Here is a 115,343-nt window from a genome sequence, read left to right as displayed (position 1 = left end):
GTCTTAAACAGTATTGAAGACATAATGGAAAAAACCATTTTTTTGATATACATGCAAATAAAGCACCTTTATCCCTAAAATATTTATTACTATAACCATGAAACCAAGAAGATTCTCTATAGTTCATACAGCCAATCAATTGATGGGAAGCATACAGCTTAAGCCCATGTCTTAAACAATCTGATAAGAATATACTATCCTCTCCGCTGCCATAAAGAGCTCCCCCTCCAAACATTAGATGAAAATATATGTTTTCTTTTCGGATCTTCTCTAAGCGCACTGCAATTCGGACTGCCCCATAGCGTAAACAGTTAAATAGACGAAGTCTATGTGATCGATTATTTATGTATTCAGTTCGATTCTGATCATTGCTAGAAACATTGAAAATAATGACATCCGCCTTAGGATTTTTTTTAAACTCATTCAGTATAAGATCTTTATAGCCATCCACATAGACAACATCGTCATCAGAGAACAGTACAATATCACTATCTGCCCGCATCAATGCATTGTTGCGGCTTAATCCGATACCTCTTTCATCAAAAGAATACCAATGTATCTGGTAGCCATTATATTCATTATGGTCAACGGCTATTTTGTTACACTGGTTGATAATAATTGCATCACTATTTAATTTCATTCTATGGGACAGAGTATAATCTGTCTGGTTCATAGTAGATACTAGGACTTGTAATCTCATTTTTAATTCAAAATATTAATTTGGTTGTGGGTAGTTTTAATTGCTGCGAGGGCAACACTTTGGGATAAAATGTTGCATTCAGTATTTATAATAAAACAGTCGCAATATAGTCGTTTTATTGATAATATATTCATGTATTACACTTCGTAAAAACAAAGATATCAATGGAGGTATGGACCAGTGGGGAAGACACAGCCGATAAAAAAAGCAGATGATGTACAGCGATTTAAAGAATATTACTTAGAAAAAAAGCAAATAAGAAATTACACAATGGTAACGTTGGCTCTAAATACTTCTTTACGTATTAGCGACTTGTTACATCTAAAATGGATCGATGTTTATAACTTTAAGGCAAATAAATATAGAGAACATATTGATCTTGTGGAACAGAAAACCGGCAAAAAAAATTCGATTGCATTAAATAGCGAGGCTACAAAGGCATTGGAACTTTTAAGAAGAACACTTGATACTTTTTATCAAGAGGCATATATTTTTAAAAGCCGTATTGGAGATAATCAGCCAATAGGACGGATATGTGCTTTTAGGATCATAAAAAAAGCTGTGAATGATTTAAATTTAGAAGGGGTTATCAGCTGCCACTCACTACGCAAAACATTTGGCTATCATGCTTGGAAAAAGGGGGTTCCCCCTGCACTTATAATGTCTATATACAATCATTCATCCATTGAAATCACCAAACGATATCTGTCAATTGATCAGGATGATAAAGATGAGGTCTTTCTGGGAATGAATCTTTAAGCTTCCATTTTAAGAAATATTTGAGAAAAATGGGACGAAATTATTAATAAATGGGGGGGAAAAGGTCTTGAATTATGGGGAAAGACATGCTATTCTTATAAGCGAACACAAGGGCAACATTTTATCCCAAATTGCTAACTATTACGACTTCAGCAGGTTTGTGCAGGGAGGATCAATATAAATGACATTAGAAGTGCTTCTTTCTTGTATGAATCAGTCGGATTTTTCAATCGTGAAAAATAGTGGGCTGATCAGTGATGTTTTAATTATTAATCAATGTATGCAGGAATGTGAACAACAATTATATATTGATAACCAAAGGATTCGTATGGTTTCGACTAAAGAGAGGGGATTGTCAAAAAGCAGAAATTTGGCAATCCGTTTATCTGATAGAGACATTTGTTTACTTTGTGATGATGATGAAGTATTTGTTTCTGACTATGAAGAAATCATACTAAGGAATTTTGAACAGTTGCCAGAGGCTGACATTATTGCATTTGATATTCAAAACAAGGAAACTCGCTTAAAAAGAAAAATTCACAAGATTGGAAAGTTAGGCAGCCTAAGGTTATGTTCTGTTCAACTGGCATTTCGGCGTAAAGCGATTCTTTCTCACGGTGTTGGGTTTGATCCGATTATGGGCGCGGGTACTGGTAATGGTGCTTGTGAGGAAAATAAATTCTTATTTGATTGTATTCGAAGTGGGCTAAGATTATATTATGTACCTGAAACAATAGCTAGTTTAAACACAGGGGGCTCTACATGGTTTGATAACTATGATGAGCTCTTTTTCAGACAGAGAGGTTCCTCAACACGGTATATGATGGGGCTGATTCCTTCAATTGCATATGGAATGTACTATTTATTTGCGAAATATCAGCTTTACAGCGATACGATTTCAATGACCGATGCTGGTCGGGCATTATTTGGTGGCATTTATAATAATACACTGAAAAAGGTTAGGTATTAGTATGGAGAAGATTATCACATTTATTATACCCGCCTATAATGTTGAAAAGTATTTATCTAAATGTCTAAATTCTTTTCTTGATTTAAGTATATTAGATAAACTGGAGGTGATTATTGTAAATGATGGATCTACAGATAAAACAGAGGAAATTGCAAAGTCATATGTTGGCAGGTATCCGGATTCTTATAAATTAATCAATAAATCCAATGGAGGGCATGGCTCAGCTATTAATATTGGAAGCCAAATTGCATGTGGGAAATATTTTAAGGTAATAGATGCGGATGATTGGGTGATAACAGAAAATCTAAGAAGATTTATAAGTAGGTTAGAGGAATTAGATGTAGATATAGTAGTGACACCATTTCATATGATTGATATGAAAACAGGAAGAAGCCAGGAACAGTCCTTTAGATCATCCGACTGTATTGTTAATTTAAATACTATAATATCAGATTGGTCTAATTATGAAGGATGTATGGTATTTCATGGGATAACATATCAGACGGTGTTTTACCAAAAATATGAACATTTATTGCCACATCACATTTTTTATGAGGATCAGGAATTTTCATCAATCCCATGTTGTCATGCGGAAAATATTGCATTGATAAACATTTTTATTTATCAGTATATGATTGGTAATGTTGAGCAGAGTATAGCTGCGGAAAGTCAAGCGAAGCGAATTGACCATGTTGAACAGGTAATTGATAATATGCTTCATTATTATAATAATGGAGTGGGGATGTCTCAAATAGCTCAGGAGTACCTTGGTTTAAAAATTGAAAATATAATCTTGGTTTATTATATGGTAGCTTGTATCTATGAACAGGATAAAATTAAGGGAATGCATGAAAGTCTTGCACTTAATCAAAAAATACAAAAAAATAATTCTGAGATGATCACTCGATTGAATCGAAAATATAGATTTTACTTATTGATGAATCGGATGCATATATCACCGGGAATGTACCAATGGATCATGCGACCGAATTGCTATGGTCGTTTTAAATATATTTTAAATAAGTGTATTAGGCGGGTATGAGACTGTGACGGATAAAGAAAAGAATCACAATTTTGATATTCCACTGATAACCGTAATTACATTATCTTATAATAGTGAGTTTTTGTTTGAAAGTATTAAGTCTGTATTGAATCAGACTTATCCAAAAATAGAATATGTGATAGTGGATGATGGTTCAAAGTATTTTGAGGTTGATGAGGTTTCTGCTTTTATAAATCAACATAAACAGAAGAATTTACTGGATTATAAGGTGATTGTTAATCCGAAAAATATGGGAACTGTGAAAGCTTCTAATATTGCCATTGTTCATTCGACTGGTGAGTTTTTATTTAATTTGGCTGCAGATGATGTTTTTTACGATATTCGAGTGTTGGAAGGATGGGTTAGGGAATTTATTAAACGTGAATCCTTAGTGATGACAGCGCAAAGTGCAGTTTACGATTCGACACTTACCTATTTTCAAAAGGTGCTTCCTGAAAAAAAAGAAGTTTTAGTACTAAAATCAGAGAATGCTAATCAGATTTTTGAGCAATTGTGTTATGCGAATTTTATCTATGGATGTTGTACGGCAAGGAGCAGAAAGGTATTTGACAGTTTTGGTTTGTATGATGAAAAATATAAACTTATTGAAGATTATCCGTTTGCACTAAATATTAGCAGACACGGAGTATCTATAGACTATTGGAACATGCCAGTCATTCGGTATAGACAAGGGGGGATTAGTTCTCCTGGGAATTTTAATAAAGTATACGAGGATGATTCGGATCTTATTTTCAAAAATGAGATTTTACCCTATACCAAACATAAGTTTAAAGTTACCGCTAACTATAAAATATGGAAAATGAACCGCAAAGAGAATATTCGTTTTTATAAGTACTATAGTTATTGGAAAAATACTAATAAAGTATGGATGTTGCCCTTTTTGGGTTTTCGTTATCCAATACCGACTTTACGTGCTTTAAAAAGATATTTTGTATCAAGAAAAGATGATTGTGTAAAGAATCCGTAATATAAAGGAGACCATCATGAAGATTATGCAAAACCGAATGGATAGGGGTTATATTAAATATAAAGAAGAATTCGATACTAAAGCTATCCAGATATTAGAATCGGGATGGTATATCTTGGGCAAGGAAGTGGAGAACTTTGAAAAGGAATTTGCTGAATTTGTAACAGCGAAGTATTGCGTAGGTGTTGCAAGCGGTTTGGATGCTTTATATTTGGCATTCCGTGGATTGGGCATTGGAGAAGGTGATGAGGTAATTGTTCAAGCTAATACTTATATAGCTTCTGTTATGGGAATTACAATGAACAGAGCCACACCAGTTTTTGTAGAGCCAAGTGAATTCTATAATATTAATGCAGCAGAGATTGAAAAAAATATAACATCAAGAACAAAGGCTATATTGATCGTTCATTTATACGGACAGGCTACTGATATGGGAGATGTGGTTTCTCTGTGTAAAAAGTACAACCTTAAGTTGGTTGAGGATTGTGCGCAGTCACATGGAGCTACATATAGGGGGCAAATGACGGGGACTTTTGGGGATGTTGGTTGTTTTAGCTTTTATCCATCGAAAAATCTGGGAGCATTTGGAGATGCCGGTGCAATCGTTACCAATGATGTAAGCCTTGCTGAACAGTTTAAAGTCTATAGAAACTATGGCTCAGAAAAAAGGTACTATAACAAAGTAATTGGAGTAAACTCAAGACTTGATGAAATGCAAGCTGGACTTCTTAGAGTGCGTCTTACACATCTTCAAGAGTTAAATCAAGAAAGAATCGGATTGGCGAAGATTTATAATGATAGAATTACCAATCCGGCAGTTATAAAACCTAGAATTTGTAAAGATTGCTCATCGGTATTTCATCAATATGTAATCCGCACAAAGAACAGAGATTCTTTACAAGAATATTTGAAATCACATGATATAGGAACAATTATACATTATCCAATTCCGCCCCATTTATCAGAAGCCTATTCTTATTTGGGGTTACCACGAGGATCATTTCCTATTACTGAGAAGTTGGCGGAAACAGTATTGTCATTGCCAATATATAACGGCATGACACCAGAGGAACAAATGTATGTAATTAACAGTATAAATAATTATCGAGGAGAGCAGGCATGATTGATGATCAATACAAAATATATGAGTTTAAAGAGTTAGGCGATGAACGGGGAAATTTAGTTGTTATTGAAGGTGGAGAAAATATTCCGTTTGATATTAAACGTGTTTTTTACATATACGGATCGGATGAAACAGTTATTCGTGGACAACATGCAAACAAGTTTTCAGAATTTGTTTTAATTAATGTAAATGGTACGAGTAAAGTGCGTCTGGATAATGGGTCTGAAGAAAGAGTGATACATTTGGATAGGCCTAGAATGGGATTATATATACCAGCAATGTTGTGGAAAGATATGTATGATTTTAGTTCGGATTCAGTTCTACTTGTGTTAGCTAGTACACACTATGATGGTGAAGAGTATATTAAGGATTATAAAGTGTTTCAAAATATGGTTTTAGCTTGATAGGATGAATTAAAATGGAAGGTAATTATAATAAGCATTTATATAATGTGGACTTTTTAAGATTCGTATTTGCCCTTTTTATTGTATATTATCATATTACACCAATTATGAGTAAATTCTTTGGTAAAGTATTATGGCTAGATTACCTTTCAACTAGAAACTCTAATGTTGGACAGGTTATTGTGATTTCGTTTTTTGTGATCAGCGGTTTCCTTTTCTTTTTAACTGAAGAATATAGAAGATTTTCATTATCCACCTATATAAAACGAAAGGTTATACGAATTTGGCCCGTACTTGCATTCTCGTTAATAGTAAATTTTCATTCTACAGCTGATATTCTGAATCTGTTTTTTATTAGTTCTGGTACAGGTCTTATATCGGTTGGATCTTCTAATCCTGCCTCCTGGTTTGTATGTGTATTGTTTTGGCTGGAACTTTTGATGTTTGATTTTTTGGCCAGATCCAATTTCAACTCTAAATATAATATAGCAGACAGTTTAATTACTGATTATAAAGTAAGCGGAGAAATATGGGGGATGCTTGTAACACTAACAGGGTTCATTCTGTTGGGCCAAAGAACTGGTAGCACTCTGTATTCCGCAAAGGCCTTTGAACAACTCCCCTTTTTGACAAATGGCGTATTGATGGGGATTACCGGGTTTGTCTACGGAGGGCTAATTGCTCGATTTTGGATCCGAGGGTATTCAATAAGAAAAACTATTAATAAAAGAAATAAAATCCTCATAACCATCTTAGAGATTGTTATATTGAGTTACTTTGTTAACATACTTATCAATTGTACTCAAAAATATGAAAAAATTTATTATATACTGATATTTTCAATTATTATAATGGATTTTATATATCAATGGGGTTATATAGCCCAGCTTTTGAACCATAAGATATTTGGTCACCTGGGGAAATGGTCGTATTCTATTTACATGATGCAGTTTCCATGTTTTGCATATTTGAAAAAAGTTTGTGGATAAAGAACTCTGCGGGAGATAGCAAAACTATTTTATTAATTAGTGTATCGATATGTGTAGGGGTAGGGATTGCTACCTATTATCTTATTGAGAGACCTCTATCAAAGTGGTTAAAGAAAAAAATGCTAGTTTCATAAGAAAGTTGGGAAGAAAAATGATACGTATAATGATTTTAGGTGGAGGTACAGCCGCGGCTTGGGCGATAAGTAAAGCTGTTAAAGATATCGGAAAAAATCGTGTTCTATTGTATGTTTGTGATATCAATCCACCCCATTTGGTTCATACATCTACATTAGCAGATCGTTATTTTGTCATTCCCTCTATTAAAAGTGTTGGGTATTATGAGTACATGATGGCTCTTTTTGAAAAAGAGAAAATTGACATTCTAGTGCCATTAATAGATTGGGATTTATCTCTGTTTGCCTACGATAACGCCGACCTATTACGATTAGGGATATATGCTGCCTCTCCGTATAAACAAACATTTAATATGTTATCCAATAAGAGGAATATGACTCAGACTTTAGAGGGAATGGAAATAGAAGTACCACATATAATTTCTAGTGAATTTTTAAAACCAGAATGCACCTATTATGTAAAACCAGAAATTGGTTTTGGATCAAGGAATTCGCGGGCTGTGTTAGGGCGTGATTTATTAGAGATGAACTTAAACGGTATGATTGTGCAGGAATTATGTTTGCCAGAAGAAATAACTGTTGATGTATTTTGTGACGGAAAAGTCGTTAAAAGCATATGCCGGGAACGAATTGAGGTGAAAGCCGGTGTCTGTACAAAAGCCCGAATTTTTGAAGATCAAGATTTATCTAAAGTGATCAGTAAATTGGCCTCAAAATTTAGCCTTCCTCATATGAATTGCGTTCAATTTATGCGGTCACAGCAAGGAAAGTGGCTACTCACTGATTTTAATCTTAGGTTAGGTGGCGGCAGCGCGCTATCAGCAGCAGTAGGATTTAAAATGGCAGAGTCAGCAGTGGCCTTATGGTTGGAAATGCCGGAATTAGTAAGTATTGATATTCCAGCTCAGGAGCGTTTTGTAGTTCGGTGCTTTGAGGAGATAGTGACAAAATGAAGATAGTCTTTGATTTTGATGGAACTTTATTAGACAGTAGTAAACGCCATATTCAGGTGTTGCAGGATTGCTTGAATCAAAAGGGTTATAACCGATATTCATTAAAGGGCTATTTAGAATATAAAGCAGATGGATATTCAACAGCGGCGTTTCTAAAAGAAAAACTGGGTTTCTCAAATTGGCAAAGTGAAGAAGTTTCAAGAATGTGGATATCGCATATTGAAGATTTGGACTATCTGCGTACGGATCAATTGTATTATGATGCGATACCAACATTATACGCTTGTTTAGAACATGCGGATATACTTTATTTATGTTCGGCGCGCCAAAAAGAGCAGCATTTAATGTATCAAATAAATCAGCTCGAATTATCAAATGTCTTTTGTGAAGTATTCTGTGCATCACCAGCTACGGCGGTTGATGAAAAAGAATATTTTATCAATCGCGTGCAGCCGGATTTGGTAGTGGGTGATAGCGAAGTGGATTTCAGTGCCGCCAAAAGATCTGGGGTGAGGAGCTATATTTTAAATAGAGGGTTCCGCAGTAAAGCATATTGGGACAAACATAAGGTTAAAACCTATCATTCGCTTGATGGTCTGAGATACTGAGAAGGGGTGGAATAATGGTGAACATAGATTATGGACTGAAAATACAGGAATGTGCAGAAGAAATAAAAAAACAAGGTTATCAAGCTTTATGCTTTTGGCTTCCAGCCTACAATGTAGGAGGTGGAACATTTTTATTATACCAATTGGCTGAGTTCATTTCTACGAATACCACTTTAAAGACATATTATGTTGACTATGAAAATGGGTATCCCCATTCTCTGGCTTCAAAAGAAAGCAATGTCATTTTTTTGAATTTTAAGGATGGAGATAATGAACTTCCGATAAAAGAACCTGTGATCTTAATTACAAATACAACAAGAGCATCACAGATAACGAATATGCATCCAGAAAGTAAATTGGTGTTTTGGCATTATGAAACTTTTCGAAATGCTTGGGAAAGTGTATTTTTCTTTAATGAAACCCCCTCTTTATTTAAGCTAATGCGGGATGGTCATGCTATATTTTATCATGACTGGTCTGGTAAAATGTCTATGAATATGCAATGTAAATCTGTTCAATTTGACAATAAGGATTATATGCAAGTTTTTTTGGAGCCTCTTAAAAATGTTAGATGTCCAGAATTAGTTGATTCTGGGGCTATCAATGCGGGATGGGTAGGACGTCTGGGACATGACAAAATTAATGCATTATATAATATGATTGAACGTTTTGCAGATGTAAAAACACCAAATAAAAAGCGCCTTTTCATTGTTGGAGATGGCCCAAATCGAAATGATGTAGAAAATTTTTGTATGAAGTTTGCAGGAGATATTGAATTTACTTTTACAGGTACTATTCCACATGAGGATTTACCTCAATACTTGCAAGATAATGTTGATGTGCTTTTTGCAGTAGGAACTTCGGTTATTGAGGGAGCACGTTTAAAACTTCCATCTGTGATTTTAATGGTTTCACCAATACATTATGAGATGAATAGTTTTATCTGGCTGTATGATACAAAGGAGTATGGTGTATCAATACTTCCTGAACATAAGGATGTTTTTGATGTGAAGTATACAACAATGGAAAGTATATGTGCAGAGATTTATGAGCAAGGAAAGAAACAAGAACTAGGAATGCGGTGCTATGATTATTATATAGAGAATCACAGTTGTTATGAAGAAATAATATCAAAATTTTTGGGCTTTTGCATAAAGAGCACATTGAAGTTCTGGCAACTTAAAAAATGCATTAAGTTTGTCCCATACAATATAATCAAAGCTTCTCAGCTTTGTGTTAAAGGTCATGCCTTATTATCTAAAGTGGAATATAGAAATATGATAAAATATAAAATATTTTCTAAAACATACTTTGAGTCACGAAAAGAAAAGAATGTAACATTTTATTATTTGGCAGGCCGTATAAAACTTCCATTTTACAGAAAGTCTGTTAGCGGCTTTAAATTTCCGGTAGCATTATTTAAAGGGTAGGATGAAATTATGGCAGTTAAAGAAAAAATAAGGGCAATATATGGCCAAAGGTTTAAGCGTTTTAAGCTGTTTGGTATTCCGGTAATTGAACTACGAAGAACGGATAACACACATTATAATTTATATATATTTCGTATTTTACCAGTATTTCGCATTATCAAAGACAAGCAGTTGTTTTCCATACATATCTTGGTGTTTGTTTGGTTTTCTAAGGTAGCATTAAAGATTAAAAAGAAAGTGGAAAAGAGAATCATTGCACATAAATATGAAAAAAATCTGGGCGCTATCCAAGAGAAGGCTAAGCAGGGAATAAAAATAAGGGCATGTTTGTTTGTTTCTCGTATTACATGCTGGCAATATGCAAATTTATATTCTTTAATGGAAAGCAGTGGTATTTTTGATCCAGTTGTTGTCGTTAAACCGTTTATGCTTCAAGGAGAAGAGACCATGAAGCGTTATATGGAACAGACTTATAATATTTTAAAGGAGCAAGGGTTTAGAGTCATTAAAGGATATGATAAAGAGACAGATACTTTTCTTGATGTACGAAAGGAGCTTGAGCCGGATATTGTAGTTTATTCTAAATTTTGGAAACCTATGTTCCATAAATATACTTATATAAACCGGTTTTTAGATATTCCTACATTTTTGTTTGATTATGGGTTTAATGTTGCACATCATCCAATGAATGAATCCCTAAACTTTGAAATGCAAAATATGGTTACAAAATATTTTCTGCATACTCCAATTCATTTACAAATGGCAAAGCGTTTAATGGATAATCGTGGAAGTAATGTAGTGGTTAGCGGTTCTCCCAAATTTGATGCATTTCTCTCTTCCGACTATGTGCCAAAAGATGTTTGGAAGGAACAAAATAAAAGAAAAAAACGTATTATATGGGCTCCGCATCATTCGGATGGTTTTGCTGCTATTTATTATCAGTACAATGCGTTTTATGAAATTTGTGATTTGATGATTGATATTGCAGTAAAGTATGCAGATCAAATACAATGGGCGTTTCGGCCGCATCCTATGATTAAGGCAAAGTTAGAAAAGAGATGGGGAAAGAATGAAACAGATGAATACTATGATAAATGGAGCAATATGGGGAATACACAATATGAGGATGGCGAATTTATAGATTTGTTTATGACATCAGACGCGATGATTCTAGACAGTATTTCTTTTATTGCAGAATATACCATAACAAATAAACCGGCTTTATTTACAATAGGTAAAAATACCCGTGTTATGCTGAATGAATATGGGGAAAAGAACTTTGAAGTTTTATATAAAACTCGTAGGGATTTTATTAAGGAAGATATTCAGCGTTTTATTGAGGAGGTTGTGTTAGAGGGAAACGATGTAAAAAAAGTAGCCCGTGAAACTTTTATTAATGAGTATTTAATACCGCCGAATGGGAAGACAGGGACAGAGAACATATATGATGGGATCTGTGAAACACTCAATATTCCAATTAGTGAAACTTAAATTCGTAGAAATAATGTATTTAAAATTTATAGATAGAATTGGAGAAAGTTTATGAATATTGCATTGATAATAGCGGGTGGAGCGGGACATAGAATGCAGCAGGACATTCCAAAACAGTTTTTAAATGTATATGATAAGCCTGTTATTATTTATACATTAGAAGCGTTTCAGAAACATCCTAATATTGAGGGCATAGAGGTTGTTTGTTTGGAAGGTTGGCATGAGATACTATATGCATACTGCAAACAGTTTAATATTAACAAGTTGGAAAATATAGTTACTGGTGGGGAAAACGGACAGGCATCTATACGTAATGGTATCAATGATATAAAAAAGAGACATTCAGATGATGATATTGTTCTAATTCATGATGCTATACGCCCAATGGTATCAGAAGAGATAATTTCAGACTGTATCCGTGTTTGTTCGGCACATGGCAATTCTATTTCAGTTATTCCATGTGCGGAAGCAATGCTTCGAACTGTAGACAACTGTTCATCTAATGCTCAGGTGCCAAGAGATAATTTAAAGCGGACCCAGACTCCACAGGCGGCATCTCTTGGTAAATTGTTAGATGCTCATAAAAGGGCATTGGAGCAAGGGATTACTAATTCAGTTGCAACATGCACAATGTTTATAGAGTTGGGAGAGGTATTGTATTTTTCTCTAGGATCTGAAAAGAACATAAAATTGACAACGCCTGAGGATATCGATATTTTTAAGGCATTGCTAAACTCTAAAAGAGATGCTTGGATGCATTAGTGCGAATGAAGAAAGGAATGTTTATATGACAATATTCGATCATCCTTTATATAAACAGGATTTGCAGCAAATTTCGAATTATATTCCAGATATAAGTACAGTAAAAAGTGTATTAGTAACGGGAGCGACTGGATTGATTGGTTCGTTAGTTGTGGACGCTTTTTTATATAAAAATCATGGCACGAAGATACCCTATAAAATATATGGTTTAGGAAGAAGCTTAGATCGCCTTAAGAGACGTTTTAAATATGCCAGTTCTGATAAAAATATTTACCTTTTTGAACATGACATAACCAAACCATTGGATTGTCCTGTGGACTTTGACTATATAATTCATGCCGCTAGCAATGCTGATCCAAAATCATATGCGAGTTTCCCTGCTGAGACTATAACAACGAACATTATAGGTACGTATAATATCTTAGAATATGCTAGAAAGCATAACAGTGTTAAGATTATTTTTACATCCACAATGGAAGTATACGGAACAATGCCATCGGGAACAATTATAAAAGAAAGTGATTATGGTCAGACTGATTTTAATCAGATACGATCGGGATACCCTGAAAGTAAGCGGGTTTCAGAGTTGCTTTTCAGGAGTTATTCTCTAGAGCATAATATTTTTTCAATTATAGCGCGTTTAGGATATATATATGGCCCTTCTATGACACAATATGACAGCAAAGCAGCAGCACAGTTTATTAACAATGCAGTGGATGGAATGGATATTATACTAAAGAGTCCAGGTATTCAAAGACGTTCTTATTGCTATAGTGCTGATGCAGTATCTGGCATTTTGAGTTTATTATTTAAAGGTCAAATGGGAGAAGCTTATAATGTAGCCAACAATGCCTCCACTATTACGATAGTTGAATTAGCTGAATCTGTAGCTAAGATAGCAGGTACGCAGGTTGTATATTCTAATCCTGAAGCGATAGAAAAGCAGGGATACTCGAAACAGAATGATGCTGTTTTAGATGAGGGAAAATTAAGAAGCATCGGTTGGATGCCACAATATACAATTAAAGAAGGAATGGATCGTACAATTAAGATTTTAAAAGATATAAATAATATAGAATGATCTTTTGTCTTTCAGACGGAAATTTTGTGGGGATAAATAAATGCAAAAGTTGAGAAAACGTTTCAATATTTTTTGGGCATATAAAGATTTATTAAAGCAGCTTGTTGTTAAGGATATAAAATTGAAATACCGCAGAAGCTTTTTGGGTTATGTTTGGAGTGTTTTAAATCCATTATTGGTTATGATAGTAATGGCAGTTGTTTTTTCCACTATGTTTAGACGTAATATAGAGAATTTTCCAGTGTATTTATTTTGTGGACAGATTCTATTCAATTTTATGAATCAATCTACGCATCAAGCATTAAGTTCGATTAATGGAAATGCAGCCCTACTAAAGAAGGCATATGTGCCGAAATATATCTTTACGTTTGCTAAAATTACCAGTGGACTTATTGATTTGTTTTTTTCTATGGGAGCATTAATTATAGTAATGTTGGCAACAAAAGCAACATTTAGTTGGCATTTTCTGTTATTCCCTCTTGTTTTATTACAGCTTTATATCTTTTGCCTTGGTTTAGGATTGTTCTTAGCGCAGGCAAATGTGTTTTTCCGTGACATACAATATATATATAATGCAGTTACCACAGCATGGCTATATTTAACACCTATATTTTACCCCATTGATTTATTACCCCCAGACGTCATGTGGTTAGTAAAGCATTTAAATCCAATGTATTTCTATATAGGTCAATTTCGAGATTTGGTCTATCATAATAGAATACCCGGATGCGTAATAATTTTTGCAGGATGTTTTGCTGCAATTGCTATGCTCTTTATTGGAACTTGGACTTTTTTAAAAAATCAAGACAATTTCATATTATATATTTAAATCTGAGGTAATATCGATGGGGAAAGAAAAAAACGTTATTATAGATGTAAATCATGTCACGGTAAGATTTAATTTGGCTAATCAGAAAATTGATAATATAAAAGAATACTTTATAAAAATTATAAAAAGAGAACTTATGTTTCAGGAATTTTTTGCCTTAAAAGATATTTCTTTTCAGGTAAAACGAGGTGAGGCATGGGGGTTGGTAGGAACTAATGGTTCTGGTAAGTCAACATTATTAAAAGCAATAAGTGGAATTATAAAACCTTTTGAGGGAAGTGTTACTGTTAATGGCAGTATCGCGCCTCTTATTGAACTGGGAGCTGGCTTTGATGGAAATCTTACTGCAAGAGAAAATATTTTTTTGAATGGTTGTTTGTTAGGACACAGTGAAAAGTATATGCAGGATCATTTTGATGAAATAGTAGATTTTGCAGAACTGTGGGATTTTTTGGATTCACCAATTAAAAACTACTCCTCTGGTATGCGTGCTAGGCTGGGATTTGCGATTGCCACGATGGCTAAGCCGGACGTTTTTATTGTTGATGAGGTATTGGCGGTAGGGGATTTTAAGTTTCGCCAGAAATGTCAAGCCAGGATGAATGAAATGTTAAGTAACGGTACCACCCTTCTATTTGTATCCCATTCAATTAGTGAGGTATTGGAACTGTGTGACCATGCGATATGGTTGGATCGGGGAAAGACTGTCATGCTGGGGGAGGCAGAAGAAGTTTGTAATTTATATATGTCTAAGTAAAACGCTAGGATAGACTCCTGACATTTAAGCTATCCAAAACGTATGTACGCATGGTTTTGAAGATAGAGATGAAAGGCGGGCCTCTTTGTTTGTAGTATTACATCTATAAAGAAGATTTTTAGTGCACACCCAGCGAGCATGGAGGTAGGGGACTTAGTGAATCAAATTCCGATATTTTTTTAAACTCCGAATAAAATAATAGGACCAATAATAACATGCAGGGATTATAGCAATACCAATAGAACGGTATACGCGAAAAGTCATAATTCCTGCTTTTATTTTATTACCGGATTTTGAATTGGATGAAACTCGGTATATTAATAAAGGTTCGTTAATTCCATAAGCGTAGATGTTTTTATCTCGCAGTATCCGTAGCCAAACGGCAAAATCCTCATGTAAATAGGAAGCATTTTCCATAGGATAACCCTTGATGATGCTTCTGCGAATCAATACTGATGAACAGGAAATAATATTTTGTTTCAAAAGTTCTTTGTACGTTATACGATTAGGAACCGGAAGATAATAGTTTAGTGATCGGCTATTTTCATCCATGAAGCTAGAACCGGTAAAGATAAAATCTGCGTCAAGATTTTGGATATAATCTATTTGCTTCTGTAATTTATCTAATCTCCAAGAATCATCACTGTCAAGAAATGCAATCCATTCTCCAGAAGCTATAGAGATGCCTTTATTTCGAGAATCAGCGACACCAAGGTTACATTCATTGCGTACATAACATATACGGCTGTCTTTTTTTATATAAAACTTTATAATTTCAGGTGTCCGGTCTGAAGAACAATCATCAATGACCAGTAATTCCCAATCCTGATATGTTTGGTACAATACGGATTGTATGGCTTCCTCAATGTAGAGAGCAGCATTGTATGCAGGCATTATAATACTTATCATGCGATATCCTACCTTATTATGTTTTAAATCAGTATCTTAGTTTATAAATATCAGAAACAGGGGAGTAAACATCTTGTTGGACTGATTAAACTATCAATCCATGAAAGTGTTTACACCCCCAAGCTTTTATATAGACAACAAATGCTTATTTATCATCCATCCCCCCCTACTGCACCACCCGATAACTCCCCCGATCCGGCGTCCCCGTATCCCATTCCGGCATCCAGGCCCCATCGCTTCCAAGCCAGTAATACATTTCAAGGGCATCTGATTTCACATAGCAGTCTGATTCCATGTATCCCCTATAATTAAAATAGTACCACTTATCATTGATCACCCTCCAACAGTCAGTTGCAAAGGTTCCATCCTTATAAGCGAAGCGCCATCCGGCAGATGTTTTCTGCCATTCTCCATTGTCCCTGGTCCAGGCATTCTCGCGGTTGAGAACTTTGGCATCAGAATCAGAGGACCATCCGCTGGCTTCGGTGCTGTAGGTGCCAAGGGCGCGGACATTGAAGGTATAGCTGCCTTCAGTATTAATATAGGAACTGAAATCATATGAATTTTCTTTGGTGGTCACAGTTGCCAGGAGACGCTTGTCCCTGTACAGTTTTACCTCATACTGTTCTGAGCCATCCACTGAATCCCACAGGGCCGTGTCGCCGTTCCAGCTGGTTGCAGTGGTGCCGGGCAGATTGCCGGAGATCTCGGGAAGATAAACCTGAAGGATCAGGGTAACGCCATCTGATTCTATGTGAGACTCCTTGTACTGAGCGCTGCATCCGGACAGACTGAAATCACTTCTCTCAATATTGGAGAATTTATAACCTTCCCTGGCAGAGAGTTCCACCTCAGCCACGGGCCGTTCCCCGAAAATCCAGGTGTCGTCATCTTTTACATATTCCGTGCCTTCTACTTTGAATTGGCTGCTGCTGGAGCTTGCTGTAATGCTGCCTACAATATCGCCTCCCTTGGGGGCCTTGTCCCAGGAAAAGCTTAAGGAGACCGAGGTAATGGTGTTCTCCTGGCCATAGGCGGAGAAGATGCCTCCCAATGTGAGACATGCAGCTAAAGCCATGATTGCAATTATTTTTTTGTTCACTGAAATCCTCCTTTTCATAAATGATACGTTGCTTGGTGAATCATTGGTTGCTGTTTTTATTTTACAGTATTTCTGAGGAAATGTCCATTTCTTGCGGGAAAGAAAATTGTCTGTTGCAGCCCGCCATACAACCATACACCCTAAGCTGTTTCAAAAGCATGCATCCTCGATGCCAGTACCGCATCATCAGAATCATTTGACCCATTGTGCAAAAATATTAAATTAATATGAAAGAAAATAGTCCGATATTCTATTGAAAAATTAAGATTACATCCCAGCAAATGTATACTATAATGGTAATAAGTAGGTTGATACCTGGTATGGTATCGTATAAGAACAGAGGGCGAATGAATACTACCAAAAAGCCGGGCGATAATTTAATGGAACATAAAAGCAAAGGTGGCTCTGTTATTTAATGGAGCCGCCCTATTAAATAGATAGAAAGCAGAAATCATGTACTCTCGGAGTCTCCCCGGCACTAATTTTTGCGTCTGATTTCTCACCAGTCGCACACAAATTGATTCAACATACACACCGTGTACGCCTCATGAATTTATGCGCAACTGACAAAAAAATCATCTCGCAAATCGGAGTACCGGGAGATTCCGATCGCACACATCAATTAAGAGGAGGATAATTTATGGGACACCTAACCACCCGTGACGCCTACAAATCCCTCGGTGACCGCATCAACTGGTTCACCCAGGGCGCTCCGGTGTCAGAGACACTATATAAGATCCTGCAGGTGCTTTACTCGGAAAAGGAAGCCAAGTGGGTTGCTTTGCTTCCCGTCCGTCCATTTACAGTTAAGAAGGCGGCAAAGATATGGCAGACATCAGAGTATAAAGCGGAACGCCTGCTGGATCATCTCTGTGACAAGGCTCTGCTGGTTGACTCCTGGCACAACGGTGTCAGACAGTTTGTTATGCCGCCGCCAATGGCCGGATTCATAGAGTTTGCTTTGATGCGGACCAGGGGAGACATTGACCAGAAATATCTTAGCGAGCTGTATTACCAGTATATGAACGTGGAAGAGGATTTTATTAAGGATCTGTTTTATGCCACGGAGACAAAGCTGGGCCGTGTTTTTGTCCAGGAACCGGTGCTGACCAATGATAAGATGAATCATATCCTGGACTATGAGAGGGCGACCCATATTGTGGAGGAGGCTGAATATATAGGCCTTGGCCTGTGCTATTGCCGCCATAAGATGTATCACGCGGGCCATCCCTGCGAGATTGACGCGCCATGGGACGTATGCCTGACCTTTGACAATGTGGCCCGTTCACTGGCGGAGCATGGAGATTATGCAAGGCTTATCTCCAAGGAGGAGGCGCTGGATGCCCTTGAGCGCTCCTATGACAGCAATCTGGTGCAGATTGGGGAAAATGTCCGTGAACACCCTGCTTTTATCTGTAATTGCTGCGGATGCTGCTGTGAGGCCCTTCAGGCAGCCAGGCATTTTAGCCCCATGCAGCCTGTGGCAACCACCAACTATATCCCTGAGATTTCAGATGAGAAGTGTGTGGGCTGCGGCAAGTGCGCCAAGGTCTGTCCTGTTCTGGCCATTTCCATGAGGGAGAATGGGGATGGACGCAAGAAAGCGGTTCTGGACAGGGACATCTGTCTGGGGTGCGGTGTATGTGCCAGAAACTGCAATATAAAAGCCATTGAGCTTAAGAGGCGCCCGGAGCAGATTATTACGCCTGTGAACAGCACCCACCGGTTTGTTCTCCAGGCCATTGAGAAGGGGACGCTGCAGAATCTTGTTTTTGATAACCAGGCATTTGCCAACCACAGGGCAATGGCCGCCCTGTTCAGCGCCATCTTGGACCTTCCGCCTATCAAGCAGGCCATGGCCAGCAAGCAGTTTAAGTCGGTTTATTTGGATCGCCTTTTATCAATGCAGAGTAAACGAAAAAAGGAAAAATTTACCTGATGTATACAGAGATGACTTTATGTGGTTCCTGTGATAGAATGAAAAGAATATCCGGGAACAAAGGATATGAGCAGAATACGGAATGAGATGATAAAATGATAGTCAGTGCAAGCAGAAGAACAGATATTCCGGCATTTTATGCGGAGTGGTTTTATAATCGCCTGGTAGAGAATTACCTGTATGTAAGAAATCCCATGAACCCAAAGCAGGTCAGTGAACTGAAGCTGAGCAGGGATACTGTGGACTGCTTCGTGTTCTGGACCAAGAACCCCGGCCCCATGATGGACAGGCTTTCAATCCTGGATACCATGGGGTATCCCTATTATTTCCAATTTACCCTGACTGCCTACGGCCAGGACATGGAACCGGGACTTCCTGATAAGCGGGAGCTGGTGGAGACCTTCAGAACACTTTCCCGGCGCATTGGGGCTGAGCGGGTAATCTGGAGATATGATCCCATTTTGCTGGGAGGGATTTATAATGTGGAATACCATTGCCGGTGGTTTGAGCAGCTGTGTAAAAGCTTAAGCGGGTACACGCAGACCTGTGTGATCAGCTTTATTGACATGTATGCCAGGATTAAAAAGAGTATGGAGCATATGGGAGTATATGATATGGGAGACGGGGATATATGTTTGCTGGCATCCCTGCTTGACCCCATAGCAAAACAGTGCAAAATAGGGCTGCAGACATGTTCAGAGGCAATGGATCTTTCGGAATATGGCATACAAAAGGGAAAATGTATTGACGACCGCCTGATCTCACGGATAACAGGACGGGAGGTGGATGTAAAAAAGGATGATACACAGAGGGAAACCTGCGGGTGTGTTAAAAGCGTGGACATTGGCACTTACCATACCTGCGCCCATTTTTGCAGATACTGCTATGCCAATCTGAATCCGCCTCAGGTACAGGAGAACAGAAGACAGCATGATCCGGACTCGCCTTTTTTGATTGGCAGGTTGAACGGAGAAGAGAAGATAACACAGCGGGTAATGAAATCCGTTTTTAGACACAGCGATGACGGACAGATGGAGCTTCAGTGGTAAGTGAAGGATAAAAGACATCCGTTCCTGCAGTAGGACAGAATAAAACAAGACAGAATGAGGCAAGACAGAATGAATCAAGAGAGAGTAAGTAAAAACCGCCGTCACCCATCAGCCAACGCCGGGCGCACCCATTTTCCAGTGCCCTTCATCATGAAAATGGCACCGCTGCCGGCCGCGCTCCTGTGCGGCCTGATGTTAGTGCTGGCCAGCCCCGGCTTTGCTTTTGCGGAGGAAAACTGGGACCAGGATGTGGAGATCACGGCCCACAGGGGAGATGTTTCCCAGGCTCCGGAGAATACGATCCCGGCATTTAAAGCCGCGATCGAGAGCGGAGCGGACTGGATCGAGCTGGATATCAACCAGACAAAGGACGGGGTCCTGGTGGTCCTTCATGATGAGAACCTGATGCGCGTGGCTGGAGTTCCCCACAAGGTCAGGGATCTTACGTATGATGAGATCCGCAGCCTGGATGTGGGCAGCCGTCTGGGGCCCGATTTTCAGGGGACATCCATTCCAACCCTGTCTGAAGTGCTGGATTATTGCCGCGGAAAGATCAAACTCAATATAGAGATTAAATATAGAGAGGGACAATCCCTGGAATTGATCCCGCAGATGGTAGAAATGATACGCCAGAGGGAAATGCTTCAGGAGTGCATGATAACATCCTTTAATTATGGCTGCCTGCAGATGGTTAAGATATTTGAGCCGTCCCTGGAGACCGGCCTTATCTCATCCCAGCCCATACCTCAGCCTGAGATCTACACCAGCGCTGACAACTTTGTCCTGAGTATTGAACTGATCGAGCCGGACACCGTGAACCGGATCCATGGACTAGGCAAGGAAGTGATCGCCTGGACCATTAATGACCAGTACTCTGTAGATAAGTGCAAAAAAGCCAGGGCAGACAATATCATAACAGACAGGCCGGATGATATTCTACCGGAGTAATGTGTTTTTTGTGGTCATTGGCAGCTGTTTACAGCGGTTACGTGGCATTTTCATCTGCAAACAGGCATAGACCAGGTATAGGTTTTCCGGAAAAGCCCATACTTTCCATATATTACCGGCATCAGATGCAGGCCGGAGCCTGGAGGAGAGATAATGAGAATACCGAAACATATTGGAATCATACCGGACGGAAACAGAAGATGGGCACAGAACCGGGGGATGGAAAAGGCGGATGGATACAGTCACGGCATTTCCCCGGGAATGACCCTGTATTATATGTGCCGTGAACTGGGCATTGAGGAAATGTCCTTTTACGGTTTTACAGTGGATAACACGAAACGCCCCACAACTCAGCGCCAGGCGTTTACAAAGGCATGTGTTGCAGCTGTCGGGGAATTGTCAAAGGAGGATGCAAGCCTGCTGGTATTGGGCAATACCCAATCGGATATGTTCCCGCCGGAGCTTCTTCCCTATACCACCAGACAGGACTTTGGGGCGGGGGGAATGAAGATCAATTTCCTGGTAAATTACAGCTGGGAGTGGGACCTGGGTTTCAAACCAGGGCCAAGGACATCCGGTGAACCGGCAATCAGCCGGCCGGCTTCCATCGGGCCGGGGCTTAAGACCGCAGATGTGTCGCGTATTGACCTGATCATCCGCTGGGGCGGCAGAAGGAGGCTGTCAGGCTTTCTCCCGGTGCAGTCGGTTTATTCCGACATATATGTGGTGGATGATTACTGGCCGGATTTCAGGCGTCAGCATGTGGAGGACGCAATTAAGTGGTACTCGGCCCAGGATGTCACCTTGGGCGGATGATGGGAACCACCAGGTTACCCGCTTTTGCGCCCATTTTCCCGCTGTCCTGAACTGTTACAATATATCATAATAAGGAATGGACCAGAAACTAAATTGGCGTCCGCGTAATATGCCCTGGGCTGGGCTGGCTTAAAAAGTCAGATCCGGGCCAGGCTTCATATTTCCCGGGCGCCAATATAAATTTCTACATTAAACAGACTGTTTTCAACATTTATAGACAAATTTAGACAGGGGGGTGTAAAATATCATAGAAAAAAATTGCAGTACGGGGACAGATATATGATACATATAGCGGTTTGTGATGATGATATCCAGTTGTGCAGCCAACTGGAAGATTATATAAAAAAATGGAAAGAAAAAAGAAAACTGGAAGTAGAGGTCTTTAACACGGGGAGGGAATTTGAGAAAGCTCTCAGGGAACGGTATTTTGACCTTATATTTTTGGATATTGTTATGAAAGACTGCAGCGGCATTGAGCTGAGCCGGTTTATAAGGGAAGAGCTTGGCAATGACACCAGCATGATCGTATATATGTCCGGATATGGGGATGAATACGCACTGGAGCTGTTTCAGTTCCAGCCCTTTCATTTTCTCAAAAAACCATTTAAACCAGAGGAATTCCAGCAGGTGTTTTTTAAGGCATGTGACAGGATACAGGGGGATTCAGGTATTTTTGAATTTAAGTCCAGCAGGACCGTGTACAGGGTTCCTCTGAAGGATATCCATTACTTTGAGGGCGATAACCGGCGGGTTAAAATCGTAACAGCCACACATACATATCATTGTTATTCCACCATTGAAAATCTTTTTTCCAAAATTAACATGGAGCAGGCGGGATTTATTCGGCTGCATAAGTCGTACGCCGTCAATCTCCGTTTTGTGGCAAAATTCAGCGTCAGGATGGTGACGCTGTTTGACGGCGAGGAGTTTACGGTCAGCGCGCCCTTTAAAGAGAACGCCCAGAGGCAGTATGAGGCATACAGTGAGAAAATAGGCAGGCAGAGATGATTGGTCCGGGTGAACAAACTATGAGCAAAAATTGATTCAGGCACAAAGCATCGTTACCATCGCTATTTATAATTCATTTCCGGGAACCGTGCATATCCGGGTTAAATCGGATGCATACTAACTTTGGAGGTGATAATCTATGAGTCCCAAGGAATTAGACTATATTGAAGACGCTTTAGGCCATGAAAAATTTTTGAAGACACAGTGCCAGGAAGCGATCCAGAACCTGCAGGATCCTGCCCTTAAGAATCAGGTACAGCAGATGGAACAGAAGCACCAGCAGATTTTTGATAATTTCTACAATCTCGTATAAGGAGGAGAAAGCAATGGATGACAAGTGTATCATGGAGAACCTTCTCCTTACAGAGAAAGGCGTATGTGACCTGTATGTTCACGGCACAATTGAGTCTTCCACAACCAATGTGCATCAGACATTTAATCAGGCGTTAAATGACAGTCTGTGTCTGCAGGATGATATCTACAAGCAGATGTCCGCACGCGGATGGTATCAGACAGAACAGGCTGAACAGCAGAAGATCCAGAAGGTTAAGAACCAGTTCGCAGGAATGTAGGTTTTGGCCCCGGTAAGCGGCCCGGGTAACAGGCGGGTTACAGAATCCGGAAAAGAGCAGGGCATGTGGTCAGCATGTCCTGCTCTTTTGCCATATGGAAAGAATTCTTAGTCTGACTCATAAATTCCTTTTATGATCCGTATGGTCTTGTCCATTCCCAGCTTGCTTATGTTGAGAAGCATCTGGTGGGAATCGATGCTGCCCCATTTGTGCTTGGTATAGTTTTCATAATAGTTTTTCCTGCGCCGGTCCGTGGATTTGATGGCGTTGACAGCGTCCTTTTCCGTAAAGTTATAGCGCTCCATAATGCGGCGGACCCTGTCGTCCATGGAGGCGCAGATAAAGACATCGACCAGATCCGGGTAATTGCGCAGCACATAATCACCGCACCGTCCCACGATCACGCACGGGCCCTTTCTGGCCAGGGCCTCAATGATAATGGTCTGTGTTACATAGGTGCTGTCGTTCAGGGACAGCCCGTACCCGGTAACGGAATTGGGCTCCTTGGGTATCTGATAATTAGCCAGAAAGGTGGAGAGGGCGGATTCGTCAACCTTTTCCACGCTGACAGGGGAATGTCCCATCTTTTCAGCGGCCATCTCCACCAGGTTCCTGTCATAGAGGGGAATCCCCAGAAGGTCTGACAGCCTTTGGGCTACCTCATGTCCTCCGCTTCCGAACTGACGGGCTATGGTAATGATCTTATGGCTCATAGTTCCACTCCTTTCCAACCTGAAACATATAAAGTGCACAAATTAGTTGCTATATATGTTATTATACCGCACTATTTGCACAAAAGATATAGAAAATTATATTTTCAGGCTTTATCCTGCATGATCTCCCGTATACAGACATGTTCCTGCCCTTCGGCTTCCTCCTGTTCAGGGGAAATGTCAGTGGCCGCGGCCTCATCTCTGAGAAGATGCCTGCGCTCATGGATCAGATCCCATATGGTATCGTGCATCCATTTCACTGTGTCATTGAGTATTTTGTTCTCTGTGTCCAGGTTCATGATCACATTGTTCATCTCGGCAATGATCTCCCTGCTGTTGTAGCGCTTGTGGGGCTCGGTCAACCGTTCCACCAGGGATGGGTTGGTCCTCAGTATCTCCTTTGAAAGGTATTCGTCCCGTTCATCACAGGACATTCTCATAAATTCCGTATAGTGCATCCGCACCATGTTCATGGCCTCCGCGCACCCGCACTTGGGGCACTGGGGATGTCGGGAGGTCTGGTAATATGCGTAGTGTCCGCATTTGGGGCAATAAAAAACAGCTAACTCTCTCATAATGTCCTCTCCTGATAAGTACTCATAATATAAATAACGTTTCAGAAGCGAAAATATGTCTATTTTTTGTAACTTTCTTGTAATTTCGGCACAATGCACAAAAAAACGGCAGACTATTTGGCTAGTCTGCCGTGTATATCACTCTGCCTGATAATCTGAACGGATGATGGCAGAATGGTTTATTACTGGATCACACCTTCGGTGTTTACTGTCCAGATCTTTTCATTTTCATCTTTGAAGTCTTTGAATCCATTGCCAAGTTCCGGTTTTGCATTGGACTTGGAGGAGGATCCTGCCTTCTGTACGGTACCGTTTGCATTTACAAGGTACTGCTTATCGTCTAAGGTAACAGGTGCAAAGCGCAGATCTTTGTCAGCTTCCTGACGCAGGCCGTATACATACAGCACGTTGTCCTTGATGCCGTGGTATCCCTGGCCCTTTCTGGAGCCGTCTGTGTGGAAATACCAGTTCTGTGTCTCGCCTAAATCCTCATCGTAGATTACCTGCTTACCGGTCTTCATCACGCCTTCTTCATCAAAGTAGAAGTTGGCAATGGCGTCATTTTCAATATTTACAACCTGCTTGCCGGTCTGCATTTCACCCTTTGTATTGAACGCATACTTTTTAGAGTCAACGCTGAACAGCTCAAGACCCTTGGTTGCGTGGTAAGGTTTTCCCTTCTTAAAGTAGAAGCGGTAAAGCTCTGCTTCCTCGCTGATGCCTTCAACACCTTCAATGGTTCTCCAGCCATCGGCGCGCTTGCCGTCCTCATCATAGTACTGATATCCGGCTACGGTTGCCTCTGTCTGTGCAGGAGTTGCCTCGGAAGGGGTTGCCTGTGCCTCATCTGCGGTTTCCGCAGATGCAGGGAGCTTGAACCAGCCTGTCTGCATGCGGCCGTCAACAAATGTGTAGTAGTCGCCTTCTATCTTTTTGTCCACTTCATTTTCAATACGTTTTCCTGTGTTGTCAAAATAGTACCAGGATTCAAGGATCTCAGGATCATCGGTTTCATCTTCCAGAAGAACCCAGCCGGTCTTCCTGCTGCCGTCTTCGCCTAAATAGTAGTTGTAGCCGTCAACTGTGATGGAACCGGTCTGCATGATGCCGTCCTCATTGAAATAGTACCACTGATTGTTAATGGATGCCCATTTGGAGGTCAGGGCCTTGCCGTCCCTTCCGTAATAATAATACAGATACTCCTGAGCGTCTTCTTCATTCCAGAAATCTTCGTTTTCTACGGAAACCCATTTCATGCTGACACGTTTTCCGTCTTCTCCTACGTAATACTCATCAATCTGCATGTTGGTGGCGCGTATACCGTCTGAATCCAGGTAATACCAGTCATCTCCGGACTTCTTCCAGGTATCGGTTACGGCATCGCCGTAAGAATCGTAGTAATACCAGTTTCCGTTTTCCTCTGACCATCCCGCGCTTTTAGCGTAAGCGGTAGAAGTAGTTGGGAAGAAGTTAGGGGTTACTGCTGCCATCAGCATTGCAGTGGATAATACAGCCAGAACTTTTGTCTGTTTTTTCATAATATTGAATCTCTCCTTTTTGATATGTGGTTTTGTCTGTGGCCGAAAATCCGTCCTTGCATTACGAGGTTCATTATAGCGGACAAATCCGCGGAATGATAGTGATGGTTACTGGAAGTTCTGGAATACGCTGGAGGCAGGGGGGCGGCCCCTTGAATGGCCTGTTTGGCCTGTATCCCCCCTTTATTGTAAGAGAAATTTAGTATTATTTTATGGTGTTTTATGCTATACTCTCGATATATTAACATTTTCGGTAACGAGCATAAGAACAGGGAGGGAGACCGCAGATGAAGATCAAGATTTCCAATTATATAGCAGCCAGGCTGGTGGAGGCAGGGATCTGCCAGGCATTCATGGTGACCGGAGGAGGTGCAATGCATCTGAACGATGGGCTGGGGCATCAGGAGGGGCTGCACTGTATCTATAACCACCACGAGCAAGCCAGCGCCATGGCTGCAGAGGCATATGCAAGGATCCATAACAGGATCGCTGCGCTGTGCGTTACCACAGGGCCTGGCGGCACCAATGCCATTACCGGAGTGGTAGGCGGGTGGCTGGATTCCATTCCCATGCTGGTACTGTCAGGGCAGGTCCGCTATGATACCACGGCCCGTTTTTCAGGGGTGGGGATCAGGGCCATGGGAGACCAGGAGTTTGATATCTGCAGATCCATTGAATGCATGACCAAGTATTCGGAGATGGTATTGGACCCCCTGCGTATCCGTTATTGCCTGGAGAAAGCATTGTATCTTGCCCGGTCCGGCCGCCCCGGCCCTTGCTGGCTGGATATTCCGCTGAACGTCCAGGGGGCCTTTGTGGATACGGAGGATCTGAATGGTTTTGACCAGGAGGACTATAATGCGGGAGGAGACGGCTGGGCAGGCGGTGACAAGAGCCACAGGATCAGCCAGGATATCGCCGGACAGGGCGAACTGCGCCAGGTACTTCCGGCCAGGGTGGAGCTGTCCACGGCCCAGGAGATCATTAAAAAGGTGAGAAATGCCAGACGCCCTGTGATCAACGCGGGCAACGGGATCCGCATTGCAGGCGCCCATGAGGTATTTATGGAAGTGGCTGAAAAGCTTGGGGTGCCGGTGATAACGGGATGGGACAGCGAGGACTGCATGTATGACGCCCATCCTCTTTATGTGGGCCGTGCGGGCAACATGGGGGACAGGCCTGGCAACTTTGCCATACAAAACAGTGATCTGGTACTTTCCATCGGCAGCCGTCTGAGCATACGGCAGGTAGGATATAATTATAAGACCTGGGCCAGGGAGGCCTATGTGATCGCCAATGATATCGACCAGGAGGAGCTGAAAAAGCCATCGGTCCATGTGGACATGCCGGTCCACGCGGATGCCGGGGATCTGCTGGAACAGCTGAACCGGGTTTTGGATGCCCTGCTGGCAGAGGAGGGCAGTGCACTGCCCCATAGCCTGAGCCGTCCGGGCAAAAAGCAGGTGTTTGACGGCGGGGAAGGGCTTCGATCCATGAACTGGAGCCAAACCTGCGCCATGTGGAAGGAGCGCTATCCGGTGGTCCTGCCAAAGCATTTTGAACATGGGGACCAGGAACCGGCCAATGTATATGCGTTTATTTGGGAAGTGAGCAGCCGTCTCAGGGAGGACCAGGTTACAGTGGTGGGCAACGGCTCCGCCTGTGTGGTGGGGGGCCATGCTTATGTAATTAAGAAGGGGCAGCGCTTTATCACCAATTCAGCCATCGCGGCCATGGGATATGATCTGCCCGCGGCCATCGGCGCCTGGGCTGCTTCCAGGACAAACCAGTTCTACAGCAATGGCGGAGATCCCAGCGGGGATGACCTGATCCTGGTCACCGGAGACGGAAGCCTTCAGATGAACCTGCAGGAGCTGCAGACCATTATCCATCACAGGATGAATATAAAGATATTTGTGATCAACAACGGAGGTTATCATTCTATCCGCCAGACCCAGAAGAATTTCTTCGGTGAGCCTTTGGTGGGCGTGGGTGTGGACAGCGGGGATCTGAGTTTTCCATCCCTTGAAAAGCTGGCCGCTGCTTACGGCTATCCCTACCGGTCCGCAGCACACAACAGTGAGCTGGCCCGGGCAGTGGAGGATACCCTTGGAATGGAAGGGCCTGTTATCTGTGAGGTATTTGTGTCCACGGATCAGAATTTTGAGCCCAAATCATCTGCCAAGAGGCTTTCGGACGGCACCATGGTATCGCCGCCTCTGGAAGACCTGTCACCCTTCCTGCCTGAGCAGGAGATGGATGAGAATATGATCATTGCGAGAATAAAGGAATAAGGAGTACGTGTTATGCGGATAGTGGTAACAGGAGCTACCAGCTTTATCGGACTGGCTGTTACAAAGGAACTGCTGGATAAGGGGCATGAGGTGTTTGCCGTGGCGCGGCCGGATTCCCCCGGCAGAAGGCGGCTGGAAGGAAAAGAGGGCTGTTTCATTATGTCCTGCACTCTGCGGGAGATCCACACCCTGGTGGGACGGAGGGAACTAGCAGGGGGAGCGGATGCATGGCTTCATCTGGGATGGGAGGGGGCGGGAAGCGACAACCGCCGCAATCCTGAGATACAGGCCCGCAACATTGCCTATGCCCTGGAAGCCCTGAGAACCGCTTACGCCCTGGGATGCAGCCGCTTTCTGTTCAGCGGATCCCAGGCGGAATACGGTATCTGTCATACGGTAATGAGGGAAGACGGGGAATGCCATCCCGTGTCGGAGTACGGCAAGGATAAGCTGAAAGTGTGCTCCATGGCTTCGGAGGAGGCGCGCCGTCTGGGGATCACCTATATCCACGCCCGGATTTTCAGCGTGTACGGCCCCGGGGATCATCCCTGGTCCCTGATAGCCACCTGTATGGACACATTCCTGAAAGGCGGGCATATGGAGCTTGGAGCCTGTACCCAGATGTGGAATTTCCTGTATATAACGGATGCCGCAAGGGCTCTTACAGGCCTTTTGCTTGCCAAAGCACCTGCCGGCGTGTATAATGTGGCAGGGGAAGATACCCGCCCCCTGAAACATTATCTGGAAGAACTGCACAGACTCTGCGGAGGCGGTGGAACCTATGAATACGGAAAGCGTCCTCCTAATGCGGAGGGAGTGGTCTCCCTGATCCCGGACACGGGAAAGCTGCATGAAGCGGTCGGCTTTAGGCAGGAGATCTCCTTTGAGCAGGGGATAAAGGAAATGCTTCATAAGGGAAATATTCCATATCAGAAAAGTCTGGGATTAAAATAAATTGTGTAAACGTTTGAAAGGAGGCAGATACATGAAACGATGCATCGCCTGCGGTGCTCCGTTATGGGAGACGCCTTTACTTACATTGGATAACATGCCGGCTTCCGCCCAGCATATGCCGGATGCCGCAGGGCTTTTAAAGGACCAGGGGCTGACCCTGGATCTGTGTCAGTGCATGGGCTGCGGCCTGGTCCAGTTTGACTGCGATCCGGTGGACTATTACAGGGATGTGATACGGGCAGGAGGTTTTTCCAAAACCATGGTGGAACTGCGCCGGTATCAGTATAAGAATCTGATCCAAAATTATCATCTGGAGGGAAAGAGGTTCATTGAGGTGGGTTGCGGCCAGGGCGAGTTTCTTAAGGTGCTGACTGAATTTCCCGTGGAGGCCCATGGAATCGAGCACGATCCCCATCTGGTGGAGCTGGCCAGGGCGCAGGGACTGGATGTGATGGAAGGGTTTACTGAAACGGAGGACACCAGGTTCCCCGGGGGTCTTTATGATGTTTTCCTCTCCTTTAACTTCCTTGAGCACCAGCCTGATCCGGGCACCATGCTCCAGGCCATTTACCGCAATCTTGAGGATGATGCGGTGGGACTGATCACGGTTCCCAGCTTTGAATATATCATGGACCACAACAGTTATTTTGAGCTGATCCGGGACCACATTGCCTATTATACATTTGAGACCCTTACGCCTCTTCTGGAGCGCAACGGATTCCAGGTGGAGGAATGCGAGGTCATTAACAGGGATACCTTGTCCGTGATAGTGAAAAAACGCCCGCAGATGGACACGGAGAATCTGTTGGACTGCTATGTGAATCTCCGGAAGGAGATGGAAAGTTACATGAAGTACCTGGACGCATGGGACAAGAAGATCGCCATGTGGGGGGCCAGCCACCAGGGGTTTACCCTGGCAGCCACCACAAAGCTGGGGGATAAGGCGCAGTATATCATAGACTCCGCACCGTTTAAGCACGGGAAGTTTGCTCCCTCCTCCCATCTTCCCATTGTGCCTCCGGAGTATTTCCTGGACCACCCGGTGGATGCCATTATCATCACCGCGCCCGGTTACACGGAGGAGATCGCGGCCAGTATCAGGGAACGGTTCGGCAAGGATGTGGAAGTGAGAGCCATGCGCTTTAATCATCTGGAACTGGTGGGATAATACCGTCCGTGTACACGGATGATGGGAAAGGAACTGGAAGGAAAATGAAGGATGTGACCCAAGGCGGCTTGGGAGCGCGTATTGTGATAACCGGAGCCACCGGCTTTATTGGAAGCAATCTTGCCAGGGTATTCCTGGAACACGGGGATCATGTATTTGTACTGGTGAGACCGGGGTCCAGGCACAGGGATGCGCTGCCGGTCCACGACAATCTTACAACCGTGGAATGTGATCTGGACCATGTGCCTGACTGCATACCGGCCATCGGACGGGCGGATGCATTCCTGCATCTGGCCTGGGGCGGAGTGAACCGTGAGGAGATCGACTCACCCAAGGTGCAGGCGCGCAATGTGTCCGGTTCCCTGGATTGTGTCAGGACAGCGGCCCGCTTAGGCTGCACCGTGTTTATGGATGCAGGCTCCCGTGTGGAATATGGCGCCGTGGAGGGCATGATGCAGGAGGATGTGGAATGTCATCCCGTGAACCAGTATGGAAAGGCCAAGCTGGAATTTTATCAAAAAGCAGCCCCCCTTTGCGGGGAGCTTAACATGAATTATTATCATCTGAGGTTTTTCAGCGTTTATGGATACGGGGATCACCCGTGGTCTATTATTTCCACCCTGGTAAGGGATCTAAGGCAGAATAAGCGGGTATCCCTAAGTGCATGCAGACATCAGTGGAATTTTATGTATATTGAGGATGCGGTACAGGCAGTATATGAATTATACAGGCACGGTGTTCCGCCTGTGGGTCTGAGAAGCTGCATTGTGAATATTGCCAGTTCTGATACAAGGCCCCTCCGTTCCTTTGTGGAGGAGATCCATAAGATCGCAGGCTTTCGGGGTGAACTTGAATACGGCACATTTGTCCAGGCAAAAGAGGGCGCCCTTTCCATACGGCCGGATATCGGCAGGCTGCTTGGACTCACAGGCGGTGACTGGAAAGAGGAATATACTTTTTGCCGCGGCATTGAAGAAACTATAGAGAAAGAAGAAGCGAATAAAAGACATGAAGAAGATCAGCGTATTGATTCCCTGTTATAATGAAGCGGAAAATGCAGGTCCCATCAGCAAGGCGGTGACGGACATACTGGAAAGGGAACTGCCCCAGTATGACTATGAGCTTGTGTTTATTGACAATGACTCCACTGACGGCACAAGGGATATCCTGCGCGGGCTTTGCGCGTCCAATCCCAGGATTAAGGCGATTCTAAATGCACGCAATTTCGGTCAGTTTAATTCCCCCTATTACGGTATGCTTCAGGTGACGGGAGACTGTGTCATTGAGATGGTGGCGGATTTCCAGGATCCTGTGGAGATGATACCAAAATATGTCCGTGAGTGGGAAAAGGGCTACAAGATCGTAATCGGCATCAAGACCAGCAGCAAGGAAAATAAGGTGATGTACTGGCTGAGAAGCTGTTATTATAAGACCATCAAAAAGCTGTCCGATGTGGAGCAGATTGAACATTTTACTGGTTCAGGGCTTTATGACAGGGAATTTATTGAGGTTCTCAGAAAACTGGACGATCCCACGCCGTTTCTGAGGGGAATTGTAGCCGAGCTGGGGTACAAGCGCAAGGAAATCCCCTATGAGCAGCCCAAGCGGCGGGCTGGCAAGACCCACAACAATTTTTACCGCCTTTATGATGCGGCCATGCTCAGCGTCACCTCCTACACAAAGGCTGGACTCAGGCTGGCCACCATATTCGGAAGCGTGTGCGCTGTGATCAGCATACTGGTGGCCCTGGTGTACCTGGTGATGAAACTGATCTGGTGGGACCGTTTTCCGGCAGGTATGGCCCCCCTGCTGATCGGAATGCTGTTTCTGGGGTCGGTACAGATGTTCTTTATCGGATTCCTGGGTGAATATATCATGAGCATTAACCAGAGGGTGATGAAGCGCCCGCTGGTGATCGAGGAAGAGCGGCTTAACTTTGACGAGGAAGCGGACAAGGATGAAAAGGGCGGTGCAGAGGCATGAAATATAAAATAGATGTTGTGCGCATCCGGGAGAATTCCATCACGTTAAACGGATGGGCGATTGGAAAATCCCCTGAGAGCCGGGCCACCTTCCGGATCGAGGATGAAAAGCATAATCCGGTGAAATTCAAGCATGTATCCACGCGCAGGGATGACGTGAGCCAGATTTATTTTAAGAAAGTGCATAACAAGGAATTTGGATTTGACATCCAGTTTCCCTATGAGCGCGGAAAAAGCTATTACCTGCTCATCCGCTGTGAGGGACGTCAGGCCAAGATCAAGTACAATGAGGACCTGATCACGCGCCGGGCCAGCGTTGCCCACAAACGGATGGAAAAGATAAAGGATCTCATGAACATGGAGACCGTCCATGTGGCTTTGGATTTCTGGAAGGAGCATGGGTTAAAGGCCCTGGTGGTCAAATCCAGACATAAGCTTCAGGGCATTGATAATGACTATGATTACGGCGAATGGTATGAGCTCACAAAACCAACAGATGAGGAACTGGCTGCCCAGCGGCAGGAGAACTTTGATTTTGAGCCGCTTTTATCCGTTGTGATCCCTGCCTATAAGACGCCGGAGCGCTATCTCAGGGAAATGCTGGATTCCATTCTGGAACAGACCTATACCAACTGGGAGGTGTGCATTGCGGACGGAAGCCCCAGAGGACAGGGGCTGGAGCGGGTCCTTAAGAAGTATGCGGACAGGGACGGGCGCATCCGATATGAGATGCTGGGCAGCAACCGGGGAATTGCGGGCAATACCAATGCTGCCCTGGATATGGCCAGGGGAGATTTTGTGATCCTGGCTGATCATGACGATACCCTGCCTCCCCATGCGTTTTATGAGGTGGTGAAGGCCATCAGTGAACATCCGGGATGCGATGTGCTCTACTCGGATGAGGACAAGCTGGACATGGATGGAAAGGCCCTGTTTGACCCGCATTTCAAGCCTGATTTTAACCCGGATCTTTTGACCAGCGTAAACTATATCTGCCACCTCTTTGTGGTAAGGCAGGATCTGCTGAAGCAGGTGGGCGGTTTCCGCCAGGAGTTTGACGGAGCCCAGGACTATGATTTTATGTTCCGCTGCACTGAGGCCGCGGAACATGTGCATCATATTCCAAAGGTGCTCTATCACTGGCGTTGCCACCAGGATTCCACGGCCAGCAATCCGGAGAGTAAGATGTACGCCTTTGAGGCTGGATCCAGAGCCATCATGGCCCATTATGAGCGCCTGGGCATAGAGGCCGAGCGTGTGGAAAAGGGGGTGGACCACGGCATCTACCATACCCGGTTTAAGATTCAGGGCGAGCCGCTTATATCAGTGATTATTCCCAATAAGGATCACAGCGAAGATCTGGATGTGTGCGTGAAATCCCTTATTGAAAAATCCACTTACCGGAACCTGGAGTTTATTGTGGTGGAAAATAACAGCAGGGAAAAAGAGACATTTGCCTATTATGAGAAAATGCAGGCATTGCACAGTAATTTCCATGTGGTCACCTGGGAAAAGGAATTTAATTATTCAGCCATCAACAATTATGGGGCCGGTTTTGCTAAGGGTCAGTATCTGCTTCTTTTAAATAATGACACGGAGCTGATCGATCCGGATTCCATAAGGGAAATGCTTGGTTTCTGCCAGCGGGAGGATGTGGGCATTGCCGGAGCCAGACTGCTGTATGGGGATGATACCATCCAGCATGCAGGGGTTGTCATAGGATTTGGCGGCATTGCAGGGCATACCTTTATCGGACTTCACAAGGCGGAGAACAGTTATTTCCACAGGGCCATGTGCGCCCAGGACTACAGCGCGGTCACAGCCGCCTGCCTTATGACCAAAAAAGACGTATTCGATGCAGTGGGCGGTCTGAGCACCGAACTGGCAGTTGCTTTTAATGATATTGATTATTGCATGAAAGTAAGGGCCTTGGGGAAACTGGTAGTATATGCTCCCTATGCATGCTTCTACCATTATGAATCCAAATCCAGAGGGCTGGAGGATACCCCGGAAAAGGTGGAACGGTTCAACCGAGAGGTGGCCATTTTCATTAAAAAATGGCCGGATATCATAAAAAATGGCGACCCTTATTATAATCCCAACCTGACCCTGCGCAAATCCAATTTTGCGCTTCGGGACCTGTTAAAAGAAAAAATCGGGGAACCATATGATTTAAGGGTTTACCAGCAGTATGCGCCGGAGGATAAACAGAATTCCCATGAGTGATCAAAACAACCATCAAAACAACCATCAAGGCAGTCATCAAAACAGCCGTCAGCACAATCATCCACACAGACGCTGCGGCAGGGAGGGGAAGAAGGCCACTGTTGTCATACCCAATTATAATGGCCTCTCCTTTATGGAACCGTGTTTTAAGGCCCTGGAGCTTCAGATATGCAGGGATTTCGAGGTGCTGGTGGTGGACAACGGCTCCACGGACGGAAGCGTGGAGTGGCTGAAGGACCAGGGAGTGGCCTCCATTTTCCTGGACAGCAACACCGGTTTTTCAGGGGCGGTGAACAGGGGGATCAGGGCTGCTTCCACGCCCTATGTCATCCTGCTTAACAATGACACGGAGCCGGACTGCCACTATGTGGGTGAGATGATCAAAGCCATTGAGCGTTCACCCAGGATTTTTTCCGTCAGCAGTAAGATGATCCAGATGTACCACAAGGAGCTGATGGATGATGCGGGAGACATGTACAGTCTCCTGGGCTGGGCTTTCCAGCGCGGGGTGGGCCGCTCTTCCGCGGGCTATAACAAGGCCTGCCGCGTTTTCTCGGCCTGTGCGGGGGCTGCTATCTACCGCAGGAAGATATTTGATGAGATCGGATATTTTGATGAGATGCATTTTGCCTACCTGGAGGACACGGATGTGGGCTACAGGGCCAGGATCGCAGGCTATGACAACATCTACTGCCCATCGGCAGTGGTGTATCATGTGGGCAGCGGCACCAGCGGCTCCAAGTATAATTCCTTTAAGGTAAAGCTGGCCGCACGCAACAATGTATATCTGAACTACAAGAACATGCCCGCTTTGCAGCTGGCTGTAAATCTGCTCCCTATCATGGCGGGGATCGCGGTCAAATACATGTTTTTCAGAAAGATCGGTTTTGCAAAGGATTATGTGGAGGGACTAAAGGAGGGTATTGCCACTGCGGGAACGTGCAGGAAGGTCCCCTATGACCCCAGGCACCTGCGCAATTACTTTGCCATTGAATGGGAATTGTTAACAGGTACTCTGATCTACCTCTATGAGTTCACTGCGAGACAGATTGCGAAATTATGAAGTTTTTAGAAATTAAGAGAAATGTTATAGAATAATGCCGATTTATCATGTATAATAACAACGATATTTACGGTATATAGGGATTTCCTGAGAAACCAAGGTGATATACAATGATAAAAGATAACCAGAAAAGGCTGAACCGCCTCCATGTCCTGCTGGACATAGTGGTCACGGCTGCGGCCTACGCTTTGGCATGGTTTATTGTTATCAGCGGTAAGGTGATACCGCTGGATGTAAATGTTGGCGTGTTAAAGCCTCAGGTATATTTTATGGCACTTATTTTCATTGTGCCCATTTATCTCATATTGTACGCCAGCTTTCACCTGTATGTGCCCAAGCGGATACAGGGACGGCGTTCAGAGTTTGCAAATATCTGTAAAGCCAACATTATCGGTTTGATGATTTTCACCTTCGTGCTTTTCGGCGCGAGGAAATTCATCCAGCACAACGAATTTTTCTCTACCAAGATGCTGCTGGCATTCTTTGTGATCAACATCATCCTGATGGAGACAGAGCGGATCTGCATACGTCTGTTTCTTCATTCCCTTCGGACCAACGGATATAACCAGAAGCATGTTCTGCTCATTGGATACAGCCGCGCGGCCGAGGGGTTTATTGACAGGGTCAGTATGAACCCGGAGTGGGGATACCATGTACAGGGGATCCTGGATGACAATCAAAAGCCGGGTTACAGATACAGGAATGTTCAGATCCTGGGTCCCATGGATCATCTGGAGACATTTCTTGCCTCCAATACCCTGGATGAGATCGCCATCACTCTGAGCATCAAGGAATACGCTAATTTGGAGCCCATCGTGGCTGCCTGTGAGAAATCAGGCGTGCATACAAAGTTTATTCCCGATTATAATAATATAATACCAACCATACCTTATATGGAGGACCTTCAGGGACTTCCGGTTATCCATATCCGCCATGTGCCTCTTACGGGCGTGTTTAATGCAACGATGAAGCGGATCGTGGATATTATCGGCGCCCTGTTTGGTCTGATTGTATTTTCGCCTGTCATGGTGCTGACAGCTGTGCTTATTAAGATCACATCCCCCGGTCCTGTGATCTTCAGCCAGGAGCGCATTGGTCTTCACAATCATCCCTTTAGGATGTACAAGTTCCGTTCCATGGAGGTCCAGGACCCGGGAAAGGAGCGGGGACAGTGGACTACGCCCCACGACCCCAGGGTAACTTCCGTGGGCCGTTTCATACGTAAGACAAGCATTGACGAGACGCCGCAGTTTTTTAATGTCCTGGTTGGGGACATGAGCCTGGTGGGACCAAGGCCGGAGAGGCCCCTTTTTGTTGAAAAATTCAAGGAAGAGATTCCGCGTTACATGATCAAGCACCAGGTACGCCCCGGACTGACCGGCTGGGCCCAGGTCAATGGATACCGGGGAGACACTTCCATTACCAAACGAATCGAACATGATCTGTATTATATTGAGAACTGGAGCCTGGGTTTTGATTTTAAGATTATGTTTTTAACTGTTTTTAAAGGGTTTATTAATAAAAATGCATATTGATATGCATTCCGTATACATTTAAAATACTCCCAGCATCTTGGCTGAGCATGAACCGGGCAAGATCTGGAGCGTGTCTGGAAATTTTTTTCTGGCAGCGACAGCCGGGCTTGGACCGGGCTACATGATAGAATGAGGATAGACGAATGAATCGTGATTTTGAGAATGAATTTGGACAGGAAGATGAGAGATTGAGAAGCCGCAGCCGGCGCCGGGATTCAGGTGCTGGTTCTGGGGCTGATTCAGATACAGCTTCTGCCAGACGCCCCAGATCCGGCCCGGATGATGCCGGTATGGACCGGCCTGCCGCGAAACCGCGCAGACCTGTGTCCGGGACATCACGGGTACGGCCGGAACAGGCGGAGACAGAGGGGAGAAGGATAGCGGGGGCACGCCCGGAGGGGAATGTCAGAAGCAGGGCGGCAGGGGCCCGTCCGGTATCCGGAAACGGTTTGGAAAGCCGGCCCGGTCCGGCCCGGTCCAGGAGAACGGAAGGCGCAGGAATGCCGGGAAGCGGAACCAGGTCGTCAGGCGCAACAGCGCCAGGCAGCGGGACCAGGCTATCAGGCGCAACAGCGCCAGGCAGCGGGGGCAGACCGGCGGGAAGCAGATCCGGGGCGGAAACCGGGTCCAGGCCGGCGGGAGCCAGAGCCGGGGCGGAAACCGGAACCAGGCCGGCGGGAGCAAGAGCCGGGGCGGAAACCGGGGCCAGGCCGGCGGGAGCCAGAGCCGGGGCGGAAACCGGAACCAGGCCGACCGGAGCCAGAGCCGGGGCGGAAACCGGGGCCAGACCGGCGGGGACCAGACGGGAAAGCCGCATTTATACACCGGAGGTCAACCTGGCAGATGACAGGGCATCCGGCGCCAGAGGGGCATCCCTTCGCAGGAACGGCAAGGATATATCGGACCGCAGCGCCGCCAAGGAGACTGCGGCAACAGATAAGGCAGCAGGCGAGACGAAGAAGTTTTACAGGATCATGCTGATCACCATGATCGTTCTGGAGTTTCTGATCATCCTGCCCGGGATTTTCGTGACCAGACAGTTTCTTAAAAAATATAATATGCTCCAGAGAGATCCCAAGTTTAATATTGAGCAGGAAACCAACCCTAACCTGAATGTGGATAAGGTTGCCAATATGAAGGGATACTGGACGGTTGCGCTTTTTGGCGTGGACAGCCGGAACAATTCCGTTGGAAAAGGCAATAACGCGGATGTTATCATCATTGCAAATGTTAACCAGGAAACCAGCGAAATCAAGCTGGTCAGTATTTTCAGGGACAGCTATCTGAATCTGGATGATGAAGGTTCCTATAACAAGATCAACCAGGCTTATTTCAGGGGAGGGCCGGAGCAGGCGATCAAGGCCCTGAACAAGAACCTGGATATACAGATTGACGATTACGCCACCTTTAACTGGAAGGCGGTGGCGGATGCCATCAATATTCTGGGCGGCGTGGATGTGGAATTGAGCAAGGCGGAATTTTATTACATTAACGCTTACATTACGGAAACCGTGGAGGCCACGGGGGTTGCATCCCAGCACCTGAAGTCTGCGGGAGTAAACCATTTGGACGGGGTCCAGGCAGTTGCCTACGCGCGTCTGCGCAAGATGGATACGGACTTTGCCCGTACGGAGCGCCAGCGGGAGATCATACAGAAGTGTTTTGACAAGTTGAAGACAGCGGATTTCGCAGTGATCAACAACGTTATGGAGGTTGTATTCAAACAGATCCTTACCAGTGTTACCCTGGATGATATCATCCCGGCAGCCAAGAGCCTGACAAAATATACCATTGCGGATACGGTAGGATTTCCAATGCAGAGAAGTGATGCCAATATGGGCAAAAAGGGCGACTGCGTCATTCCCCAGACCCTGGAGAGCAATGTGATCGCACTGCATCAGTTCCTGTTTGATGATGATGATTACCAGCCCAGTGACATGGTAAAGAAGATCAGTTCCAAGATATCGGCTGATTCAGGTATGTACAATGAAGGAAAATATATAGACAAGGTAGGTACTGACGGCGGATATATACCAAAGCCCACACAGAGTACGACCCAGGCCGCGGAGACTACCACTAAGAGCGAAGAGGAAGGTACGGATGTTAGTACCTCCGAGATCGATGAGGGAATCATTGACGGTGAGAACGAGTGGGATCTTGAGACCGATGAGTTCGGGGATATCATTGACCCGCCGGAGGATGAAAGTCCTGGTTCCCATCCGGGGACAACGCGGCCGTCAGGTACGACCCGTCCAAGCGGAAGCAGCTCAGCCACTATTCCCTATCCGGGTTATACCACCTCTCCGGCTGATGAAAGCAGTTCATCCGGTGTGTATCCAGGCTCCACCACGTCACCCGGCGGTGAAGTGACCGGGCCAGGCTCTACCACGGCCGCGTATCCGGGCAGTACCACCGGGACCTCGGCATCCTATCCGGGCAGCACCACCGGAACCTCAGCCGCGTATCCGGGCAGCACCACTACTACAGAGGGATATGTTCCCGAAGGACCGGGCTCTGTGATCATCGGACCGGGAAATTAACCTTTACCGGATACCTTTATCCAATGTAAAATAAGGGGGCCAGCAGGTTCACTGTAATTTATGACAGTGCCGGCTGGTCCCTTTTTAGTATTATATAAGAAAATGGTCACATATTTATCACAAATCATTGATACACTCTATTCAGAATCGGAAGATATGCGTGCAAATCAGGAAAGGGGATATATGAATGTACGATAATGATCAGGAATACGGTTGGAAATCATACGATAATCAGGGATATGAAGGCCGTCCATATAATGAACCGCAGTTTGACCAGGGACCCAATTTTAATCAGGGGCCGTCAGGGGGCCAGGGACCATTGGGAGGCCAAGGACCATTGGGAGGCCGGGGACCGTCCGGAGACCGGCGTCCTCCAAAGAAAAGGGGCGGACTGTTAAAAAAAGCAGCTTTGATCACAGCAGGAGCGGTCCTGTTCGGAGGTGTTTCAGGAGGCGTCATGGTGGGCGTCCATGTGGCTGCTTCAAGATACCTGAACATTTATGCTTCAGCAGATCCTTCCGGCAAAGAAAACGGAGATCAGCCGGTTCCAGGCCCGGATAACGGCCAGATGGACGGAAAAGGGCAGAATGGGCAAAGCGGCCAGGGCGGATCAGGGTCCCACGAGAAAGTTCCCAACTCAGGAGGGGGAGGAGTGGCGGATGTGTCTGATATTGTGGAAGCGGCCATGCCTACGGTGGTAGCCATTACCAGCACCACTGTTTACCAGAGCAATAATTACGGCTATGGATGGTTTTTCGGCGGTCCCCAGACCTATGAAGTTCCCAGCTCAGGATCGGGGATCATCATAGGGGAAAATGACCAGGAACTGCTCATTGTGACTAATAACCATGTGGTGGAGAGTGCTTCCTCCATGAAAGTGGCATTTATAGATAACGAGGTAGTGGATGCAGTGATCAAGGGAACGGATGCGGAGACGGATCTTGCAGTGATCTCTGTTCCTCTGGACCAGATCAAAGCAGATACAAAGAGTAAGATATCCGTAGCCAAACTGGGAAGTTCAGATGACCTAAAGGTGGGGCAGGGCGTGATCGCCATCGGCAATGCGCTGGGATACGGCCAGTCCGTGACCGTGGGATATGTGAGCGCCCTGGACCGTGAGGTGCGGGTATCCAACAATGCCACCAGAACCCTGCTGCAGACTGATGCTGCCATTAACCCGGGCAACAGCGGAGGCGCCCTTTTGAATATGAAGGGGGAAGTGGTGGGAATCAATGCAGCCAAGTATTCGTCCACAGAGGTGGAGGGGATTGGATATGCGATCCCCATTTCCAAGGCCCAGGATATCATGAGCCAGCTCATGAACAGGAAGACCATGAATCCCGTGGAGGAGGCAAAGCGGGGATATCTGGGAATCCAGGGTACTACGGTAGATGAGGAGACGGCCAGCCTGTTCGGCATGCCCAGGGGAGTCTATGTATACAAGGTCCTGGGAGACGGGGCGGCGGCTGAATCGGATTTAAGGGATAAGGACATCATAACAAAGGTGGATGGACAGTCTGTCAAGACCATGACAGAACTTCAGGAGCTGTTAGCCTGTTATGAACTGGGGGAAGAGCTGGAGCTTACGGTCCAGACCCAGGAAAACGGACAATACCAGGAGCGTATTGTGCAGGTGACCCTGAAGTCCATGCCTCAGGAAGAACAAAGCAATCCTGCACAGTAAGTTAAATTTTTAAAAACAATATGAAATGAAAATGCTTCCTCTTGTTTGGGGAAGCATTTTGTTATATACTTATCCCAATGGCAGAAGACGGCCAGAGAGGCCCTGGAACCACGCAGGGATGCTTGTTACAGAGAGGAGAACTGACTTGGACGACAAAGACTATACCGAAGATGTGAAACCATCCGGTCAAGATAAAGAAGATAATAAGGAAGATGACAAATATGAGAAGGTCTGCTATATGTGCCGCAGGCCTGAGAGCAAGGCCGGTTCCATGATATCCATGCCCGGGGGAATGAACCTGTGTCATGATTGCATGCAGAAAGCTTTTGATTCGGTGACAAAGGGAGGCATGGATTTTTCCAAGTTTCCCAACATGCCGTATATGAATATGAACCTTAATGACCTGAACGTAACCCCTCCCGCGGTGGAGATCCCAAAGAAACAAAAGATCAAGAAAAAGTCCCAGGAACAGCCGGTCCTTACCATGAAGGACATACCCACGCCCCATGTGATCAAGGGAAAACTGGATGAGTATGTGATCGGACAGGAAAAGGCAAAAAAGGTGGTTTCAGTGGCCGTTTACAACCACTACAAGCGTGCTTTTTTGGACGGTAAGGCAGGGCAGGGAGAGGGAAATGCGGAAAATGCCGAGCCGGATGATGTGGTGATTGAGAAATCCAATATCCTGATGATAGGACCCACGGGAAGCGGGAAGACCTATCTGGTAAAGACATTGGCCCGCCTTTTGGACGTGCCTCTTGCCATTGCAGACGCCACCTCCCTAACCGAGGCCGGATATATCGGTGATGACATTGAAAGCGTGGTCTCCAAGCTTTTGGCCGCTGCTGATAACGATGTGGAGAGAGCCCAGCGGGGGATCATCTTCATTGATGAGATCGACAAGATTGCCAAGAAAAAGCAGACAAACACCAGGGACGTCAGCGGTGAGTCCGTGCAGCAGGAGCTTCTTAAGCTTCTGGAGGGAAGCACGGTGGAAGTGCCTGTGGGCTCCAACCAGAAGAATGCCATGACTCCCATGGCAACCGTGAACACGGATAATATCCTGTTTATCTGCGGAGGAGCATTTCCGGATCTGGAGGAGATCATTAAGGAAAGGCTTAAGAAAAAGTCCTCCATGGGATTTGGCTCTGTCCTCAAGGATACATATGACAGTGATCCCAATATACTGAGCCATGTAACCAATGAAGACCTGCGCACCTTCGGTATGATTCCCGAGTTCCTGGGAAGGCTGCCGGTGACAGTGACCCTTCAGGGGCTTACAGAGGATATGATGGTCCGTATTTTAAAGGAACCCAGGAATGCCATTACCAAGCAATATGAAAAGCTGCTGTCCATGGACGAGGTCAGGCTTGTGTTTGAGGATGACGCCCTTATGTGGATTGCCGAAGAAGCACTGAAAAGGGGAACCGGCGCAAGGGCTCTTCGGGCAATTCTGGAAGAGTTTATGCTGGATATCATGTATGAGATACCCAAGGACCCCAACATTGGTTCTGTTGTGGTGACACGTCCTTACCTGGAGAAGAACGGCGGACCGCTGATCCAGATGAGAGGATGAGAATGAAGTTGAGGATGGGAGGACGGTCCCCAGGACGGCCCGGTGCGGCAAACCGGCAGTCTAAGGGGAATTTACTCCCGTAACCGTAAAAATGTTTCATATAGATCCAGGGCTCCGTATCCCCACTCCCTGTTGGGATACGACAGCGCTGGATTTCTTCTTGCCCCCCGGATCAGGTAAGCTTTGATGGAGGCCTCACTCATGGTAATATTATTTCCTTCCACAATTCCCCATCCTAAAAGATTGGCAGCAGCGCCGGCAACGTGTGCGGCGGCAACCGAGGTTCCGGTCCTGGTGGTCATGGGAACGGAGGTTCCAATCCTGCGCCCGATGGCAGGTCCGCTTACATCAACGCCCGGGGCTGCCAGATCCGGCTTGATCAGTCCTCCCACCGTGTATCCGCGGCTGGAGTGAATGTAGATGCTGTTGTTCAGATGGTTGTAGGCGCCCACTGTGATGGGAGAAGGGGCATTTCCCGGAAGCGTGATGGTGGTGTAAGGACTGGGAGTCAGGAACACGGTTTCCTCCGAGATCAGGTTGTGGGTGGGAAGCCACATGTTAAATTGGCCTGTAAGAAACTGGGTATTGTATACGCGTATTTTCCAGATTCCGGTCGTGGGGGCTTCAAAACGCATAAAAATAAGCTGCCTTCCCGACCCCGCTTCAATCAGCTGGTAATTCACGGTAATGACCGTGGGTTCCAAAAGGAAAGGGATAGAGGTTTCATTTCCGGCTATAATAGGAATACGGCTTATGGTTTCCCCGCTGGGGGAAAGAAATCCAACGGAATATGTGTCAATGGTGGAGGCCCACAGCTCAACCACGAATCCCCGCTGGGATTCCGGCTGCCCCACGCGGATCTCCACATCAACAGAAGACTCTCCTGTGGGTATGGTGCCCATGTAGTGATGACCCCGCCCTGTCTCATTGCCTGCTGCAATAACAGTTGCCGTGCCCAGATACCGGCTGATGTCCTGGAGCATTACGCTGAGAGGGGATGTTCCCTCGTGGCTGCCCAGATTGGAGCCAATGCCGAGAAGGATGACCAACGGTTTTCCGCGGCTGAATGCCTCCACGCGCAGATACTTGATTCCCATCATGATATCATTTTCCTGGTAAGCGTCAGCATCGCTGCTGACAAGGTAGAAATCGCGCAGATATTGTTTGGCAGGTTTTAGCTTGACGATCAGCAGTTCGCATTCCGGGGCGGCTCCGGTAAAATCTTCCTCAGGCAGGAAGCCGCCGGCGGCAATACCGGCCAGAAAGGTTCCGTGTCCATTGGTGTCCGTAGATGGGACCAGGGCAAGTGGATCATCGGATTCCAGGGCCTGGTTGATCTGTTCCCTGGTATACTCTGTGCCATAGGTCGCTCCGCTGGCATTATACCGGTTGGGTACGCCCGGCGGAATCAGGGTTTTATCCTCCGGCAGGCTCTGATCCCAGATGCTGTTGATCCTGGTGGTCCCGTCCGGATTCCGGAACAGGGGATTGGTATAGTCGATTCCCGTGTCAATGATGCCAATGAGTACACCGCGCCCCCGGTTGCCCAGGGCAGGGGATGAATGGGTGGAAAGGATACCGGAAGCTTCCATGCTGGAACTGTCTAAAAGCGTGTACAGTCCGGGGATACTGTAGTAGGAAGTCCGCCTTAATGATATGGGTTCCACAGTGTCCAAGGGAGTATATATAATACTGAAGTCAGTGCTTACAAAGTCCATACAGGGAATGTCTTCCGGGTTACCGATAATTTGCTGCTGGCTTCCGTAACGGTAGATAAAGTCAGCAATGGTTTCTGAGGCTGAGTTAAAAGGGCAGTCTGCCATGACATACCTCGTACAGGGTATTTGCTATTATTATATGCTGAATTTTAGAAACCTTTCACTGGACGGCAGTGTGAAACCATAGTAGAATGAAAGAAAAGCGTGGAAAGGAAGGCGGACATATGATTTATGGTTGGATAATAGGCGGTCTGGCGGCGCTGGATCTTGGCATAAAAAGTGTGATCGAAAGCGAGGAGGATGATACATTTCCAAGAGATCTGCCCTCAGCCAAGGGCCTGATCAAGGTTCACAAGAATCACAACGCAGGTTTTCCCTTTGGATTTATGAAGGAGCGGCCGGAACTGGTCAAAGGGATTCCGCTCATGGTCATCTCAGCCATGGCCGGCGCCCTGTGCGCCCTGCTCCAGGACAAAGGAAAGACAGCCCAGAAAGCGGGGATTGCCATTATCATAGGCGGAGCTCTCAGCAATCTCTACGACAGAGTGGTCCGGGGCTATGTGGTGGATTATTTTTCCATCGAATGGGAGCCGATCAAGAAAGTGGTATTCAATCTGGGAGACATGTTCGTATTTCTGGGAAGCACGATCATTATGCTGGAGCAGACAGCAAAAAGCCTGGCCGAGGTCAGGAAAAAGAAATAGGTAAGAAAAATAGATAAAAAGTACAAGGAAAAATAAGTAAAGAAACACAAACGAAAGAAGACCGCAGTCTCCCCAAGACCGCGGCCTTTTTCTAACCGGCGATTTAAGTGGTGAAGGGGGAGCGGTACAGCAGTGGGTGAGAGGAATGGATGTACCTATCTCCACCCCCCCACCTACCCCCCAAGTCCCCCCTTAACTGATCATTCCCCCAATGGTTCCGCCCAGGGCGCATACGCCCATGACTGTCACGGAACGTTCCATATCAATTGGTGAACCCATGTTCATGGCCCAGGATACAGCGAACAGGACCACAAAATAGAACAGACCGGCCAGAAGCCCCCAGAAGAACCGGCGCTGCCTGATCCCTTTTCCGGCAACAAAACCGCCTGCCAGACAGGTGATAAAGTAAACTGCATACACCATGAGGTTTACCTGTCCCTCTTTCAAATGCAGTTTATACAGGGCAAATGCCAGGGCGGCCAGGAGGATTCCGGACAGCACGTAGGAAATGAGCAGGGAGCGGACCATGGGCTTAACGATACCATTTTCCATAGGATTATTCTCCTTCATAAGAATCTATGTTGCAGTATATTCCCGGAGGCGCCGTGAATATGACAAACCTTTGTAATTTACCGTTGCAAGGGGCTTTAACCTGTGTTATAATTTCAAGGAATTATATTTTGGATAAGAGGAGGTGCCGTAATATGAAGCACGTTAAGACATTGAATACGAATACCTTGAAGGATACCATGAAAAAGGGCGGATGCGGCGAGTGCCAGACTTCCTGCCAGTCAGCATGTAAGACATCCTGCACCGTTGGAAACCAGAGCTGCGAGAACGCTAACCGCTAGAGTGTATTTTATAAACACACGTTAGCATTGCTCAGACAGATCAAAGATACGTAAGGAAATTTGGTATAAAGCCCCTATGGTCGCTGGGATTATAGGGGCTTTGCCACGCAAAGGGATGGGCCGGTACTATGACAATGGGGAGTGTGATCGATCAATACCCCCTGCCGCACCGCAAAAGGCCCCTTAGAAAGAGAGAGTAGATTCGTGATTCATCAATTTATTAATAATGGTTACCATATTATACTGGATGTGAACAGCGGTTCCGTCCATGTGGTAGACCCTGTCGTATATGACGCAGTGGCGGTGGTGTCAGAGCTGGTTCCGGAGATGGAAAAGCCTGAACCCTTGTCTTCCAAGGTCAAGTCTGATGTATTTGACCGCCTGTGGGGCAAATACACACCCGAGGAGCTGGGAGAGGCCCTTGAGGACATCGAGGAGCTGATCGCCATGGAGCAGCTTCTTACAAAGGATATTTACCGTGATTTTGTTGTGGATTTTAAGCAGCGCAAGACAGTGGTCAAGGCCCTTTGCCTTCACATTGCCCATGACTGCAACCTGGCCTGCAGATATTGTTTTGCAGAGGAAGGGGAATACCACGGCCGCCGTGCCCTGATGAGCTATGAGGTTGGCAAAAAGGCCCTGGATTTCCTCATTGCCAATTCGGGGAACAGGGAGCATCTGGAAGTGGACTTTTTTGGCGGTGAGCCGCTGATGAACTGGGACGTGGTGAAGCGCCTGGTGGAATACGGCCGTTCCCAGGAGGCGGAGCACCATAAGAAATTCCGTTTTACCATCACCACCAACGGCGTGCTTTTAAATGACGAGATCATGGATTTCTGCAACAGGGAGATGAGCAACGTGGTCATGAGCCTGGACGGACGCAAGGATATCAATGATAAGATGCGCCCCTTCCGCAATGGCAGCGGCAGCTATGACCTGACTGTTCCCAAATTCCAGAAATTCGCCAAAAGCCGCGGCCAGAAGGACTATTATGTGCGGGGGACATTTACAAGGAACAATCTGGATTTTGCAGAGGATGTGCTCCACTATGCGGATCTGGGATTTGAGCAGATGTCCATGGAACCCGTGGTATCTGATCCGGCTGAGGATTATTCCATCCGCAGAGAGGATCTTCCGGCCATCCTTAAGGAGTATGACAAGCTGGCCCTGGAATATATCAAGCGCAAAAAAGAGGGAAGGGGATTTAACTTCTTCCATTTTATGCTGGATCTGAAAGCAGGCCCCTGTGTGGCAAAACGTATGGCGGGCTGCGGTTCAGGCACCGAGTACCTGGCGGTTACCCCATGGGGGGACTTCTATCCCTGCCATCAGTTTGTGGGCAATGAAGAATTTCTCATGGGAAATGTGGACACTGGTATTGTGAACACGGATATAAGGGATGAATTTAAGACCTGCAACGTGTATGCCAAGGAAGGCTGCAAGGACTGTTTTGCAAGATTCTACTGCAGCGGCGGATGTTCAGCCAATGCATACAATTCCAGCGGATCCATTAACGGCGCTTACGAGATCGGCTGCGAGATGCAGAAAAAGCGTATTGAGTGCGCCATCATGATCAAAGCTGCTCTTGCAGATGAAGAGGCTGAATAATATGAAATATCAGGTTATAACAAAGGACCAAAAAGCAAAGCGGGCCAGAATGGAGACCGTACACGGCGTTATAGAAACTCCGGTATTCATGAATGTGGGAACCGTGGGCGCCATTAAGGGCGCGGTTTCAACCGATGACCTTAGGGAGATCGGCACTCAGGTGGAACTGTCCAACACCTACCATCTCCATGTGCGTACAGGGGATAAGCTGATCAAAGAATTTGGCGGACTTCACAAATTCATGAGCTGGGACAGACCTATTCTCACGGATTCCGGCGGATTTCAGGTGTTTTCCCTGACCAAGCTGCGCAAGATTAAAGAAGAAGGCGTTTATTTTAACTCGCATATAGACGGGCATAAGATATTCATGGGACCGGAGGAGAGCATGCAGATCCAGTCAAATCTGGGTTCCACCATTGCCATGGCATTTGATGAATGTCCTCCCAGTCATGCCAGTGATGAGTATATCCGCCAGTCCGTTGACCGCACCACCAGATGGCTGGCCCGCTGTAAGGAAGAGATGGCCCGTTTAAACGGACTGCCGGACACCGTGAACAGGGAACAGCTGCTGTTTGGAATCAACCAGGGCGGTGTGGTGGATGAGATCCGGATCCAGCATGCCAAGACCATACGGGAGATGGACCTGGACGGCTATGCGGTGGGTGGACTTGCTGTGGGGGAAAGCCATGAGGAAATGTACCACATCCTGGATGTGACCGTTCCCCATCTGCCCGAGGACAAGCCCGTTTACCTTATGGGAGTTGGAACCCCGGCCAATATCCTGGAAGCAGTGGACCGCGGAGTGGATTTCTTCGACTGCGTGTATCCGTCCAGAAACGGACGCCATGGCCACGTGTACACCAACCATGGAAAACTGAACCTGTTTAACCAGAAATATGAGCTGGACAGCAGGCCCATTGAAGAAGGCTGCGGGTGCCCGGCGTGCAGATCCTACAGCAGGGCTTATATCCGCCATCTGCTGAAGGCGAAAGAAATGCTGGGAATGAGATTATGCACCTTGCATAATTTGTATTTTTATAATACAATGATGAAAGAGATTCGCGACGCCATCGAGGAGCACCGCTACAGTGAGTACAAAGCGGCCAAGCTTGCAGGCATGGAGAGCTCTCTAAAGGCTAATGAATAATTAACTACTGTGGCGAGGCGGCAGTAGATGTGAAGGAGGAAGTGAGAATGAATACAAGTAGTCCGATATTCTGGATTCTCTATATTGTTCTTCTGGGTGGTATGTTATATTTTATGGCAATCCGTCCTCAGAAGAAGGAGAAGCAGAGACAGCAGGAGCTGTTAAACAGCGTTGCAGTAGGAGATACCATACTGACCAGCAGCGGATTTTACGGTGTAATCATCGATATGACAGATGATACTGTAATCGTTGAATTCGGCAACAACAAGAACTGCCGTATTCCTATGCAGAAGGCTGCCATTGCTCAAGTTGAGAAAGCGGAAGCCTAACATGACATGAAACCCGGGGCATTGTCCCGGGTTTTCTGTATATAAGATTACACAGTCTATAAGATCTTACAGTCTATAAAGTTTTGCAGTCTATAAAATTTAGCAGTCTTCCAGGAGGTAAATTGGATGATTAAACATATAGTCTTTGATATGGGACAGGTTCTGGTAAGTTACGTGGGAGATCTGGTCTGCCAGAAGTGCATAGAGGATGAACAGGAGAGGAAGGAAGTGAGCACATCCGTATTTGTGTCCCCGGAGTGGATCCTTCTGGACATGGGTGTCATGCCGGAGGAGGAGGCCCTTAAGAAAATGCAGGACCGCCTGGACACGGAGCACAAGCGGGATATGGCTGCCTGGTGCTTTTGGCATTGGCACGAATACAACATGAGACCTAAGGAAGGAATGGAGCAAGTGGTAAGATGGCTTAAATCCATGGGGTATGGGATCTATCTCTGCTCCAATGCATCGGTGCGCCTCCTGACTTGCTATAAAGAGGTGATACCTGCCATTGACTGTTTTGACGGGGTTTTGTTTTCCGCGGATGTCCAGTGCTTAAAGCCGCAGAAGGAGATGTACCAGCATCTGTTTGACCGTTTCCGTCTGAAACCGGAGGAGTGTTTTTTTATCGATGACCTGAGTCTGAACATAGAGGGGGCACGCAGGTGTGGGATGGACGGATACTGTTTTGAGGACGGGGATGTAGGGAAACTGAAGGAAGTCCTGGGTTCCTTAAACCGCCAGCAGCTGCATTTTAATGAAAAGTAGTGGGAAGTATGGCAATCAATGGTAAGTGACGGATGTTTGTGGTAAGTATGGCAATTCTTATGATGGAGATACATAGAAAAAGCTCCGTACCAATTGGTACGGAGCCATTTTCTTTAGGATTTCGGATTTTCAAAAAGGGTTGAAGGATAGTTGTTAAATATTCGTGCATTTCTTATGTACTTAGTATAGCATGCAATCCTCCAAAATGTTTGAATGTTCCTTGAATAGATTATTAAGAATTTCTTAATTCAAATATACGAGAAAATAACGGCCGGTCCTAGATGGAGAGAGTGCCTTGCAGAATCACATATCTGAGACACAAAACTCCTTTGGCCCCCTATCACCGTATTTTGGTGTCCTGCAAGGCAACGGATGGAGGCGCACTTCGGCGTACGCAGATTAATGTTAACGCGGCCAGCCGCCAAAAGATGGCTGGATAGAGACGAATAAACGGCGCAGCACAAAAGAATCCCCCAGAGTTGCCGCTCTGGGGGATTCACTTTGTCCGATGGACCATAACCACATACTTTAGCTAAATTCATTATAATCCGAGTGGTGAGAAATGTCGATAGCATTTTCAGGATAACAATCATACCGTACTTATGGAAAATAATTGCTATATAACTGCAGCTTCGTCTTTCGCGACTGCATACTGGGAGATCTGTTCCACAAACTTACCACTGCCTGAATGGGATAGAAGTTAAGAACCCCTTATAAAGGGGGATGGCCCGGTCTGGTACGCCCTTTCAGGCGCCAGTACCGGGCCGCGTCATCTCTGACTGAAATCAATATATCACAGTTTGGGATGAAACTCAATAGTAGTCAGATAATCGTAATGAAGCGTAATATTTCTTACAAAAAAGTTGGGCTTTTGCGAAAGAAAGTATGAAGAAAAAACCGCCTGAGTACATCCGTGCACTCGGGCGGTTTTTAGTGGAAGTAATGGGGCTCGAACCCATGACCTTTCGCGTGTGAGGCGAACGCTCATCCCAGCTGAGCTATACTTCCATGAGAATATTATAGCACGATAAATTGGAAATACAAGTGTTTCATTCCTAATAATGTAAAAAAATTGCAGAATATTGTACTTTCCATCATATTATAGTATTATGATATCAACTACATTGGGGCGGATGTACTCTCAAAGTCTCCCCGGAACCCGGCTTTGCGGCTGACAAGAATCAACTCGCAAATCTGGGTGCCGGAGACTCGGAGGGTACACGGATGAATAAAAGGAGGTAGTTTTTTGTGGACCTATATGGGGATTTAAGGAAAATGATGGATGTGGCATCAGGCAGGCGCAAGGCATCCCTGGTATTAAAAGGCGGGACGGTTGTGAATGTTTTTACGGAAAAGACCGAGGTGGCTGATATCGCCATCGAGGACGGATACATAGCTGGCATAGGGGATTATGAGGGGGAGCACAATGTGGACCTGTCGGGCCGGTACATCTGCCCCGGCTTTATTGACGGTCATATACATATTGAAAGCGCCATGGTGTCACCTCCTGAATTTGAGAAGGCGGTCCTGCCTCACGGCACCACGGCTGTCATAGCGGATCCCCATGAGATCGGCAATGTGGCCGGCTGCCAGGGGATCGACTATATGCTGGAGACCACCAAAGACCTGGATCTGGATGTATTTATCATGATGCCCTCCTGTGTTCCTGCCACGGCTTTGGATGAGTCGGGGGCTGTTCTGGGACCGGAGGATCTAAAGCCTTACTACGACAACCCGCGTGTGCTGGGCCTTGCGGAGGTGATGAACTCCCTGGGAGTGGTTGCCGGAATGGATGACTTGATGGGGAAACTCAGTGATGCCGGCAGCAGGGGAAAGGTGATAGACGGCCATGCTCCGTTTTTGGAGGGAAATGGGCTGAATGCTTATGTGTGCGCCGGGGTGCTCTCGGACCATGAGTGTTCAGATATTGATGAGGCGCTGAAAAAGCTTGGCAGAGGCCAGTACATCATGATAAGGGAGGGGACCGCGGCCAGGAACCTGGAGGCGCTGATGCCACTGTTTGCCGCCCCTTATTATGAGCGCTGCATGCTGGTCACGGACGACAAACACCCCGGTGATCTGATCTCCATGGGGCATATTGACTATATCATACGCAAGGCTGTTTCACTGGGGGCGGATCCCATAAAGGCCATTAAGATGGGGACTCTCCACAGCGCCAGGTACTTTGGCTTAAAGGACAGAGGGGCCGTCATGCCCGGACTGCGGGCAGACCTGGCAGTGCTGGAGGATTTAAAAGATTTCCGTGTGCTGGCCGTGTATAAAGACGGGAAACTGGCAGCGGAAAAGGGCGTATGCATTCAGGAAAAGGAGGACAAAAGCCGGGAGCTGGCATCTGCATTCCCAAGGGTATTTGATTCCTTCCATCTGGATGAAATTACATTAAAGGACCTGGAGCTGGTAAAGAAGGGAACCATGCAGCGTGTGATCCAGTTTAAGCCCCATGAGCTGCTCACACAAGAGAGGATCCTGCCATGGCCGGATGACGATACTGCCGCGGCGCAGGGGGACAGGGCACAGGGAGTGGATCTGAATGAAGACATTGTAAAGGCAGCTGTCTTTGAGCGCCATTTACATACAGGTCATACCGGCATTGGCTTTATTGGAGGATATGGACTGAAGAAAGGTGCAGTGGCCACCAGTGTGGCCCATGATTCCCACAATCTTATTGTCATAGGTACCAATGACAGGGATATGGTTTTGGCAGCCAATGCCGTGAGAAAGAATAAAGGCGGCCTTGCCGTGGCGGTGGACGGACAGGTGACAGGGGAGCTGGCCCTTCCCATCGGCGGCATCATGACCCAGGCTTCCGTGTATGAGGTGGAATTTCAGCTTGAGAAACTGAAGGAACAGACAAGGGAGCTGGGGATCAGCGAAGACATTGATGCCTTTATGACACTTGCCTTTGTAAGCCTGCCGGTGATACCTAAACTGAGGATCAACTCATATGGCGTCATCGATGTGGACCGGCAGGAGGTTGTGGAGGCAGTCTTTTAAACACCTATGGATTTATAAAAATTAATTTTCCTTTTCACAACGGTATTTTCCCGGGACTGCGGGCGGCGCAGTGGAACGCAATTCATTTTCCCGGAATATCCTAATAAAAAAAGGAGAATATCGTGATGTGAATCAGGCAAGAGAAGACATAAATTGTGACATCGTATATTCCATGGGAATCACGGGGAAAGGGGTTGGTGTTGCAGTCCTGGACACCGGCGTTTATCTCCATGAGGATTTTAAGGATAGAGTAACAGCCTTTGCTGATTATGTAAACCAGAGGCCGCAGCCCTATGACGACAACGGGCACGGGACTCATATATCAGCTATGATAGGAGGGAGCGGCGCTTCCTCGGAAGGAAAGTACAGAGGGGTGGCGCCTGGATGCAGTCTGATATCTGTAAAGGTACTGGATCACAAGGGAAATGGATATGCCTCGGATGTACTGGCAGGATTAAAATGGATCAGGGAGCACATGCAGGAGTACGGCATTCGCATTGTGAACATTTCAGTGGGCTCCCTTTCCAGACGTGATATGACGGAGAACTCCATATTGGTGAGGGGAGTCAATGCGGCCTGGGATGATGGGCTGGTTGTGGTAGTGGCAGCCGGCAACCATGGTCCGGGCCGTATGACCATTACCACACCGGGGATCAGCCGCAAGGTTATCACAGTGGGATGCTCCGATGACCATAAGGAAGTGGAAGTGATGGGAAGCCGGATGGTGGATTATTCCGGCCGCGGTCCCACTTTGGCATGTATCTGCAAGCCGGATATTGTGGCTCCCGGGTCGGGGATCGTCAGCTGCTGCAATGAGCCCGGCCGGTATTTCTCAAAGTCAGGAACCAGCATGTCAACACCTCTGGTATCCGGCGCCATTGCACTTTTACTGGAAAAGTACCCGGAAATGAGCAACAAGGATGTGAAGCTGCGCATCCGTGAACGGGCCGTGAACCTGGGCCTTCCCCATAACCAGCAGGGGTGGGGAAAACTGGATGTGGCCCGCCTGCTGGAAGATTAGACCAGTAACAGATTGATAAAAATAAAAAATGCCTGAGCCCATCGAAGGATGGGTATCAGGCATTTCACGTTCCGGCGCGCCCGCGCTTTTAGGTACAATGAAGCAATCGGAAACCTACGCCTCCCAGCGCCCGGAAGCCCCGCATGGGAGCACCAGTCCTGACTGGGTTACGGGAAGGCCCACCTCCTGGGCATTGACCGTACCGCCAAAGCGGGGAATCACTTCCACTCCCAGCATGTAGCTCAGCACGGAGGGGGCCAGGCCCGTGGTGTATGAGTTGATCAAAAAGAACAGGGGCTTGTCTGAAAGAAGCTGCACGCACAGCTTTACCAGAGGATGGATGGCATCCTCAATTTTCCAGATCTCACCCTTGGGGCCGCGCCCGTAAGAGGGAGGATCCATTATGACCGCGTCATAGCGGTTGCCTCTGCGGATCTCCCGTTCCACAAATTTTACGCAGTCATCCACGATCCAGCGCACAGGGGCGTCCGCCAGGCCGGAGGAGGCGGCATTTTCCTTGGCCCATGCCACCATGCCTTTGGATGCATCCACATGGGTAACGCTGGCTCCTGCTTTTGCGGCTGCCAGTGTGGCGCCTCCAGTGTAGGCAAACAGGTTCAGCACTTTTATGGGCCTTCCCGCCTGTTTGATCTTATCCCCAAACCAGTCCCAGTTGGCTGCCTGTTCCGGAAACAGCCCTGTATGCTTAAAGCTGAAGGGCTTCAGATTAAATGTAAGACCATTATATCCAATGGACCACTGCTCCGGCAGGTCGAAGAATTCCCACTCACCGCCGCCTTTGCTGCTGCGGTGATAATGGCCGTTCATGTGCTTCCAGCCCTTGTGGGTCTTAGCTGTATCCCAGATGACCTGCGGATCAGGACGGACCAGCAGGTAATTGCCCCAGCGCTCCAGCTTTTCACCATTGGAGCAGTCTATGACTTCGTAATCATTCCATTTGTCGGCAAGCCACATAATTATAAAAACCTCATTTCCTCAATATCTGATGTGATAAGTAGCAGATTGCATCATCCCGGCCGCAGGGTTACTGCCTGGATGAAGTATTATAATACAGAGTATAGTCTAAATTGTGTGTAAACGTCAAGTTTATGATAAAAAAGAAAAAATACAGTCTATCGTAAACAAATTGAAAGATAAATAAGGTTGAATAATTACGGGAGCCTTGATACAATATAGGTTAGGATTGCAGGAGTCTCATACTACGTGAATGGCTTCAGCATGGGCGAGTGCAGATGGGAAGAGGAGCTGAGCATATGAAGAAACATACAGTGGCAGTGTGGGTGCTGGCAGCGGTGCTGTCTTTGGGTACGGCTACGATTTCTGCCATGGCGGCGGAAGGTTGGGCCCAGTCCGGGAGCAGCTGGGTTTACTATGATTCCAATGGAAACCGCGTATATAATGCATGGAAAAAGGGGGCGGACAACCAGTGGCGTTATCTGGACGGTGAAGGCAATATGGCCACCAGCGCCTGGGTTGATTCCGATTATTATGTTGACAGCAATGGTATCATACTCACTGACAAGTGGTTGAAACTGACCAATGATGACGGTGAGTACGAGTGGTACTATTTTGGAAGCAGCGGGAAGATGATGTCCGATGCCTGGAAAAAGATCGATAACAAGTGGTATCATTTTGACGGGGACGGACGTATGGAGCTGGGCTGGATCCTGGATGATATGTACTACACGGGAACGGACGGCGTTATGCGGACAGGATGGCAGAAGCTGGACCCCCCGGATGAGGATGATGACAACAGGGACCGCGTCACACCCGGGATCGACAGTGTAACGGATGATGATGGAAGGTATTGGTACTATTTTTCCTCCAGCGGCAAGAAATTCGCACCGGACAGTTCGGACGGAGATTACACGGCGCGTAAGATAGACGGTACATATTATTGCTTTGATGAGACTGGAGCCATGCAGACAGGCTGGAAGAATGTGCGTTCCTCCTCCAATGATTCCATTGAGGATTACATGTATTTCGGCGCTGACGGAAAGGCCAGGATCGGCTGGTACTCCATAGAACCCCCGGATGACCTGGAAGGCTATGACGGTGATGTGGAGTGGTTTTATTTTACAAACAGCGGCAAGCCAAGGGCTGCCGATACAGAGCGGCTGACCACCAATGATATCGTGAAACTGAACGGTAAATCCTATCTGTTTAACCACCTGGGCAACCCGGTTTACGGACTTAAAAAGGTTTATACGGGTTCCGGGGATGATGACTGGACCACCTTCTATTTCGGTGACAAGAACAAGAGCTGCGTGCAGAAGGGTAAGATAAAGGTCACGGAGGACGATGGCAATAAGTCGGATTTTTACTTTGCGGATAACGGCCGCGGGTACAATGGCGTGAAGGATAACTACCTATATTATAAAGGAAAGCTCCAGAAGGCCACGGACGGCCAGAAGTACGTGTGCTACCGGGTGGATAATAAGAACTATGTGGTCAATTCCTCCGGCAAAGTTATGAAGAGCACAAAGGTAAAGAACAGTGACGGGGTAAAGTTTGTTACCAATGCCAGCGGGCAGCTGACATCAGCGGATGAAGATACGGATATTGATTCCTATGTAACAGAACCCATGGAACCCTATTGCACTGAGGATTAAAACATGGATCATTGGGAAAGACTTCTGGTATGACAGAGGTCTTTTCTTTTTGGCCCGTTGGTCATTGAATCAGTATCATAAATAGCAATGCAGATAACTATGCAGAAAAAAATAAAAAAGTACTTGCATTTAATGGAGATGTATGCTATCATAACAAGGCTGTGGCATGATAGCGTTGAAGCGAGAGGTTGCCGCCCACAAAGTGAGGCGGGTTTTCCGTGGAGCGAATGTCAAGTTAGGAAACTGGCGACAAGTCACTGTACCAATTAAAGAAACTGCAGGATAAATGGCAGAATCAGTGTGGAGTTCCGTTGGGACACACACGGAAACGTGTACAGTCACCGCTTGTCGTACTTGGTTTAGAAGTGCGAAAAGGAGGCGACTTTTTTTATGGCAAGTCAAGTAATGAGAATCACTTTAAAGGCTTATGATCATCAGTTAGTAGATCAGTCCGCCGGCAAGATCATCGAGACTGTAAAGAAGACAGGATCACAGGTGAGCGGACCGGTACCGTTACCAACCAAGAAAGAGGTAGTAACCATTCTGCGTGCTGTTCATAAGTACAAAGATTCCAGAGAGCAGTTCGAGCAGAGAACTCACAAGAGACTGATCGACATCACTGCTCCAAGCCAGAAGACAGTTGATGCACTGTCCAGACTGGAAATGCCGGCTGGTGTGTACATCGACATCAAGATGAAAACAAAATAATATTTGTTTTCAAGGGAAAATGTTTATATCCTGAAGGGTTTAAATTATAGAAGCAACACTGCATTTCCTGTTGAGGAATCAACATACCGCACCCGTCCCCCGGGCGTCAGCAAGGGAAGGCTTACGGGCAGGTTCATAGTGTTCCACGTATAGTTAGACTGTTCTAGGATGAATGCGAAAGCATTCCGCTGTAGATCATGAAACAGGAGGTAAGACAATGAAGAAAGCGATTTTAGCAACAAAAGTCGGAATGACCCAGATCTTCAATGAGAATGGTGCTTTAGTTCCGGTAACCGTGCTTCAGGCAGGACCTTGTGTGGTAACACAGGTTAAGACTGCTGAGAACGATGGTTACAAAGCAGTACAGGTTGGTTTCGTTGACAAGAGAGAAAAACTGGTTAACAAGCCGCAGAAAGGCCACTTTGATAAGGCCGGAGTTTCCTATAAGAGATATGTAAGGGAATTCAAATTTGAGAATGCAGAAGAGTATTCTGTAAAAGATGAGATCAAGGCAGACATCTTCGCTGCTGGCGATAAGATTGATGCTACCGCTATTTCCAAGGGTAAAGGCTTCCAGGGCGCCATCAAGAGATATGGACAGCACAGAGGACCCATGGCTCATGGTTCCAAGTTCCATCGTCATCAGGGTTCCAACGGTTCCGCTACTACACCAGGCCGCGTATTCAAGGGCAAAGGTATGCCAGGTCACATGGGCAACAAGCAGATCACCGTTCAGAACCTGGAGGTTGTTAAGGTTGATACCGACAATAACCTGATTCTGGTTAAGGGCGCAGTACCAGGACCTAAGAAGAGCCTGGTTACAATCAGAGAAACCGTTAAGGTTGAAAGGTAAGCTTTTATAGGAAAGGAGGAACACACAGATGGCAAACGTATCTGTTTACAATATGGAAGGTAAAGAAGTTGGCACATTAGAACTGAACGATGCCGTGTTCGGCGTAGAAGTTAACGAGCACCTGGTACATCTTGCAGTTGTTGCACAGCTTGCTAATAAGCGTCAGGGAACACAGAAAGCAAAGACACGTTCTGAGGTTTCCGGCGGCGGTAGAAAACCGTGGAGACAGAAAGGAACCGGTCATGCAAGACAGGGTTCAACCAGATCTCCTCAGTGGAAGGGCGGCGGCGTAGTATTCGCTCCAACACCAAGGGATTACACGATCAGACTGAACAAGAAGGAGAAGAGAGCTGCTCTTAAGTCCGCTCTTACAAGCCGTGTTCAGGACAACAAGTTCATCGTACTGGATGAGCTGAAGTTAGATGAGATTAAGACCAAGAAGTTCCAGAACGTAATGGATAACCTGAAGGTATCCAAGGCGCTGGTAGTTCTGGCTGACAATGATCAGAATGCAGTATTATCCGCAAGGAACATTGCAGACGTTAAGACTGCACAGGTTAACTCCATCAATGTATACGACATTCTGAAGTACAACACAGTAGTAGCTACCAAGGCTGCTGTCGCATCCATCGAGGAGGTGTACGCATAATGGCAGACATTAAGTATTATGACGTCATTTTAAAACCAGTTATCACTGAGAAGAGCATGAACGCCATGTCAGATAGAAAGTATACTTTCATGGTACACGTTGATGCAAATAAGGCTATGATCAAAGAAGCAGTTGAGAAGATGTTCCCGGGCACCAAGGTTGCTTCCGTAAACACTATGAACTGTGACGGTAAGGTTAAGAGAAGAGGAACCACTTTCGGCAGGACAGCTGCTTCCAAGAAAGCAATTGTTAAGCTGACAGAGGACAGCAAGGAGATCGAGATCTTCCAGGGGCTGTAATCTGACCCACCCGCCGGATCCGTCCGGCCGGAGAACTTATACGGCAGCCGGGACATCCCAGATATCCCGAACCCAGAAACGTATGCCGTGAAAAGAAAACGAAAAGGAGTAAAATGTCATGGGAATTAAGAAGTATAATGCTTATACACCTTCCAGAAGACATATGACCGGTTCTGATTTCAAGGAAATCACCAAGGACACCCCAGAGAAATCTCTGGTAGTATCCCTGAACAAGAACGCTGGTCGTAACAATCAGGGTAAGATCACTGTTCGTCACAGAGGCGGCGGCAGCAGAAGAAAATACAGAATTATTGATTTTAAGAGAAACAGCAAGGATGGTATCCCGGCAACCGTTATCGGTATCGAGTACGATCCCAACAGAACCGCCAATATCGCGCTGATCTGCTATGCAGACGGTACCAAGTCTTATATCCTGGCTCCGCAGGGCTTAACTGATGGAATGAAGGTTATGAGCGGCGATACGGCAGAGGCAAAGCTTGGCAACTGTATGCCGCTGTATCACATCCCGGTTGGTACACAGGTGCACAATATTGAGTTATATCCAGGTAAGGGCGGCCAGCTGGTTCGTTCCGCAGGTAACGGAGCGCAGCTTATGGCTAAGGAAGGCAAGTATGCCACCTTACGTTTACCTTCAGGTGAAATGAGAATGGTTCCGATCATCTGCCGTGCAACCATCGGTGTTGTTGGCAATGGTGAACACTCCCTGATCAACATTGGTAAAGCTGGTAGGAAGCGCAACATGGGTTTCAGACCTACAGTCCGCGGTTCCGTAATGAACCCCAATGACCATCCACACGGTGGTGGTGAAGGAAAGTGCGGTATCGGCCGTCCTGGTCCTTGTACACCATGGGGCAAGCCTGCTCTGGGTCTGAAGACCAGAAAGAAAAACAAGCAGTCTAACAAGTTGATCGTAAGAAGACGTGATGGCAGAACCATCAAATAGTTAAAGGAGGTTAAGAACACATGGCTCGTTCACTGAAAAAAGGACCATTTGCAGATGCGCATCTGTTAAAGAAAGTAGACGCTATGAATGCAGCAGGACAGAAGCAGGTAATTAAGACCTGGTCCCGCCGTTCTACAATCTTCCCACAGATGGTTGGTCATACAATTGCAGTTCATGACGGTAGGAAACACGTTCCGGTATATGTTACCGAAGATATGGTAGGACATAAACTGGGCGAATTCGTAGCAACCAGGACCTATAGAGGTCACGGAAAAGACGAGAAAAAATCCGGCATGAGAAAGTAATTCACGGGTAAATTGAAAGGAGGTTTTACCAATGGCAAAAGGACATAGATCCCAAGTCAAGAGAGAGAGAAATGCCAATAAGGACACAAGACCCAGCGCAACACTGTCTTACGCCAGAGTGTCTGTCCAGAAGGCTTGTTTCGTATTAGATGCCATCAGAGGCAAAGATTTACAGACCGCACTTGGTATTGTAACTTACAATCCCAGATATGCTTCCAGCTTAGTTAAGAAGTTACTGGAATCAGCAGCAGCAAATGCTGAGAACAATAACGGAATGGATCCCGCAAAGCTTTACGTAGAAGAGTGCTACGCAAACCAGGGACCAACCATGAAGAGAGTTAGACCGAGAGCCCAGGGACGTGCTTACAGGATCGAGAAGAGAATGAGCCACATCACTGTTGTTCTGAATGAGAGATAGGAGGCAAATATGGGACAGAAAGTTAATCCACACGGCTTAAGAGTCGGTGTTATTAAAGACTGGGATTCCAAGTGGTATGCAGAAGCTGATTTTGCTGACTGCCTGGTTGAAGATTACAATATTAGAAAGTTCCTGAAGAAGAGACTGTTCAGTGCCGGTATTTCCAAGATCGAAATTGAGCGTGCATCTGACAGGGTAAAGATTATCATCTATACTGCTAAGCCAGGTGTGGTGATCGGTAAGGGCGGCTCTGAAATCGAGAAGTTAAAGAAAGAAGTTCAGAAGCTCACTGACAAGAAGCTGTTCGTAGACATCAAGGAAATCAAGCGTCCTGACAGGGATGCTCAGCTGGTTGCCGAGTCTATCGCAGGACAGTTAGAGAACCGTGTTTCCTTCCGCCGTGCTATGAAGTCCACCATGGGCAGAACCATGAAGGCTGGCGTTAAGGGTATCAAGACTGCTGTTGCAGGCCGCCTGGGCGGTGCTGATATGGCACGTACCGAGTTCTACAGCGAGGGTACTATCCCGCTTCAGACATTAAGAGCAGATATTGACTATGGTTTCGCAGAAGCAGATACAACCTACGGCAAGATTGGCGTTAAGGTTTGGATCTACAAGGGCGAAGTACTTCCTACTAAAGGAAACAAGGAAGGGAGCGATAAATAATGTTAATGCCTAAGAGAGTTAAGCGTCGTAAACAGTTCCGTGGTTCTATGGCCGGCAAAGCATTAAGAGGCAATACGATCTCTAACGGTGAGTACGGTTTAGTCTCTACCGAACCATGTTGGATCAAGTCAAACCAGATCGAGGCAGCCCGTGTTGCCATGACCCGTTACATTAAGCGTGGTGGTAAGGTCTGGATTAAGATTTTCCCGGATAAACCTGTAACAGCAAAGCCAGCAGAAACCCGTATGGGTTCCGGTAAAGGCGCTCTGGAGTACTGGGTAGCAGTTGTAAAGCCAGGCCGTGTATTATTTGAAATCGCTGGTGTACCAGAGGAAACAGCTAGAGAAGCTCTGCGTCTTGCTATGCACAAGCTGCCATGCAAGTGTAAGATTGTTTCTAAAGCAGATTTAGAAGGCGGTGATAACAGTGAAAACTAATAAGTTTGTAGAAGAATTAATGAATAAGTCAGCAAACGAGCTGAATGAAGAGTTAGTAGCTGCGAAGAAGGAACTGTTCAATTTGAGATTCCAGAATGCAACCAATCAGCTGGATAACACCTCCAGGATCAAGGAAGTCCGCAAGAACATCGCAAGGATCCAGACTGTTATCACTGAGAAGGCTAATGCTTGACTGTAAGCGCCTGGTAAGGTATTGTCAAACCTGGTGTGAAGGTTGTTCACGATAAATGCAAAGGTGAACAAAATGGGAAAGGAGATAGAATCTACCGTGGAAAGAAATTTGAGAAAAACCCGTACCGGTAAAGTGGTTAGCAATAAAATGGATAAAACCATTGTTGTAGCAATCGAGGATCACATTAAGCACCCACTGATCGGTAAGATCGTAAAGAAGACCGTTAAGTTAAAAGCTCATGACGAGAAGAATGAATGCGGTATCGGTGATACAGTAAAAGTAATGGAAACAAGACCACTGTCCAAGGATAAGAGATGGAGACTTGTTGAAGTTATCGAGAAAGCAAGATAATTGAGATGAGGAAGGAGTAACAGGTATGGTTCAGCAGGAAACAAGACTTAAAGTTGCCGACAATACCGGTGCAAAAGAACTTCTCTGCATCCGTGTATTAGGTGGTTCAACCAGAAGATATGCAAATATCGGTGATATCATCGTTGCTTCCGTCAAAGATGCAACACCTGGTGGTGTTGTAAAGAAGGGCGATGTTGTAAAGGCTGTTGTGGTACGCTCCAAAAAGGGCGCTCGCCGTAAAGACGGTTCTTATATCAAGTTTGATGAGAACGCAGCTGTAATTATTAAGGATGACAAGACTCCAAGAGGAACTCGTATCTTTGGGCCTGTAGCAAGAGAATTAAGAGACAAACAGTTCATGAAGATTGTCTCCTTAGCTCCAGAAGTATTATAAGGGGGTGTCCACTGTGCATAAAATCAAAAAAGACGACTTAGTAGTTGTAATCGCAGGTAAAGATAAAGATAAGCAGGGTAAAGTGATCTCTGTTGACACAAAGAAGAATAAAGTCCTGGTACAGGGCTGCAATATGATTACCAAGCACACAAAACAGGCTCCCGGTAATCCGCAGGGCGGCATCGTAAATCAGGAAGCTCCCATTGATATCTCCAATGTAATGCTGGTAGTTGACGGCAAGGCAACCAGAGTCGGCTTTGATGTAAAAGACGGCAAGAAGGTTCGTGTTGCAAAGACAACTGGCAAAGTGATTGATTAATTCAGGAGAGGAGGAAAAAAACGTTGGCTAGATTAAAAGAACAGTATCAGAGCGAAATGGTAGACGCGCTGATGAAGAAATTTGGATATAAGAACGTTATGCAGGTGCCGAAGCTGGATAAGATCGTTATCAACATGGGCGTAGGCGAAGCAAAGGAAAATGCCAAGGTCCTGGATTCAGCTGTAAGAGATCTGGAAATCATCTCCGGACAGAAGGCTATTACCACCAAGGCTAAGAAGTCCATCGCTAACTTCAAACTCCGTGAAGGCATGGCAATCGGCTGCAAGGTAACACTGCGCGGCGAGAGAATGTATGAATTCCTGGACCGCCTGGTAAACCTGGCACTGCCCCGTGTACGTGACTTTAGAGGTGTTAACCCTAACGCATTTGATGGCAGAGGAAACTATGCGCTCGGTATCAAAGAGCAGCTGATCTTCCCTGAGATTGAGTACGACAAAGTTGACAAGGTAAGAGGTATGGATATCATCTTCGTTACCACCGCTAAGACTGACGAAGAAGCTCGTGAACTTTTGACATTATTCAATATGCCGTTTGCAAAATAGTTAGGAGGAAACTTTCATGGCTAAGACTTCAATGAAGATTAAACAGCAGCGTCCGGCTAAATTCTCTTCCAGAGAGTACAACCGCTGCAGGATCTGTGGCCGTCCACATGCTTACTTAAGAAAGTACGGAATCTGCCGTATTTGTTTCCGTGAGTTAGCATACAAGGGTCAGATTCCTGGCGTTAAGAAAGCTAGCTGGTAAGATAGAGAGAAAGAGGAAGGAGGCATTTTAAAATGACAATGAGCGATCCGATTGCAGATATGCTTACAAGAATCCGTAATGCAAACACTGCAAAACATGATACAGTAGACGTACCTTCATCCAAGATGAAATTAGCTATTGCTGATATTCTGGTAAAAGAGGGTTATGTTGCAAAGTACGACATGGTAGAGGACGGCGGTTTTGCATCCATCAGAATCACCTTAAAGTACGGTAAAGATAAGAACGAGAAAATTATTTCCGGTATCAAGAGAATCTCCAAGCCTGGTCTGCGTGTGTACGCAAACAAGGAAGAGCTTCCCAAGGTGCTGGGCGGACTTGGTACCGCAATCATTTCCACCAACCAGGGTGTGATCACCGATAAGGAAGCACGTCAGTTAGGTGTTGGCGGCGAGGTTCTGGCATTTGTTTGGTAACTATGGAAACTTCGATGATACTAACCGGGAAAGCCCCTGTTAAGTATCACGAAGCACTTTCGCATGTAAGCGCCTAATGTACGGGCGCTCAGTGCTCAATGCGTGCGACTGAAAACAGAAGGAACGCACAGTTCCTTCCGAGAATTTAAGTAGGAGGTAAAGGCATGTCACGTATCGGTAGAATGCCAGTTGCGGTTCCGGCAGGTGTAACTGTTACAATCGCAGAAGGAAATAAAGTGACTGTAAAAGGTCCAAAGGGAACATTGGAGAGAGATCTCCCAGTAGAGATGACCATCGAGCAGAAAGATGGACAGATTATCGTAAGCAGACCAAACGATTTAAAGAAAATGAAATCTTTACATGGTCTGACCAGAACCCTGGTAAACAACATGATCCATGGTGTTACAGAGGGCTATGAGAAGGTTCTGGAAGTAAACGGCGTTGGTTACAGAGCTGCAAAGCAGGGCAAGAAGCTTACTCTGAACCTGGGCTACTCCCATCCGGTAGAGATGGAAGATCCTGAAGGCATCGAGACCGTCTTAGAGGGACAGAACAAGATCACTGTTAAAGGTATCAATAAAGAAAAAGTTGGCCAATACGCTGCTGAAATCAGAGACAAGAGAAGGCCTGAGCCATACAAGGGCAAGGGTATCAAGTATGCTGACGAGGTTATCAGACGTAAAGTTGGTAAGACTGGTAAGAAATAATTAAGGAGAGTGTAAAAATGGTTAACAAACAGTCAAGAAGCGAAGTTCGCGTAAAGAAACACAATAGAATGCGTAACCGTTTTGCTGGCACAGCAGAGAGACCGCGTCTGGCAGTGTTCAGAAGTAATAATCATATGTATGCTCAAATTATCGACGATACGGTTGGTAACACTTTAGTTGCTGCTTCTACAGTTGAGAAGGAAGTTAACGCTGAACTGGAGAAGACCAATGACAAGGCAGCTGCAGCATATGTAGGTACAGTAATCGCAAAGAGAGCCCTTGAAAAAGGTATCAAGGAAGTTGTTTTCGATAGAGGCGGCTTTATATATCAGGGCAAAATTCAGGTATTAGCAGATGCAGCCCGCGAGGCTGGTCTGGATTTCTAAGAGAGGAGAACAAGCATGAAGCGTACAATTATTGATGCCAGTCAGATGGAACTGAATGACAAGGTAGTTGCGATCAAGAGAGTATCCAAGACTGTTAAAGGTGGACGTACCATGAGATTTTCCGCTCTGGTAGTAGTAGGTGACGGTAACGGCCATGTCGGTGCTGGTTTAGGCAAGGCAGGCGAGGTTCCGGAAGCGATCCGCAAAGGTAAAGAAGCCGCAATTAAGAATCTGGTAGAGATTCCAGTAGATGAGAATAAGAGTATCCCACATGATTTTATTGGTAAATTCGGAAGTGCAGCTGTTCTGTTAAAGAGAGCTCCTGAAGGTACCGGTGTTATCGCCGGAGGTCCCGCACGTTCCGTACTGGAAATGGCAGGAATCAAGAATATCCGTACCAAGTCTTTAGGTTCCAACAACAAGACAAACGTTGTTCTGGCAACACTTGCCGGTTTAACTTCTTTGAAGACACCGGAAGAATTTGCAAGACTGCGCGGCAAATCTGTGGAAGAAATTGTAGGCTAATAGGAGGAGAAAGACATGGCAGAGAAATTAAAGATTACATTAGTCAAGTCCCCTATCGGTGCTGTTCCTAAGCAGAAGGCAACTGTTGCTGCCCTTGGCCTGACCAAGATGCAGAAGACAGTTGAGATGCCAGATAATGGCGCTGTCAGAGGCATGATTGCAAGTGTGAGACATTTGGTAAAAGTTGAAGAAATCTAATCAGATAAAGTAAGGAGGTGCAGTCATGGAATTGTCAAATTTACAGCCTGCTGCAGGTTCAAAGCATAGCGATAATTTTAGAAAAGGCCGTGGCCATGGTTCAGGCAATGGTAAAACCGCTGGTAAGGGCCACAAGGGTCAGAAAGCCCGTTCTGGAGCAACAAGACCTGGCTTTGAGGGTGGACAGATGCCTTTATACAGGCGTATCCCAAAGCGTGGTTTCACCAATATGAATTCTAAGACCATTATAGGTATTAACGTAAGCGCACTGGAACAGTTCGATAACGATGCTGAGGTTACTGTTGAGACATTAATCGAAGCTGGAATCGTTAAGAATCCAAGAGATGGTGTAAAGATCCTTGGAAATGGAGAATTAACCAAAAAGCTGACCGTTAAGGTTAATGCATTCAGTGAAGGTGCAAAATCTAAAATCGAAGCTTTAGGTGGAACCTGCGAGGTGATCTAATGTTTAAAACGATCAGAAATGCATTTAAGGTACAGGAGCTCCGTAAAAAGATTATCTATACCTTTATGATGCTGGTAGTCATCCGTTTTGGATGCCAGCTTCCAATTCCGGGAATCGAAACAACATTCTTTGCGGACTGGTTTGCAAAACAGACAACGGATGTGTTTGGCTTCTTTAATGCCATGACAGGTGGATCATTTTCATCCATGTCCATCTTTGCATTGAGCATCACGCCATACATCACATCCTCCATTATCATCCAGCTGCTGACCATAGCGATTCCAAAACTGGAAGAGCTGCAAAAGGATGGTGAAGACGGCAGGAAAAAGATTCAGGAATACACCCGATATACCACGGTAGCCCTGGCACTGATTGAATCAAGTGCCATGGCCATCGGCTTTGGCCGTCAGGGACTTCTCCTTGATTACAATGCCTGGAATATTATCATTGCCATTGTTACAATGACTACGGGAAGTGCCCTGCTTATGTGGATTGGTGAGCAGATTACGGAAAAGGGCGTTGGAAACGGTATTTCAATTGTACTGTTATTCAACATCCTGTCCAGTGTTCCCAATGATGTGAGGAGCCTTTATTACCGTTTCATCTTCGGACAGACTGTGTTTACAGCAGCTATTGCCATTTTGGTGATTGCTCTTGTGATCCTGGCCATGGTTGTCTTTGTTATCGTGCTAAACGATGCGGAGAGAAGAATCCCGGTTCAGTATTCCAAGAAAATGGTTGGCCGCAAGATGGTTGGCGGACAGGCTTCCAACATCCCGTTGAAGATTAATACCGCAGGTGTAATGCCGGTTATCTTTGCCTCTTCCATCATGTCATTCCCTGTTGTGATCTCTCAGTTCTTTACTGTTGATTACAACTCCATAGGAGGCAAGATTCTGATGGTGCTCAACTCAGGCTCATGGTGCAGACCCGAGTCTCCGGAGTACTCCATTGGTCTGGTGATTTATATTGCATTGCTGATTATGTTCGCTTACTTCTATACGTCCATTACCTTCAATCCGTTGGAAGTGGCTAATAACATGAAAAAGCAGGGAGGCTTTATCCCTGGTATCCGCCCGGGAAAACCAACCAGCGATTATCTAAATAAGATTTTGAATTATATTGTTTTTATTGGTGCATGCGGCCTGATCATCATTGCGGTTGTTCCGATTCTGGCATCCGGTTTATTAAATGTAAGCCATATATCATTTTCAGGAACTTCCTTGATCATTATTGTAGGCGTGGTGCTGGAGACAATCAAAGCAGTAGAATCACAGATGCTTGTGCGTTATTATAAGGGATTTTTGAACGATTAACAACCACAGTTGAATTAATCAATCTGCCTTTGCGGTATTCCACAGGGGCGGATTGATTGCGTTTATAAAGAGTGAGTAGGTGCTCATAACGAGGAGGATCGGTTCTATGAAAATCATTATGTTAGGCGCTCCTGGTGCCGGAAAAGGTACCCAGGCAAAAAAGATTGCAGCAAAGTATCAGATACCCCATATTTCAACAGGAGATATTTTCCGCGCCAATATTAAGAACGGCACAGAACTGGGAATGAAGGCAAAGGCATTTATGGACGCCGGCGGTCTGGTGCCGGATGAGATTACCATAGGCATGCTGCTTGGCCGGATCCATGAAGCTGACTGTCAGAACGGATACGTACTGGATGGGTTCCCAAGGACCATTCCCCAGGCGGAGAGCCTTACAAAGGCGCTGGGCGAGATGGGGGAGTCCATTGACTATGCGGTTAACGTGGATGTGCCGGATGAGAACATTGTAAAGCGTATGTCCGGACGCCGCGCATGTCTGGCCTGCGGTGCTACATATCATATTGAATTCAATCCTCCCAAGAAGGAAGGGATCTGTGATGTGTGCGGTCAGGTACTGGTCCTCAGGGATGACGACAAACCTGAGACAGTTAAGAAGCGCCTTGATGTATATCATGATCAGACTCAGCCTCTTATAGAGTATTATCAGAAAGCAGGCGTTCTGGCACAAGTGGATGGCACCATGGATATGGAAGACGTATTCCAGGCCATTGTTAAGATTTTAGGAGCATAAATAATGGTAACAATTAAATCAGAACGGGAAATTGAATTAATGAGGGAAGCTGGCAGGATCCTTGCTAATGTACACGAAGAACTGGGCAAGGTGGTAAAGCCGGGCATATCTACCAAAGAGATTGACCGAATCTGCGAAGAGATGATCAGGAGCCAGGGATGTATCCCTTCCTTTTTAAACTATCAGGGCTTTCCGGCTTCTGTGTGCATCTCCATCAATGATGAAGTTGTTCACGGAATACCGGATAAGCACCGTTACCTGGAAGATGGTGATATCGTCAGCCTGGACACAGGCGTTATATGGAAGGGATATCAATCCGATGCTGCCAGGACCCACATTGTGGGGGAAGTGAGCGACACTGCCAGGAAACTGGTGGAGGTGACTGAGCAGAGCTTTTTTGAAGGAATAAAGTATGCAAAAGCTGGCAATCATCTCAATGATATATCCAAAGCCATCCAGGCTTATGCAGAAAGCTTTGGCTTCGGTGTGGTCCGTGACCTGGTAGGACACGGAATCGGTACGGAAATGCACGAGGCTCCGGAAATCCCTAATTTTGCCCAGCGCCGTAAAGGCATCAGGCTGGCGGCGGGAATGACTTTGGCAATTGAGCCTATGATTACTGCAGGGCGCTATGATGTAGCGTGGACGGATGATGGCTGGACCGTTGTGACAGAGGACGGCTCACTGGCATCCCACTACGAGAACACCATCCTGATCACGGATGGCGAGCCTGAGATTTTATCGCTGTAGCAGAGGTGACCCTATGGTAGAGTTTAAAGAAGCCGGCCTGGTAAAAAGTTTAGCAGGTCACGACAAAGATGAACTGTATATCATAATCAGTGTCCAAGGGGAATATGTTAGTCTGTCAGACGGCAGGAGGCATCCCCTGAGTAAACAGAAACGCAAGAACAGGAAACACTTGCAGCTCACAGGTAAATACGATGAAACCTTGAGGAAAAAGCTTACAGAAGGCGGGACGGTGAGCGATGAGGAGATAGCATCCCTGATACGCACCCACAAGCAGTAGGAGGTAAAATAATATGTCCAAATCAGATGTAATTGAAATTGAAGGAGTGGTAATTGAAAAATTACCAAACGCCATGTTCCAGGTTGAACTGGAGAACGGCCATCAGGTACTGGCGCACATCAGCGGAAAGCTTCGTATGAACTATATCCGCATTCTGCCGGGAGATAAGGTGACCATTGAGTTATCACCCTATGACCTGTCCAAGGGCAGGATTATCTGGAGAGATAAATAAAGGCTGCCGGCAGCCCACACCCAACCACAGCCGATGGCGGAGTTGGGGACCCCGCAGGGTACAGCGGCACGGTACAGAGATGCGGTACACCAGGGGAAAAGAAAAAGAATAAATATAGATAAAAAAGTGCTTGCATTTGTTGAAAAAATTTGGTATAATGCTGGAGCAACTTTGTTGGTCTATAGAAAGGAGAATTACTGTGAAGGTTAGATCATCCGTAAAGCCGATCTGCGAAAAGTGCAAGATCATTAAGAGAAAAGGCAGTATCAGAGTAATTTGTGAAAATCCAAAGCATAAACAGAGACAAGGTTAATTAAAATTAGGAGGTGTAATACACACATGGCTCGTATTTCAGGTGTTGACTTACCAAGAGAAAAACGTATTGAGATCGGTCTTACTTACATCTACGGAATCGGTAGAACAAGTTCCAACCGTATCTTAACAGAAGCTGGAGTGAACCCAGATACTCGTGTTAAGGATTTAACCGATGATGAGGTGAAGAAGCTGGCTAACGTCATTGCTGAATCTCAGACTGTTGAAGGTGATCTCCGCAGGGAAATTGCTATGAACATCAAGAGACTTCAGGAAATTGGATGCTACAGAGGAATCCGTCACAGGAAGAGCCTTCCGGTCCGTGGGCAGAAAACCAAGACCAATGCAAGAACCTGCAAGGGACCAAGGAAGACAGTAGCAAACAAGAAGAAGTAATTTAGCAACACGGTAACAGAATTCGATTTGCATGTTTTAAAAACAGGAAGAGCGAATTCAAGAAAATGAGAAAGTAGGTTAGTTTAAAATGGCTAAAAAAGTGTCCACGACTAAAAAAGTTACAAAAAAGCGTGTGAAGAAAAACGTTGAACGCGGACAGGCACATATCCAGTCATCTTTTAATAACACAATTGTTACATTAACTGATGCGCAGGGTAACGCTTTATCATGGGCTAGTGCCGGTGGTCTGGGATTTAGAGGTTCAAGGAAATCTACTCCTTATGCAGCTCAAATGGCGGCAGAAACTGCTACTAAGGCAGCTCTTGTACATGGCTTAAAATCAGTAGACGTTATGGTTAAGGGTCCTGGTTCAGGACGTGAGGCCGCAATCCGTGCCCTTCAGGCATGTGGTTTGGAAGTAACAAGCATTAAGGACGTAACACCGGTTCCACATAACGGATGCCGTCCGCCAAAACGTAGAAGAGTCTGATGATCTTAATTAGGAGGTAATTAAAGTGGCAGTAGATAGAGTTCCTGTTCTTAAAAGATGTAGATCCCTTGGACTGGATCCGGTCTATTTAGGAATTGATAAAAAGTCAAACAGAGAATCAAAAAGATCAAATAAAAAGTTAAGTGAATACGGCATGCAGCTGAGAGAAAAGCAGAAAGCTAAATTCATTTATGGTGTGTTAGAGAAACCTTTCCGTAACTACTATGCTAAGGCATCTAAGATGAACGGCATGGTTGGTACCAACCTGATGATCCTTCTGGAGTGCAGACTGGACAACGTACTGTTCCGTATGGGCCTTGGCCGCACACGTAAGGAGACAAGGCAGATCGTTGACCACAAGCATATTCTGGTTAACGGCAAGCCTGTAAACATTCCGTCTTACCAGGTTAAGGCCGGTGATGTGATCGAAGTAAGAGAGAAGTATAAATCTGCTCAGAGATATAAAGATATTCTGGAAGTGACAGGCGGACGCCTGACACCATCCTGGCTGGAAGTGGACCAGGAGAACCTGCGCGGTACTGTTAAGGAACTGCCAACCAGGGATGAGATTGATGTTCCAGTAAACGAAATGCTTATCGTCGAGTTGTATTCCAAATAATCCTGCCATTCTCTATAGATTGTACAAGGTATGCCTGTCTTTAACGGACAGGCGTACTTTGCAGGACGTAAAACCCGGACTCTGCATTGGCCCAGGTTGTGTTCTGCTGTGTGCAGGTTTTATATCCCTCGAGATTTGATAGAAACCCAAAAAGGAGGGGCTATTAGTGTTCGATTTTGAAAAACCAAATATTGAAATCGCAGAGATTTCAGAAGACAAGAGATACGGCAAGTTTGTAGTTGAACCACTTGAGAGAGGTTACGGCACTACGCTGGGCAATTCCTTAAGAAGAATTATGCTTTCTTCTTTACCCGGAGCCGCAGTGAGTCAGGTAAAAATCGATGGCGTTTTGCATGAGTTCAGTTCTATTCCTGGAGTTAAGGAAGATGTAACTGAGATTATTATGAACATCAAAAGCTTAGCGATCAAGAACAACAGCGATACCGATGAACCCAAGGTTGCATACATTGAATTTGAGGGTGAAGGCGTAATTACTGCAGCAGATATCCAGGCAGATGCTGATATCGAGATCATGAATCCTGACCAGGTCATCGCTACATTAAGCGGCGGCACGGACAGCAAATTCTACATGGAGCTCACCATTACAAAGGGCCGTGGATATATCAGCGCGGATAAGAATAAGAACGATGATCTGCCGATCGGCGTGATCGCGGTGGATTCCATCTATACCCCGGTAGAGCGCGTCAATATGGCTGTTACCAACACCCGTGTTGGCCAGCAGACTGACTTTGACAAACTTACACTTGAGATCTACACCAACGGCACCCTGGCTCCCGATGAGGCAGTCAGCCTGGCAGCCAAGGTACTCAGCGAGCATCTGAACCTGTTCATTGACCTTTCCGAGAATGCCAAGACAGCAGAGATCATGGTAGAGAAGGAAGACAATGAGAAGGAAAAAGTGCTTGAGATGAATATTGACGAACTGGAGCTTTCCGTTCGTTCCTACAACTGTCTGAAGAGAGCCGGTATCAATACTGTGGAAGAACTGTGCAACAGAACTTCCGAGGACATGATGAAGGTTCGTAACCTGGGCCGCAAATCCCTTGAGGAAGTGCTGGCAAAGCTGAAAGAATTAGGCTTGCAGCTGAATCCAAGTGACGATAACTAAGCGACCGAGCACTGCGAGGAAGCTGGTATATTAACACCCCGGCCAGTAAGTCCAAAGAAGCATGGCCGAGGCAGCCAAATAAATATGTGGGCGTCAATGCCTGAACCAGTAAGTCCGAGGAAGCATGGTGAAGGTGTTCCACAATAACGGAGGAAAATACAATGGCAGGATATAGAAAATTAGGAAGAACTTCCGATCAGAGAAAGGCTTTGATCAGAAGCCAGGTAACAGCACTGTTATATCATGGTCACATCAGGACAACTGAGACCAGGGCAAAGGAGATCCGCAAAGTTGCAGAAGGACTGATCGCCATGGCAGTGAAGGAAAAAGACAACTATGAGACCGTTAAGGTTACTGCTAAGGTTGCCCGCAAGGACAAAGACGGCAAGAGGGTCAAAGAGGTTGTTGACGGCAAGAAAGTTACTGTATATGATGAAGTGGAGAAGGAAATCAAAAAGGATATGCCTTCCAGACTGCATGCAAGAAGGCAGATGTTAAAGGTCCTTTACGGCGTGACCGAGGTTCCTTCCACACCAGCCGGCAAGAAGAAAAACACCAAGTCTGTTGACATGGTAGCTAAGCTTTTTGATGATATTGCTCCTAAGTATACAAGCCGTAACGGTGGTTACACCAGAATCGTTAAGGTTGGTCCGCGTAAGGGCGATGCTGCAATGGAAGTTCTCATTGAATTAGTATAATCCAAATCATAATAGGGCTGCAGATGCGCGTAAGTGTGTCTGCAGTCTTTTTGCGTGCGCCTGTCGGCGCACATTGATTCTCCCCCCGGCCGCTTTTTTGTCAGAACTTTGTAAAATTACGAAAACATCGCAAGAATATCGTAAGTTGACGCAAAACTGTCATCTGGGCTATAATAGAAACAGGTAAAGAAAATATAAGGGTGCAGCCCTTTGGAGGAGGTTGAGCGTTCATGAGAAGCATGAAACGAATGTTATGCCTGGCCCTGACAGCAGGCACGCTGATGACAGCGATGCCCGTACAGGTTTTGGCAGCCAGCGACTATAAGTATATAACAAGTGTCTCACTAAAGGTGAGCATTGATCTGGATTCAGGAGATGAGGTGAACAGCGGAGACAGCCTGGGAACCAGTTCCAGCGACAGCGGAAGCAAGGTGTACTCCTCGTCCAGCAAATATGAGGTGGCGTCAGCAGAGTGGACGAATGATAAAGAGGTGGGCATTGGGGATACCCCCAAGATCACCGTGTGGCTGGAGCCCAATACATCCAGCAGCAGTGCCTATGAATACCGTTTCCGCAGCAGCTACAGCTCCAACAATGTAAGTATCAGCGGCGGAACCTTTGTATCAGCCACCAAGAGCGGAAGCGACTTGAAGGTGGTCCTTAGGGCAACGGGGATCAAAGGAACCTATGAGCCCCCGGAGGACGCTGAGTGGGGAAGCAGCAAGGGAAGGGCCAGATGGGAAGCAGGGGAGAACAGCTCAGGGTATTATGATGTATATCTCTACCGCGGTTCATCGGTCGTTAAAAAGCTGGAGGACTACAAGGGAACCTCCTACAATTTCTATCCCTACATGACCAAGGAGGGGGATTACTCCTTTAAGGTTAGGACCGTGCCTCACACGGATGAGGAGAAAAAGTACGGCAAGAAGAGTGAATGGACCGAAGCCGGTGACCTGTATATTGATGAGGACGAGGTATCGGACGGCAGCGGCCAGGATAACGGAGGCAGCACTCCCAGCGGCGGCAATACGGACGTGGGGTGGAGAAAGGAAGGGGATTATTGGTATTTCCGGTACCCGGACGGAAACCTTCAGAAGAACGGATGGCTTAAATGGAACGACAAGTGGTATCTGTTTGACACCTCAGGCCGTATGCTCACGGGATGGCAGCAGACTGGCGGATACTGGTACTACATGGGTGAAAGCGGAGATATGAGGAAGGGATGGATCAAGAGCGGCAATATCTGGTATTATCTGAATCCCAATGATGGCGGACCGGAAGGAGCCATGGTAAAGAACTGCTGGCTGACTATTAACGGCAAGACATATTTTATGAATGAGAGCGGAGCCATGGTGGAGGGATGGTACAAGGTGGAGAACAACTATTACTATTTCTACCCGGGTGACGGATCCAAGGCAGTGAATACATCCATTGACGGATTTATCCTGGATGCCAATGGAGTCTGGCAGCATTAGAGACTGATCGGGGCCGGTCTTCCTGAAGTCTGATTGAGGTTTGTGGGAGCAATGTGAGGAAAAGATTGTGTGGCGGCATTTTTCATAGAGGAGATCAAAAAGGACAGTTGAAAGGAGATACTATGAAAAAGAGCAGATATGCAGTGACAGCCGCTGCAGCAATATGGATGGTTATTGGCCTGGGCATGACAGCCCAGGCTAAGTCCGCGTATAGGCTGGAGATTGAAAACCAGTATGACAGCCAGGGGGTCAGCAGGGATGATAATGACAAGAATAAGGTCCATCCCCTGGAGCCGGATGTATATGTGTCCGAGGAGGATTCAGACGCCATTGAGATGCTGTCGGATGTGTCCTGGTCCAAAAGCCCTGAGAACTGGACAGCGGGCAATGATGTGACGGGTACGGTTTATCTGGGAAGCAGCACGGGGCTTACCAAGAGCAGTTTGGAGATTAAGGTGGTCAATGGCCGCAATGATGCACAGATCACCTCTGTAAAGAAGTACACGGGCAGTGATTACGAGGCGGATTCCGGGTACGTGTATACGGTCAAGTTCACCTACCAGGCCGCGGCCCAGTTAGACAGCACCACCTGGGCCGGATGGGACAGTGATAACCCCTCTGTTGCCACCTGGAACAGCGTAAAATTCGCCAATACCTACCGTGTGGTGCTCTATGACGACCAGGGGTCAGTGGTGAGTCAGATCGTGGAGGGAGCCACCTCCTACGACTTTTCTCCCTTTATGACCAAGTCCGGCACAGCCTACTATTTTGAGGTGGCTGCCATTGCAAGGAACGGAAACCAGCAGGACTATCTGGAGGACGGAGAACCGGTAAGCTCCCTTTCCTCCCAGTCAAATGATCCGGGCATTACAGACGGCACCTGGGGGGATTACCAGCAGGGGCGGCGCTTTACCTATCATGACGGTACGGTCGCTGCCGGCAAATGGGAACGCATTATGAGCAAATGGTACTATTTCAGCCCGGAGGGATACGCGGTAACGGGATGGAACGAGCTGGACGGCAAGTGGTATTATATGTACCAGGACGGATCCATGGCCGCGGGGACTACGACACCGGACGGATATCAGGTGGGCGGTGACGGGGCCTGGGTGCAGTAGACTGCCGGCCATGTGCAGGCACGGGTAAATGTCCGGCGGTAAATCGATATAACATATATAAGTTGAATCCCCAAAGAGCAATGTCTCTTCGGGGATTCTTTCTTAAAATGGTCATTCCTTACATGGTCCAGGCTGCATATCAAACTCCGGACGGAAGGCTATCTGCAGATTCTTCCGCATATAATAGAATGGGAAGATCCCTTATAAAAACGTAATTTATCCATATCATATGCAAGAAAATCAAATAGACACTGTGTTTACAATCGTGTATACTTAAAAATAACGATGTATTACAGGCTGTATGTTTGGTATTGGAGAAGGACAATGAATCGAAGGAAATATAGGGTCCTGGCAATTATGCTGCTGGGGGTGCTGCTGGGGGGCGCAGGATGTGCGGGCAGGGAGAGCCTTGTGCTGGATCCTAAATCCCCCACGGTCATCACCATGTGGCATGCTTATAATGCAGTGGCAAAGGCCCAATTTGACGATCTGGTAATGGAGTTTAACGAGACCGTGGGTATGGAACAGGGGATCGTGTTGGATGCGGTGGGATACGGCTCCAGCGAGGAGCTGGAGGATGTCCTTTACGCGTCAGCTAATCATGTGATAGGGTCAGACCCCCTTCCGGATATATTTGCATCCTATCCGGATAATGCGTATCGATTGGATAAGATAGCCCCTCTGGTCAGTTTGGACCAATATTTTACAGAAGAGGAAAGGGAAAAATACAGGCCGGAATTTTTGGAGGAGGGTGTGTGGGACGCCTCCGGAGGATTTAAAATGATCCCGGTCTCAAAATCCACGGAACTTTTATATCTTAACAGAACGGACTGGGACCGGTTTGCTGAGGAAACCGGCGCCTCCATGGATCTGCTGCAGACCTGGGAAGGGCTGTCGGAGGCAGCTTCCATGTACTATGAATGGTCTGGTGGATGCGCGTTCCTGGGCATGAATTCATACAATGACTTTATGATGCTGTCCGCAGCACAGATGGGTGGTCAGGTGTATCAGATCAGGGACGGCAAGGTGGAATTTACCTATCCGGAGGAAATTGCAGCAAAAGCCTGGGATGCCTTCTATGTGCCCCACATCAAGGGATGGTATGAGAGCAGCGTATATAATCAGGATGGGATCAAGAGCGGCCGTCTGATGGCTTACATCGGTTCCTCTGCCGGGGCCGGTTTCTTTCCCCGGGAGGTGATAGAGAGTGAGAACCAGTCCCATGTCATCGAGTGCGAAAGCCTTCCATACCCCACCTTTCAGGACGGAACCTCCTATATGACCCAGAGAGGGGCAAACATGGCCGTGTTTGCATCTGATACGGCTCATGAATACGGCTCGGTCCAGTTCCTTAAGTGGTTTACGCAGCCGGAGCAGAATATCCGGTTTGCCGTATCCACCGGTTACCTTCCGGTGGAAATGGAGACGCTGGCATCTGTTAACGACCTTTTAGGCCGGGTGGATGAATCCAACAACGCGGCCGTGGTCAGGAGCAGCATACAGACTGCCCTGGATGCCATGAGCGCCCGGGAGTTCTATATCCGCAGGCCCTTTGAGGGTTCATACGATATGACCCAGACCTTTGCGTCTTCCCTGGAGGATAAGGTATCCCTTGATCTCCATGAGAAAAAGCGGAGGATGGAGGCCGGAGAGAGCCGGGAAGGTGTGGAGCGTGACCTTCTGGGAGAAGGGAACTTGAAAGAATGGTACGAAGCTCTCATAAAGGAGATGGCTGGTAGGACAGATGGGTAAAAAGAATATTAGCAGTTCAATCGCATTTAAGCTGGCAGTGGTGTTTATCTGTTTTGCTATATTCCAGAGCATTTTGCTGGCATCCCTTATGGTGCAGGGAGGTGTTCTGAAGCAGGCTGAGGCCAATCAGTACCGCTTTTTCTCGGAAAAAGTCAATGGCCGCAGCAATAATCTGGAAAATCAAATGAAGAATATCTGGACGAATCTGGATTATGACATGGAACAGATCAGCCAGTTTTTTGAGACAGAGGCAGATGCCAAACAGGCTGACCAGATCCTGGAGGAGATGGCGCCCCTTGTCATGGATGCAATGCTGCGCACCAAAACAACGGGAGCATTTCTTGTGATCCCGGAGCAGGGGGAGGATGCGGATCATTCCCTGCCTGCCCTGTACTTCAGAAACAATAATCCGGACAGGAGCAGCAGGGAGAACTCCAACCTTTATATGCTGGTAGGACCATGGAATGTGGCGGAGAAAATGCAGATTGCAACCACGGCAAACTGGAGCTTCCGCCTGAATATGACAGATTCCAACCAGGCGTTTGTGACAAAACCATATGAGGCGGCCCGGGAGATAGGCAAGTCCAAGTGGTTGGGATACTGGAGCCCTCCCTTTAAGGTCAACCCTCAGGATGAGGAGGTCATTACATACTCCACTCCTCTGTTTGGAGCGGATGGAAACGTTAAGGCCATATTCGGCGTGGAAATATCCGTAAGCTACCTGTATCATTTCCTTCCAGCATCCGATCTGCAGACAGCCAACGCATATGGGTATGTTCTGGGGATCAGAGATGAGGAGGGACAGCTGCGGGCAGCCGTGACCCATGGCGCCATGCAGAAGAGAATGCTGGAGGAGGGGAAGCCCCTGGATCTTACCAGTGTGGACCAGGAAAATTCCGTTTACAGGCTTATGAACCACAAAAGCAATGAGGAGATATTTGCCTGTCTCAACCCCATGGGAATGTATTATTACAATACGCCCTTTGAGAATGAGGAATGGTATATCATCGGGCTGATAGAACGGCCGGTCCTTCTTCAGTTCCCGGAAAAGATAGGGAGGATCCTGAATTATTCCTTTCTTGTGTCCATTATCATTGGGTTTATCACAGCCATTATCACCAGCCAATGGTTTACAAGACATGCCAAGCTGATCGAGCTATCCGGGCTTCCGGTAGGTGTTTTTGAGATCGGCGGTCACTCAGGCCGGGTTTATATGACCAGTCAGATCCCCCGTCTGTTTAATCTTACCAGGGAACAGGAACGGAAGTTTTCCAGGGATAAGAATCAGTTTATCGCCTTTTTAAAGGAACTTAAGTCCCTGGAATCCGGGGAGGAGGGAGTCTATAAGATGGAGGCGGAGGGTGAGTACCGGTGGATTAAGATAACTCGGAAAAATTCAGAAAATCCTGTGCGCTGTGTGGTGGAGGATGTGACGGATGAGGTCCTTCAGACAAAGGCATTAAAAAAGGAGCGCGACAGGGACGGACTCACCGGGGTTAAGAACCGTATGGCCTTTGGAACGGTCATGGAACAGATCAAAGGGAGGCTGGATGAAACGTCAGTATGGGCGTTGGTGATGTGTGACCTGAATGACCTGAAAGGTGTAAACGATGCCTTCGGACATGATAAGGGGGATGAATATATCCGCGCAGCGGCGGATGCGATCCGGGATTCATTCCCACGGGGACAGGTGTTCCGTATAGGAGGGGATGAGTTTGCGGTCATCCTTTCAGGCGTCTCCCCTCAGGAAGTAGAAGAGGGTGTCCAGGTCCTGAGATGTACAATGGAGGAATACAGCAGCCGGTGCAGCTTTGACGCCTCTGTGGCAGCCGGTACGGCCTTTTATGACCCGGTCCTGGACTCGGACTTAGAGGGAACATTAAACAGGGCGGATGCGGGAATGTATGCAAATAAGAGGAAAATGAAAGCATAGGGAGTGGAATGAACTATGGGGTGGACTGGACGTATGGATTCCACTCAGACCACGCTCTGGTTGTTCTCTTTTGCCGTGGAATGATAATATTCAATCGCCAGTTCAATAAAGGTCTTACCCGCTTTGGTGAGGTAATGACCTTTTTTGTATGTGGCGCACAGCTCCCAGAAGGGATGGGAGGGGAGGTAGAAGTAGGCCACATCCTGCTGCTCCTTGGCATAGTTTTGAGTGATCAGCGAGCAGGCCATGTTGTTTTTCACCATGTTGCACAGGGTCAGGTTGCTGGAGGTCTCAAACAAGATCCGGGGAACGAAGCCGGCCTCCTCAAAAAGGGGGTCTATGACCGTGCGCAGGGTGGAGTTCTTAAACATCAGCACAAACTGCATGTCCTTAAAGTCACGCAGGTCAGCAGTGGCAAAGGGCTGTCCCGGGGGATTGGCGTGTCTGGCCAGGGGGTGGGACCGGGGAACGGCCAAAAGGATATTCTCATAGTAGATATGGATATACTCATCATTTGTCTTGTCCTTCTCGCTGAGGGTGACAAAGCCCAGGTCCAGGTATCCCTTGGATATCATGGACTGCTGATTCTTTACGCCGATCTCCTGAGGCTCTATGGTGATGTGGGGAAACTGCTGATAGAACTGGGGATAGATGCTCATCAGCATGGTAATGCCTCGTTCCGGTGTGAGTCCCACGGACAGGCGTCCCACCTTGTTGTCGGCCATGTCATTAAGTATATCATAGGCTTCCTGCTTTAACTGAAGCATCTGGCGGGCGTAACTTACATAGACCTTACCGGCCTCTGTGAGGCGCAGGTCGTTCTTGCTGCGGTGGAACAGCTGGATGCCCAGCTCAGATTCCAATTTCAGAAGCTGCTGGTTCAGACCGGACTGGGATATGTAAAGGCGTTCGGCTGCCCGTGTAATGCTGTTCTCATCTGCAATTTTCACAATGTATTCTAATTGTTTCAGATCCATATTCCTTCTCCTGATTTGTGAATAAGTTTTACTTAGTCTTTCTATCGAAACAAGTAATTTGACTTAGTTATATATATTTTATACAATAAAGACATGAAAAACACAAGAGCAAAATTACAAAATGACGGTTAACATTTTGTTAAAAAGCGCAGTAAGTAAAAAATAACACATAATTCATAAGCTGGGAGGTAGTGAAAATGTCGCCAACAATTACAAAGATGGAAGTCTGGCCGGTTGCAGGCTGTGACTGCATGGAATTGAACCTGAGCGGAGCCCATGCGCCGTATTTTACCAGGAACGTGGTGGTTCTGTACGGGGACAATGGTGAGACAGGCGTGGGTGAGGTGCCGGGAGGACAGAAGATCACAAAGGCATTGGAAGAGTGCATTCCCCTTGTGGTGGGCACCAAGGTGGCGGAATATAAGAGTACGCTGCTAAAGGTAAAGAAGCACCTGGAGGAAAAGGGCGAGGAGGATGTGAGAGGGAACCAGACCTTTGACCTGCGCACCGGTGTGCATGTGGTGACAGCCATTGAGGCGCCCTGCCTGGATCTGCTGGGAAAGCATCTTGGGGTACCTGTGTGTGAGCTTTTGGGAGAAGGACAGCAGAGAGACAAGGTTCGTATGCTGGGTTACCTGTTCTTTGTGGGAGACAGGAACAAGACGGATCTTCCCTATCTTTCAGAGCCTGATTCCGATTGTGAGTGGTACAGGATCCGCCATGAGGAAGCTCTGACAGCCGAGTCCATTGTGGCTTTTGCAAAGGCTACAAAAGAGAAATACGGGTTTGAGGATTTTAAATTAAAGGGCGGCGTGCTTCCAGGAAACGAGGAGATGGATGTCATCCGGGCCCTGAAAAAGGAATTCCCCCATGCCAGGATCGATCTGGATCCCAACGGCGGATGGCTGTTGGAACAGGCGGTTAAATACGTGGAAGGAATGCAGGGCATCCTAACATACTGTGAGGATCCGTGCGGTGCAGAGGGAGTGTACTCCGGGCGTGAGATCATGAGCGAGTTCCGCCGCCGTACAGGATTCCCCACAGCCACTAACATGATTGCCACGGACTGGAGGGAAGTAGGACACTCCCTGGAATCCCAGGCAGTGGATATCATCCTGGCAGACCCTCATTTCTGGACCATGGCCGGCTCCGTAAGGGTGGGACAGATGTGTCATGACTTTGGCTACACATGGGGTTCCCATTCCAACAACCATTTTGACATCTCACTGGCCATGTTTACCCAGGTGGGCGCAGCTGTCCCGGGAGAGTACAATGCGCTGGATACGCACTGGATCTGGCAGGAGGGCCTGGAGCGCCTGACCAAGGAGCCGCTTCAGATCGTGGACGGATGCGTGGCTGTCCCGAAAAAGCCGGGCCTTGGAGTTGAGGTGGATATGGACCAGATCAAGAAGGCAAACCAGCTTTACCTGGAAAACTGCCTTGGGGCCAGAAATGATGCAATGGGTATGCAGTACCTGATACCCGGCTGGAAATTTGATCCCAAACGTCCTTGTCTGGTAAGATAAATAAACATATAAAAAAGGAGAATGAGTAATGAAGAGAAGAGTATTGTGTATGTTATTGGTGTTGGCAATGGCAGTGACCTGCCTGGCAGGCTGCAACAGAAAGAAATCCGTCCGCGTGGTGATCGGTTCCTCCTCCACCAGCGGTGACAGCTACCTTATAGCTGATACAGTGACCCGTTACCTGGCAGAAGAGATGGGTTGGGATGCAAAAGTTGATCCCGTTGGCGCGGCAGAGATGTTTGAGATCCTCCGTACCGATAAGGGCAAGGGCGACACCATCGCGATCTTCCACGACATGATGTACCTGGGTGTTGTGTTTGGCACATACGGAGAAGAATACGCACTTGAAAATATCACCGTTGGCCCAAGAGTGGCCCAGAACCCGGGATGCTGTTTTGCAGCCAAGGCCGATGCGCCTTACAGTACAATGGTGGAAGCAGCTGAATACCTGAAGGCAAATCCGGATGCTGAGATCCGCGTGGCCTGTGAGAACGGCTCCGTATCCACCCTGTGCTATCTTGCGTACTACAACTGGGTACTTGACAACTACGGCCAGGAAGTAGCTGACCAGCTCCGCGTGATCGCAGCAGGTGTTACCTCTGAGAAGCGTCAGATGTTATGGGACGGCAATGTAGACATTATTTTTGATGATTATTACGGAATCCAGCAGTATGTGGGTGTTGACGACAAGCAGTTGGCCATGAAATGCGTGGGCCTTCTGGATGAGATTGAGGGCGCTGAAAATGCTCCTACTTATGCCGAGCAGGGAATCACCTTTAATAATGAACCATTTTCACTGTCCAAAGATTTCCTTGTATACTATCCTCAGAATATTGATGCCGAATTTGCAAAGGCAGTGGATGCAGCAGCAGCCAAGGTTTGTGAAAATGCCAATTTCCAGTCCGATATGGCCAAGTTAAATTACAGAGGCGCATATCTGGATTCCGCGGCAGCAAAAGAATTTATCTACAATAAGAGAACAGACATGACCCAGCTGATTGAGGCATGCCCGGACTTTGATTACCTGACACAGTGATCATAGTCTGACACAGTGATCATAGTCTGACACAGTGACCATGGCCTGACTCAGTGACAACCGGCTAAAACGCACATAAGCGCCCGGAACACGGGCGCTGAGTGCTCCTTAAGAGGAGGGAAAGCTTGTGAAGCTTAAGATTATAAATTCAACATCACACTGGGTCATGCCCAGGATCGTGATGGTAATTCTGGTGATTCTCTTAATCATCATAGCAGTCCAAAGGATGATCAGCTGCAAGAAAACAGGAACACCATTTATTAACCTTAAGAACTACCGTTTCTTTATGCCAGGATGGGATAAGGTAAAGCTGCTGGGGAGTATCCTCACCTTTATTGTTTATATTTACCTGATGGAGTTTTTAACATTCCTTCCGGCCAGCATCATCAGTATCTTTCTGTTAAATGTTCTCTTTGACAATGAGAGAACAAAAAAGAGCATGATAACATCCGGTGTCATATCAGTTGGATTTTCCATATTTATCTGGCTGGTATTCGGGGTCCTGTTCCGCATCACTTTACCATAAAAGGAGGTTTCGATCATGTTTGGAATTATGAATATTATAATGTCGTTCCTCGGAGTGGTGATCGGTATTGTATTTGGAGCACTTCCCGGTATGACAGCAACCATGGCAATAGCGGTTTTTCTGCCGCTGACGTATTCACTGGACCTGGGCCAGGCGCTCTGCCTGCTGCTGGGTCTTTATGTAGGCGGCATCAGCGGCGGCCTTGTACCGGCTATCCTGATCAATATCCCGGGCACGCCTTCCTCCATTACAACGGGTTTTGACGGTCACCCCATGGCTGCCAGAGGAGAAGGTGAGAGGGCGCTGAAGATCGGTATCACTGTATCGCTGATCGGCGGTCTGATCTCCCTGCTGGCCCTGTTCTTCTTTACACCCCCGCTGGCAAAACTGGCCATCAAGTTTTCCGCTGTTGAAAAATTCCTGATCATTGTATTTGCAATGACGGTTATTGCAGCCCTTTCCAAGGGTTCCATGACAAAGGGAGTTTTTGCAGGTTTCCTGGGCGTGCTGGTTACCTTGATCGGCCGCTTCTTTGACAACCAGCAGCTGCGCATGGTGCCCTCCTTTCTGACTGTGGAACTGGGAAGCGGGTTTCAGCTGCTTCCTGTCCTCATCGGACTGTTTGCCCTTTCACAGATCCTGCTGGAAGCGGAAACGGGAATGAAACGGAATCCAAAGATGGAAGGCGGCATCAAGGGCGGAGGAAAGGGGTTCTCCTTCTCAGACTTAAAGGGACAGGGCATTAATACGATCCGTTCCTCCGCCATTGGTACGTTTATGGGAATCCTTCCCGGAGTGGGCGGTTCCGCGGCATCCCTTCTGTCCTACAGCCAGGCCAAAAACTTCTCCAAACATCCGGATGAATTCGGAAAGGGCTGTGTGGATGGTCTGGTTGCCTCCGAAGCGGCAAACAATGCACTGACCGGCGGTGCCCTGATCCCTCTTTTGTCCCTGGGAATTCCGGGAGACAGCACCACGGCAGTTCTGGTAGGCGCCTTCCTTTTACAGGGAATCCAGGTGGGACCGTTGTTCATTACCCAGAACCCGGATCTTTGGAGGGATATCCTTCTTGGCCTGGTGGTGTGCAACATCATCATGTTTGTAGTAATGTTTTATCCCATTAAGTATATTGCAAAGATCATCAACATCCCGAAAAACCGCCTTTATCCGGTTGTGATCCTGATGTGCGTGGTGGGCTCCTATGCTATCCGCAACGGAAATATGTTTGATGTGTGGACTCTGCTGATTTTTGGAATTGTTGGTTTTGTGTTCAGCAAAACCGGAATCCCCTCCGCTCCCTTCCTCATTGGCTTTATTTTGGGAGATGACTTTGAGAAATATTTTATCGATGTGTTAAAGTCTTCAGAGGGAAGCTTTGCAGCATTTTTTAACAGGCCCATCGGCAATGTGATCTGGGTCCTGATCCTGATCTCACTTGCCTATGCATATTTTGATAATAAGAGAAGCAAGAAATTAGAAGCACAGAAGATAGAATTGCAGAATAAGGCCTGATGGGATAGGCCTTCCGGATGGAGGTAACCTAATGTTAAGCAAAACACCTGTAATAACGGATATGAAGGTCATTCCCTGTGCGGGATACGACAGCATGCTCCTGTCCTTAAGCGGGGCCCATTCCCCTCTCTTTACCAGGAATATCGTGGTCATAACGGATAACTCCGGCAATACGGGAGTGGGAGAGGTGCACGGCGGGGATGATATCACAAAGATACTTGAAAGCTACGTCCCCCTGGTGGTGGGCAGGACGATTGGAGAGTACAAGAGCATTGTCAGCTGCATCAGAAATAACGGATATGTGCCCGGGGGCAATGACGGGCAGGGGCTTCAAAAGCTGGACCTGAGCAACCTGAAGTTTGTGGTACATGCGGAGACAGCGGTGGAATGCGCCCTGCTGGATCTGATGGGGAAATTCCTGGGCCTGCCTGTCTGCGAACTGCTGGGAGATGGACAGCAGAGGGATAAGGTGGTGATCCTGGGGTATCTGTTCTATTGCCAGGATCATACAAAGACGGATATGAAGTACCTGGATGAAAGTGATTCTGATGACAAATGGTTCAGCCTCAGGCGCAGGACAGCCATGACCACGGACCGCATTGTTGAGAATGCATACGCCATGAAAGAAAAATATGGGTTCAAGGACTTTAAGCTAAAAGGCGGCGTATTAAACGGCTGGGAGGAAATGGAAACCGTCCGGGCCCTGAAAAAGAACTTCCCGGACGCCAGGATCAACATAGATCCCAACGGCTCCTGGACTCTGGAGCAGGCCATCCGGTACTGTCAGGGGATGAACGGCATTCTTACCTATATAGAGGATCCCTGCGGTGAGGAGAGAGGATTTTCCGGCCGTGAGATTATGAGGGAATTTAAAAATGCCACAGGCCTTCAGGTAGCCACCAACATGATCGCCACTGATTGGCGCCAGTTCTACCATGCAGCCAGCCAGACCGCTGTGGATATCGTGCTGGCGGACCCGCATTTCTGGACCATGAGCGGATCTGTGCGAATGGGACAGGTGCTAAATGACTGGGGATTGACCTGGGGGTCCCATTCCAATAACCATTTTGATATTTCCCTGGCTATCTTTGCCCACAGCGCGGCGGCCGCTCCGGGGAATATCACGGCACTGGATACACATTATGTGTACCAGGACGGCCAGTACCTGACAAAGAATCCCATGGAGATCAGGAACGGTGTCATTGAGATCCGCAAAGAACCGGGACTGGGCATTGAGGTGGACATGGATGCTGTCATGAAAGCCAATGAACTCTACCGTACCCTTCCTTACGGGGACAGAAATGACGGGGTGGCTATGCAGTACCTGATCCCCGGATGGAAGTTTGACCATAAGAAACCGTGTATGGTGAGATAGGGATCGCAGTCATCCCAGAAAAAGGAGGTCCGGCAGGACCGGGACAGGTAAGTCCGGTTCTGCCGGACCTCTTATTTTATGCGCCATACTTGACTTCTATAGTAATTTCATCTACAATTGAAAAACGTAAACAATAGAAGGAAGCAAAGGAAGATCATATGGGAATCGTAAGGGCAGCAAAACTGGTCTATGAATATATCAGGCGTGACGAGGAAGAGAATATAGAAGAAGTAAACCGTGCCATAGACGGTTTGGACGTGGATATACAAAAGGGTGATTTTGTGGCTGTCCTGGGTCATAACGGTTCCGGTAAATCTACCTTTGCCAAGCATATAAACGGACTGCTGATGCCCACAGAGGGAACGGTGTGGGTCAGTGACATGGACACCAGGGACGAGGAACACCTGTGGGATGTGAGAAAGACCGCGGGAATGGTGTTCCAGAATCCGGATAATCAGATCATCGGAAACATTGTGGAGGAGGACGTGGGCTTTGGCCCTGAGAACATAGGCGTGCCTACTGAGGAGATATGGAAGCGGGTGGAGGAGAGCCTTAAGGCGGTGGGGATGACGGCATTCCGCCTTCAGTCCCCTAACAAGCTGTCAGGAGGCCAGAAGCAGAGGGTTGCCATTGCCGGTGTGATGGCCATGAAGCCGCAGTGCATCATACTGGACGAGCCCACGGCCATGCTGGATCCCAATGGCCGCAGGGAGGTCATTAAGACCGTCCATGAGCTGAACCGGGCAGAGGGGATCACCGTCCTTCTGATCACCCACTATATGGAGGAAGCCACGGAGGCTGACCGCATCATTGTGATGGATGAGGGCAGGATCGTGATGGACGGAAGACCTAAAGAGATTTTTTCCAGGGTCAGGGAGTTAAAGGAACACGGCCTGGATGTACCCCAGGTGACAGAGCTGGCGTATGAGTTAAAGGAGGCGGGGATGCCTCTGTCCGATGGCATCCTTACCAGGGAACAGCTGGTAAAGGAACTGGCGCCCCTGATCAGGCAGGCATAGGAGGCCTTTGAACACTGGGCGTTGGAGTGACGGTAAGGAGAAAACAGATGTCTATTAAAGCAGTTGATCTGAATTTTGTATATGGCGGAGGAACGGCCTTTGAGCAGCACGCCCTGTTTGACGTGAACCTGGAGATACAGGACGGAGAGTTCATAGGGCTTATAGGACACACCGGGTCGGGAAAGTCCACGCTGATCCAGCATATGAACGGACTGATCAAGGCCAGTAACGGGGAACTCTACTACAATGGGGAGAACATCTACGACAACGGCTATGATATGAAGAAACTGCGCAGCAAGGTGGGGCTGGTATTCCAGTATCCGGAGCACCAGCTGTTTGAGGTGGATGTGCTCACCGATGTGTGCTTTGGCCCGAAGAATCAGGGACTTGGCAAGGAGGAGGCGGAAGCCAGAGCCAAGCAGGCGCTGGAGCTGGTGGGGCTGGATCCTTCCTATTATAGGCAGTCCCCCTTTGAACTTTCCGGGGGGCAGAAACGCCGGGTGGCCATTGCCGGGGTGCTGGCCATGGAGCCGGAGGTACTGATCCTGGACGAACCCACCGCAGGGCTGGATCCAAGAGGAAGGGATGAGATCCTGGATCAGATCGAACATCTCCACAAGGAACGGCACATGACCATTATCCTGGTTTCACACAGTATGGAGGATGTGGCCAGGTATGCGGACCGTCTGATCGTGATGAACCATGGACAGAAGGTATTTGACGGCACGCCCAAGGAAGTATTCCACCACTACAAAGAGCTGGAAGCGATCGGCCTGGCAGCGCCCCAGATCACCTATCTGGTCCATGACCTGAGGGCACAGGGCATTGATATTGATGGGGATATCACCACAGTGGAAGAGGCAAGGGAAGCGATACTTGGACAGTGGAACCGAAATTTGACAGAAAGCAGCAGGGATAAGAATGTTTAGAGAAATTACATTGGGACAATATTACCCGGTTGATTCCGTGGTCCATGGCCTGGATCCCAGGACAAAACTGTTTGGGACCATGGTCTTTATTGCGTCCCTGTTCATTGCGGATAACATTTGGGGGTATGTCATTGCCACATTGGTGCTGTCAGCCGCCATCAAGATCACAAAGGTCCCGTTCCGTTTTATTGTCAGGGGACTGAAGGCCATCATGATCCTTCTGATCATCAGTGTGAGCTTTAACCTGTTTCTCACAGGCGGACAAGTAATTGTGAAATTCTGGATATTTAAGATCACGGTGGAAGGTGTCCGCCTGGCGTTCTTTATGGGGCTCAGACTGGTATACCTGGTGATCGGTTCTTCCATCATGACGCTGACCACCACGCCTAACCAGCTGACGGACGGCCTGGAAAAAGGACTGGGATTTTTAAGACGGTTCAGGGTGCCTGTCCATGAGGTATCCATGATGATGTCGATTGCCCTCAGGTTTATCCCGATCCTTGTGGAGGAGACGGACAAGATCATGAAGGCGCAGATGGCCAGGGGAGCTGACTTTGATACGGGAAACCTGATCCAGAAGGCCAAGGCCATGGTGCCGCTGCTGGTGCCTCTGTTCATATCCGCCTTCCGCCGGGCCACGGACCTGGCCATGGCCATGGAGGCCCGCTGTTACAGGGGCGGGGAGGGACGCACCAAGATGAAGCCGCTGCAGTACAAGCGGGAGGATCATGACGCATATATGATATTCGCCCTGTACCTGGTGGTGATGATCGCATCCAGGGTGTATCTGTAGAACGGGGCTCCGAGAGTACAGGAATCTGGATAGGAGGAAAAGATGAAGCGAGTACGGCTTGTGGTAGCCTATGACGGCACCCATTACCATGGGTGGCAGATACAGCCGGGCAGGGTTACCATTGAATCTGAATTAAATGAAAAACTTACCATGCTTCTGGGAGAGCCGATCCAGGTCATCGGAGCCAGCCGCACTGACTCAGGCGTACATGCCCGGGGCAATGTGGCTGTATTTGACACAGAACACCGCATGCCGGCGGATAAGATCTGCCTGGCCTTAAACCAGCGGCTGCCCGAGGATATACGGGTCCAGTCATCGGAGGAGGTAGCGGCGGACTGGCATCCCAGGAAACACAGATGCATTAAAACATATGAATATAAGATCATGAACCGAAGGATTGAGATGCCTACCCAGCGTTTCTATTCGCATTTTTGCTATTTTCACCTGGATCTGGATCAGATGTGCCGGGCAGCGGACATACTCACAGGGGAGCATGACTTTAAAAGCTTCTGCAGCGTGCATACCCAGGTGACGGACACGGTCCGCACAATATACAGCCTGGATATCAGACGGGATGAGGAGGACATGATCACCATCCGGGTCACGGGAAATGGGTTCCTCTACAACATGGTCCGGATCATTGCCGGCACGCTGATAGCGGTTGGCATGGGACAGATCCGTCCTGGGGAGATGGAGCAGATTCTGGAGGCCAGGGAACGGCGCCGGGCAGGTCCCACGGCGCCGGCCAGGGGGCTGACCCTGATCGAAATGAAATATGTGGACTAAATCACGTTTTTATGATGTTTTTGTGGCATTTTTTCCCGATTAAGTGGTTGACATACGGCGGAGGATATTATATAATATAAAACTGTGACATTAGCAGAGAATGTTCATCCAAAGCCCCGGAATGAACATTTGTAGATAAATACTTCCCATATTTATCATGCATAAAGCGGGCATCCGTTGGATGTCGATGTATAACAGGATTGAGATTAACAGGAGGTTAACCAATGAAGAGTTTTATGGCTAGTCCAGCGACAATTGAAAGAAAATGGTACGTAGTTGATGCTACAGGATATACATTAGGACGCTTATCTTCCGAGATAGCAAAGGTTTTAAGAGGAAAGAATAAGCCGATTTTCACACCTCACATGGATTGCGGCGATTATGTGATCGTTGTTAATGCAGATAAGGTGAAAGTAACCGGTAAGAAGTTAGACCAGAAGATCTACTACAATCACTCTGATTACGTAGGCGGCATGAGAGAGACCACTCTGCGTGAGATGATGGCTAAGAAGCCTGAGAAGGTTATGGAGTTAGCTGTTAAGGGTATGCTTCCAAAGGGACCTCTGGGAAGAAGCATGATTGACAAGCTTCACGTATATGCAGGCCCAGACCATGAGCAGGCAGCACAGAAACCAGAAGTTTTAACATTTTAATGAGGATTGGAGGAAGAAAGTATCATGGCTAACGCAAAATTTTATGGAACAGGCAGAAGAAAGAAATCCATTGCCAGAGTATATTTAGTACCGGGTACAGGTAAGGTTACGATCAACAAGAGAGATATCGATGAGTATCTTGGTCTTGAGACTTTAAAAGTTATTGTACGTCAGCCTTTAGTTGCAACTGAGACTACTGACAAATTCGATGTACAGGTTAACGTTCGCGGCGGCGGCACAACAGGACAGGCTGGTGCGATCCGTCACGGCATCTCCAGAGCGCTTCTTCAGGCAGACGCTGATTACAGACCCGTTCTGAAGAAAGCCGGTTTCTTAACAAGAGACCCAAGAATGAAGGAAAGAAAGAAGTACGGCTTAAAGGCAGCACGCCGTGCGCCACAGTTCTCCAAGAGATAATAAGAGGTTATATCATAGACTTATCAGAACCCTTGAAAACATTATGTTTTCGAGGGTTTTTTGCTATATCGGATATGACAAAAATACCTCCGGGCGTAAGATAAGCCGTGGAGGTATTTTTTGTGTGTGATGTGGCAGTTTGGTTAACGTGCCCCAAACTTGGTACCGCGTTTGATGGTACCGTTGCTGTTCCATTCCGTGTATACGTATGGACCGCCGTCTGTGGTTCCGTTTTCAGTGAATTCATGGGACTCGCCGTTATAGCTGTGGGTGCCGGTCACCAGTTTCAGGCTGTTGTTGTCAAAATAATAGACATTTCCATTGATCTTCATAATCCCGCCCTGAAGTTCGCCGGTGTCGGCCGCATAATACCAGGTACCGTCCTTCTGGATCCAGCCGGTTCTCATGATCTGGTCGGAGCCAAAGAAGAACCAGTGGTTCTTGTAATTAACCCAGTTGTTGGTACAGTAATCTCCGGAACCCCACTGATATTTCATACCCTGTGATGTGCTTACGAAACCTGCGGCAAATGATGTCATAGCGCTTCCCGCTGCCAAAGCAAGTGTTAGTGCAGCGGTGGCCAAATATTTCTTTTTCATATAAAATTCCCTCCTTGCAGAATCTACTGATTATCTTTGTTTTCGATAGTTGGATTCTACACCCTGGAGTAACTCCAAGGTCAATACAGTTAATGTATTTGTAAGGAAAATGGAATTTTAATGTAACTTTGTCAGATCCATCCACCGTCCAGGCCAATCACCTGTCCGGTCAGGTAGGATTCCTTGTATCCCAGATGGTAAACCAGGTCCGCTACCTCCTCGGCCTTGCCCAGACGGCCGGAGGGAATCTCCTCCACCAGGGCGATCAGGTCGTCCTCCTCCATCCACTGGTTCATCTCCGTGTCAATGGCGCCGCAGGCAACGGCGTTCACCTGGATGTTGCTGGGGGCCAGCTCCTTGGCCAGGGCTTTGGTCAGGGCATTGATCCCGCCCTTCGTAGCGGAATAGGCGGTTTCGCAGGATGCTCCCACCACACCCCATACGGAGGAAATGTTGATGATCTTTCCCTGCTTTTGCTGAAGCATATAGGGGATGGACAGCTTACAGCAGTTAAACACCGAGGTCAGATTGGTGCAGAGCATCTTTTCCCAGTCCTCACAGGTCATGTCCTGCAAAAGCCCTATATAGGAAATACCGGCATTATTCACCAGCACATCAACACCGCCAAACTGGGTTTTGATCTTCCCGTACAGCTCCTCGCAGCATTTCATGTCGCCCATGTCCCCCTTATATGCAAGGCAGGGCACCTGGAAGGACTCGATCTCCTTCTGGGTCTGGAGAAGACGGTCCTCTCTGTGGACGCAGCTAATGGCTACGTTATAGCCCTTTTTGGCAAACTTGACTGCAATGGCCTTGCCGATGCCCCTGGAGGCCCCGGTGACCAGTACTGTTTTACGTGGCATAAGACACACATCCTTTCTGTCATACACTGTATCTACATTTTATCACATCCCATGGATAATTGTAAGAAATTGAATTGTAATATGTGAAATATATGTGTTATAATAATTACAAATTGGTCAAAATAGTAAATAACTTGTTAATATGATAATAGATAAGGAAAAGGTAAGGATATGGCACAGGTATATGATTTGATTATTATTGGTTCAGGCCCCGCAGGGCTTGCGGCTTCTGTCTATGCCCAGAGGGCAAGGCTGAATACACTGGTGATCGAGAAGGCGATGGTCAGCGGAGGACAGGTTCTGACAACCTATGAGGTGGATAATTATCCCGGACTTCCGGGCATTGGCGGATATGATCTGGGGCTTAAGTTCCGGGAGCATGCAGACCAGCTGGGAGCGGAGTTCGCGGAGGATGATGTGGTAAGGATCGAGGACCAGGGGAATATCAAGCGGGTGGTATGCGAGCATGAGACCTATGAGGCCAGGGCTCTGATCCTTGCAACAGGAGCGGTTCACAGAAAGCTGGGCATTCCCGGTGAGGAGGAGCTGGCAGGCGCAGGCGTCTCTTACTGTGCAACCTGTGACGGCGCATTTTTCCGCAATAAGGTAACGGCTGTGGTCGGCGGCGGAGACGTGGCTGTGGAGGATGCCATTTTCCTGGCCCGTATGTGCAGCAAGGTCTATGTCATCCACAGAAGGAACGAACTGAGGGCGGCTAAAAGTCTCCAGGAAAGTCTTTTATCCCTTGAGAATGTGGAGATGGTATGGGACAGTGTGGCTGACAGCATCAACGGAGACGGCATGGTAAAGAGCTTGTCCGTAACCAATGTAAAGACAGGTGAAAAGCGCGATCTGGATGTTCAGGGCGTGTTCATTGCAGTGGGGATCTCACCGGAGAGCAAGGCGTTTGAAGGGCTTGTGGAGATGGACCACGGATATATAAAGGCAGGCGAGGACGGGGTGACATCTGCACCGGGCATCTTCGCCGCAGGCGATGTGAGGACAAAACCCCTGCGTCAGATCATCACAGCGGCAGCAGACGGCGCCAATGCTGTAACAAGCGTGGAGCGGTATCTGATAGAAAACTAGGGGGGATACGGTTCAGATGAAGAATTGGATGAAAATACTGGCTGTGAGCAGTGCGTGCAGCTGTGTCTTTGCAATTCCTGCTATGGCATCCACCAATCTGGAGACAGGTTCCTCACTGGCAGGCATATCCGTGGCCCTGAACAACTTCTATGCAGGTAATACGGAGCCGGAGAAACAGCTGGCATCCATCTATTCCGATATAGAGACTAGGGCCGGAAAGAATCAGGGCGGCGGAGGAAACAGTAAGAGTACATCAGCCGGGGACAGCCAGGACTCCTCCGAAGCGGACGCTTCAGTAGGCCAGGCTGCCCAGGCGGCGCAGGCACCCGAAGAAACAAAGGCATCAAAATCATCAGCCTATGACAATGTGGCGGTTTCCAAGGTCAACGGTTCTGTAAATATCCGGACCGAAGCCAATACCGCCAGCGGTGTTACAGGCAAGATCTTTAATGATTCCGCTGCCACCATCCTGGATACCGTGGATGGGGAAGGCGGTAAATGGTATAAGATACAGTCCGGCTCAGTGACCGGCTACATAAAGGCAGAATATTTTGTGACCGGGCAGCAGGCGGAGGCCAAGGCCAAGGAGGTGGGAACCACCTACGGTACCATCGTGGGCACGCCCAGCCTGCGCCTAAGGGATACGCCCAACCTGGAAGGCAAGACCCTGACCCTTCTCTCAGAGGGGGCCCACTATGTGGTCACCGGGGAGGAGGGGGATTTCCTGAAGGTTTCCGTGGATTCGGATCTGGAGGGATATGTGTTTAAGGAATACATGAAGACCAGTGTGGAGTTTAACAAAGCCGTGTCCGTGGAGGAGGAGAAGGCGAAAGCAGCGGAGGAAGCCAAGCGCAAGGAAGATGCGGAAAAAGCTATCAAGGCGCTGGAGGAGGCTAAGAAGAAGGAAGCTGAAAAGAAGACCACGGAAGCCACCACCAAAGCCCAGAAGACCACGGAAGCTCTTACCACTGCCGCACCTAAGAAAGAGGAGACAAAGGGAACGGATCCGGTAGTCCAGACCATAGCGGCTAATCCGGAGAACGGCAATGACAGCACTGTGGCCGCGCCTACCACCCAGAAAGCCACAGAGAGCACCCAGTCCAAGGGACCGGGTTCACCGGGGACCTCGTCCTCCGAAGTGGTATCTGCGACCAGGAATGCGGTGGTGGCCTATGCAAAGCAGTTCCTGGGCAATCCTTATGTGTACGGTGGGACAAGCCTTACAAGCGGTGCTGACTGTTCCGGATTTACCCAGAGCATCTTCTCTCATTTCGGCATCAGCACGGGAAGAAGCTCCAGGGACCAGGCGGCCAGGGGAAAGACGATCTCCGTCAGCGAGGCAAAGCCGGGAGACCTGCTGTTCTATGCCAGCGGCGATTATATCAATCATGTGGCGCTTTATATCGGAGGCGGACAGGTCATTCATGCCAGCAATCCTACCACCGGTATCTGTATCTCGCCTGCGAATTACAGGACGCCGTGTAAGGCTGTTACGTTCCTGGATTGATGGTTATTGAGTAAAGCCCAGGGGTGAAGGAAGGCTGCAGCAGATATGGGAATGATGAACCATGTCGGCTGCGGCTTTTTTGCAATTATAATGGGATCAAAAAATAAATGGGACAGCCATCCATTGGCAAGGTATACAAGGGACGCCATGTCTGCCATGAAGGGGGCAGGGTATGGCCTGTAGGGCTAAAGCGAGATAGAGATAAGGGATACATATTAAAAGCCGGCAGCTGCATCACACAGCTGCCGGCTTGTCCATTCTATGATCAGAATTCCGGTTCGATCAATCCGTAGGTTCCGTTCTTGCGCTTGTAAACCACGTTCACCTGGTCGGTGTCTGCGTTTAAGAAGACGTAGAAGTTATGTCCCAGCATCTCCATCTGCAGGCAGGCTTCTTCGGGAATAGTTGGCTTGATGGCGAATTTCTTGGTTTTAACGATCTGTATCTCGTCATCCTGAATCTCATCCTCTTCCTCGATAAATGCCTGGGAGAAGGAAACTGCCGCCTGTTTCTTGTCAATCAGTTTCTTTCTATATCTCCGGATCTGACGTTCGATCACTTCTTCCACCAGATCAATGGATACATACATATCGGTACTTGATTCCTCAGCCCGGATGGTATTGCCCTTGACTGGGATGGTCACTTCAATCTTTTGCCTGTCTTTCTGCGCGCTCAGCGCAACGATTACTTCGGTGTCCGGAGTGAAGAAATGTTCCAGCTTGCCTATCTTCTTTTCAACGGCAGCCTTCAAACCTGGAGTTACCTCAATATTTCGTCCTGTTATGGTATAACGCATAATCACCAACTCCTTTACTTGAGATAGTGACATTATAACATATTTAGTATAAAATTACAATCAGATCCTATAAATTGCCTAACAATTTATCTTAATTTTTTATAAAAATAATCTTCAAACCATGTGGATAAGTATTGAATTACTAATAGAAACCATTCAAAAATGTCAAGAGTAAACCATGTATTTTCTCCCGAAATACGCAAGTTTATTAGAAGTGTACAAAAATAAAATTTATGTTAAGGCCAGGTAAAGTTTGAAAGCAAAAACTTATAAACCTGTGGATAATGTGGATAAGTCGGTGTATAACTAAATTTTGCCTTAAAATGGACAAACTGGGATGTGGATAACTTTGGGGGTAATGTGCATAAACTTCTGGGGATAATGTGGACAGGTAAAAAATCGAACACATTTTTTGTGCAATGTGCTTGGTTGACCATAAGTATGGACAGAATACTAAGCTGAAGCGGCTTTGTTTAAAGAAAAAGGACAACCGCCTCCTATTAGGAGACGAGTTGTCCTGAAGCGATAAGATATCCATGCCTGATATCGTATGTCAGCCGATTGGGATATCTTAATACTTAACAAATGCAGCCGGTTAGATCGTGTATATAGCCAGGTACCGTATCCGGACATATATCCAATGCGGCGGCTAACTCACCAAAGAGTAATCTTCGGGCATTGTTAACACCATCTTTTTCACGGATATTTAAAACCCTCCCTTTACTTTTTCGGGATTGTTCCATCTGCGTTATTTCCTTGATCATTGCAGCTAATTCTGTACAACTTCCGGATTGGAATATCTGTTTGTAAATTTGAGGGCGCTCTTTGTCATTCTTATATCCCCTGCACTTGACATAGGGCCAGGATAATATGAAGTTTTGCGCCTCGCCTTTTGTCATAATATCACGCATCATTACTTTGTTCGTGTCTACAGGAATGCTGATTGTCCTGTTAGACTCAAACTTTGGAATTAAACGGTAATATAATTTGTCATTATCTGAGAAGTCGGTCTTTGATATAGCATCCACCCGGCAGACGCCTACGGTTCCATAAAATATAAAATCTCCTTTTTTAAACAGGTTACCACCTTTCTGAACAGATTCTGCTCAATCATTTAACGGGGATTGTTTAATGGTGCGTATTTTTCTATACAGGACCGTCAGGCCTTTTTCTTAACTAATACTATGCTGCGCAGACATTAACGGCCTGCAGACCGCGATTGCCGTTGGTAATGTCAAAGGTTACGGATGCACCGTCCTCTAATGACTTAAAACCATCGGAAGCGATTCCTGAAAAATGAACAAATATGTCCTCGCCATTTTCTGCATTAGTGATAAAACCAAATCCTTTTTGTGAGTTAAACCATTTAACTGTACCTTTATTCATGAAAGATACCTCCTGATATTTTATTATACCTTTTGATAAAATAAAAAAATCACATATTTTTGTAAACCATCATAGGAATAATGACTTACAAAAACATGTGAAATCAGAATCTTATAAAAAATATAAATTCAGTATACCCTTGTTTTGAGTCATTGTCAAGATAAATAATAAATTGTTTGTGAATGAATTAAATAGGGGATCAAAGGGAAGGAGTATGTAAAAAGAGGATGGGATGGGACCGCACCCGCGTAGATTCATGTTATTTTATATCATGTTATACGGTCCCGGGAGGCACAGAAAAGTGACACGGAAACTGGAAAACCTTGTAATACCGTTGATTTTATGTCCAAAATGTTAATTTTTCATTAACCCGTTGAATAAATTCCTTCCAAGTGCTACAATAAGTAAGATTGTATCATAGGCGGAGTATTTGCAGTATTTTATCTGGAAAGCCCCATAGCGGGCATTGTGGAAAGATAAGGAATAAACTGGAATCAGAGGGCAGATAATATAAGTACTGCGATGCAGTACGGGGCATGGACACAGCTGTGCCTGCAAATGCTGCACATACAGGCGCTGGTTGAAAATTAGTTTCTATTATATAAGGAAGAAGTTAGGAGAGTATACCATGAACGTAATTGAAAAGGTGTTCGGGACTCACAGTGAAAGAGAACTGAAGATGATAAGGCCAATCGTGGCAAAGATTGAAAGCATGCGTACTGACATGATGGCCAAGTCAGATGAGGAACTGCGCGACCAGACCAGGATCTTTAAAGAAAGGCTGGCTGAGGGAGCCACACTGGATGACATTTTGCCGGAGGCATTTGCCACTGTTCGGGAAGCGGCAAGAAGAACCCTGAATATGGAGCATTTCCCTGTACAGCTGATTGGTGGTATTGTTCTTCACCAGGGCCGTATTGCCGAGATGCGTACAGGTGAAGGTAAGACGCTGGTTTCCACCTGTCCTGCCTATCTGAATGCGTTAAAGGGCAAGGGCGTGCAGATCGTTACGGTCAATGACTACCTGGCAAAGCGTGATGCCGAGTGGATGGGCCAGGTACACCGTTTCCTGGGACTGAGCGTAGGCGTAGTGCTTAACGACATGAACAGCGAGGACCGCAGGGCGGCATATGCCTGCGATGTTACCTATGTTACCAATAATGAACTGGGATTTGACTATCTGCGTGACAACATGTCCATTTACAAGGAGCAGCTGGTTTTAAGGGATCTGGACTACTGTATCATTGATGAGGTTGACTCCGTATTGATTGATGAGGCCAGGACTCCTCTGATCATTTCCGGTCAGAGCGGCAAGTCCACCAAGCTGTATGAGGTCTGCGATGTGCTGGCCCGCCAGCTGGAGCGCGGCACTGTTTCCAAGGAGTTTTCCAAGATTGATGCCATTATGGGCGAGGAGATCGAGGAGACAGGCGACTTTGTTGTGGATGAGAAGGATAAGGTTGTGAACCTGACCGAGCAGGGCGTAAAGAAAGTGGAGGAATATTTCCACATCGAGAACCTGGCTGATCCCGAGAACCTGGAGATCCAGCATAATATCATTCTGGCACTGCGCGCCAACAACCTGATGTTCCGTGATAAGGACTATGTTGTAAAGGATGATGAAGTTCTTATTGTAGATGAGTTTACAGGCCGTATCATGCCGGGCCGCCGCTATTCAGACGGTCTTCACCAGGCCATCGAAGCCAAGGAGCATGTGAATGTGCGCCGTGAGAGCCGTACACTGGCTACTGTTACGTTCCAGAACTTCTTTAATAAATACACCAAGAAGTCAGGTATGACTGGTACTGCCCAGACCGAGGAGAAGGAGTTCCGTAACATCTATGCCATGGATGTTATCGTCATCCCCACCAACCGTCCTATGGTCCGTAAGGATATGGAGGATGCGGTATACAAGACCAAAAAGGAAAAATATAAAGCAGTGGTTGAGGAAGTTGCAAAGGCGTATGAAAAGGGCCAGCCGGTGCTGGTTGGTACCATTGCAATTGAGACTTCCGAGCTGCTTAGCAAGATGCTGAACAAGCGCGGCATCCAGCATAAGGTGCTGAACGCCAAGTTCCATGAACTGGAGGCTGAGATCGTAGCAGATGCCGGTATCCACGGATCCGTGACCATTGCCACCAATATGGCGGGCCGTGGTACGGATATTAAGCTGGATGAGGAAGCCAAGGAACTGGGCGGCCTTAAGATCATCGGTACGGAGCGCCATGAGTCCCGCCGTATTGACAACCAGCTGCGCGGCCGTTCCGGACGTCAGGGAGATCCCGGTGAATCCAGATTCTATCTGTCGCTGGAAGATGACCTTTTAAGACTCTTTGGATCAGACAGGCTGATGGCCATGTTTGAGGCCATGGGTGTACCGGAAGGCGAGCAGATCGAGCACAAGATGCTTTCCAATGCAATTGAGAAAGCACAGATGAAGATAGAGAGCAACAACTTTGGTATCCGCGAGCAGCTGCTTAAGTTCGATGAAGTGAATAATGAGCAGCGTGAGGTTATCTATGCTGAGCGCCGCAAGGTACTGGACGGCGACAACATGCGCGACCTGATCCTTAAGATGATCACGGACACGGTGGAGAATGCGGTTGATATGTCTATTTCCGATGATCAGTCACCGGACAAATGGGACCTGAAAGAACTGAATAACCTTCTTCTTCCGGTGATTCCGCTGAAGCCGGTCATTTTAAATGATGATCAGAAGAAATCCATGAAGAAGAATGAGTTAAAGCATAACCTGAAGGAAGAAGCCATTAAGCTTTACGAAACAAAAGAGGCTGAATTCCCGGAGCCGGAGCAGATCCGTGAGATCGAGCGCGTGGTCCTGTTAAAGGTGATCGACAACAAGTGGATGGCCCACCTGGATGATATGGACGCGCTGCGTGAGGGCATTGGCCTTCAGGCTTACGGCCAGAGAGATCCGGTGGTGGAGTACAAGATGCAGGGCTATGAGATGTACGAGTCCATGATGGCATCCATCCAGGAGGATACGGTGCGTATCCTGTTCCACATCAGGGTGGAGCAGAAGGTAGAGCGTGAGCAGGCTGCCAAGGTAACGGGCACCAACAAGGATACTTCCCTGGCAAGCGCTCCAAAGAAGCGGGCCGAGCAGAAGATCTACCCCAATGATCCGTGCCCATGCGGTTCCGGCAAGAAATATAAGCAGTGTCACGGAAGGATCAAATAAAGACCGAAGTGAAGGAATACAGATTCAGATATCAAATAATAATATGAAAGTGGGTGAAGCTGTGGTAGAGTTAGATAATTTTAAATATACATTATCAACGTATGACAAACCATTAGTGGAAGTGAGGGATTCACTTTGACCTGGATAATAAGGTCAGACGAATCGATGAATTAGATAAATCCATGGAAGAGCCCGGATTTTGGGATAATCCTGAGAAATCCACCAGAATGGTGCGGGAAGCCAAGAATCTGAAGGACGAAGTGGAGACATTCAGGGAACTGGAGCAGGAGTATGACGATATCCAGGTCATGATACAGATGGGATATGAGGAAAATGACGCGTCCCTGATCCCTGAAATTGAGGAAATGCTCAGTCATTTTGCAGAGACCCTGGAGAAGATGCGCATGAAGCTGCTTCTCTCCGGCGAATACGATGCCAACAACGCCATCCTGCGCCTGAACGCGGGGGCGGGCGGCACGGAGTCCTGCGACTGGTGCAGCATGCTGTACCGGATGTACTGCCGGTGGGCAGAGAAAAAAGGCTTTAAGACAGAGGTGCTTGACTTCCTGGACGGAGACGAGGCCGGCATTAAATCCGTTACCGTACAGATCAACGGAGAGAATGCCTATGGTTATCTGCGCTCTGAACACGGAGTGCACCGCCTGGTGCGTATTTCACCCTTTAACGCGGCGGGCAAGCGCCAGACATCCTTTGTGTCCTGCGATATCATGCCGGACATTGAGGAGGATATTGATATAGAGATTAATCCGGATGATATCCGTATTGATACCTACCGCTCCAGCGGCGCAGGCGGACAGCACATCAACAAGACTTCTTCTGCGATCCGTATCACCCATTTTCCCACGGGAACTGTGGTGACCTGCCAGAATGAGCGTTCCCAGTTCCAGAACAAGGATAAGGCCATGCAGATGCTGAAATCCAAGCTGTTTATGCTTAAACAGGAGGAACAGGCGGCCAAGGCAGCCGGGATCCGCGGTGATGTGAAGGAGAATGGCTGGGGAAGCCAGATCCGCTCCTATGTGCTCCAGCCGTATACCATGGTCAAGGATCACCGGACCGGGGAGGAGAGCGGCAATGTAGATGCTGTGCTGGACGGAGGGCTGGATCCCTTTATCAGCGCATACCTGCGTTGGATGAGCCTGGGGTGCCCGAATAAGAATGATGTGCCGGAAGACTGATATCATGTGCAGGAATAGGGCGGCGGTCCCATGTTGAAGAAGAATCATAATAAGCAGCCATGTCAGAGCGGTGTACGCCCTGTCTGGCTGCTTTTTAACGTTTCCTCCTTCTTGTGCGGGAGAAAATACAGGAAAGTAGTTGCATTTAAAAGAAAAGTATGCTAATATCTTCCTCATGAGTACAGATGTATTCCTAATACGGACATAAATGCTGACCTATGAAAGGATTGGAGAATGGAAGATAAAAGCAAATACTTTGTGGTAAAGCAGAAGGCAGTGCCGGAGGTCCTCTTAAAAGTAGTGGAGGCGAAAAAGCTCCTGGAAACAGAGCGCGCCATTACAGTGCAGGAGGCAACGGATAAGGTGGGAATCAGCCGCAGTTCCTTTTATAAATATAAGGACGACATTTTCCCCTTTTATGATAATACCAAAGGCAAGACCATTACACTGGTGGTGCAGATGGATGACGAGCAGGGGCTGCTCAGTGACCTTCTTCATGTGGTAGCGGTGTACAGGGCTAATATCCTGACCATTCACCAGAGTATTCCGGTTAACGGTGTGGCGACCCTTACTCTCAGTGTGGAGGTTAGGGACAACACAGGCAATGTGTCCAGCATGATCGATGAGCTGGAGGTCCTGGATGGAATCCACTATGTAAAGATACTTGCAAGAGAATAGAGATGCCTTAAGGGCAAAGATGAAGTTTGAGACGCGTCCGGGCAGGGACCTGGAAAATAAAACACAGGGAGTGTAAGGATTATGATCAAGATAGCAATTATGGGTTATGGAACCATTGGTTCCGGCGTGGCAGAGGTGCTGGAGCAGAACAGGGATGTGATCGCAAAGCAGGCGGGACAGGAGGTGGAGTTAAAATATGTCCTGGATCTGAGGGAATTTCCCGACAGCCCGGTGGCGGACAGGATCGTCCATGATTTTAAGGTGATCGAACAGGACGAGGAGATCAACATCGTGGTGGAGACCATGGGCGGTCTGAATCCCGCCTATCCTTTTGTAAAAGCCTGCCTTTTGGCCGGCAAGCATGTGGCCACCTCCAACAAGGCGCTGGTGGCTGCTTACGGCACAGAGCTTCTGGCCGTTGCACGGGAGAAGGGCGTGAATTTCCTGTTTGAGGCCAGTGTAGGCGGAGGAATCCCCATTATAAGGCCCTTATACCGCTGTCTGATGGGGGAACGGATCGAGGAAATTACAGGTATTTTAAACGGAACCACCAACTTTATTCTTGCCAAGATGGATAAAGAGGGTGAATCCTTTGAGAACGCCCTGAAGGAAGCGCAGAACCTGGGATATGCGGAACGCAACCCGGAGGCTGACGTGGAAGGACATGACACCTGCCGAAAGATTGCCATTCTGACAGCCATGGCAACTGGACGGGAAGTGAACTTTGAGGATATTTATACGGAGGGGATTACCAGGATCACGGATATTGATTTCAAATATGCGGAAAAGATGGGGACCTCGGTGAAGCTTTTTGGCTCCAGCCGTATGGCGGGAGGCAAGGTTAATGCCTTTGTTGCTCCGGTGATGATCCAGAAGAATAATCCCCTGTATTCTGTCAATGATGTGTTTAACGGGATCATGGTAAAGGGAAATATGCTGGGAACCTCCATGTTCTATGGAAGCGGGGCAGGAAAGCTTCCAACAGCCAGCGCGGTTGTGGCGGACATCATTGAGGCTGCCCAAAACCTGGAGCGCAGCCTGGCCGTGGGCTGGAGCAGTGAAAAACAGGCCATCGAGTCCATGGACCTTGCCAGGTTCCGCTATTTTGTCCGGGTAGCAGGCTCTTACCGCAATAAGGAAGAGGATATCAAGCGCATCTTCGGCAAGGTGGAGGTCGTGGAGCTTTACGGCATGGATGAATTTGCTGTGCTCACTGCTGAGATGAGTGAGGGCGAGTTCAAGGCAGCTGCCGTGGCCTACGACAGTGCGGAGCAGGCGCGCTCTGATTACGGAATCAAGCAGATGATCCGGGCCATGATATAATACCGCGTGGAGCAATACCGCGTGGGACAATACCGCATAGTGCGATGCAATGCGGGCCGGCCGGAGATTATGCTTTAGAGGAAAGGACTTCATGGAAACACTGATTCAATGGATCACAAGGCAGGGGCTTCCCTGCCTGTTTCAGCTTATAACAGGATTATACTGCCCGGGATGCGGAGGCACCAGGGCGGTGAGGGCGCTGCTTCATGGGAATCTGAGGATGAGTTTTCAGTATCATCCCCTGATTCTTTACGCTGTGCTGGTCCTCACCGTGGAACTTATCAGCTTTGCCCTGTCCAGGGCATTAAAAAACCCCAGATGGTATCTGGGGCATGAGACGCTGTTTGTGTACATTGCGGCAGGGATTGTGGTGGTAAACTGGATCTATAAAAATGTGATGCTGGTATTCTTTGGCATCGACCTGCTGCCGCTGTGGAGTTAGCGGTCTGTCCTGCCGGTTCCTTAAAAATGGATCCAGGAGGAACCGCCTGACAAGTGCATCTGCTGGTTGAGCTGCTGCTGCAGGTAGTTGATGTACTCATTGAATTTAGGTCCCAGTTCAGGGTCGCTGAGGACTTCGTAATAGCGGAGCAGCAGATAGAAAAAGAAAAAGGTCAGGGCAATGGCAATGGCGCTCAGCACAAGGCCCGCGATGGCCCGGGCGCTGAAATCCTTTTTACCGCTCACATCCGCGTTCCTGGACATGAAAGCCAAGACGATCCCAAGTACGCCGCAGATCAGGCCGGTAGAGGAATTGCTGCTGCTGATCAGGGAAGCCGGAAAATAAAAGAGGCTGCAGATCAGGCCTGTGATGCCTGCAATCATGGAACAGGTAGCCAGACGCTCAGCGGAAGTTGAATTCTTCTGCTGGTTATTTGCATTGGGCTTTCGCTTATTTAAAGTATTATTCATCATTCTGAACAAATGCCTTTCTGTAAATTCTTACGGTCATATTCTAATTGTTATCCTGCTTATTTTATCACGAAATGCCCCACCTGTCCAGATGAAGACAATTCCATTGTAAGAGAACTTGCATAAGAAGACCCAATGCACTATAATAAAACAGTTAGATTACAGATATGTGAGGTTGATCCATGGATATTATTAAGAAACTGGCGGAAGAACTAAATATCGGCCGCCATCAGGCAGAAGCGGCTGTGAAGCTGATCGATGAAGGAAATACCATTCCCTTTATCGCAAGGTACCGCAAGGAGGTTACCGGCTCCCTGAATGATGAGGTGCTGCGTAATCTGGATGAGCGGCTGAGATATCTGCGCAACCTGGAGGAACGGAAAGCCCAGGTGATTGCATCTATCTCCGAACAGGAAAAGCTCACTCCTGAGCTGGAGCTTAAGATAAAAGAAGCACAGACCCTGGTGGCTGTGGAGGATCTATACAGGCCCTATAAGCCAAAACGCCGTACCAGAGCCATGATCGCAAAGGAAAAGGGCCTGGAACCACTGGCGGACACCATCAGCTTACAGATGACAAAGGAACCCCTGGAACTTGTGGCTGCCGCCTACATTTCAGAGGATAAGGGCGTGCTTTCGGCAGCGGATGCCATTCAGGGGGCCAAGGATATTCTGGCCGAGCGCATTTCGGACAACGCGGAGTACCGCACTTATATCAGGAATGCCACCATGAATAAGGGAGTGATCCAGTCCGCGGCCAAGGATGAGAAGGCCCAGTCCGTCTATGAGATGTACTATAACTACGAAGAGCCGGTGAAAAAATGCGCAGGGCACAGAATCCTTGCATTAAACAGGGGAGAGAATGAGAAGATCCTGACGGTGAAAATTGCTGCGCCTGAGGATCAGATCCTGATGTACCTTGAAAAGCAGACCATTGTCAGGGACAACCCCTATACCACTCCTTTGCTGAAGGAAGTGGCGTCTGACAGTTACGCAAGGCTTATCGGACCGTCCATTGAAAGGGAGATCCGCAGCGAGCTGACGGAACGTGCTGAGGAAGGGGCGATCAAGGTATTTGGAAAGAACCTGGAGCAGCTTCTCATGCAGCCTCCCATTGTGGGCCGTGTGGTCCTGGGGTGGGATCCTGCGTTCCGCACAGGCTGCAAGCTGGCCGTGGTGGACAGCACGGGGAAGGTGCTGGATACGGTCGTGATCTATCCCACCGCGCCCCAGAATAAGGTGGCGGAGGCCAAGAAGATCCTGAAGGATTTTATCCGAAAATACAACATTTCCCTGATCTCCGTTGGAAACGGAACCGCATCCAGGGAATCGGAACAGATCATCGTGGATCTTTTAAAGGAGATCAAGAAGCAGGTCCAGTATGTGATTGTCAATGAGGCAGGGGCTTCCGTCTATTCTGCAAGCAAGCTTGCTACAGAGGAGTTTCCGGCCTTTGATGTGGGACAGAGAAGTGCGGTTTCCATTGCAAGGCGCTTACAGGATCCGCTGTCCGAACTGGTGAAGATCGATCCCAAATCCATTGGCGTGGGACAGTACCAGCATGATATGAACCAGAAGCATCTGGGAGAAACCCTGGAAGGCGTTGTGGAGGACTGTGTGAACAAGGTGGGCGTGGACCTGAACACGGCGTCCGCTTCCCTGCTGGAATATGTTTCCGGAATTAACAAGACCCTGGCAAAGAATATTGTGGCTTACAGGGAGGAGAACGGTGCATTTAAGAACCGTAAGCAGCTTCTTAAGGTGGCCAAGCTGGGTCCCAAGGCATTTGAGCAGTGCGCAGGTTTTATGAGGATCGCAGGGGGAGAGAATCCTCTGGACGGTACCAGCGTGCATCCGGAGAGCTATGAGGTGGCGAAAAAGCTGCTTGAGACACTGGGATATGACCTGGCAGAACTGAACCAGGGCGGCCTTAAGGGAATCAGCAGGAAGATTACGGATTACAGGAAGATGGCAGAACGGCTGGAAGTGGGCGAGATCACCCTGCGGGATATTGCAGGGGAACTGGAAAAACCCGCAAGGGACCCCAGGGATGAGATGCCAAGGCCTATTCTCAGAAGCGACATTCTGGAGATGAAGGATCTGAAGCCGGGGATGGTGTTAAAAGGAACCGTGAGAAATGTAATTGATTTTGGCGCCTTTGTGGATATCGGTGTGCACCAGGATGGTCTGGTACATATCTCACAGATGACGGACAAATATATTAAACATCCTCTTGAGGCAGTGAGCGTGGGGGACATTGTGGATGTGAAGATCATCAGCGTGGACCTTGCCAAGAAGAGGATCGCCCTTACCATGAAAGGAATTTGACAATGATGGTGTATGAGACATGGAAACCGGAGGACACATATGAACTGGGGAGGAAAATGGGGCAGGAGGCCGTACCGGGCCAGATTGTCTGCTTAAACGGCGACCTGGGAGTGGGGAAGACTGTATTTACTCAGGGCTTTGCACAGGGCCTTGGAATTGATGAGCCGGTGAACAGCCCCACGTTTACCATTGTCCAGCAATATGATGAGGGCCGGCTTCCACTGTATCATTTTGATGTATACCGCATCGGGGATATCAGTGAGATGGATGAGATCGGATATGAGGACTGCTTTTTTGGGGAGGGAGTCTGCCTGATTGAGTGGTCCGGCCTGATCCGGGACATACTGCCCGATCATGTAACCCAGGTGACCATTGAGAAGGATCTGGAAAAGGGTTTTGATTACAGACGTATTCTGGTGGAGGAAAATTGATGAGAGTTTTAGGCATTGAGAGTTCATCTTTGGTGGCCAGTGTTGCTCTGGTGACCGATGACATTTTAACAGCTGAATATACCGTGGATTTTAAAAAGACCCATTCCCAGACCTTGCTTCCCATGCTGGATGAGATCGTAAAGCTTCTGGACCTGGACCTGGGCACCCTGGATGCCATTGCAGTGGCAGGCGGTCCGGGTTCCTTCACAGGTCTGCGCATCGGGGCGGCCACGGCGAAGGGATTGGGACTGGCCCTTAAAAAGCCTTTGATCCATGTTCCCACTGTAGACGCCATGGCATATAATATGTGGGGGGCAGCCGGCCTTGTGTGCCCTATTATGGATGCCAAGAGAAGCCAGGTGTACACCGGGCTGTACCGGACGGAGGATGGCCTGGAGGTGCTGATGGAACAGTGTCCCATGGATATGAGGGAGCTGGCCCGGCTTTTAAACCGAAAGGGTGAGAAGGTTATATTCCTGGGTGACGGAGTACCTGTGTATCAGAAAATCATTGAGGAGGAGATGCAGGTACCCTATGTATTTGCGCCGCCTCAGATGAACCGCCAGAGAGCGGCCTGCGTGGCTGCGTTGGGGATGGGGGCCCTTGGGGAAGATCCTGCGTATAAGGGCGCACATGTGGTAAGTCCGGAGGAATTTACACCGGAATATCTGAGAAAACCCCAGGCAGAGCGCCAGAGGGAGGCAGAGGCTTCTGAGCAGGGAGCGGCCAAAAAGCTGCCCGGAGATTATTAATGGGAGTGGAAGCATGGAATTGATTACAGGGGTACGCCCCATGATTGGGAAGGACATCGAGGAGGTGGCACGCCTGGAGCGGGTGTGTTTTTCAGAGTATTGGTCTGAAAACCTGATCCGTTCCGGTCTGGACAGCAGGCTGGACACTTATTTTGTGTATCAGGATCATGACCGGATTTTGGGATACTCCATTATCAGGGTTCTGGCGGACGAGGGAGAAATCCAGCGGATCGCCGTTTATCCCAATTACCGCAGGCAGGGGATCGCGAGGAAACTCATGGATGCCATGGTTTCATTTTCCAAAACCAGAGGCGTACGGGCCATTGCCCTGGAGGTACGGGAGAGCAATGAGGGAGCCAGAAAGCTTTATGAATCCTACGGTTTCCGGCAGGAGGCCGTGCGCAAGGGGTACTACCACAGCCCTCAGGAGGATGCGGTCATCATGTGGAATCGGGAAATTTGAAACAATTTCCACTTAAAATATGAATATTTTGTGTATATAATGAAGGGGAATCGGACATTCCTCTTCATTTTTTTCTTTAAGGCAGCAAGCACATGGCTTTATAGGCCGCGGCAGCTGGTTAGGTAAAGATTTAAGGGGATGGATGAAAGGACACGATGAAAGAGAAAGGCGAGGGTTCATATGAAGAGGTACAATAGAAACGGGCAGCTGGAGGCAGTCCTTTGCAACTGCTGCGGAAAGAAGCTGGTCGTGGAGCACGGGATCATCCGGGAAGGCTCCATTGGTATTGACCATGCATGGGATTATTTTTCTGAAAAAGATGGACAGATCCATCATTTTGATTTGTGTGAAGACTGTTATGATGAAATGATATCCGGATTTAAACTTCCGGTGGAAACAGAAGAGCAACTGGAATTACTATAAGTTTTTGTAAGGATTAAGTACGAAATCTTAGGCTTTCTTTATGCTTTTATTAAGCCTATTGCAACGCTCCTCCTTTTTTGATATGTTGGGATCACAACAGGAAAATGCTGCCGGCAGGGTAGCACAAAGGAGGAGATTATTATGAAAAAAGGAGCCGGATGGATCTGCCTGCTTATGGCAGTTTTTGCGGCCGCAGGTCTCTTGGGCGGGTGTGCCGCAGGAGGACAGAAGGAAGCAGCGGCCACGGCAGCCCTTTCCGCCACAACGGTTTCGCCTGCCTATGATACGGCAGAAGCAGCGGAAACCTGGGCTGCCGCCGGCAGGGACAGCGGTTTCCCGGCCCCGGGACAAAAAATCGGGGAGGACAGCCGCCGGCCGGTACACAACACGGAGGAATACCGTTATTATCCGGAGAATCCCTTTATGTCCGTGGCCGATGCGCCGCTATCCACCTTTGGGGCGGATGTGGATACTGCATCCTACGCCAACATCCGCAGGATGATCCTGGATGGCGACCGGGTGCCTGAGGACGCGGTGCGGATCGAAGAAATGCTTAACTATTTTTACTATGACTATCCAAAACCCAAGGAAGGGGAGCCGTTTTCAGTTACCGCCAGGCTGGCCCAGTGCCCTTGGAATGACAAGCATGATCTGCTTCAGATCGGCCTTCAGGCTGAGAAGTTAGATGAAGGCACCATGCCAAAGTCCAACCTGGTTTTTTTGCTGGATGTATCCGGATCCATGGAGGCGCCTGACAAGCTGGATCTTGTAAAACGGGCATTCCTGATGATGACGGAATATCTGAAAAGTGACGATACCATTTCCATAGTAACCTATGCCTCCGATGACAGGATCGTTTTGGACGGCGCTGCCGGTGAAGACAGGTTATCCATCATGACAGCCATTGAGAATCTCTCGGCCGGAGGCAGCACCCACGGTTCCAGGGGCATAGAGACAGCTTACCAGCTGGCGGAAAAGCATTATATTGAAGGCGGCAACAACCGGGTTATCCTTGCCACTGACGGAGACTTAAATGTGGGGATCACAAGCGAGGGCGGCCTGACACGGCTGATCAAGGACCAAAAGGACAGAGGTGTATTCCTGTCAGTTCTGGGATTTGGAACAGGCAATTTAAAAGACAACAAGATGGAAGCCATGGCAGATAACGGCAACGGACAATACTCCTATGTGGACAGTATTGCGGAGGCCAGAAAGGTTTTGGTGGAGGAAATGGGCGGCACCCTTTTTACGGTTGCCAAAGACGTGAAGTTCCAGGTGGAATTCAATCCCGCCAGGATTAAAGGATACCGTCTGATCGGCTATGAGAACCGGGTGATGGCAGACCAAGACTTTGAGGATGACACCAAGGACGGAGGAGAGATCGGGGCAGGACACAGGGTAACGGTTCTGTATGAACTGATCCCCGCTGACTCCAGGGAACTGATTCCGGAAACCAGCCTCAAATACCAGACGCGGCCCAAGGAGACATCCCAGGCGCCGGACACGGATACGCCGCCTGCCTATGACGATGAGTGGCTCACCATAAAGATCCGCTACAAACAGCCGGACCAGGACAGGAGCGGCCTGTTGGAATATCCGGTAAAGGATGACAGCTTCCACACCCAGATGCCGGAGGATATGGTGTTTGCCTCCTGTGTGGCTGAAACAGGTCTTCTTTTGAAATCATCGGAATATGCATCCAATGCCTCTTACGCATCTGTGATCAGCAGGCTCCAGGATCTAAAACGTATAAAAGAAGATGACTACAGCAATGAATTTTTATATCTGGTAAAACGAGTTGCAGCTGCAGCCGATCAATCCCGGTAGGGAATCATATCATAGGATCCAGAGGTCCGGAGGTTTAATCCCGGGTCCTCTGGACTTTTTTATTTCCTATCTTCCATAACTTTTTCAGCCCTACTTGATTATTCCTAATAAAATGTGATATGATTTCCTGAGTTAATACGTATCAGAGCGTTCCAAAAATGGATTTTCATACACGCTCCAAGAAAAATGAGGAAATAATATGTTAGATATTTGTTTATTAGGAACCGGAGGCATGATGCCTCTTCCATACAGATGGCTTACCTCCATGATGGCCAGATGCGGGGGAAGCAATTTGCTCATAGACTGCGGTGAGGGAACCCAGATCGCACTGAAGGAGAAGGGATGGAGCCCGAAACCCATTGACATAATCTGTTTTACCCATTATCATGCGGACCATATCAGCGGCCTGCCGGGCCTGCTTCTTACCATGGGCAATGCTGAGCGCAGGGAACCCCTGACCATGATCGGGCCCAAGGGCCTTGAGCGGGTGGTGACGGCTCTCAGGACCATAGCCCCGGAACTGCCTTTTCCATTGCAGTTCATAGAACTTACCGAGAACAGGGAACGCATGGAAATGGGCCCTTATGTGATAGATGCCTACCGGGTCAACCACAATGTGATCTGCTACGGCTATTCCATTACCATACCGAGAAAAGGACGTTTTGATGTGGAGCGGGCCAGAGCCCAGGACATTCCCCAGAAATTCTGGAACCGGCTGCAAAAGGGCGAGGAGATCGAGTATGAGGGGCGGCTTTTGACCCCGGATATGGTTCTGGGAGAAGAACGCAGGGGGCTTAAGGTTACCTACTGTACAGACACCAGACCGGTGCCGGTGATCGCCGAGTATGCTTCCATGGCAGATCTTTTTATATGCGAGGGAATGTACGGTGAAAAGGAAAAGGCGGTCAAGGCAAAGGAAAACAAGCATATGACATTTTATGAGGCCGCGGCCCTGGCCAAAGAGGCACAGCCAAAGCAGATGTGGCTCACCCATTACAGCCCGTCCCTGATCAAGCCGGAGGAGTATATGGATGAGGTGAGAAGCATTTTCCCCCGTGCCAAAGCGGCCAGGGATGGCTGGACCGCCGAACTTGAGTTTGATGAAGAATAATGTCCTATTAGTGGAGATGGAAAAATGATGGATCATACATTAGAAGATATATTAATACTTGCAATTGAGAGTTCCTGTGATGAGACGGCTGCTTCTGTGGTGAAAAACGGAAGGACCGTGCTGTCCAATGTGATCTCATCCCAGATCAGCACCCATACCATATATGGAGGAGTGGTCCCTGAGATCGCCTCCAGGGAGCACATTAAGGCGATCAATTATGTGATCCAGCGGGCCCTGGCAGAGGCAGGCGTGACTTTGGAGGACCTGACCGCCATTGGGGTGACCTATGGACCCGGGCTGGTGGGGGCATTGCTGGTAGGGGTGGCAGAGGCTAAGGCCATTGCATACGCAGCCGGAAAGCCCTTGATCGGGGTTCACCACATCGAAGGCCATGTATCAGCCAATTTTATAGAGAATCAGGACCTGGAACCGCCCTTTGTGTGCCTGATCGTATCCGGAGGCCATACTCATCTTGTGATTGTAAAGGATTATGGGGAATTTGAAATTATCGGACGTACCAGGGATGATGCTGCCGGGGAAGCCTTTGACAAGGTGGCCAGGGCGGTTGGGCTGGGATATCCCGGCGGCCCTAAGGTGGACAAGGCAGCCAGGGAGGGAAATCCCCATGCCATGGAGTTTCCCCGTGGAAAGGTAGAGGGAGCGCCCTATGATTTCAGTTTCAGCGGCCTTAAGTCAGCTGTGTTGAACCACATTAATCACATGCGCATGACCGGGCAGGAGATATATGTGCCTGATCTGGCAGCCTCTTTCCAGAACTCCGTGGTGGAGTCCCTGGTAAGCAGGGGAATACTGGCGGCCAGGGAATACGGCTACAAGAAATTAGCCATAGCCGGGGGTGTTGCATCCAATACCGCTTTGAGAAGCGCCATGGCAGAGGCATGTGAAAGGGAAGGGATCCGGTTCTATCACCCGTCCCCTATTTATTGTACGGATAATGCCGCCATGATCGGCGTGGCTGCATATTATGAGTATCTGAAGGGAAATGTCTCAGGCTGGGATCTGAATGCGATTCCCAATCTTAAGCTTGGAGAACGGTAGGAGATATGAATAAGAAATATTGTACCGCTGTGGTGCTGGCAGCCGGAAAGGGCGCCAGAATGGGGACACAGACCGCAAAGCAATACCTGGAAATCGGGGGAAAGCCTGTGGTGGTCCATGCCCTTGAGGCATTTCAGGCTTCCCCTTTGATTGATGAGATCATCCTGATGACAGATGCGCAGCATGTTGGATACTGTTCAAGGGAAATGATCCCTGCGTATGAGCTGAGTAAGGTTTCCACCGTGGGGGCGGGGGGGAGCGAACGGTATGAAAGTGTGTGGAAAGCGCTCTGCACCGTGATGGACCGGGATGAAAAGGAAGATGAGGGACTATGGGCAGACAGGAAAAACGGCTATGTATTCATACATGATGGAGCACGTCCCTTTGTGACAACGGATATCATTGCACGCGCTTATGAGGATGTATGCCGCTGGGATGCCTGTGTGGTGGGGATGCCTGTAAAGGATACCATCAAACGAGTGGATGAGAAGGGCTTTGTGGTGGACAGTCCCAACCGCAGCCTGATCTGGCAGGCCCAGACCCCTCAGGTATTTTCCGTACCCCTGATCACCAAAGCCTTTGAACGCCAGTTAAGGGAGGACTGCACCCATGTGACAGATGATGCCATGGTGGTGGAGGCGCAGATGGGGGTGAGGGTACACATGACAAACGGCAGTTATGAGAACATAAAGATCACCACTCCGGAGGACCTGCTCATAGCGGAAGCAATATTAAAGAAAAAAAGATAAAAAAAGTGTTGACTTCTGTCGAAATACGTGATAGACTAATCGAGTTGCCGCTGAAGAGCAGCAAGACAAAAAACACTGACAAAAAAGTTTTTTGAGAAAAATCAAAAAAACACTTGACAAAACTGCTAAAGTCCTGTAATATTGAAAAGCACGTTTGGAGAGATATCGAAGTGGTCATAACGAGGCGGTCTTGAAAACCGTTTGTCCGCAAGGGCGCGTGGGTTCGAATCCCACTCTCTCCGCTGCAGACGGATTTGTATGATTTGCCTGCGAGAATATAATATAATAAGTAACAAGATTCAACCAAGCAGAAGTACCCAAGAGGTTGAAGGGGCTCCCCTGGAAAGGGAGTAGGTCGTTAGTAGCGGCGCGAGGGTTCAAATCCCTCCTTCTGCGTTCGGCGTTTGAACGGGACAAGATAAGATCTGGTCCGGCCCAAGCGTCATGTACCTTTACAATTGAAGACTGAATAATACACAAACCCTGAAAATTCTAAAAACAAAAGGTCTGGTTTAGACCTTTGGATTTGAGAAAATTCGGAACAAAACCAAGTAATGAAGGTTAAAGATAACTATAGCCAAGCTAAGTAGTCTAAGACCAAGAATCAACTTTTAATTTGAGAGTTTGATCCTGGCTCAGGATGAACGCTGGCGGCGTGCCTAACACATGCAAGTCGAACGAAGCAATCAGAATGAAGTTTTCGGATGGATTTCTGATTGACTGAGTGGCGGACGGGTGAGTAACGCGTGGATAACCTGCCTCACACTGGGGGATAACAGTTAGAAATGGCTGCTAATACCGCATAAGCGCA

122 protein-coding genes, 3 tRNA genes and 1 rRNA gene (1 of these 126 running past the window's edge) are annotated in these 115,343 nt (G+C 47.3%); 109 read left to right on the top strand and 17 right to left on the bottom strand.

Annotation, left to right across the window (positions count from 1 at the left end):
* Positions 1-673: the 5' portion of a glycosyltransferase family A protein gene (locus ABID13_RS11585; RefSeq protein ID WP_048928973.1), read on the bottom strand. It extends 125 nt beyond the left edge of the window; only the first 673 of its 798 coding nucleotides appear in the window; the start codon lies at positions 671-673; its stop codon lies off the left edge, out of view.
* Between the two features lie 207 nt (positions 674-880).
* On the opposite strand from ABID13_RS11585, the gene ABID13_RS11580 reads away from it, so the two are divergent.
* The 15 genes from ABID13_RS11580 (at position 881) to ABID13_RS11510 (ending at position 15,020) form a co-directional block, all read left to right on the top strand.
* On the top strand, positions 881-1,459 hold the full coding sequence (locus tag ABID13_RS11580; protein WP_045094086.1) for a tyrosine-type recombinase/integrase: 579 nt from the start codon (positions 881-883) through the stop codon (positions 1,457-1,459).
* A gap of 181 nt (positions 1,460-1,640) precedes the next feature.
* Complete coding sequence (locus ABID13_RS11575) at positions 1,641-2,429, top strand: glycosyltransferase family A protein (protein ID WP_048928972.1); 789 nt, start codon at positions 1,641-1,643, stop codon at positions 2,427-2,429.
* Position 2,430: 1 nt separating this feature from the next.
* On the top strand, positions 2,431-3,471 hold the full coding sequence (locus ABID13_RS11570) for a glycosyltransferase family 2 protein (protein WP_048928971.1): 1,041 nt from the start codon (positions 2,431-2,433) through the stop codon (positions 3,469-3,471).
* A 4-nt stretch (positions 3,472-3,475) separates the two neighbouring features.
* Entirely contained in the window at positions 3,476-4,459 is a 984-nt protein-coding gene (locus tag ABID13_RS11565; protein ID WP_048928970.1) for a glycosyltransferase, read from the top strand.
* A 16-nt stretch (positions 4,460-4,475) separates the two neighbouring features.
* Entirely contained in the window at positions 4,476-5,582 is a 1,107-nt protein-coding gene (locus ABID13_RS11560; RefSeq protein WP_048928969.1) for a DegT/DnrJ/EryC1/StrS family aminotransferase, read from the top strand.
* Positions 5,579-5,986, top strand: coding sequence for a sugar 3,4-ketoisomerase (locus ABID13_RS11555; protein WP_048928968.1), 408 nt, complete (start codon positions 5,579-5,581; stop codon positions 5,984-5,986). Before ABID13_RS11560 ends, ABID13_RS11555 begins: the two co-directional genes overlap by 4 nt.
* Positions 5,987-6,000: 14 nt before the next feature.
* Complete coding sequence (locus ABID13_RS11550) at positions 6,001-6,975, top strand: acyltransferase family protein (protein WP_048928967.1); 975 nt, start codon at positions 6,001-6,003, stop codon at positions 6,973-6,975.
* Between the two features lie 151 nt (positions 6,976-7,126).
* Positions 7,127-8,062 (top strand): ATP-grasp domain-containing protein, encoded by a 936-nt coding sequence (locus ABID13_RS11545; RefSeq protein ID WP_048928966.1) that lies wholly within the window; start codon positions 7,127-7,129, stop codon positions 8,060-8,062.
* Positions 8,059-8,670 (top strand): HAD family hydrolase, encoded by a 612-nt coding sequence (locus tag ABID13_RS11540; protein ID WP_048928965.1) that lies wholly within the window; start codon positions 8,059-8,061, stop codon positions 8,668-8,670. The genes ABID13_RS11545 and ABID13_RS11540 overlap by 4 nt, the downstream gene beginning before the upstream one ends.
* A gap of 14 nt (positions 8,671-8,684) precedes the next feature.
* Positions 8,685-10,100, top strand: a complete 1,416-nt coding sequence (locus ABID13_RS11535) for a glycosyltransferase (RefSeq protein WP_048928964.1) — start codon at positions 8,685-8,687, stop codon at positions 10,098-10,100.
* 9 nt (positions 10,101-10,109) lie between these two features.
* Positions 10,110-11,591 (top strand): CDP-glycerol glycerophosphotransferase family protein, encoded by a 1,482-nt coding sequence (locus ABID13_RS11530; protein WP_048928963.1) that lies wholly within the window; start codon positions 10,110-10,112, stop codon positions 11,589-11,591.
* 51 nt (positions 11,592-11,642) lie between these two features.
* Complete coding sequence (locus ABID13_RS11525) at positions 11,643-12,353, top strand: IspD/TarI family cytidylyltransferase (protein WP_048928962.1); 711 nt, start codon at positions 11,643-11,645, stop codon at positions 12,351-12,353.
* A gap of 25 nt (positions 12,354-12,378) precedes the next feature.
* Positions 12,379-13,434, top strand: coding sequence for an NAD-dependent epimerase/dehydratase family protein (locus tag ABID13_RS11520; protein ID WP_048928961.1), 1,056 nt, complete (start codon positions 12,379-12,381; stop codon positions 13,432-13,434).
* A gap of 40 nt (positions 13,435-13,474) precedes the next feature.
* Positions 13,475-14,263: an ABC transporter permease gene (locus ABID13_RS11515; protein WP_048928960.1), complete on the top strand. Its 789-nt coding sequence runs from the start codon at positions 13,475-13,477 to the stop codon at positions 14,261-14,263.
* Positions 14,264-14,279: 16 nt separating this feature from the next.
* On the top strand, positions 14,280-15,020 hold the full coding sequence (locus tag ABID13_RS11510) for an ABC transporter ATP-binding protein (protein WP_048928959.1): 741 nt from the start codon (positions 14,280-14,282) through the stop codon (positions 15,018-15,020).
* Between the two features lie 153 nt (positions 15,021-15,173).
* On the opposite strand, the gene ABID13_RS11505 is transcribed toward ABID13_RS11510, so the two are convergent.
* Together ABID13_RS11505 and ABID13_RS11500 are read right to left on the bottom strand one after the other, a co-directional pair.
* Entirely contained in the window at positions 15,174-15,929 is a 756-nt protein-coding gene (locus ABID13_RS11505) for a glycosyltransferase family 2 protein (RefSeq protein WP_048928958.1), read from the bottom strand.
* A 166-nt stretch (positions 15,930-16,095) separates the two neighbouring features.
* Positions 16,096-17,031: a hypothetical protein gene (locus tag ABID13_RS11500; protein WP_048929239.1), complete on the bottom strand. Its 936-nt coding sequence runs from the start codon at positions 17,029-17,031 to the stop codon at positions 16,096-16,098.
* Positions 17,032-17,671: 640 nt separating this feature from the next.
* Here ABID13_RS11500 and ABID13_RS11495 point away from each other — a divergent pair.
* From ABID13_RS11495 to ABID13_RS11465, 7 genes are all read left to right on the top strand, one after another.
* Positions 17,672-18,970 carry a 4Fe-4S dicluster domain-containing protein gene (locus ABID13_RS11495; protein WP_048928957.1) on the top strand — a complete coding sequence of 433 codons (1,299 nt, stop codon included), beginning with the start codon at positions 17,672-17,674 and terminating at the stop codon, positions 18,968-18,970.
* Positions 18,971-19,065: 95 nt separating this feature from the next.
* Complete coding sequence (locus ABID13_RS11490; protein WP_048928956.1) at positions 19,066-20,019, top strand: DUF1848 domain-containing protein; 954 nt, start codon at positions 19,066-19,068, stop codon at positions 20,017-20,019.
* A 69-nt stretch (positions 20,020-20,088) separates the two neighbouring features.
* The gene (locus ABID13_RS11485) at positions 20,089-20,967 is read left to right on the top strand and encodes a glycerophosphodiester phosphodiesterase (RefSeq protein ID WP_048928955.1); all 879 of its coding nucleotides are present in this window, start codon (positions 20,089-20,091) and stop codon (positions 20,965-20,967) included.
* A 153-nt stretch (positions 20,968-21,120) separates the two neighbouring features.
* Positions 21,121-21,783 carry an undecaprenyl diphosphate synthase family protein gene (locus ABID13_RS11480; protein WP_007869415.1) on the top strand — a complete coding sequence of 221 codons (663 nt, stop codon included), beginning with the start codon at positions 21,121-21,123 and terminating at the stop codon, positions 21,781-21,783.
* A gap of 279 nt (positions 21,784-22,062) precedes the next feature.
* The gene (locus ABID13_RS11475; RefSeq protein ID WP_007869414.1) at positions 22,063-22,791 is read left to right on the top strand and encodes a LytR/AlgR family response regulator transcription factor; all 729 of its coding nucleotides are present in this window, start codon (positions 22,063-22,065) and stop codon (positions 22,789-22,791) included.
* A 139-nt stretch (positions 22,792-22,930) separates the two neighbouring features.
* Complete coding sequence (locus ABID13_RS11470; RefSeq protein ID WP_007869413.1) at positions 22,931-23,104, top strand: hypothetical protein; 174 nt, start codon at positions 22,931-22,933, stop codon at positions 23,102-23,104.
* A 13-nt stretch (positions 23,105-23,117) separates the two neighbouring features.
* On the top strand, positions 23,118-23,363 hold the full coding sequence (locus tag ABID13_RS11465; protein WP_007869412.1) for a spore coat protein: 246 nt from the start codon (positions 23,118-23,120) through the stop codon (positions 23,361-23,363).
* Between the two features lie 107 nt (positions 23,364-23,470).
* Here ABID13_RS11465 and ABID13_RS11460 read toward each other — a convergent pair whose 3' ends face one another.
* The 3 genes from ABID13_RS11460 to ABID13_RS11450 form a co-directional block, all read right to left on the bottom strand.
* Entirely contained in the window at positions 23,471-24,076 is a 606-nt protein-coding gene (locus ABID13_RS11460) for a cytidylate kinase-like family protein (RefSeq protein ID WP_045094069.1), read from the bottom strand.
* Positions 24,077-24,180: 104 nt separating this feature from the next.
* Positions 24,181-24,651, bottom strand: a complete 471-nt coding sequence (locus ABID13_RS11455) for a hypothetical protein (RefSeq protein ID WP_007869410.1) — start codon at positions 24,649-24,651, stop codon at positions 24,181-24,183.
* A gap of 182 nt (positions 24,652-24,833) precedes the next feature.
* Entirely contained in the window at positions 24,834-26,189 is a 1,356-nt protein-coding gene (locus tag ABID13_RS11450; protein ID WP_007869408.1) for a PspC-like choline-binding domain-containing protein, read from the bottom strand.
* Positions 26,190-26,476: 287 nt separating this feature from the next.
* Here ABID13_RS11450 and ABID13_RS11445 point away from each other — a divergent pair, with 287 nt between their 5' ends.
* The 11 genes from ABID13_RS11445 (at position 26,477) to clpX (ending at position 43,211) form a co-directional block, all read left to right on the top strand.
* Positions 26,477-28,483, top strand: a complete 2,007-nt coding sequence (locus tag ABID13_RS11445; protein ID WP_048928954.1) for a thiamine pyrophosphate-binding protein — start codon at positions 26,477-26,479, stop codon at positions 28,481-28,483.
* Positions 28,484-28,495: 12 nt separating this feature from the next.
* Positions 28,496-29,437, top strand: a complete 942-nt coding sequence (locus ABID13_RS11440; protein WP_048928953.1) for an NAD-dependent epimerase/dehydratase family protein — start codon at positions 28,496-28,498, stop codon at positions 29,435-29,437.
* Between the two features lie 31 nt (positions 29,438-29,468).
* Positions 29,469-30,605, top strand: coding sequence for a class I SAM-dependent methyltransferase (locus ABID13_RS11435; RefSeq protein ID WP_007869396.1), 1,137 nt, complete (start codon positions 29,469-29,471; stop codon positions 30,603-30,605).
* Positions 30,606-30,649: 44 nt separating this feature from the next.
* Positions 30,650-31,648, top strand: coding sequence for an NAD-dependent epimerase/dehydratase family protein (locus tag ABID13_RS11430; RefSeq protein ID WP_048928952.1), 999 nt, complete (start codon positions 30,650-30,652; stop codon positions 31,646-31,648).
* Positions 31,614-32,588: a glycosyltransferase family 2 protein gene (locus tag ABID13_RS11425; RefSeq protein ID WP_007869393.1), complete on the top strand. Its 975-nt coding sequence runs from the start codon at positions 31,614-31,616 to the stop codon at positions 32,586-32,588. The genes ABID13_RS11430 and ABID13_RS11425 overlap by 35 nt, the downstream gene beginning before the upstream one ends.
* On the top strand, positions 32,585-34,813 hold the full coding sequence (locus ABID13_RS11420) for a glycosyltransferase family 2 protein (protein ID WP_045094065.1): 2,229 nt from the start codon (positions 32,585-32,587) through the stop codon (positions 34,811-34,813). Before ABID13_RS11425 ends, ABID13_RS11420 begins: the two co-directional genes overlap by 4 nt.
* The gene (locus ABID13_RS11415; RefSeq protein WP_156199996.1) at positions 34,806-35,876 is read left to right on the top strand and encodes a glycosyltransferase family 2 protein; all 1,071 of its coding nucleotides are present in this window, start codon (positions 34,806-34,808) and stop codon (positions 35,874-35,876) included. Before ABID13_RS11420 ends, ABID13_RS11415 begins: the two co-directional genes overlap by 8 nt.
* A gap of 110 nt (positions 35,877-35,986) precedes the next feature.
* Positions 35,987-37,411 (top strand): undecaprenyl-phosphate glucose phosphotransferase, encoded by a 1,425-nt coding sequence (locus ABID13_RS11410; RefSeq protein ID WP_007869385.1) that lies wholly within the window; start codon positions 35,987-35,989, stop codon positions 37,409-37,411.
* Between the two features lie 143 nt (positions 37,412-37,554).
* On the top strand, positions 37,555-39,951 hold the full coding sequence (locus ABID13_RS11405) for an LCP family glycopolymer transferase (protein ID WP_048928950.1): 2,397 nt from the start codon (positions 37,555-37,557) through the stop codon (positions 39,949-39,951).
* 187 nt (positions 39,952-40,138) lie between these two features.
* Positions 40,139-41,635 (top strand): S1C family serine protease, encoded by a 1,497-nt coding sequence (locus tag ABID13_RS11400; RefSeq protein ID WP_048928949.1) that lies wholly within the window; start codon positions 40,139-40,141, stop codon positions 41,633-41,635.
* 145 nt (positions 41,636-41,780) lie between these two features.
* A complete protein-coding gene (gene clpX, locus ABID13_RS11395) occupies positions 41,781-43,211 on the top strand; it encodes an ATP-dependent Clp protease ATP-binding subunit ClpX (RefSeq protein WP_048928948.1) in 1,431 nt (476 codons plus the stop codon).
* A gap of 71 nt (positions 43,212-43,282) precedes the next feature.
* On the opposite strand, the gene ABID13_RS11390 is transcribed toward clpX, so the two are convergent.
* A complete protein-coding gene (locus ABID13_RS11390; RefSeq protein WP_007869373.1) occupies positions 43,283-45,034 on the bottom strand; it encodes a S8 family peptidase in 1,752 nt (583 codons plus the stop codon).
* A 119-nt stretch (positions 45,035-45,153) separates the two neighbouring features.
* Here ABID13_RS11390 and ABID13_RS11385 point away from each other — a divergent pair, with 119 nt between their 5' ends.
* Complete coding sequence (locus tag ABID13_RS11385; RefSeq protein WP_007869371.1) at positions 45,154-45,633, top strand: signal peptidase II; 480 nt, start codon at positions 45,154-45,156, stop codon at positions 45,631-45,633.
* Positions 45,634-45,825: 192 nt separating this feature from the next.
* On the opposite strand, the gene ABID13_RS11380 is transcribed toward ABID13_RS11385, so the two are convergent.
* On the bottom strand, positions 45,826-46,185 hold the full coding sequence (locus tag ABID13_RS11380; RefSeq protein WP_007869370.1) for a TIGR04086 family membrane protein: 360 nt from the start codon (positions 46,183-46,185) through the stop codon (positions 45,826-45,828).
* A 152-nt stretch (positions 46,186-46,337) separates the two neighbouring features.
* Here ABID13_RS11380 and scfA point away from each other — a divergent pair, with 152 nt between their 5' ends.
* The 5 genes from scfA to ABID13_RS11355 all read left to right on the top strand — a co-directional run bounded on the left by scfA (position 46,338) and on the right by ABID13_RS11355 (position 50,333).
* A complete protein-coding gene (gene scfA / locus ABID13_RS11375; protein ID WP_002566540.1) occupies positions 46,338-46,484 on the top strand; it encodes a six-cysteine ranthipeptide SCIFF in 147 nt (48 codons plus the stop codon).
* 204 nt (positions 46,485-46,688) lie between these two features.
* On the top strand, positions 46,689-48,092 hold the full coding sequence (gene scfB / locus ABID13_RS11370) for a thioether cross-link-forming SCIFF peptide maturase (RefSeq protein ID WP_007869368.1): 1,404 nt from the start codon (positions 46,689-46,691) through the stop codon (positions 48,090-48,092).
* Between the two features lies 1 nt (position 48,093).
* The gene (tgt, locus tag ABID13_RS11365) at positions 48,094-49,239 is read left to right on the top strand and encodes a tRNA guanosine(34) transglycosylase Tgt (RefSeq protein ID WP_007869366.1); all 1,146 of its coding nucleotides are present in this window, start codon (positions 48,094-48,096) and stop codon (positions 49,237-49,239) included.
* 47 nt (positions 49,240-49,286) lie between these two features.
* Positions 49,287-49,568, top strand: coding sequence for a preprotein translocase subunit YajC (yajC, locus tag ABID13_RS11360; protein ID WP_007869364.1), 282 nt, complete (start codon positions 49,287-49,289; stop codon positions 49,566-49,568).
* A gap of 126 nt (positions 49,569-49,694) precedes the next feature.
* Positions 49,695-50,333 (top strand): HAD family hydrolase, encoded by a 639-nt coding sequence (locus ABID13_RS11355; protein WP_048928947.1) that lies wholly within the window; start codon positions 49,695-49,697, stop codon positions 50,331-50,333.
* 934 nt (positions 50,334-51,267) lie between these two features.
* Here the strand turns inward: ABID13_RS11355 and ABID13_RS11350 are convergent.
* Positions 51,268-51,341, bottom strand: a tRNA-Val gene (locus ABID13_RS11350).
* 240 nt (positions 51,342-51,581) lie between these two features.
* On the opposite strand from ABID13_RS11350, the gene ade reads away from it, so the two are divergent.
* Positions 51,582-53,348 (top strand): adenine deaminase, encoded by a 1,767-nt coding sequence (gene ade / locus ABID13_RS11345; RefSeq protein WP_156199995.1) that lies wholly within the window; start codon positions 51,582-51,584, stop codon positions 53,346-53,348.
* 127 nt (positions 53,349-53,475) lie between these two features.
* The gene (locus ABID13_RS11340) at positions 53,476-54,369 is read left to right on the top strand and encodes a S8 family peptidase (protein WP_007869360.1); all 894 of its coding nucleotides are present in this window, start codon (positions 53,476-53,478) and stop codon (positions 54,367-54,369) included.
* 114 nt (positions 54,370-54,483) lie between these two features.
* Here the strand turns inward: ABID13_RS11340 and ABID13_RS11335 are convergent, their stop codons facing one another.
* Entirely contained in the window at positions 54,484-55,344 is an 861-nt protein-coding gene (locus ABID13_RS11335) for a class I SAM-dependent methyltransferase (protein WP_007869359.1), read from the bottom strand.
* A gap of 299 nt (positions 55,345-55,643) precedes the next feature.
* On the opposite strand from ABID13_RS11335, the gene ABID13_RS11330 reads away from it, so the two are divergent.
* The 37 genes from ABID13_RS11330 to ABID13_RS11150 all read left to right on the top strand — a co-directional run bounded on the left by ABID13_RS11330 (position 55,644) and on the right by ABID13_RS11150 (position 80,287).
* On the top strand, positions 55,644-57,002 hold the full coding sequence (locus ABID13_RS11330) for a PspC-like choline-binding domain-containing protein (RefSeq protein ID WP_048928946.1): 1,359 nt from the start codon (positions 55,644-55,646) through the stop codon (positions 57,000-57,002).
* A gap of 390 nt (positions 57,003-57,392) precedes the next feature.
* Positions 57,393-57,710, top strand: coding sequence for a 30S ribosomal protein S10 (rpsJ, locus tag ABID13_RS11325; RefSeq protein ID WP_002566515.1), 318 nt, complete (start codon positions 57,393-57,395; stop codon positions 57,708-57,710).
* Between the two features lie 217 nt (positions 57,711-57,927).
* Positions 57,928-58,563 (top strand): 50S ribosomal protein L3, encoded by a 636-nt coding sequence (gene rplC / locus ABID13_RS11320; RefSeq protein ID WP_007869348.1) that lies wholly within the window; start codon positions 57,928-57,930, stop codon positions 58,561-58,563.
* A gap of 28 nt (positions 58,564-58,591) precedes the next feature.
* Complete coding sequence (gene rplD, locus ABID13_RS11315) at positions 58,592-59,212, top strand: 50S ribosomal protein L4 (RefSeq protein WP_007869345.1); 621 nt, start codon at positions 58,592-58,594, stop codon at positions 59,210-59,212.
* Positions 59,212-59,511, top strand: coding sequence for a 50S ribosomal protein L23 (rplW, locus tag ABID13_RS11310; protein WP_007869344.1), 300 nt, complete (start codon positions 59,212-59,214; stop codon positions 59,509-59,511). The genes rplD and rplW overlap by 1 nt, the downstream gene beginning before the upstream one ends.
* Before the next feature lie 118 nt (positions 59,512-59,629).
* Entirely contained in the window at positions 59,630-60,475 is an 846-nt protein-coding gene (rplB, locus tag ABID13_RS11305; RefSeq protein WP_007869341.1) for a 50S ribosomal protein L2, read from the top strand.
* Positions 60,476-60,495: 20 nt separating this feature from the next.
* Positions 60,496-60,780: a 30S ribosomal protein S19 gene (gene rpsS / locus ABID13_RS11300; RefSeq protein WP_007869338.1), complete on the top strand. Its 285-nt coding sequence runs from the start codon at positions 60,496-60,498 to the stop codon at positions 60,778-60,780.
* 31 nt (positions 60,781-60,811) lie between these two features.
* Complete coding sequence (gene rplV / locus ABID13_RS11295; RefSeq protein WP_007869335.1) at positions 60,812-61,198, top strand: 50S ribosomal protein L22; 387 nt, start codon at positions 60,812-60,814, stop codon at positions 61,196-61,198.
* 9 nt (positions 61,199-61,207) lie between these two features.
* Positions 61,208-61,864 (top strand): 30S ribosomal protein S3, encoded by a 657-nt coding sequence (gene rpsC / locus ABID13_RS11290; protein WP_007869332.1) that lies wholly within the window; start codon positions 61,208-61,210, stop codon positions 61,862-61,864.
* Complete coding sequence (gene rplP / locus ABID13_RS11285; protein WP_002566507.1) at positions 61,864-62,301, top strand: 50S ribosomal protein L16; 438 nt, start codon at positions 61,864-61,866, stop codon at positions 62,299-62,301. The genes rpsC and rplP overlap by 1 nt, the downstream gene beginning before the upstream one ends.
* Entirely contained in the window at positions 62,291-62,494 is a 204-nt protein-coding gene (gene rpmC / locus ABID13_RS11280) for a 50S ribosomal protein L29 (RefSeq protein WP_007869329.1), read from the top strand. The genes rplP and rpmC overlap by 11 nt, the downstream gene beginning before the upstream one ends.
* Before the next feature lie 96 nt (positions 62,495-62,590).
* The gene (gene rpsQ, locus ABID13_RS11275) at positions 62,591-62,845 is read left to right on the top strand and encodes a 30S ribosomal protein S17 (protein WP_040417435.1); all 255 of its coding nucleotides are present in this window, start codon (positions 62,591-62,593) and stop codon (positions 62,843-62,845) included.
* Positions 62,846-62,870: 25 nt separating this feature from the next.
* Positions 62,871-63,239 (top strand): 50S ribosomal protein L14, encoded by a 369-nt coding sequence (gene rplN, locus ABID13_RS11270; protein ID WP_007869326.1) that lies wholly within the window; start codon positions 62,871-62,873, stop codon positions 63,237-63,239.
* 13 nt (positions 63,240-63,252) lie between these two features.
* Positions 63,253-63,558: a 50S ribosomal protein L24 gene (gene rplX, locus ABID13_RS11265; protein ID WP_007869324.1), complete on the top strand. Its 306-nt coding sequence runs from the start codon at positions 63,253-63,255 to the stop codon at positions 63,556-63,558.
* Positions 63,559-63,581: 23 nt separating this feature from the next.
* On the top strand, positions 63,582-64,121 hold the full coding sequence (gene rplE / locus ABID13_RS11260) for a 50S ribosomal protein L5 (protein ID WP_007869322.1): 540 nt from the start codon (positions 63,582-63,584) through the stop codon (positions 64,119-64,121).
* A gap of 16 nt (positions 64,122-64,137) precedes the next feature.
* Positions 64,138-64,323 (top strand): type Z 30S ribosomal protein S14, encoded by a 186-nt coding sequence (locus ABID13_RS11255; RefSeq protein ID WP_002604691.1) that lies wholly within the window; start codon positions 64,138-64,140, stop codon positions 64,321-64,323.
* Positions 64,324-64,355: 32 nt separating this feature from the next.
* Complete coding sequence (gene rpsH, locus ABID13_RS11250) at positions 64,356-64,757, top strand: 30S ribosomal protein S8 (protein WP_007869317.1); 402 nt, start codon at positions 64,356-64,358, stop codon at positions 64,755-64,757.
* A gap of 164 nt (positions 64,758-64,921) precedes the next feature.
* On the top strand, positions 64,922-65,464 hold the full coding sequence (gene rplF / locus ABID13_RS11245; protein ID WP_007869315.1) for a 50S ribosomal protein L6: 543 nt from the start codon (positions 64,922-64,924) through the stop codon (positions 65,462-65,464).
* 17 nt (positions 65,465-65,481) lie between these two features.
* The gene (rplR, locus tag ABID13_RS11240) at positions 65,482-65,850 is read left to right on the top strand and encodes a 50S ribosomal protein L18 (RefSeq protein WP_007869311.1); all 369 of its coding nucleotides are present in this window, start codon (positions 65,482-65,484) and stop codon (positions 65,848-65,850) included.
* Between the two features lie 15 nt (positions 65,851-65,865).
* Positions 65,866-66,375, top strand: coding sequence for a 30S ribosomal protein S5 (gene rpsE / locus ABID13_RS11235; RefSeq protein WP_002566497.1), 510 nt, complete (start codon positions 65,866-65,868; stop codon positions 66,373-66,375).
* Between the two features lie 15 nt (positions 66,376-66,390).
* Positions 66,391-66,573, top strand: a complete 183-nt coding sequence (gene rpmD, locus ABID13_RS11230; protein ID WP_007869301.1) for a 50S ribosomal protein L30 — start codon at positions 66,391-66,393, stop codon at positions 66,571-66,573.
* A gap of 25 nt (positions 66,574-66,598) precedes the next feature.
* Positions 66,599-67,039 carry a 50S ribosomal protein L15 gene (gene rplO, locus ABID13_RS11225; RefSeq protein WP_007869300.1) on the top strand — a complete coding sequence of 147 codons (441 nt, stop codon included), beginning with the start codon at positions 66,599-66,601 and terminating at the stop codon, positions 67,037-67,039.
* Positions 67,039-68,355 carry a preprotein translocase subunit SecY gene (secY, locus tag ABID13_RS11220; RefSeq protein ID WP_007869298.1) on the top strand — a complete coding sequence of 439 codons (1,317 nt, stop codon included), beginning with the start codon at positions 67,039-67,041 and terminating at the stop codon, positions 68,353-68,355. Before rplO ends, secY begins: the two co-directional genes overlap by 1 nt.
* A gap of 106 nt (positions 68,356-68,461) precedes the next feature.
* Complete coding sequence (locus ABID13_RS11215; protein ID WP_007869295.1) at positions 68,462-69,106, top strand: adenylate kinase; 645 nt, start codon at positions 68,462-68,464, stop codon at positions 69,104-69,106.
* A gap of 3 nt (positions 69,107-69,109) precedes the next feature.
* The gene (gene map / locus ABID13_RS11210; protein WP_048928945.1) at positions 69,110-69,856 is read left to right on the top strand and encodes a type I methionyl aminopeptidase; all 747 of its coding nucleotides are present in this window, start codon (positions 69,110-69,112) and stop codon (positions 69,854-69,856) included.
* A gap of 13 nt (positions 69,857-69,869) precedes the next feature.
* Complete coding sequence (locus ABID13_RS11205; RefSeq protein ID WP_007869290.1) at positions 69,870-70,133, top strand: KOW domain-containing RNA-binding protein; 264 nt, start codon at positions 69,870-69,872, stop codon at positions 70,131-70,133.
* 13 nt (positions 70,134-70,146) lie between these two features.
* Positions 70,147-70,365, top strand: a complete 219-nt coding sequence (infA, locus tag ABID13_RS11200; protein ID WP_007869287.1) for a translation initiation factor IF-1 — start codon at positions 70,147-70,149, stop codon at positions 70,363-70,365.
* Between the two features lie 199 nt (positions 70,366-70,564).
* On the top strand, positions 70,565-70,678 hold the full coding sequence (gene rpmJ, locus ABID13_RS11195) for a 50S ribosomal protein L36 (RefSeq protein WP_003497809.1): 114 nt from the start codon (positions 70,565-70,567) through the stop codon (positions 70,676-70,678).
* A gap of 26 nt (positions 70,679-70,704) precedes the next feature.
* Positions 70,705-71,073 (top strand): 30S ribosomal protein S13, encoded by a 369-nt coding sequence (gene rpsM / locus ABID13_RS11190; protein ID WP_007869285.1) that lies wholly within the window; start codon positions 70,705-70,707, stop codon positions 71,071-71,073.
* Positions 71,074-71,161: 88 nt separating this feature from the next.
* Positions 71,162-71,563 (top strand): 30S ribosomal protein S11, encoded by a 402-nt coding sequence (rpsK, locus tag ABID13_RS11185; RefSeq protein ID WP_007869284.1) that lies wholly within the window; start codon positions 71,162-71,164, stop codon positions 71,561-71,563.
* A 25-nt stretch (positions 71,564-71,588) separates the two neighbouring features.
* Entirely contained in the window at positions 71,589-72,182 is a 594-nt protein-coding gene (gene rpsD / locus ABID13_RS11180; RefSeq protein ID WP_007869283.1) for a 30S ribosomal protein S4, read from the top strand.
* 166 nt (positions 72,183-72,348) lie between these two features.
* The gene (locus tag ABID13_RS11175; RefSeq protein WP_007869282.1) at positions 72,349-73,311 is read left to right on the top strand and encodes a DNA-directed RNA polymerase subunit alpha; all 963 of its coding nucleotides are present in this window, start codon (positions 72,349-72,351) and stop codon (positions 73,309-73,311) included.
* A gap of 161 nt (positions 73,312-73,472) precedes the next feature.
* Entirely contained in the window at positions 73,473-74,009 is a 537-nt protein-coding gene (locus ABID13_RS11170) for a bL17 family ribosomal protein (protein WP_007869272.1), read from the top strand.
* A gap of 230 nt (positions 74,010-74,239) precedes the next feature.
* A complete protein-coding gene (locus ABID13_RS11165) occupies positions 74,240-75,484 on the top strand; it encodes a cell wall-binding protein (RefSeq protein ID WP_048928944.1) in 1,245 nt (414 codons plus the stop codon).
* A gap of 122 nt (positions 75,485-75,606) precedes the next feature.
* Positions 75,607-76,602 (top strand): hypothetical protein, encoded by a 996-nt coding sequence (locus ABID13_RS11160; RefSeq protein WP_007869265.1) that lies wholly within the window; start codon positions 75,607-75,609, stop codon positions 76,600-76,602.
* A gap of 324 nt (positions 76,603-76,926) precedes the next feature.
* Positions 76,927-78,354 carry an extracellular solute-binding protein gene (locus tag ABID13_RS11155; RefSeq protein WP_007869262.1) on the top strand — a complete coding sequence of 476 codons (1,428 nt, stop codon included), beginning with the start codon at positions 76,927-76,929 and terminating at the stop codon, positions 78,352-78,354.
* Positions 78,347-80,287 carry a sensor domain-containing diguanylate cyclase gene (locus ABID13_RS11150; RefSeq protein WP_007869260.1) on the top strand — a complete coding sequence of 647 codons (1,941 nt, stop codon included), beginning with the start codon at positions 78,347-78,349 and terminating at the stop codon, positions 80,285-80,287. Before ABID13_RS11155 ends, ABID13_RS11150 begins: the two co-directional genes overlap by 8 nt.
* Before the next feature lie 44 nt (positions 80,288-80,331).
* On the opposite strand, the gene ABID13_RS11145 is transcribed toward ABID13_RS11150, so the two are convergent.
* Positions 80,332-81,264, bottom strand: coding sequence for a LysR family transcriptional regulator (locus ABID13_RS11145; protein ID WP_007869252.1), 933 nt, complete (start codon positions 81,262-81,264; stop codon positions 80,332-80,334).
* Positions 81,265-81,461: 197 nt separating this feature from the next.
* Between ABID13_RS11145 and ABID13_RS11140 the strand changes: the two genes are divergently transcribed.
* From ABID13_RS11140 to rpsI, 11 genes are all read left to right on the top strand, one after another.
* Positions 81,462-82,790: an enolase C-terminal domain-like protein gene (locus tag ABID13_RS11140; RefSeq protein WP_007869248.1), complete on the top strand. Its 1,329-nt coding sequence runs from the start codon at positions 81,462-81,464 to the stop codon at positions 82,788-82,790.
* A gap of 28 nt (positions 82,791-82,818) precedes the next feature.
* Positions 82,819-83,826 (top strand): type 2 periplasmic-binding domain-containing protein, encoded by a 1,008-nt coding sequence (locus ABID13_RS11135; protein WP_007869245.1) that lies wholly within the window; start codon positions 82,819-82,821, stop codon positions 83,824-83,826.
* A gap of 127 nt (positions 83,827-83,953) precedes the next feature.
* A complete protein-coding gene (locus tag ABID13_RS11130; RefSeq protein WP_007869243.1) occupies positions 83,954-84,352 on the top strand; it encodes a tripartite tricarboxylate transporter TctB family protein in 399 nt (132 codons plus the stop codon).
* Positions 84,353-84,367: 15 nt separating this feature from the next.
* Positions 84,368-85,864 carry a tripartite tricarboxylate transporter permease gene (locus ABID13_RS11125; RefSeq protein ID WP_007869241.1) on the top strand — a complete coding sequence of 499 codons (1,497 nt, stop codon included), beginning with the start codon at positions 84,368-84,370 and terminating at the stop codon, positions 85,862-85,864.
* A 31-nt stretch (positions 85,865-85,895) separates the two neighbouring features.
* Positions 85,896-87,239, top strand: a complete 1,344-nt coding sequence (locus tag ABID13_RS11120; RefSeq protein WP_007869239.1) for an enolase C-terminal domain-like protein — start codon at positions 85,896-85,898, stop codon at positions 87,237-87,239.
* A 158-nt stretch (positions 87,240-87,397) separates the two neighbouring features.
* A complete protein-coding gene (locus ABID13_RS11115) occupies positions 87,398-88,258 on the top strand; it encodes an energy-coupling factor transporter ATPase (RefSeq protein ID WP_007869236.1) in 861 nt (286 codons plus the stop codon).
* A 47-nt stretch (positions 88,259-88,305) separates the two neighbouring features.
* Positions 88,306-89,187 (top strand): energy-coupling factor transporter ATPase, encoded by an 882-nt coding sequence (locus tag ABID13_RS11110; RefSeq protein ID WP_048928943.1) that lies wholly within the window; start codon positions 88,306-88,308, stop codon positions 89,185-89,187.
* Entirely contained in the window at positions 89,180-89,980 is an 801-nt protein-coding gene (locus tag ABID13_RS11105; protein ID WP_007869233.1) for an energy-coupling factor transporter transmembrane component T family protein, read from the top strand. Before ABID13_RS11110 ends, ABID13_RS11105 begins: the two co-directional genes overlap by 8 nt.
* A 42-nt stretch (positions 89,981-90,022) precedes the next feature.
* On the top strand, positions 90,023-90,766 hold the full coding sequence (gene truA, locus ABID13_RS11100; RefSeq protein WP_048928942.1) for a tRNA pseudouridine(38-40) synthase TruA: 744 nt from the start codon (positions 90,023-90,025) through the stop codon (positions 90,764-90,766).
* 224 nt (positions 90,767-90,990) lie between these two features.
* The gene (gene rplM, locus ABID13_RS11095) at positions 90,991-91,419 is read left to right on the top strand and encodes a 50S ribosomal protein L13 (protein ID WP_007869229.1); all 429 of its coding nucleotides are present in this window, start codon (positions 90,991-90,993) and stop codon (positions 91,417-91,419) included.
* Between the two features lie 24 nt (positions 91,420-91,443).
* Positions 91,444-91,836, top strand: a complete 393-nt coding sequence (rpsI, locus tag ABID13_RS11090; RefSeq protein ID WP_007869226.1) for a 30S ribosomal protein S9 — start codon at positions 91,444-91,446, stop codon at positions 91,834-91,836.
* A gap of 143 nt (positions 91,837-91,979) precedes the next feature.
* On the opposite strand, the gene ABID13_RS11085 is transcribed toward rpsI, so the two are convergent.
* Together ABID13_RS11085 and ymfI are read right to left on the bottom strand one after the other, a co-directional pair.
* A complete protein-coding gene (locus ABID13_RS11085) occupies positions 91,980-92,435 on the bottom strand; it encodes a hypothetical protein (RefSeq protein ID WP_007869222.1) in 456 nt (151 codons plus the stop codon).
* 131 nt (positions 92,436-92,566) lie between these two features.
* Positions 92,567-93,298 carry an elongation factor P 5-aminopentanone reductase gene (gene ymfI, locus ABID13_RS11080; protein ID WP_007869219.1) on the bottom strand — a complete coding sequence of 244 codons (732 nt, stop codon included), beginning with the start codon at positions 93,296-93,298 and terminating at the stop codon, positions 92,567-92,569.
* Positions 93,299-93,469: 171 nt separating this feature from the next.
* Between ymfI and trxB the strand changes: the two genes are divergently transcribed.
* Genes trxB through ABID13_RS11065 form a run of 3 tightly spaced genes read left to right on the top strand, consistent with a single transcriptional unit; the run spans position 93,470 to position 96,077 of the window.
* Complete coding sequence (gene trxB / locus ABID13_RS11075) at positions 93,470-94,387, top strand: thioredoxin-disulfide reductase (RefSeq protein WP_007869215.1); 918 nt, start codon at positions 93,470-93,472, stop codon at positions 94,385-94,387.
* Positions 94,388-94,415: 28 nt separating this feature from the next.
* Entirely contained in the window at positions 94,416-95,894 is a 1,479-nt protein-coding gene (locus tag ABID13_RS11070) for a C40 family peptidase (protein WP_416390419.1), read from the top strand.
* Positions 95,895-95,939: 45 nt separating this feature from the next.
* Positions 95,940-96,077: a hypothetical protein gene (locus ABID13_RS11065; protein WP_156199993.1), complete on the top strand. Its 138-nt coding sequence runs from the start codon at positions 95,940-95,942 to the stop codon at positions 96,075-96,077.
* Between the two features lie 82 nt (positions 96,078-96,159).
* On the opposite strand, the gene hpf is transcribed toward ABID13_RS11065, so the two are convergent.
* The 3 genes from hpf to ABID13_RS11050 form a co-directional block, all read right to left on the bottom strand.
* Entirely contained in the window at positions 96,160-96,690 is a 531-nt protein-coding gene (gene hpf / locus ABID13_RS11060) for a ribosome hibernation-promoting factor, HPF/YfiA family (protein ID WP_007869210.1), read from the bottom strand.
* Between the two features lie 578 nt (positions 96,691-97,268).
* Positions 97,269-97,769 carry a CarD family transcriptional regulator gene (locus tag ABID13_RS11055; protein WP_040417408.1) on the bottom strand — a complete coding sequence of 167 codons (501 nt, stop codon included), beginning with the start codon at positions 97,767-97,769 and terminating at the stop codon, positions 97,269-97,271.
* Between the two features lie 103 nt (positions 97,770-97,872).
* Complete coding sequence (locus ABID13_RS11050) at positions 97,873-98,076, bottom strand: cold-shock protein (RefSeq protein WP_007869208.1); 204 nt, start codon at positions 98,074-98,076, stop codon at positions 97,873-97,875.
* A gap of 628 nt (positions 98,077-98,704) precedes the next feature.
* On the opposite strand from ABID13_RS11050, the gene secA reads away from it, so the two are divergent.
* The 5 genes from secA to ABID13_RS11025 all read left to right on the top strand — a co-directional run bounded on the left by secA (position 98,705) and on the right by ABID13_RS11025 (position 104,920).
* On the top strand, positions 98,705-101,278 hold the full coding sequence (gene secA, locus ABID13_RS11045; protein WP_007869207.1) for a preprotein translocase subunit SecA: 2,574 nt from the start codon (positions 98,705-98,707) through the stop codon (positions 101,276-101,278).
* Between the two features lie 61 nt (positions 101,279-101,339).
* A protein-coding gene (gene prfB, locus ABID13_RS11040; RefSeq protein ID WP_117452023.1) for a peptide chain release factor 2 occupies positions 101,340-102,477 on the top strand; the annotation gives its coding sequence in 2 pieces (ribosomal slippage) (positions 101,340-101,414 and positions 101,416-102,477; 1,137 coding nt in all).
* 234 nt (positions 102,478-102,711) lie between these two features.
* The gene (locus ABID13_RS11035) at positions 102,712-103,155 is read left to right on the top strand and encodes an ACT domain-containing protein (protein WP_007869203.1); all 444 of its coding nucleotides are present in this window, start codon (positions 102,712-102,714) and stop codon (positions 103,153-103,155) included.
* Positions 103,156-103,236: 81 nt separating this feature from the next.
* Positions 103,237-104,478 carry a homoserine dehydrogenase gene (locus ABID13_RS11030; protein WP_048928940.1) on the top strand — a complete coding sequence of 414 codons (1,242 nt, stop codon included), beginning with the start codon at positions 103,237-103,239 and terminating at the stop codon, positions 104,476-104,478.
* A gap of 91 nt (positions 104,479-104,569) precedes the next feature.
* Positions 104,570-104,920 carry a DUF2752 domain-containing protein gene (locus ABID13_RS11025; protein ID WP_007869192.1) on the top strand — a complete coding sequence of 117 codons (351 nt, stop codon included), beginning with the start codon at positions 104,570-104,572 and terminating at the stop codon, positions 104,918-104,920.
* 20 nt (positions 104,921-104,940) lie between these two features.
* On the opposite strand, the gene ABID13_RS11020 is transcribed toward ABID13_RS11025, so the two are convergent.
* On the bottom strand, positions 104,941-105,393 hold the full coding sequence (locus ABID13_RS11020) for a DUF4190 domain-containing protein (RefSeq protein WP_007869190.1): 453 nt from the start codon (positions 105,391-105,393) through the stop codon (positions 104,941-104,943).
* Positions 105,394-105,572: 179 nt separating this feature from the next.
* Here ABID13_RS11020 and ABID13_RS11015 point away from each other — a divergent pair, with 179 nt between their 5' ends.
* The 12 genes from ABID13_RS11015 to ABID13_RS10960 all read left to right on the top strand — a co-directional run.
* Entirely contained in the window at positions 105,573-107,717 is a 2,145-nt protein-coding gene (locus ABID13_RS11015) for a Tex family protein (RefSeq protein ID WP_048928939.1), read from the top strand.
* A gap of 5 nt (positions 107,718-107,722) precedes the next feature.
* Complete coding sequence (tsaE, locus tag ABID13_RS11010) at positions 107,723-108,148, top strand: tRNA (adenosine(37)-N6)-threonylcarbamoyltransferase complex ATPase subunit type 1 TsaE (RefSeq protein ID WP_040417433.1); 426 nt, start codon at positions 107,723-107,725, stop codon at positions 108,146-108,148.
* A complete protein-coding gene (tsaB, locus tag ABID13_RS11005) occupies positions 108,148-108,900 on the top strand; it encodes a tRNA (adenosine(37)-N6)-threonylcarbamoyltransferase complex dimerization subunit type 1 TsaB (protein ID WP_007869183.1) in 753 nt (250 codons plus the stop codon). The genes tsaE and tsaB overlap by 1 nt, the downstream gene beginning before the upstream one ends.
* A 13-nt stretch (positions 108,901-108,913) precedes the next feature.
* Positions 108,914-109,363: a ribosomal protein S18-alanine N-acetyltransferase gene (gene rimI, locus ABID13_RS11000; protein WP_007869181.1), complete on the top strand. Its 450-nt coding sequence runs from the start codon at positions 108,914-108,916 to the stop codon at positions 109,361-109,363.
* Positions 109,364-109,543: 180 nt separating this feature from the next.
* Positions 109,544-109,786, top strand: a complete 243-nt coding sequence (locus ABID13_RS10995; RefSeq protein ID WP_007869178.1) for a hypothetical protein — start codon at positions 109,544-109,546, stop codon at positions 109,784-109,786.
* Between the two features lie 141 nt (positions 109,787-109,927).
* The gene (locus ABID13_RS10990; RefSeq protein WP_048928938.1) at positions 109,928-111,613 is read left to right on the top strand and encodes a vWA domain-containing protein; all 1,686 of its coding nucleotides are present in this window, start codon (positions 109,928-109,930) and stop codon (positions 111,611-111,613) included.
* A gap of 199 nt (positions 111,614-111,812) precedes the next feature.
* Positions 111,813-112,724, top strand: a complete 912-nt coding sequence (locus ABID13_RS10985) for a ribonuclease Z (RefSeq protein ID WP_007869173.1) — start codon at positions 111,813-111,815, stop codon at positions 112,722-112,724.
* Between the two features lie 24 nt (positions 112,725-112,748).
* Complete coding sequence (gene tsaD, locus ABID13_RS10980) at positions 112,749-113,783, top strand: tRNA (adenosine(37)-N6)-threonylcarbamoyltransferase complex transferase subunit TsaD (protein ID WP_045091519.1); 1,035 nt, start codon at positions 112,749-112,751, stop codon at positions 113,781-113,783.
* Positions 113,784-113,788: 5 nt separating this feature from the next.
* Positions 113,789-114,532, top strand: coding sequence for a 2-C-methyl-D-erythritol 4-phosphate cytidylyltransferase (gene ispD, locus ABID13_RS10975; protein WP_048928937.1), 744 nt, complete (start codon positions 113,789-113,791; stop codon positions 114,530-114,532).
* Between the two features lie 156 nt (positions 114,533-114,688).
* A tRNA-Ser gene (locus ABID13_RS10970) sits at positions 114,689-114,774 on the top strand.
* A gap of 65 nt (positions 114,775-114,839) precedes the next feature.
* Positions 114,840-114,928 (top strand) — tRNA-Ser (locus ABID13_RS10965).
* A gap of 216 nt (positions 114,929-115,144) precedes the next feature.
* Positions 115,145-115,343, top strand: a 16S ribosomal RNA gene (locus tag ABID13_RS10960); the annotation flags it as partial.

The organism is Enterocloster citroniae (assembly GCF_040545455.1).
GTDB lineage: Bacteria > Bacillota > Clostridia > Lachnospirales > Lachnospiraceae > Enterocloster > Enterocloster citroniae.
Note: the sequence above shows the minus strand (reverse complement) of the source record. Positions and strands in the feature narration are given on the sequence as shown.

Excerpts from the sequence above, each read along its gene's own strand:
- ABID13_RS11575 (WP_048928972.1), top strand. The coding sequence starts at position 1,641 with ATGACATTAGAAGTGCTTCTTTCTTGTATGAATCAGTCGGATTTTTCA.
- ABID13_RS11570 (WP_048928971.1), top strand. The coding sequence starts at position 2,431 with ATGGAGAAGATTATCACATTTATTATACCCGCCTATAATGTTGAAAAG.
- ABID13_RS11560 (WP_048928969.1), top strand. The coding sequence starts at position 4,476 with ATGAAGATTATGCAAAACCGAATGGATAGGGGTTATATTAAATATAAA.
- ABID13_RS11555 (WP_048928968.1), top strand. The coding sequence starts at position 5,579 with ATGATTGATGATCAATACAAAATATATGAGTTTAAAGAGTTAGGCGAT.
- ABID13_RS11550 (WP_048928967.1), top strand. The coding sequence starts at position 6,001 with ATGGAAGGTAATTATAATAAGCATTTATATAATGTGGACTTTTTAAGA.
- ABID13_RS11545 (WP_048928966.1), top strand. The coding sequence starts at position 7,127 with ATGATACGTATAATGATTTTAGGTGGAGGTACAGCCGCGGCTTGGGCG.
- ABID13_RS11540 (WP_048928965.1), top strand. The coding sequence starts at position 8,059 with ATGAAGATAGTCTTTGATTTTGATGGAACTTTATTAGACAGTAGTAAA.
- ABID13_RS11535 (WP_048928964.1), top strand. The coding sequence starts at position 8,685 with ATGGTGAACATAGATTATGGACTGAAAATACAGGAATGTGCAGAAGAA.
- ABID13_RS11530 (WP_048928963.1), top strand. The coding sequence starts at position 10,110 with ATGGCAGTTAAAGAAAAAATAAGGGCAATATATGGCCAAAGGTTTAAG.
- ABID13_RS11525 (WP_048928962.1), top strand. The coding sequence starts at position 11,643 with ATGAATATTGCATTGATAATAGCGGGTGGAGCGGGACATAGAATGCAG.
- ABID13_RS11520 (WP_048928961.1), top strand. The coding sequence starts at position 12,379 with ATGACAATATTCGATCATCCTTTATATAAACAGGATTTGCAGCAAATT.
- ABID13_RS11515 (WP_048928960.1), top strand. The coding sequence starts at position 13,475 with ATGCAAAAGTTGAGAAAACGTTTCAATATTTTTTGGGCATATAAAGAT.
- ABID13_RS11510 (WP_048928959.1), top strand. The coding sequence starts at position 14,280 with ATGGGGAAAGAAAAAAACGTTATTATAGATGTAAATCATGTCACGGTA.
- ABID13_RS11505 (WP_048928958.1), bottom strand. The coding sequence starts at position 15,929 with ATGATAAGTATTATAATGCCTGCATACAATGCTGCTCTCTACATTGAG.
- ABID13_RS11495 (WP_048928957.1), top strand. The coding sequence starts at position 17,672 with ATGGGACACCTAACCACCCGTGACGCCTACAAATCCCTCGGTGACCGC.
- ABID13_RS11490 (WP_048928956.1), top strand. The coding sequence starts at position 19,066 with ATGATAGTCAGTGCAAGCAGAAGAACAGATATTCCGGCATTTTATGCG.
- ABID13_RS11485 (WP_048928955.1), top strand. The coding sequence starts at position 20,089 with ATGAATCAAGAGAGAGTAAGTAAAAACCGCCGTCACCCATCAGCCAAC.
- ABID13_RS11480 (WP_007869415.1), top strand. The coding sequence starts at position 21,121 with ATGAGAATACCGAAACATATTGGAATCATACCGGACGGAAACAGAAGA.
- ABID13_RS11475 (WP_007869414.1), top strand. The coding sequence starts at position 22,063 with ATGATACATATAGCGGTTTGTGATGATGATATCCAGTTGTGCAGCCAA.
- ABID13_RS11470 (WP_007869413.1), top strand. The coding sequence starts at position 22,931 with ATGAGTCCCAAGGAATTAGACTATATTGAAGACGCTTTAGGCCATGAA.
- ABID13_RS11465 (WP_007869412.1), top strand. The coding sequence starts at position 23,118 with ATGGATGACAAGTGTATCATGGAGAACCTTCTCCTTACAGAGAAAGGC.
- ABID13_RS11460 (WP_045094069.1), bottom strand. The coding sequence starts at position 24,076 with ATGAGCCATAAGATCATTACCATAGCCCGTCAGTTCGGAAGCGGAGGA.
- ABID13_RS11455 (WP_007869410.1), bottom strand. The coding sequence starts at position 24,651 with ATGAGAGAGTTAGCTGTTTTTTATTGCCCCAAATGCGGACACTACGCA.
- ABID13_RS11450 (WP_007869408.1), bottom strand. The coding sequence starts at position 26,189 with ATGAAAAAACAGACAAAAGTTCTGGCTGTATTATCCACTGCAATGCTG.
- ABID13_RS11445 (WP_048928954.1), top strand. The coding sequence starts at position 26,477 with ATGAAGATCAAGATTTCCAATTATATAGCAGCCAGGCTGGTGGAGGCA.
- ABID13_RS11440 (WP_048928953.1), top strand. The coding sequence starts at position 28,496 with ATGCGGATAGTGGTAACAGGAGCTACCAGCTTTATCGGACTGGCTGTT.
- ABID13_RS11435 (WP_007869396.1), top strand. The coding sequence starts at position 29,469 with ATGAAACGATGCATCGCCTGCGGTGCTCCGTTATGGGAGACGCCTTTA.
- ABID13_RS11430 (WP_048928952.1), top strand. The coding sequence starts at position 30,650 with ATGAAGGATGTGACCCAAGGCGGCTTGGGAGCGCGTATTGTGATAACC.
- ABID13_RS11425 (WP_007869393.1), top strand. The coding sequence starts at position 31,614 with ATGAAGAAGATCAGCGTATTGATTCCCTGTTATAATGAAGCGGAAAAT.
- ABID13_RS11420 (WP_045094065.1), top strand. The coding sequence starts at position 32,585 with ATGAAATATAAAATAGATGTTGTGCGCATCCGGGAGAATTCCATCACG.
- ABID13_RS11415 (WP_156199996.1), top strand. The coding sequence starts at position 34,806 with ATGAGTGATCAAAACAACCATCAAAACAACCATCAAGGCAGTCATCAA.
- ABID13_RS11410 (WP_007869385.1), top strand. The coding sequence starts at position 35,987 with ATGATAAAAGATAACCAGAAAAGGCTGAACCGCCTCCATGTCCTGCTG.
- ABID13_RS11405 (WP_048928950.1), top strand. The coding sequence starts at position 37,555 with ATGAATCGTGATTTTGAGAATGAATTTGGACAGGAAGATGAGAGATTG.
- ABID13_RS11400 (WP_048928949.1), top strand. The coding sequence starts at position 40,139 with ATGTACGATAATGATCAGGAATACGGTTGGAAATCATACGATAATCAG.
- ABID13_RS11390 (WP_007869373.1), bottom strand. The coding sequence starts at position 45,034 with ATGGCAGACTGCCCTTTTAACTCAGCCTCAGAAACCATTGCTGACTTT.
- ABID13_RS11385 (WP_007869371.1), top strand. The coding sequence starts at position 45,154 with ATGATTTATGGTTGGATAATAGGCGGTCTGGCGGCGCTGGATCTTGGC.
- ABID13_RS11380 (WP_007869370.1), bottom strand. The coding sequence starts at position 46,185 with ATGGAAAATGGTATCGTTAAGCCCATGGTCCGCTCCCTGCTCATTTCC.
- scfA (WP_002566540.1), top strand. The coding sequence starts at position 46,338 with ATGAAGCACGTTAAGACATTGAATACGAATACCTTGAAGGATACCATG.
- tgt (WP_007869366.1), top strand. The coding sequence starts at position 48,094 with ATGAAATATCAGGTTATAACAAAGGACCAAAAAGCAAAGCGGGCCAGA.
- yajC (WP_007869364.1), top strand. The coding sequence starts at position 49,287 with ATGAATACAAGTAGTCCGATATTCTGGATTCTCTATATTGTTCTTCTG.
- ABID13_RS11355 (WP_048928947.1), top strand. The coding sequence starts at position 49,695 with ATGATTAAACATATAGTCTTTGATATGGGACAGGTTCTGGTAAGTTAC.
- ABID13_RS11335 (WP_007869359.1), bottom strand. The coding sequence starts at position 55,344 with ATGTGGCTTGCCGACAAATGGAATGATTACGAAGTCATAGACTGCTCC.
- ABID13_RS11330 (WP_048928946.1), top strand. The coding sequence starts at position 55,644 with ATGAAGAAACATACAGTGGCAGTGTGGGTGCTGGCAGCGGTGCTGTCT.
- rpsJ (WP_002566515.1), top strand. The coding sequence starts at position 57,393 with ATGGCAAGTCAAGTAATGAGAATCACTTTAAAGGCTTATGATCATCAG.
- rplC (WP_007869348.1), top strand. The coding sequence starts at position 57,928 with ATGAAGAAAGCGATTTTAGCAACAAAAGTCGGAATGACCCAGATCTTC.
- rplD (WP_007869345.1), top strand. The coding sequence starts at position 58,592 with ATGGCAAACGTATCTGTTTACAATATGGAAGGTAAAGAAGTTGGCACA.
- rplW (WP_007869344.1), top strand. The coding sequence starts at position 59,212 with ATGGCAGACATTAAGTATTATGACGTCATTTTAAAACCAGTTATCACT.
- rplB (WP_007869341.1), top strand. The coding sequence starts at position 59,630 with ATGGGAATTAAGAAGTATAATGCTTATACACCTTCCAGAAGACATATG.
- rpsS (WP_007869338.1), top strand. The coding sequence starts at position 60,496 with ATGGCTCGTTCACTGAAAAAAGGACCATTTGCAGATGCGCATCTGTTA.
- rplV (WP_007869335.1), top strand. The coding sequence starts at position 60,812 with ATGGCAAAAGGACATAGATCCCAAGTCAAGAGAGAGAGAAATGCCAAT.
- rpsC (WP_007869332.1), top strand. The coding sequence starts at position 61,208 with ATGGGACAGAAAGTTAATCCACACGGCTTAAGAGTCGGTGTTATTAAA.
- rplP (WP_002566507.1), top strand. The coding sequence starts at position 61,864 with ATGTTAATGCCTAAGAGAGTTAAGCGTCGTAAACAGTTCCGTGGTTCT.
- rplN (WP_007869326.1), top strand. The coding sequence starts at position 62,871 with ATGGTTCAGCAGGAAACAAGACTTAAAGTTGCCGACAATACCGGTGCA.
- ABID13_RS11255 (WP_002604691.1), top strand. The coding sequence starts at position 64,138 with ATGGCTAAGACTTCAATGAAGATTAAACAGCAGCGTCCGGCTAAATTC.
- rpsH (WP_007869317.1), top strand. The coding sequence starts at position 64,356 with ATGACAATGAGCGATCCGATTGCAGATATGCTTACAAGAATCCGTAAT.
- rplF (WP_007869315.1), top strand. The coding sequence starts at position 64,922 with ATGTCACGTATCGGTAGAATGCCAGTTGCGGTTCCGGCAGGTGTAACT.
- rplR (WP_007869311.1), top strand. The coding sequence starts at position 65,482 with ATGGTTAACAAACAGTCAAGAAGCGAAGTTCGCGTAAAGAAACACAAT.
- rpsE (WP_002566497.1), top strand. The coding sequence starts at position 65,866 with ATGAAGCGTACAATTATTGATGCCAGTCAGATGGAACTGAATGACAAG.
- rpmD (WP_007869301.1), top strand. The coding sequence starts at position 66,391 with ATGGCAGAGAAATTAAAGATTACATTAGTCAAGTCCCCTATCGGTGCT.
- rplO (WP_007869300.1), top strand. The coding sequence starts at position 66,599 with ATGGAATTGTCAAATTTACAGCCTGCTGCAGGTTCAAAGCATAGCGAT.
- secY (WP_007869298.1), top strand. The coding sequence starts at position 67,039 with ATGTTTAAAACGATCAGAAATGCATTTAAGGTACAGGAGCTCCGTAAA.
- ABID13_RS11215 (WP_007869295.1), top strand. The coding sequence starts at position 68,462 with ATGAAAATCATTATGTTAGGCGCTCCTGGTGCCGGAAAAGGTACCCAG.
- map (WP_048928945.1), top strand. The coding sequence starts at position 69,110 with ATGGTAACAATTAAATCAGAACGGGAAATTGAATTAATGAGGGAAGCT.
- ABID13_RS11205 (WP_007869290.1), top strand. The coding sequence starts at position 69,870 with ATGGTAGAGTTTAAAGAAGCCGGCCTGGTAAAAAGTTTAGCAGGTCAC.
- infA (WP_007869287.1), top strand. The coding sequence starts at position 70,147 with ATGTCCAAATCAGATGTAATTGAAATTGAAGGAGTGGTAATTGAAAAA.
- rpsM (WP_007869285.1), top strand. The coding sequence starts at position 70,705 with ATGGCTCGTATTTCAGGTGTTGACTTACCAAGAGAAAAACGTATTGAG.
- rpsK (WP_007869284.1), top strand. The coding sequence starts at position 71,162 with ATGGCTAAAAAAGTGTCCACGACTAAAAAAGTTACAAAAAAGCGTGTG.
- ABID13_RS11170 (WP_007869272.1), top strand. The coding sequence starts at position 73,473 with ATGGCAGGATATAGAAAATTAGGAAGAACTTCCGATCAGAGAAAGGCT.
- ABID13_RS11165 (WP_048928944.1), top strand. The coding sequence starts at position 74,240 with ATGAGAAGCATGAAACGAATGTTATGCCTGGCCCTGACAGCAGGCACG.
- ABID13_RS11160 (WP_007869265.1), top strand. The coding sequence starts at position 75,607 with ATGAAAAAGAGCAGATATGCAGTGACAGCCGCTGCAGCAATATGGATG.
- ABID13_RS11155 (WP_007869262.1), top strand. The coding sequence starts at position 76,927 with ATGAATCGAAGGAAATATAGGGTCCTGGCAATTATGCTGCTGGGGGTG.
- ABID13_RS11150 (WP_007869260.1), top strand. The coding sequence starts at position 78,347 with ATGGGTAAAAAGAATATTAGCAGTTCAATCGCATTTAAGCTGGCAGTG.
- ABID13_RS11145 (WP_007869252.1), bottom strand. The coding sequence starts at position 81,264 with ATGGATCTGAAACAATTAGAATACATTGTGAAAATTGCAGATGAGAAC.
- ABID13_RS11140 (WP_007869248.1), top strand. The coding sequence starts at position 81,462 with ATGTCGCCAACAATTACAAAGATGGAAGTCTGGCCGGTTGCAGGCTGT.
- ABID13_RS11135 (WP_007869245.1), top strand. The coding sequence starts at position 82,819 with ATGAAGAGAAGAGTATTGTGTATGTTATTGGTGTTGGCAATGGCAGTG.
- ABID13_RS11125 (WP_007869241.1), top strand. The coding sequence starts at position 84,368 with ATGTTTGGAATTATGAATATTATAATGTCGTTCCTCGGAGTGGTGATC.
- ABID13_RS11120 (WP_007869239.1), top strand. The coding sequence starts at position 85,896 with ATGTTAAGCAAAACACCTGTAATAACGGATATGAAGGTCATTCCCTGT.
- ABID13_RS11115 (WP_007869236.1), top strand. The coding sequence starts at position 87,398 with ATGGGAATCGTAAGGGCAGCAAAACTGGTCTATGAATATATCAGGCGT.
- ABID13_RS11110 (WP_048928943.1), top strand. The coding sequence starts at position 88,306 with ATGTCTATTAAAGCAGTTGATCTGAATTTTGTATATGGCGGAGGAACG.
- ABID13_RS11105 (WP_007869233.1), top strand. The coding sequence starts at position 89,180 with ATGTTTAGAGAAATTACATTGGGACAATATTACCCGGTTGATTCCGTG.
- truA (WP_048928942.1), top strand. The coding sequence starts at position 90,023 with ATGAAGCGAGTACGGCTTGTGGTAGCCTATGACGGCACCCATTACCAT.
- rplM (WP_007869229.1), top strand. The coding sequence starts at position 90,991 with ATGAAGAGTTTTATGGCTAGTCCAGCGACAATTGAAAGAAAATGGTAC.
- rpsI (WP_007869226.1), top strand. The coding sequence starts at position 91,444 with ATGGCTAACGCAAAATTTTATGGAACAGGCAGAAGAAAGAAATCCATT.
- ABID13_RS11085 (WP_007869222.1), bottom strand. The coding sequence starts at position 92,435 with ATGAAAAAGAAATATTTGGCCACCGCTGCACTAACACTTGCTTTGGCA.
- ymfI (WP_007869219.1), bottom strand. The coding sequence starts at position 93,298 with ATGCCACGTAAAACAGTACTGGTCACCGGGGCCTCCAGGGGCATCGGC.
- trxB (WP_007869215.1), top strand. The coding sequence starts at position 93,470 with ATGGCACAGGTATATGATTTGATTATTATTGGTTCAGGCCCCGCAGGG.
- ABID13_RS11070 (WP_416390419.1), top strand. The coding sequence starts at position 94,416 with ATGAAAATACTGGCTGTGAGCAGTGCGTGCAGCTGTGTCTTTGCAATT.
- ABID13_RS11065 (WP_156199993.1), top strand. The coding sequence starts at position 95,940 with ATGGGAATGATGAACCATGTCGGCTGCGGCTTTTTTGCAATTATAATG.
- hpf (WP_007869210.1), bottom strand. The coding sequence starts at position 96,690 with ATGCGTTATACCATAACAGGACGAAATATTGAGGTAACTCCAGGTTTG.
- ABID13_RS11050 (WP_007869208.1), bottom strand. The coding sequence starts at position 98,076 with ATGAATAAAGGTACAGTTAAATGGTTTAACTCACAAAAAGGATTTGGT.
- secA (WP_007869207.1), top strand. The coding sequence starts at position 98,705 with ATGAACGTAATTGAAAAGGTGTTCGGGACTCACAGTGAAAGAGAACTG.
- ABID13_RS11035 (WP_007869203.1), top strand. The coding sequence starts at position 102,712 with ATGGAAGATAAAAGCAAATACTTTGTGGTAAAGCAGAAGGCAGTGCCG.
- ABID13_RS11030 (WP_048928940.1), top strand. The coding sequence starts at position 103,237 with ATGATCAAGATAGCAATTATGGGTTATGGAACCATTGGTTCCGGCGTG.
- ABID13_RS11025 (WP_007869192.1), top strand. The coding sequence starts at position 104,570 with ATGGAAACACTGATTCAATGGATCACAAGGCAGGGGCTTCCCTGCCTG.
- ABID13_RS11020 (WP_007869190.1), bottom strand. The coding sequence starts at position 105,393 with ATGATGAATAATACTTTAAATAAGCGAAAGCCCAATGCAAATAACCAG.
- ABID13_RS11015 (WP_048928939.1), top strand. The coding sequence starts at position 105,573 with ATGGATATTATTAAGAAACTGGCGGAAGAACTAAATATCGGCCGCCAT.
- tsaE (WP_040417433.1), top strand. The coding sequence starts at position 107,723 with ATGGTGTATGAGACATGGAAACCGGAGGACACATATGAACTGGGGAGG.
- tsaB (WP_007869183.1), top strand. The coding sequence starts at position 108,148 with ATGAGAGTTTTAGGCATTGAGAGTTCATCTTTGGTGGCCAGTGTTGCT.
- rimI (WP_007869181.1), top strand. The coding sequence starts at position 108,914 with ATGGAATTGATTACAGGGGTACGCCCCATGATTGGGAAGGACATCGAG.
- ABID13_RS10995 (WP_007869178.1), top strand. The coding sequence starts at position 109,544 with ATGAAGAGGTACAATAGAAACGGGCAGCTGGAGGCAGTCCTTTGCAAC.
- ABID13_RS10990 (WP_048928938.1), top strand. The coding sequence starts at position 109,928 with ATGAAAAAAGGAGCCGGATGGATCTGCCTGCTTATGGCAGTTTTTGCG.
- ABID13_RS10985 (WP_007869173.1), top strand. The coding sequence starts at position 111,813 with ATGTTAGATATTTGTTTATTAGGAACCGGAGGCATGATGCCTCTTCCA.
- tsaD (WP_045091519.1), top strand. The coding sequence starts at position 112,749 with ATGATGGATCATACATTAGAAGATATATTAATACTTGCAATTGAGAGT.
- ispD (WP_048928937.1), top strand. The coding sequence starts at position 113,789 with ATGAATAAGAAATATTGTACCGCTGTGGTGCTGGCAGCCGGAAAGGGC.